This is a genomic window from Streptomyces sp. HUAS CB01, from assembly GCF_030406905.1.
GTDB classification, from domain to species: domain Bacteria; phylum Actinomycetota; class Actinomycetes; order Streptomycetales; family Streptomycetaceae; genus Streptomyces; species Streptomyces chengbuensis.
On sequence record NZ_CP129137.1, the window covers coordinates 1,023,233 to 1,105,000 of the forward strand.

The following is an 81,768-nucleotide window of genomic DNA, read 5'->3' on the forward strand; positions in this document are numbered from 1 at the left end:
GTCACACACGGCGGAGGAGACAAGGCGGGCGTAAAGGTATGAGGTCGCTCAACACGGCCGCACCACTGCGCAGACCACTCCGTGATCCAGCCGTGGCCCGAGTGCTCGCCGAGTCCCGCCGCCATTGAGTACGATCCGCCAGACACGCGTACGAGCTGGAGGGACACACGGTGGGGCGGCTGACCGGAGGCGACCCGTCGCTGCTGCGGCGGATCAATTCCGCAGTGGTGCTCCACGCGCTGCGGGGATCCGACTCCCCCACGCTCACCGATCTGACCCGGATCACGGGTCTCTCCCGGCCGACCGTCGAGGGCGTACTCGAAGGGCTCGTCACGTCCGGGCTCGTCATGGAGACGGGCCCCGAGGAGGGCGAGGCCCGGAGGCAGGGGCGTCCGGCGCGACGGTTCCGGTTCCGTGCGGAGGCCGGGCATCTGCTGGGTGTGGAGATCGGCCCGCACCGGATCGCCGCGCTGCTGTCGGGTCTCGACGGCCGGATCATCGGGGCCGGCTCCCGCGAGGTGTCCGAGAGGGCCTGCGCGGACGACCGTCTCGAGCGGGTCCGTACCGTCGTCGCCGATGTGCTGCGCCGTACCGGGGTGGCCAGGAGTTCCCTGCGCGCGGTCGGGGTGGGCACGCCCGGCATCGTCGAGGCGGACGGCACGGTACGGCTGGGCACCGCGCTGCCCGGCTGGACGGGGCTGGCGCTGGGCGAGCGGCTGAGGCGGTCGTTCCGGTGCCCGGTGCTCGTGGAGAACGACGCGAACGCGGCTGCCGTGGCCGAGCACTGGAAAGGTGCGGGGACGGACTCCGACGACATCGTCTTCGTCCTCGCGGGGCTCAGTCCCGGGGCGGGTTCGCTGATCGGCGGGCGGTTGCACCGGGGGTACGGCGGCGCGGCCGGCGAGATCGGCGCGCTGCATCTGCTGGGCAGGGACGTCACTCCGGAGACGCTGCTGTCGACGACCGGCGAGCCGCTGCATCCGCTCGACGAGCAGGCGGTGGCCAAGGTGTTCGCCGAGGCACGCGAGGGTGACGAGCGGGCGCTGGCGGCGGTCGACCGGTTCATCCAGCGGCTGGTGCACGACGTGGCCGCGCTGGTGCTCGCGCTCGACCCCGAGCTCGTGGTGGTCGGGGGCTGGGCCGCGGGGCTCGACGGGGTGCTCGCCCCGCTGCGGGACGAGCTGTCCCGCTACTGCCTGCGGCCGCCCCGTGTGGCGCTCTCACTGCTCGGCGAAGCGGCGGTCGCGACGGGAGCGCTGCGGCTCGCCCTCGATCATGTGGAGGAGCAGCTGTTCGCCGTCGAGGGAACGGTGACGGCCCGGCGCTGAGCGCTCCGGGCCGTGGGTGCCTGTCCGAACGGTCAGGAGGCGCGGCGCCGGCCGTCGTGCCGGATCTCCAGGTCGCCGGAGTCGCCGAAGGTCAGCCGGCAGGTGTCGGCACGGTAGGTCGCGACCGACGCGATGGCGGTGCGGCCCTCCGAGAAGTACCGGGTGGTGACGACGAGGACGGGCGCGCCTGGGAGACGCTCCAGTTCCTTGGCGTCGTCGGCGCGGGCCGAGCCGAGCTCGACGGCGCGGTCCTGGCCCTCGAGGGCGAGACGCTGCAGCTCGCGCAGCACCCCGCGGGCGCGCGTCGTGCCGGAGGGGGTGTCGATCCCGGAGAGATCGGGCACGGAGGCCGTCGGGACGTAGAGGAGTTCGGCGGCCACCGGCTGGCCGTGCGTGACGAGGAGCCGGCGCACGATGTACACGGACTCGTCGCCCTCCGTGTCGAGCACGCGCGCGACGGCGGCGGGCGGCGCGGCGAGGGTGCAGTCGACGGCTTGCCAGGGGTCTCCGGTGGCGCCGGGCCAGTCGTTCGGGGAGGTGGAGACGTCCACACCCATGCGGGGAGGGGCGACGGTGGTGCCGACCCCCCGGCGGCGCTGCAGCCTGCCCTCCAGCTCGAGCTGCTCGAGCGCCTGGCGGAGGGTGGCACGTGCGACACCGAAACGGGCGGCGAGTTCACGTTCGTTGGGCAGGATCTCCCCGACCGCGAAGTCGGAGTCGAGCGCCTCGCCGATCACGGTCTTCAGGTGCCAGTACTTCGGCTCCGGCACCGTCTCCAGCTGCGTGGTCCCCACCCTGTCCTCCGCAATCGCCGTGGCCCCGGCGGCTTTCCGCGCCCTTGTTTATTAAAGGTTCCTGCACTAACTCTGCGACCATAGGGCGGCCCACCCCCTTGGTCAAGACCAATCCTGCGCCCGTTACGCAGGGGAATCGCGCGTTGCCACAGAGCGTTCACGCGGCGTTCCCGTCACGGAGAGGCGCACGCGGCAAGGCCCCGCGAACGGGCCGGCGCGGGGCCGCGGGCGGTGCGACGAGGGGCCGTTGCCTCCCTGAGCAGGGCGGGCCCTGCTCCTCGGGGCAGTGAGCGCTACGCCGTGAGGGCGGTGAGCTTGTCGGGGTTGCGGACGATGTAGACGCACTGGATGCGTCCGTCCCTGGCCTCGATCTGGACGACGGTGTCCGGCTTGCCCTCGGCCAGCACCAGCAGGCCGGGCGCGCCGTTGAGGTCGAGGATGCGGAACTCCACGCCGGGGATGGGCTGCTGGGCCACGGCGAACAGGAAGCGCCCCACCTTGTCGGCGGATTCGATGACGCGCAGCGGCGCCTTCGCCTTCCCTCCGCTGTCGCCGACGAGCCGGACGTCGGGAGCGAGGAGGCTGAGCAGCGCGTCGAGGTCGCCGCCGGAGGCCGCGGCGAGGAACCGCTCGGTCAGGTCGCGGCGTTCGGCCGGGTCGACGTCGTACCGCGGCTTGCGCTCGTCGACATGGCGCCGGGCGCGTCCGGCGAGCTGCCGCACGGCCGCCTCGCTGCGGTCGAGGGTGGTGGCGATCTCGCCGTACGGGAAGCCGAACGCCTCCCGCAGCACGAACACCGCGCGCTCCAGGGGCGACAGGGACTCCAGCACCACGAGCACGGCGAACGACACGGACTCCGTCAGCTCGGCGCGCTCGGCCGAGTCGGGGACGCTGTGCCCGGATCGGGTGGCGATGGGCTCGGGGAGCCAGGGGCCGACATAGGACTCACGCCGCGACTGTGCCTGCCGCAGCCGGTCGATGGCGAGCCGGGTCGTGATGCGTACGAGGTAGCCGCGCGGCTCGCGGACGTCGGAGCGGTCCTCCGCCGTCCACCGCAGCCAGGCTTCCTGCACCACGTCCTCGGCATCGGTGAAGCGGCCCAGCATGCGGTAGGCCACCCCCGTCAGCACGGAACGGTGGGCCTCGAAGACATCGGTCGCCGTATCGCCTGCCACATGCCCATCCCAGCCCACGGCAGCGGTGATGTCCAGGCGATCCCCGTGCGTCGCCGACCACATCGCGGCGGCGTGCACGGTCACGGTCGGCGCGGTCACAGGGGGCGCGGTCACGGACCGCCACCTGCGCGAGAGGGGCGGGGAGGGGTCGTCCGCCCGGGCCGGCGCCGGAGTTCCGGGCGCCCGTGGAGACGCATCCCGGCCCTCGCCCCTCTTGTCGAGGGTGCTACTGGGCGGTAATTGTTGCTGACAACGCGTATATGAAGTCACGTCAGGAGCGGCAGCATGGTCTCGAAGATCTCTTTCACGGTCGATTCCCCCGGCGGGCCCCACACGCTGTCGGTGTCGTACGAACGCCAGGGCACGGGCGAACCCCTGCTGCTGCTCCACGGCATCGGCCACCACTGGCAGGCGTGGGAGCCGGTGCTGCCGCTGCTCGCACCGGAACGCGACGTGATCGCGGTCGACCTCCCCGGCTTCGGCTCGTCCCCCGCGCTGCCGCACGGCATGTCGTACCACCTCTCCACCGTCGTCCCCGCGCTCGGCGCTCTCTGCGAGGCACTCGGCATCGAGCGGCCCCACGTCGCCGGCAACTCGCTCGGCGGGCTGCTCGCGCTGGAACTCGGCCGGGAGAAGCTCGTACGGTCCGTCACCGCCCTCTCCCCCGCCGGGTTCTGGACGGGGGCCGAGCGCCGGTACGCCTTCGGGACCCTGCTCGCCATGCGCCGCGGTGCCCGGATGGTGCCCGAGCCCGTGCTCGGCCGGCTGTCCCGCACCGCAGCCGGTCGGGCGGCGCTGACCAGCACCATCTACGCCCGCCCCGGGCGCCGTTCACCGCAGGCGGTCGTGGCCGAGACCCTGGCCCTCCGCGACGCCACGGGCTTCCGTGAGACGCTCGACGCCGGCCGGCGGGTGCTGTTCGCCTCCGACGTGCCCGGTGTCCCCGTCACGGTCGCGTGGGGCACCCGGGACCGCCTGCTGCTGCGCCGTCAGGGCATCAGGGCCAAGCGCGCCATCCCCGGTGCACGCCTCGTCCGGCTGCCGGGGTGCGGTCATGTGCCGATGAACGACGATCCCGCGCTCGTCGCACGCGTCCTCCTCGACGGCAGCCGCTGACCGGACCGGGCGCCGACAGGCCGCCGCCCACCGGGGCGCCGACGGCCGGGTGTTCATGTGCGGTCCGCGTGCCGGCCTCCGTGGAGCGCCGGGCACGGGCGCGGCAGCGTCCACTGCCGTCAGGAGGCCCCAACGACGTCCTGCAACCGCCGTACCAGTGCTGCGCGGTTCGCTCGCCGCGTCGGCGGCGCCCACCGTGGGCGCCGCCGCTCCCGCCCAGGCGCTGGGGGCAGGCCGAGTGCGGCGTGGGGCGTACAGGCCGGCGATGTGACGGCGTCGTCGGGCCTGGTGTGAGTACGGTCGGACCGGCCGGCGAGGATGACCGTGGAGACGTCGGCCACCGAGTCGTTCCCCCGCGCGCACATGGCAGGCCCGCTGCTCGGGCAGGGGACCGACTTCACCGGGACGACCGCGCTGCACGGTCTGCCCCCGTGCGAACAGATCCACTACCGGGTGACCCTGGCCCGATCCCGACGACCCGCGGCGCACCGGGGAACCGGTGCACGGCACGTTCCGCACCGCTCCGGCGCGGCTCGCCGCTGCGGGTGATCTGACGGCGGCCCGGCTCGCGGAGATGTCGGCTGCCGTGCTCCGCCGTACCGGGAGGAAGCCGGTCCGGGCCCGACTGGTCCTGCTCGGGGCGGATCCGAGGCGCGATCCCGACGCGGCCGCGGAACTGCTGCCGGGCGGGGCGGAGGCGTTCGGGCACGAGGGCACGGCGGTTCGGGAACGGGCGCTGAAGCTGGTGGCCCGCCACACCGCCCCCCGGCGTGGCCGCGGCGGCCGGGCCGAGGAGCCGAGGAGGGAACTCGCCGGATTCGCACACCGGTTGAGTCCCGTGCGCGCGGCGCTGTTGCCGGAGTCGGCGAAGGCCGGCGGCCCCGCAGGTGAGGCTCTCCATCCGGCCCGTCCCACGGTCTCGGAGCCCGTCACGCCGAGGGCCGGCCGGCGGCCGTCGACGCCCTGCTCGTGCTCGCGGCTCGTGGTCAGCTCCGACGCAGGTCGGCTGGGACACGACGTTGCGGAGCTCGTCGCCCTTGGTACGGTCGAGCCGAACCGGCTGGCGGATTCGGCCCGATCGGCCTCCGCGACCGGTGCGTACGCGACGACGTGGTCGGTACTGGGGGCGGCACTGCCCGGCCTGCAGGACGGCGGTGATCCACCGCGGGGCACGGGGGAGATTCCTTCCGTGGCCGCCGACTGCGTGGAGCGGTGCGGGGCGGCCGTGGGGGCGGTCCGCCCCGAGGAGCCCGCAGGCCTCCACGAGCCGGCCGCGCGGGGTGGCTCCTCCCGGCTGGTCGCCCACGCGGCCAGGCTGCTGACCGCCCTGCGTCATCGCCGTGATCCTTCAACGACAGACTCGGGAGAAAGCGGGCCATAACATGCAAGAACCGGCCTTAACCCATCAGTCACAAAGCGTTCGTGATCAGGCAACACCACTCGGTCACAGTGATGGCATGACTGACGTGAACTCCGTGAAGAGCACCCGCCGCCACCACTGGCGGCGGGATCTCGTCGAACTGGCAGCACTGTTCACCGCCGTCGCCGTGGCCGACGCCATAGCGAACATGATCGCCCACGGTCCGGACGGCCCGTACCTGCTGGTCGCCTCGGCCGTCGCGCTCGTCGCCACGGCCGCGTTCCACACCTGGTGGGCACGCCGCCACAGCCATGCGCCTCCCACCGCCGATACCGGCGGTCCCGGAGCCACCGGCTCCGGGACCGCCGGCACGTCGGGCGCCACCGGCCCGGCCCACCGGGAGACGGCCCTGTGGCGGATGCGGACGACCGTCCGGGACGAGCCGGGCAGTCTCGCCGCCCTGTGCACGGCCCTGGCCCGCCACCAGGTGGACATCCTGACGCTGCAGACGCACCCCCTGGCGGACGGCACGGTCGACGAGTTCCTCCTGCGGGCACCCGCCGCCCTCCAGGCCCAGGAGATCACCCGGGCGGTCTCGGCCGCGGGCGGCGGCAGCACCTGGATCGAGCGCGCCGACGCCCACGACCTGGTCGACACCCCGACCCGGCTGCTGGGGCTCGCCACCCGCACCGCCCTCGACGCCGCCGAACTCCCGCTGGCACTGCGGCAGTTGCTCGGCCGCTGCACCATCCACTCGCTGCCCGCGGAAACCCTCGCGGGCCGGCCGACCGGCGATCCGGTTCCGGAGGAGGGCGTCCTGGACGAGACCGTGATACGGCTGCGCGACCCGAACGGCGGCACGATCACGGTCGAGCGCGCCTATCTGCCCTTCACCCCGACCGAGTTCGCCCGGGCCCGTGCCCTCATCGAGCTGGACGCCCGCCTCGGCCCGCGCATCCCGCGCAGCCAGGACGTGCTGACGCTCCCGGAGGGCAACGAGATCACCGTCCGCCGCGCGGACCAGGGCGATGTCGCCGCCGCCCGCGCGATGCACGACCGCTGCTCCGCCCGGACCCTCGGGCTGCGCTACCACGGGCCGGTCGGCGACGCGGACCGCTATCTCAACCATCTCCTCAGCCCGCGGTTCGGCCGCACGCTCGCCGTGGAGACCGCGTCCGGCCGGATCGTCGCCCTCGGCCATCTGCTCTGGGACGGCGACGAGACCGAGGTCGCGCTCCTCGTCGAGGACGAGTGGCAGCGCCGCGGCATCGGCGCCGAGCTGCTCGGCCGGCTGGTGGCGATGGCCGTCGAGGCGGGCTGCGAGAGCGTGTACGCCGTGACGCAGTCGTCCAACACCGGTATGGTCGCGGCCATGCGCGGGCTCGGCCTCCCGCTCGACTACCAGATCGAGGAGGGCACCCTCGTGATCACCGCGCGGCTGGACGCGGCTCCGGTGCGCTCACGGCTTCCGTACGAGGCACCGCGTGCACTGCCCCAGGAACGGGAGCTCGCCCCCGAGCGGCCCGAGCGGGGCCGCGCCGAGCGCTGAGCGCCTCGCAGAGATCGGACCAGAGGTCCTCGACGTCCTCCAGGCCGACCGACATCCGCAGCAGCCGGTCGCTGACGCCCGCGGCACGCCGGTCTCCCTCGGCCACGATCCGGTGGCTGATGGAGGCCGGGTGCTGGATCAGCGAGTCGACGCTGCCGAGGCTGACGGCGGGGGTGATGAGCCGGACACCGGCGATCACGTCCCGGGGGTCCCCGTACACCTCGAAGGAGACCATGGCGCCGCCGACCGAGGGGTAGTGGACCCGGGCGACCCGCGGATCCGCGGCGAGCCGGCGGGCGAGGTCGGCGGCGGTGGTCGACGCGGCCCGGACCCGCACCGGCAGCGTGGACAGGCCTCGGAGCAGCAGATAGCCGGCCATCGGGTGCAGCACTCCGCCGGTCGCGAAGCGCACCTGACGCAGCGCGGCGGCGAACTCCTCGTCACAGGCGACGACGCCGCCCATCACATCGCCGTGCCCCCCGAGGTACTTGGTCGCGCTGTGCAGCACGATCCGGGCTCCGTGCTCCACGGGCCGCTGGAGCACGGGCGTGGCGAAGGTGTTGTCGACGAGCAGCGGGACCGAGCCGCAGGAGTGCGCGAGCGCGGCGATGTCGGTCTCGGCCAGGGTCGGGTTGGCGGGGGTCTCGACCATCACCAGACCGGTGTCGGGCCGGATCGCGGCGGCGACGCCCGCCGGGTCCGTCCAGGTCACCTCGGTGCCGAGCAGTCCACCGTCCAGCAGATGGTCGCTGCAGCCGTACAGCGGCCGGACCGCCACCACGTGGCGCAGCCCCATCGAGGCCCTGACCAGCAGAACCGCGGTCAGGGCGGCCATGCCGCTGGCGAACGCCACCGCACTCTCCGTGCCCTCGAGCCGGGCCAGCGCGGTCTCGAAACGGGCCGTCGTCGGGTTGTCGAGACGGGCGTAGACGGGCGGCCCGTCCAGCCGCCCGCCGGTGGTGGCGAACGCGTCGATGCGCGCCGCCTCCGCCTCGACGTCGTACGAGGGGTAGGTGGTGGACAGGTCGATCGGTGCGGCGTGCAGACCGAGCTCCACGAGATCCTCGCGTCCGGCGTGCACGGCTTCGGTGGCGAGCGCCCTGGTGGGTGCGGGGGCGTTCGAGGCGGCGATATCCATGGCGCGCACTCTGAACAATTACCGGGTGGTAGGGCGATCACTCCGTGCTACGTTCGGGCCATGGCCGATTCTGTCGCTCTCGACCCGGTCGATCTGCACATACTGCGCATCCTGCAGAACGACGCCCGGACCACCTACCGGGAGGTGGCCGCCGAGGTGGGCGTCGCTCCCTCCACCTGCCTGGACCGGGTGAGCCGGCTGCGCCGCAGCGGGATCATCCTCGGGCACCAGCTACGACTCGATCCAGCCAAACTCGGAAGGGGTCTCGAGGCGCTTCTGATGGTCCAGGTACGACCGCACCGGAGGGAACTGATCGGTCCGTTCGTCGAGCGGATCCGGGCGCTGCCGGAGTCACGTGCGCTCTTCCACCTGACGGGCCCCGACGACTATCTGGTGCATGTCGCCGTGACCGGCGCGGCGGACCTGCAGCGGCTGGTGCTCGACGAGTTCACGGCGCGGCGTGAAGTCGCCCGTGTGGAGACCCGTCTGATCTTCCAGCAGTGGGAGTGCGGACCTCTGCTCCCACCTGCTCAAGAACCCACCAGGCATGCTCATTTGTCAGCCGACTGAGGCGTCGTGAGATCGCTCGGTGATGACGCCGGGCCCTCGCTCGTACCAGGATGAGCGCATGCCAGAGACACCGAGCAGCGCGCTGCCCCGCCAGGTCGCCGACGCCTACGTCGACGCACTCATCGCCCTCGACCCGATCACCGGTACCTACCTGGGAGTCCCGGAGAGCGCGGGCCGCCTCCCCGACTTCTCCCCGGCCGGCCAGGAGGCCGTGGCCGAACTCGCCCGCGCGACGCTCGTCCGGCTCGACGAGGCGGAGAAGCTTCCCGGCGCCGACTCGGACGCGGAGCGGCGCTGCGGCCGTCTGCTGCGCGAACGGCTCACCGCCGAACTCGCCGTGCACGATGCCGAGGAGGGCCTGCGCACCGTCAGCAATCTGCGCTCCCCCGCCCACGCCGTGCGCAATGTCTTCACCGTGATGCCGACCGCGTCGAAGGAGGACTGGACGGCTGTGGCGGAGCGGCTGCGGGCCGTCCCGGACTCCCTCGAGGGCTACCGTGCCTCACTGGCCCTCGGGCTGGAGCGCAAGCTCCCCGCCGGTCCGCGGCCCACGGCCGCCTTCGTCGCGCAGCTCGACGAGTGGACGGGCAGGCCGGACGGGCGCGGCTGGTTCGAGGACTTCGTCACGGCCGGTCCGGACGAACTGCGTGCCGAGCTCGACACCGCCGCGGGCCTCGCCACCTCGGCCTTCCGCTCGCTGCGCGACTGGATGCGCGACGTGTACGCCCCCGCGATCGAGGGGTCCCCCGACACGGTGGGGCGCGAGCGCTACGCCCGCTGGGTCCGCTTCTTCAACGGTACGGATCTCGATCTCGATGAGGCGTACGCGTACGGCTGGTCCGAGTACCACCGGCTGCTCGAGGAGATGAAGACCGAGGCGGACAAGATCCTTCCGGGCTCGGGTCCCTGGGAGGCGCTGGCCCACCTCGACGTGCACGGCACCCACATCGAAGGGGTCGAGGAAGTCCGCGAGTGGCTGCAGAAGCTCATGGACGAGGCGATCGAGGCCCTGGACGGCACGCATTTCGAACTCGCCGAGCGGGTGCGGGTGGTGGAGTCCCGCATCGCGCCCCCGGGCAGCGCGGCCGCCCCCTACTACACGGGCCCGTCCGAGGACTTCTCGCGCCCGGGACGGACCTGGCTGCCGACCATGGGCGAGACCCGCTTCCCCGTGTACGACCTGGTCTCCACCTGGTACCACGAGGGTGTACCGGGGCACCATCTGCAGATCGCGCAGTGGGTCCACGTCGCCGACGACCTGTCGCGGTACCAGGCGACCGTCGGCGGGGTGAGCGCCAACGCGGAGGGCTGGGCGCTGTACGCCGAGCGGCTCATGGACGAACTCGGCTTCCTGCCGGACGCCGAGCGCCGGCTGGGCTATCTGGACGCCCAGATGATGCGGGCCTGCCGGGTGATCGTCGACATCGGCATGCACCTGGAGCTGGAGATCCCCCCGGAGTCGCCGTTCCACCCCGGCGAGCGCTGGACGCCGGAGCTGGCCGAGGAGTTCTTCGGCCGGCACAGCGGACGGCCCGCGGACTTCGTCGAGAGCGAGCTGACGCGTTATCTCTCCATGCCGGCGCAGGCGATCGGCTACAAGCTGGGCGAGCGGGCCTGGCTGCTGGGGAGGGAGCGAGCCAGGGCGGCGCACGGGGACGCGTTCGACGCGAAGGCGTGGCACATGGCGGCGCTGTCGCAGGGCCCGCTGGGGCTGGACGACCTGGTGGACGAACTCTCGAAGCTCTGACGGCAGGCGTCCCGTCGCACCGGCCGGCCGTACGGGCCGCCGGGCGGTCCGCCCGTGCGGCCGGCCGGTGCGGATCCGGCGGTGCGGCGGAAGCCGGGGACGCCGCCGCACCCGTCAGGCGCGGCGGAAGCCGCCTTCCGAGTCGACGACCTGTCCCGTGACCCACTCGGCCTCGTCCGTCGCCAGCCAGGCGATGAGCCGTGCCGGGTCGTCCGGCATGCCCCAGCGTCCGGCGGGGAAGCACGCGGCGACCGCCTCGTACGCCTCGCCCGTGAGGTAGTCCGTGTCGACGGGGCCGGGGTTGACGGTGTTCACGGTGACGGAGTGCTCCGCGAGAGCGGTGGCGAGGGTCCTGGTCGCGGAGGCGAGGGCACCCTTGGCGAGGGCGTAGGCGACCTCGTACGGCATTCCGCCGCCGATGTCCTGGCCCGAGGTCATCATCACGACCCGGCCGCCCGGCGTGCGCGGGGGGAGGGCCGCACGCAGCCGCGCGTACGCCTGCACCAGCAGCACCACGGACCGGGTGTCCACGGCCCAGTGGGCGTCCAGCATCGCCGCGTCGACGGTGTCGAGGGTGCCGTCGCGGCCGCTGAGCGCGTGGTTGGCGACGAGGATGTCGACCCGGCCGCCGAGTGCCTCGGCCGCGCGCGTCAGCAGTTCCCCCGGTGCGGCCGGGTCCGAGAGGTCGCCGGGCCCGTGGACCACCCGTGCCGCGGGGTCGGCGAGCACCTCGCGCACGGCGTCTGCGACCGCCTCGGGACCGCCCGGGTCGGCGCCCCAGGCCTGGGTCTCGTCGTGCGGGACGTGGTGGTGCAGATAGACGCTCGCGCCGAGGGCGGCGAGCCTGCGGGCGACGGCGAATCCGATGCCGCCGCGGCGACTGGCACCCGTGACGAGGGCCGTCCTGCCGCGCAGTGGAACGGGGTCACGCCGGAGGTCCGCCGCGGTGGGATGAGGGAGCTGGGGCATGGCAGCCCATCCTGGCCCGGGCTGTGCGTGCTGTCATCCGGGTTTCCGGCCGGGCGTCCGCCGAGGGCCGGGCGGCCACGCGTCCGCCGAGGGGCGGGTGACCACGCCTCCGCCGAGGGCCGGGCGGCCGCCGAGACCGAAGCCGCAACCGACGGCCGACGGACCGCGCGTCCACCGAGGGCTCCGGGCCGCGGGTCAGCAGCCGCAGTCCACCGCGCCGGACGGTGCCGTGAGCGGGTCGGGCGCGCGGCGCTCCGTGCCCTGCCGTGTCTCGTACGCGAAGCCCTCGCGCACCCAGTACTCGAAGCCGCCGAGCATCTCCTTGACCGGGAAGCCGAGTTCGGCCAGGGCCAGCGCGGCACGCGTGGCGCCGTTGCAGCCCGGGCCCCAGCAGTAGGTGACGACCGGCACCGACCTGTCCAGGAGCCGTTCGGCCTGTTCACGGACGAGCGCGGTGGGCAGATGCACGGCACCCGGGACATGGCCCTCGTCCCAGGCCTCCGTGGAGCGGGAGTCGAGCACGACGAAACCGGGGTCGCCGTCGGCGGCCAGCGCGGCCGCCACGTCGGAGACGTCGGCGTGGAAGGCGAGGCTCGCGGAGAAGTGCGCGACGGCCGCTGCCGGAGAGGCCGGCGGCACCCGGAGGACGGGGTTCGCGGCGGACCGTGCCGCTGTCGGTGCTGTCGTGGCCGGAATGGCTGTCATGGCCACGAATCTATGGCCCCTGGTCACGCGGCTGAAGGGGGATTCCCCGGTGGACGCCTTGATCGGCCGGGGATCGCCCTGCAACCTGTCGCACATGACGGGATATTCACCGGACGCCACGGACTGGCGCATCCTCGACGCCCTGCAGACCGACGGGCGTGCCAGCTTCGCCGAGCTCGCGAGGACGGTGTCCATGTCGCCGAGCGCGGTGACGGAGCGGGTCCGCAGGCTGGAGGAGGCGGGAGTGATCTCCGGCTACACCGCCGTCGTGGACCAGGAGCGCCTCGGGCTGCCCATCCTCGCCTTCGTCCGGCTCCGCTACCCGAACGGCAACTACAGGCCCTTCCACGACCTGCTCGGCACGACCCCCGAGATCCTCGAGGCCCACCATGTGACGGGCGACGACTGCTTCGTCCTGAAGGTCGCCGCCCGCTCCATGAGCCATCTGGAGGAGGTCTCGGGTCGGATCGGCGCTCTCGGCTCGGTGACGACGAGCGTCGTGTACTCCTCGCCCCTCCCCCGGCGGCCGCTCAGCCGCTGACCGGCGCCGCGCGCAGCCGCACGGCCGAGCCGTCGCGTTCCTTGACGACCTCCAGCTGGGCGGGGATCCGGCGGCGCAGATCGCCGACGTGGCTGACGATGCCCACACTGCGGTCGCGTTCGCGCAGCGAGTCGAGGACGTCGAGCACTTCGTCGAGCGTCTGGTCGTCGAGGCTGCCGAAGCCCTCGTCGATGAAGAGGGTGTCCAGGCGCACGCCGCCGGCCTCGTCGGTGACGACGTCGGCGAGGCCGAGCGCCAGGGCGAGGGAGGCGAAGAACGTCTCGCCGCCGGAGAGCGTCGCCGTGTCCCGTTCCTTGCCGGTCCACGCGTCGACGACGTGCAGACCCAGCCCGGAGCGCTTGCCGCCGGACCGCGCGTCCGAGTGCACCAGGGTGTAGCGGCCCGCGGACATGCGCTGCAGCCGTACGGTGGCCGCCGCAGCGACCTGCTCCAGCCGCGCCGCCAGGACGTAGGACTCCAGACGCATCCTGCGTTCGTTGTCGGCGGAGGTGCCCGCGGCGAGGCCGGCGAGCCGGGCGACGCGCTCGTACTCGTCGCGCACGGGCCCGAGCCTGCGTGCCTCGGTCGCGGCCTGGCGGGACAGCCGGTCGAGCTCCGCGCAGCGTTCACGGGCGGAGTCGAGGGCCGAGACCGCGTCGCGCAGCGCGCGTTCGGCGGCGTCCGACGCGTGCAGCGCGGCCTCGGGCCGGGCGGGCGGCAGGGCCGCGGCCGAGCGGGGCCCGGGTTCGGCGAGGCGGTCGGCCACGGCGGCCTCCTCGGCCTGCCAGGCGTCGAGCCGCCCCTGGAGGTCCCGCTGTTCCGCTTCGTCCAGGAGCGCGGCAGCCGCGTCGGCGGGGGTGTCGTACCCGGCACGGAACGCCGCGTCGGAGAGCCGGTCGTCGGCCTCCTTCAGGCGGCGGGCGGCGGCGTCCGCCGCGCGGACGGCCTCGGCTGCACTCGAGAGCAGCGCGATGCGCCGGTCCAGCAGCGCGGTCCGCTCGGCGACGCTCCCCGTACCGCCGACGGCGCGTGCCACCTCCGCGTCCAGTGCGGTCCGCTCGCTGTCGAGCGCTTCCCGCCGCGACGTCCGCGCGACCGTACGTCGCTCGGCCTCCTGACGCGCCGCCAGCCGCTCCTCGTGCTCCCGCTCGGCCCGGTCCAGTTCCTCGCGGGCGGCGTGCATCCCGGCCGCCAGCGCGTGGGCGTCCCGGTACTCGCGCTCCAGCCGGGCGACAGCCGCTTCCAGGTCGGCGACGGCGGGGTCCGCGGGCGCGGCGCCGCCGCGAGCGTCGCTCCCGTGGAGCGTGTCGTCGTGGTCGGCGACGGCCACGCCGTGGGAAGGCCTCTCCGCCGTTCGCCGCTCCGGGGCCGCGGCCGTGTCCCGCCGGGCGTCCGCGGTACTCCCGGCCGCGGTCTGCGCGGCGACGCCGGCGACGGCCCGGCCGCCGGACCCGTTCGCCGTGCCGCCGTCGCGCAGGTCGTCGGGGGCCGCGGAAGGTGACGGAATGGCCGGCTCCGACGGGGACGACGTCCTGCGGTGCGCTCCACCGTCCGGCACGTCCGTGCCGCCGCCGTCCCGCACGTCGGCGGGATCGGCCTCGCGTGCCGCGTCCCTCGCGGCCGTGAACGCCCCGCGCAGCACCGCCAGTTGCCGCTCGGCCTCGGTGCGCTCCTGGTCGGCGTCGGCGTACGCCCCGTAGGCGGCGTCCTCGCCCGCGCGGTCGACGTGGGCTTCGCCGGCCTCGGCCGGGTCGGGATGCTCGGCGGAGCCGCAGACCGCGCAGGGTTCGCCGGGGGCCAGCCCGGCGGCGAGTTCGGCGGCGATGCCGCGCAGCCGGCGTTCCTTGAGGTCGAGCCAGGTCTCGTGGGCCGTGTTGGCCCGCTCGCGCGCCGCGCGGAGGTCGTCCTCGACGGCCTCGGTCCGGGCGGCGAGGCGGTCGCGTTCGCGGGCGGCGGTCACCCGACGGCGGGCCGGTTCCAGCCGTCCCGCGAGGTGTTCGGCGCGGGTGGCGGCCTCCTGCGCCGCCTCGATCCGGTCCTGGAGTGCGCGGCGCACCCCGTCCCAGTCGGCGAGCCAGCCCTCGGCGTCCTGGAGGAGTCCCTCGTCGTGGCGGGCCTGGCGCTCCAGTTCCTCGCGTTCACGGGTGATCTCGGCGCTGCGCCGCTCGGCACGCCGTGCGGCGTCCAGCCCTCCGAGCTCCTGGCGGAGTTCGCGTTCGAGCGCGGAGAGCTGTTCGGCGCCCGCGTCCGCCAGCGCCACGGGAAGGGCTGCCCTCGCCCGCTGCCAGGCGGTGTCCGCGGTCCGGTGCTCCCGTTCGGCGTCGTCGCGCAACCGGAGGGCCGGTCCGACCAGTTCGGCCTTGCGGGCCTTCTCCAGTCGTGCCCGTACGCGTTCCCGGGCCGGCCTCCGGTCCTCCAGCTCCGCCGCCCGCCGTACGGCGTCGGCGTGGCGCTGCTGCAGTGCGGCCAGTTCCCGTTCGGCGTCCAGGGCGCGCCGGGCGCCGGACTGACGGGTCTCCGCCGCGGACCGGGCCGCATCGGCGACGGCGAGCCGTTCCCGGGCGCCCGCACGGGCCACGGCCGCCCACTGCAGCACCGCGTCGGCCAGACCGGGCTCCCCCGGCCGGTGCGCGGGCGCGGGCCAGTCGCCTGCCGTGTTCCCGGCCGCCTGGCCCATCCGGTGGGCCAGGGCCAGCAGCCGCTCGTCGCCGTCCCGCACCTGCTGCTCGGCGGCGCGGCGCAGTTCGGCGAGGCGTTCCTCGACCAGAGCGAAGCGCCGGGTGTCGAAGAGCCTCCCCAGCAGTCTTCCGCGCGCTTCCGCGTCCGCCCGCAGGAAGCGGGCGAAGTCGCCCTGCGGCAGCAGGACGACCTGGCAGAACTGCTCCCGGCTCATGCCGACGAGCTGGGTGATCTCCTCGCCGATCTCCTGGTGCGAGCGGCTGAGCGCCTTCCACGCACCGCGCGCCGGGTCGTACTCCCGCAGCAGGCTCTGGGCCTTCTCGGTGGTGACGCCGGTGCCCTTCTTCTTGGGGCGGGGCTGCGCGGGCCGCCGGGTGATCTCCAGCCGGCGGCCGCCCACGGTCAGGTCCAGACACACCTCGGTGGACGTGCCGGCGGGCGCGTGGTCGCTGCGCAGCGAGGTGCCGGGGCTCTGCCGGGCGCCGGGCACCGCGCCGTACAGGGCGTAGCAGACGGCGTCCAGGACGGAGGTCTTGCCGGCCCCCGTCGGTCCGTGCAGCAGGAACAGACCGGCGGCGGACAGTGCGTCGAAGTCGACCTGCTGCCGTGCGCCGAAGGGACCGAAGGCGGTGATCTCCAGCCGGTGCAGTCTCACCCGGCCACCTCGCGGACGGCCGTGTCCACCCGTACGTCGTCGAAGGCGGCGCGGAGCACGGCCCGTTCGCGGTCGTCGGGGCCGCTGCCCCCGCGGACGTGGGTCACGAAGTCCTCCGCGATCTGGTGGTCGTCACGGTCGCGCAGCCGCTCCGCGTAGGAGGCGGCCCCGTCCTCGTCGCCGCGCTCGGGGGCGAAGACGAGGCTCAGGACGTGCGGGAAGCGTTCGGCGAGCCGGGCCATGGGTTCGGCGGGCCGCACGGGGTCGGTGAGGGTGGCTTCGACCCAGGCATCCTCGTGGGGTGCCCACGCGGCATCCGCGAGGAGGTCCTCGAGCCTGCCCTCGATGCGGGCGAGCGGCCGTGGCACCGGGCAGTCCAGCCGTTCCGCGGCGATCTCCCCGGCCGGGCCGAGTTCGACGAGCCACACGGTCTTGCGGTGGTGGGTCTCGGAGAACGAGTACGCGAGCGGGGAACCGGAGTACCGCACCCGCGTGTTGATGGTCTGGCAGCCGTGCAGATGGCCCAGGGCCGTGTAGTCGACGCCGTCGAAGAGTCCGGAGGGGACGGCCGCCACGCCGCCGACGGTGATGTCCCGCTCGCTGTCGCTCGGTTCGCCGCCCGCGACGAAGGCGTGCGCGAGGACGACGGAGCGGGTGCCGGGCGCCCGTTGCGCGAGGTCCGCCCGCACCCGCTCCATCGCGGCGCCGAGGACGGCCTCGTGGCCCGCGGCCGCCGTGCGGAACTCGTCCCGTACGAGGGAGGGTTCCAGGTACGGCAGACCGTAGAACGCGACGTCGCCGTGCCCGTCGCGCAGCACCACGGGGGTGGCGCAGCCGGCCGGGTCCGTCCGCAGGTGGATCCCGGCGCGTTCGATCAGCCCGGAGGCGACTCCGAGCCGGCGGGCGGAGTCGTGGTTGCCGGAGATCATCACGGTGGGTACGCCCGCGTCGGCGAGCCGGTGCAGCACGTCGTCGAACAGTTCCACGGCGGCCAGGGGCGGGACGGCCCTGTCGTAGACGTCCCCTGCCACGAGCACGGCGTCTACGTCGTGTTCGCGCGCGGTCGCGACCAGATGGTCGAGGAACGCCTCCTGTGCGCCGAGCAGGCTCACCCGGTGGAACGAGCGCCCGAGATGCCAGTCCGACGTGTGCAGAAATCTCAAGAAAACGGCTCCGACCTGATCGTGTCCCCTCCCCGGCCCGGAAGCCGGCGCCCGGCGGGCGCGTGGCCCGTCGGACGGCACCGACCACGTTAGCGCCGGTGGTCGCCCGCTCCTTCCGGGGGCTCGGTTTTCGCCCGTTTCCGGGAGGGACCGGCTCGATCCGGGCTATGCTGCCCGGCTTCAGGCGTCCCGGTACGCCTCTCCCCCGAGCTCCAGCCCCGCCGTACCCGCAGTGGTGTCCGCGAGCCAGGCGCGGAAGACGTCCACCTCGGAGTCGGGCAGCCCGACCTCGATCGTGACCGCCTCCCCGTACCGCACGTCACGGACCTCCCGGCCGGTCGCGCGCAGGTCGTTCTCGACCTTGCCCGCACGCTGGTGGTCGACGGTGACGGTGGCGAGCCGGAAGCGCTGCCGGGTCACGGTGCCGAGCGCGTCCAGGGCCTCGCCGACCGCACCGCCGTACGCGCGGATGAGCCCGCCCGCACCGAGCTTGACGCCACCGTAGTAACGGGTCACGACGGCCACGGCGTAGCGGACGTCACGGCGGAGGAGCATCTGGAGCATCGGCACGCCGGCCGTGCCGCCGGGCTCGCCGTCGTCGCTCGCCTTCTGGACGGCGGCGTCGGCGCCGATGACGTAGGCGAAGCAGTTGTGGGTGGCGGTCGGGTGCTCCTTGCGGACGCGCGCGACGAAGTCCTGCGCCTCCTGTTCGGTCGCGGCCGGGCTGAGCGCGCAGAGGAAGCGCGATCGGTTGATCTCGATCTCGTGCACGCCCTCACGGGCGACCGTCCGGTACTGCTCCTGCATCCCGCCACCCTATGCCGCTCCGCGGCCCGCCGGTCCGCCCGGTCCTCGGGCGGACCGGCGGCAGGCCCGGTGCGCGTGCCTGGTGGGCCGCGTGGGCGGGGCGGGTGCTGCGGACGGCGGGCCCGGGTGCGGGACGGGATCGCCCGCGGCGGGTGCGGGTGGGGACGAGGCGGTAGCGGACGATCGCCGGAGGCGCACGCCGGGCGGTTGCGGGGTGTGCGGCCTGCCGGCGATGCCTCGGCGGCCGACCGCACCTGTGAGCGCGATCCGGAACCGCCGGCCCGGCCGGAGCCCACGCTCGCCCTCGCGTTCGGTGTCGGCAGGGTGGGGTTCCGCGAGGGTGGCGCCCCCGACGTCGTCCTCCGCTGCCGGTCAACGGCACCGGAGGACGGCTCGAGCGGCCACACCCGCGGGGGCGTTGCAGGTGCGGCGCCCCGGACACCCGCCCTGCGCGACCCGGTCGCCCCGGAACCCCGGCTCTTACGCAGGACTGCCGCGGGAGTCGTATCCGTCGTACGGGTTCGGTACCGATCGCCTCCGACCCGCGCCCACCGGGAATGGCTCGCGGCTGTCGGCCGTTCCCGTCTCAGGCGGACATGCGACCCGAGGGAGACACAGCGTGCACAGCGAGACGGACACCGTCCGCAGGATCCTGAACGAACTCGGCGACACCTGGGCGATCGTCGGCCTCTCCACGAACGAGCGGCGCGCCGCCTACGGAGTCGCCAAGGTCCTGCAGCGCCACGGCAAGCGCATCGTGCCGGTGCACCCGAAGGCCGAGGCGGTCCACGGGGAGCAGGGCTACCCGTCCCTCGACGCCGTGCCGTTCGACGTCGACGTCGTGGACGTCTTCGTGAACAGCGACCTCGCGGGCACGGTCGCCGATCAGGCCGTGGCCAAGGGCGCCAAGGCCGTCTGGTTCCAGCTGGGCGTCATCGACGAGGAGGCGTACGAGCGGACCCGCGCCGCGGGCCTCGACATGGTCATGGACCGCTGCCCGGCGATCGAGATCCCCCTGCTCGACTGACACGGTGGGGCCGGAAGCCGGGCCGGCGTGAGACGGCCCGGACCGCGTCCGGCCGTGCCGGGTGGGTCAGGCGGTGCCGAGGCCGTCCAGGACCATTGCGCCGGGGAGCCCGGCGAAGACCTTCCCGGGCACGATCAGCTTGCCGCGGCGGCGGCCGCTCCCGATCAGCACCCACTCCGTGTCGACGACCGCGGAGTCCACGAGCAGCGGCCAGCCGACGGGCAGACCGATCGGGGTGATCCCGCCGTACTCCATGCCGGTCTCGCCCGTCGCGGTCTCCATCGACGCGAACGACGCCTTGCGGGCCCCGAGTCGGCGGCGCACGGCGCCGTTGACGTCCACCCGGGTCCTGGACAGGACCAGACACGCGGCGAGGGTCGTCTCCCCGCCGCGCTTCCCGGCCACGACGACACAGTTGGCCGACGTGCCGAGGAGGTCGGCTCCGTGGTGCTCGACGAACACCGCGGTGTCGGCGATGGCCGGGTCGGTGTCGACGTAGAGCAGTTGCTCTGCCGGGACGTCGCCCTGCCAGGCCCGTACGGCGTCGGCGACCGGCGCGGTGAGGAGGTCGAGGCAGTCGGGTGCGGGCCGGGCGTCGTCGAAGTCTCCGATGGGTGCGCGCATACGGGCACGCTAACAGCGGACGGGACGTCCCCGGCGGGCCGTCTCGGGGGACGGGCTGCCGACTCCGGCCGCCTCGACGCACGGGGTTGCCGACGGCCGCGTCAGCCCACGGGGTTGCCGGCGCCGGCCGGCTCAGCGGACGGGCGGGATGGAGACGGCCATGGTCATCTCGACCGTCCCGGTGCCCGCGTTGCGGTAGACGTGCGGCACGTTCGCCTCGTACGTGGCCGAGGTACCCGCGGGCACGGTGTACGGCTGCCCGTCGACGACGAGGGTCAGTTCCCCGGAGGTGACGTGCAGGAGTTCGACGGTGCCGTCGGGATGGGGATCGGAGGCGCTCTCCTCCCCGGGCATCAGCGTCCAGGCCCACAGTTCCAGCGGGCCCCGGGCCTCGGTGCCGACGAGGAGCGTGGTCGAGCTGCCGCCGGGGGTGGACCACATCCGTACGGCCTGCTCTCGCGGCACGAGCTGGACCTGCGGGCCCTTCTCGTAGTCGAGGAGCGTGGTGATGCTGACCCCGAGGGCGTCGGCGAGTTTGACCGTGGTGCCCACACTCGGATTGGTGCGCGCCTGCTCGATCTGGATGATCATTCCGCGGCTGACCCCCGAGCGGGCGGCAAGGGCGTCGAGCGTGAACCCCCGCTCGCCGCGCCAGCGCTTGAGGTTCCGGGCGAGCGACTGCGTGAGCTGGTCGAGGTCCGACACATTCCGTCCAATATAATCAATGGATTAGTTCAATACATTGCACTACGGTGTGGTGCACCCGATCGTTCACCGAACTGTACTGCGAGGCACTCATGACAGCACTGTTCGCCCTGGCCACCAGCCTTCTGTGGGGGCTGGCCGACTTCGGCGGCGGACTGCTGACACGACGAATCCCCGCACTGACGGTCGTGGTGGTGTCGCAGACGATCGCCGTGGCCGTGCTCGGCGCGATCGTCGTGGCGACCGGCGGCTGGAGCGAGGCCGGTCCCGAGCTCTGGTACGCGGTGGCCGCCGGCGTCGTGGGACCGGTGGCGATGCTGAGCTTCTACAAGGCGCTGGCTCTCGGCCCCATGGGGGTCGTCTCCCCGCTGGGGTCGCTCGGTGTCGTCGTGCCCGTGTCGGTGGGCCTCCTCCTCGGCGAGCGGCCGGGGCTGCTGCAGTTCGCGGGCATCGCCGTGGCCGTCGTGGGCGTGCTGCTCGCCGGCGGCCCGGAACTGCGGGGCGCACCCGTGCAGCGGCAGGCGGTCCTGCTGACCCTGCTCGCCGCGTTCGGCTTCGGCTCCGTGATGGCGCTCATCGCCGAGGCATCGACCACGCTCACCGGCCTCTTCCTGGCGCTCTTTGTCCAGCGGGTCACGAACGTGCTGGTGGGCGGCGCGGCGCTGTACGTGTCGGTGAAGCGGGGCGGCCGTGCGCTGCCGGAGGACGGCGGACGGGGTCCGGTCGTCCGTGCGCTGCCGGCACTCGCCTTCGTCGGTCTGGCCGACGTCGCCGCGAACGGTACGTACTCGATCGCCGCACAGCAGGGTCCGGTGGCGGTCGCGGCCGTGCTCGCCTCGCTGTACCCGGTGGTCACGGCCCTGGCGGCGCGCGGCGTGCTCAAGGAGCGGCTCCGCGCGGTGCAGGCCGCCGGCGCCGGGCTCGCGCTCGTCGGCACGGTCCTCCTGGCGACGGGCTGACCCTGTCGCCGGCTGGCAGGTTCCGCCGGACGGCGGGCCGGTCAGCGCTCCTCGAGCTCGGCGAGGGCGACCAGCTGCTCCGGAGTCACGCCTTCCGGGATCGGCAGGGGCGCGGGCGACCTGAGCGGCGGCTGCCAGCCCTCGACCGGGTCCCAGCTGCGGACCACCTTCGCGGGCGCCCCCGCGACCACCGCGTGGTCGGGCACCCGGCCGCGGACGACGGCCCCGGCCGCGACCACGACGTTGCGGCCGAGCCGCGCCCCGGGCAGGATCACCGCGCCCGTACCGAGCCAGCAGCCGGGCCCGATCTCCACGGGCTCGGCGCGCGGCCACTGCTTGCCGACCGGCGTGTGCGGATCGTCGTAGCTGTGGTTGGTCGAGGTGATGTAGACGTACGGACCGCAGTACGTGTCGGAGCCGATGGTCACCGTCGTGTCGGCGATGACGTGGCTCCCGCGGCCCAGCACCACACCGTTGCCGAGGGTGAGGATCGGATCGGGACCGAGATCGAGGCCGGGCATCATGCCCGCGGTCAGCGTCACCTGCTCCGCGATGATGCAGTGCTCACCGAGCTCGATCCACGCCTCTCCGAACACCGTTCCCTGAGGGAACGCCAGCCGTGTACCGGCGCCGATCCTGCGGAAACGCAGCGGTCCCGGCCGCTCCGCGGTCACCGCGCCCGCTTCCTGCGCCCAGCGCCGGCCACTGTGCACGGCCCGCGACAGCAGACGCCCCCACCAGGCGGTCAGCGGGGAGAACGTGTTTCGGTTTTTCGGCACCAGGACACGTTAGTGGGCCCGGGTGCGGGCAACCCGGGACGTGCGCTGTGATCTTCGCCCCACGCCGTGCGGCGTGCGGAATTGCGAGGGACGGCCCAGACGGCAGTCTGGGGTGGGAGGACCTGCGTATCCACGACGAGGGGACGAGGGGAAAGAACAAGAGTGGCAGCAACCAGCGAACCGCTCCGTGACCTGGTACGGCGTCATCGCGAACCGGCGGTCGTCCAGACGGTGCGATCCACCGCCGCCGCGGTCGTCTCCTACGTCATCGCCCTCCAGCTCAGCGGTGAGGCCGTACCCCTCACCGCGCCCCTGACGGCGCTCCTCGTCGTCCAGGTCACCCTCTACTCCACGCTCACGACCGGCATCCGGAGGGTGAACTCGGTCGTGGCGGGCGTGCTGATCGCGATCGGCTTCAGCGCTCTGGTCGGGCTGAGCTGGTGGAGTCTGGGGCTGGTGATCCTCGCCTCGCTGGTCATCGGGCGGTTCGTGAAGGTCGGCGAGTTCGTGCCCGAAGTGGCGATCAGCGCCATGCTCGTCCTCGGCGTGACACAGGTGACGTCGACGGCCTGGGACCGGGTGCTGGAGACCTTGATCGGCGCCGTGGTGGGGCTGCTCTTCAACGTCCTCTTCGTGCCGCCCGTCTGGGTGAGCGACGCCAGCGCGGCGATCAGCGACCTGGCGGGGCGGATGCGAGGGCTGCTGGCGCACATCGCCGAGGAACTCGGCGAGCACACGCCGGTGGCGCAGGCGGCGGCCAGGCTGCACGAGGCGCGCCGGCTCGATCACGACATCGTGCAGGTGGACGCGGCGCTGCGGCAGGCGGAGGACAGTCTGCGTTTCAATCCGCGGGTCAAGGAGCCGGTGCTCTCCCGCGTCGTGCTCCGGACCGGGCTGGACGCGCTGGAGATCTGCGCGGTGATCCTGCGGGTCTCCTGCCGGACGCTCACGGACCTGGCGAAGACCCAGCCCGACGGGACGCTCTTCCCTCCTGCCGTGACCAAGGGGCTGCAGGACCTGTTCGGTCATCTGTCCGATGCCATCGGGGCCTTCACCTCACTGATCACCACCCAGATGTCGGTCACCGGCGCGGACGCCGAGGCCCGCCTGTCGCAGGAACTCGCCGAGGGCCGCGTCTGCCGGGACAGGGTCGCCGCGATGCTGCTCGACGACCTGCGCAAGGACCATCGGCACTGGCAGCTGCACGGGGCGCTGCTCGCGGAGGCGGACCGGATCCTCGATGAACTGGACGTCGAGAAGCGCTCCGAACGACTCATCGAGGAACTCGACCGGCACGCCCGCGAGCGCCTGTCGAGCCGCAGGTGGCTCGACGACGTGAAGGTCCGGATCCGACGCAGCCTGGGACGGAACGACGACTGAGACCGGGGAAGCGGGATGTCGCCGTGTCCGCGGGACCCCGGACGCACCGGGGCGGCCGCGCCGGCACGAAGTGCGGTGCGGCCGCCCCGGGCATGAGCGGCGTAGGCCCGACTCAGCGGCCGGACTTCCTCATCCGCTCGCCGGCGTCGTGCGCGGCCTCCTGGGCCTTGCCCGCCATCTGCTCGCCACGGCCCTCGGCCTGCATCTCGCGGTCGCTCATGACCTTGCCGGCGGTTTCCTTCATCTTGCCCTTGGCCTGCTTCGCCTTGGCCTTTGCCTTGCCCATGTCGGTGGTCCCTTCAGCGTGGGGGGTGGACTGGCACATCCACCTTGCGCCGCTCACCCAGCGTCCGCAATCGGTGACGTTGAGCACACGGACACTCGGGTGGAACGGACGTCAGTCCGGCGGCTCGGGCGTCGGGCGGGTGCCCGGTTCGGGGTCGGCGGGCGGGGCCGGGTCCGGCGAGGGCTCGGGCGGCTGGGGATCGCGCGGTACGGGCTCGGGACCGCTCGGCACGGGTTCGGGCCCGTCCGGGGGCGGTTCCTTCGGGGTGGTCATGGTTGCGCCTTCCGGGTTTCTCCACGGGTCTTCCGGGGTCTTCTGCGCAGGCGGGTACCCATGTGACGGCGGGCGATGCCGAGGTGCGCGGCACCTGCGCGCGAGGGCCACGGCAGCCGCGCGCCCGGAGGGAGACGGCCGCGCTGACGTCGGGCGCCACGGAACCCGATGAGAACCGGTGGGCCGGGCGACGTGGCAGGGCGAAGGGGCGCGCGAGCCCGTAGCCGTACCTCGACCGGAGCAGGCGGACGGACAGCGCACGCGGCCGGAGGAGCCGGGCAGCCGGACACCGGACGGACCGACCGGCGAACGGACGGAGATACGACCGGCCGCACAGCCAGGCAGCCGGACACCGGACGGACCGACCGGCGAAGGATCGGAGGGACGGCCGGAGAGCCGTACCGCCGAGCGCCCGGGGCGAACCGCGAGCCCGGCGCCCACCGGGCCCGGCGGACCACCCGAGGGGACCGCCTCCCCGACCGGCCGCGCGTCAGCCGTCGACCGCCGCGCGGTGGCTCTTCACCAGCTCCAGGTACATCGCGGCGTTGAGCTTGATGCCTTCGCGCTCCTCGTCCGTGAGCTCCCGCTTGACCTTCGCCGGCACTCCGGCGACGAGGGAGCCCGGTGGCACGCGCATGCCCTGCGGCACGAGCGCCTGCGCCGCGACGAGGGACCCGGCGCCGATGTGGGCGCCGTTGAGGACGGTCGCGCCCATGCCCACGAGGACGTCGTCCTCCACGGTGCAGCCGTGGAGCACGGCGTTGTGGCCGACGGAGACGCGTTCGCCGACGGTCACGGGGAACCCGGGGTCGACGTGGACGGTGCAGTTGTCCTGGACGTTGCTGTCGGCGCCGAGCACGATGGGGCCGCAGTCGGCGCGCAGCACGGTGTGGTACCAGACGCTCGCGCCCGCCGCCATGGTGACCTCGCCGATCACGACTGACGTGGGCGCGGTGAACGCCTCCGGGGAGATCTGCGGCTCCTTGCCGCCGACTCCCGAGATCAGTGCCTGCTCACCCATCGTCTTCGTCTCCTCGCCCTGCTACTTCGGTGCCGCGCCCACCGGCACCGTAGGCGATGCCGGGACCGGGCCGTCCGCCGGGGCGGCCGTCCCACCGCCGTCCGCGGCCCCGGCCCGTGCGGCCGCCTTCCTGGCGCGGCTCCTCAGGACGAGCATCGAGGTCACGCCGAAGGCCACGGCCAGGACGAGTCCCAGCCAGGAGAAGCGCTTCAGCCACGCCTCGGCGACGATACCGACCGAGTACACGACGGCGGTCGTACCGCCCGCCCAGAGGATGCCGCCGAAGACGTTGGCGACGAGGAACTTCCAGTAGGGCATGCGCAGCACGCCGGCGAGGGGGCCCGCGAAGATCCGCAGCAGGGCGACGAAGCGGCCGAAGAAGACGGCCCACATACCCCACTTCTGGAAGGACCGCTCGGCCAGCGCGATGTTGGCCTCGCTGAAGTGCTTGGGGAACTTGCCGCCGCACCAGGCCAGCAGGGGCCGTCCGCCCCTGCGCCCGATGGCGTAGCCGATCGAGTCGCCGATGATCGCGCCGGCGGTGGCGCAGGCGCCGAGGACCCAGGGGTTGATGTCGCCGTGCTGGGAGGCGAGGAGGGCGGAGCTGACGAGGACGATCTCACCCGGCAGCGGGATCCCGAGGCTCTCGAGTCCGATGACCACGCCCACCAGGACGTAGACGGCCACGGCCGGCACGGTCTCGAGCCACTCCTGGACGTGCAACGCAGGGTCCTCCCGTTGTCCCGGGCGTCGGCTCGTGGTCGTGGAGCCCGCCCTTGCCCGTGTGCGATCGGGCTCGGGCTGCCCGGCGTGCGCTCTCCGCCGCGCACGCCGGGCAGCCTACCTGGAGCGAAGGACGTTCCCCGCGTCCGGTCGGGGGCGCGGGGACGCCCGGGATTTCCCGCGTGCGCGGCGGGTCCGGCGAGCCCGCCCGGCACCGCGGCCGGCGGCAGCGGCGCCGCGTCCGCCGCGGGAGGGTCAGCCGTTCGGACGCAGCGTCCAGACGACCGTCATCTCGCCGGTCACCGCGCCGTCCGCGTCACGGGTGATCGCGACGGTCACCGGGAACTCGGGGCGCCCACCGGCGTCCAGTTCCGCGACGACCTCCGCCGCGCGGCGCCCGAGGGTCGCCGTGGCGGTGACGACGCCCTTGGCGAGCTTCTTGTAGGCGATCTCGGCCTTCACCGCGAGCGGCACGGCCCGCGACAGCTGCTCGCCGAAGGCGGCGAGCACGATCGCTCCGCTGGCGGACTCGGCCAGCGTGAACATCGCTCCGGCGTGCGGCCCGCCGACGTGGTTGTGGTAGTCGGCCTGGTCCGGCAACCGGACCACGGCACGCTCTGCGGAGGTCTCCAGGAACTCCAGGTTCAGGGTCCTGGCCATGGGGACCGTGGCGGCGAGCAGCTCACCGACGGACATCTGGTCTGCACTCATGCACCGGATGTTACCCACGGGTAGCAGAACTTCGCCATCCCCTCACGGGGGCGGACGTGCCACCGAACACGCCGCACCTCTATGGTTACTCGCCATGTGGCCAGGACAGCAGCCGCCCGGGGGCGAGCAGAACCCGCAGGACCAGAACCCTTACACGCAGCCGGGGTACCAGCAGCAGAACCCGTATCAGCAGCCGGGCTACCCGCAGCAGCCCGGGTACCCGCAGCAGGGTTACCAGCAGCCCAACCCGTACCAGCAGCCGACCGTGCCGCAGTACACCGTCCCCGGACCGCCCCAGTCCGGCGGCCCCCAGGACAAGAAGAAGACCGTCGTGGTCGCGATCGTCGCCGCCACGGCCGTGGTCGCCGCCGCCGTGATCACCGGTGTCCTCGTGCTGCAGGACGACGACAAGGGCCCGGACGTGGCGGACGGCAAGAAGCCCGCCGCGTCGTCGTCCCGACCCACCGAGGCCCCCTCACCCACCGACAACCCGCGCGACGGCTCCGGCGGTGCCGCGCCGACGATCCCGGGCTGGAAGGTCGTCACCAACCCGAAGCACGGCACCCAGTTCGACGTGCCGGAGGGCTGGGAGATCGCGGGAACGGGCGTGGCCACCGGCTTCGAGGACGAGAAGAAGGGCGACGGTTCGCCCGTCGTCGTCATGACCGCCCCCGCCTACTTCAAGAGCAAGTGGTGCTCGGTCGACTCCGACCTCGACGGCAAGGCGGAGGACTCCGGGCTGGGCGCGACCGGCACGAAGGGCGGCCAGGGCGCCAAGAACACCGCCGAGGCCGCGTACAACGAGGCAGGCAACTGGGTCTGGGCCGCCTATGCCCAGACCGAGCCCAAGGGCACCGTCAAGGTCACCAAGGCGCAGCCGTACACCACGAAGTCGGGGCTCAGCGGCCATGTCGCGACGGCGACAGCGATCGGGGTGAAGAAGGAGAACAAGTGCGACAGCGACGGCAAGGCCATCGCCTTCTCCTTCAAGAACGCCAAGGGTGACTTCGCCTCCTGGGTGCTCTACGCCAACAAGGGCGTCACCGGGGAGATCCCGGACGCGACGATCCAGCAGATCCTGGGGACCGTGCGGCTCGCGGAGATCCCGTCGTCCTGAAACCGGTTTGGCAAGTGAGGGCGGCGGCGGCGATAGTCCCGGGGTGACTTCTCGTACGCCGCTCCTCCGCCGCCGTCCCGAATGGGCCGGGCGCAACTACTCGCTGCTGACCGCAGCCGCGATCGTCACCAACCTGGGCGCGCACGGCGCGCTGATCGCCGCGGCGTTCGCGGTGCTGGAGTCCGGCGGCGACGGCGGCGACGTGGGGCTGGTGGCGGCGGCCCGCACCCTCCCGCTCGTGCTGTTCCTGCTCATCGGCGGCGCGATCGCCGACCGGCTGCCGCGGCACCGTGTCATGGTGGCGGCCAACGCCCTCAACTGCGTGTCGCAGGCGGCTTTCGCCGTACTGGTCCTGGCCGGTGACCCGCAGCTGTGGCAGATGATGCTCCTCACCGCGCTCTGCGGCACCGGGCAGGCGTTCTTCAACCCCGCCGCCGAGGGCATGCTGATGTCCACCGTCGACGGCGAGCACGCCGGCCGGGCCTTCGCGCTCTTCCGGATGGCGATGCACGGTGCGGGCATCGGCGGCGCGGCGCTCGGCGGCGCGATGATCGCCGCCGTCGGCCCGGGCTGGGTGCTCGCCGTCGACGCCGCCGCGTTCGCGGTCGCCGGCGCGCTCCGCGCGTTCCTCGACGTCGGTCACATCCCGGCGCGGGCCCCCGGTGACGGCCTGCTCGCCGATCTGCGGGACGGGTGGAAGGAAGTCACGAGCCGCCCCTGGCTGTGGTCGATCGTGGCGCAGTTCTCGGTCGTCGTCGCGGTCGTCGGTGCCGCGGACGCCGTGTACGGGCCGCTGGTCGCCGAGGAGTCGCTGGGCGGAGCCCGCCCGTGGGGCCTCGCGCTCGCGGCGTTCGGCGCCGGCACGCTGGGCGGGGCGCTGTTGATGATGCGCTGGAAGCCGCGGCGGATGCTGCTCGTCGGCACGCTGTGCGTGTTCCCGTTGGCGCTGCCGTCGGCGGCGCTCGCGGTGCCGGTGTCGATCGGGGCGCTGATCGTGGTCATGTTCGTCAGCGGCGCGGCGATCGAGGTGTTCGGCGTCGCCTGGATGACCACGCTGCACCAGGAGATCCCGGAGGAGAAGCTGTCCCGGGTGTCCGCGTACGACTGGTTCGGGTCGACCGCGATGCTGCCGCTCTCGACGGCCCTGGCCGGTCCGGCGGAGAGCTTCTTCGGCCGGGAGACGGCGCTGTGGGGCTGCGCGGCGCTGATCGTCATCGTGACGGCGCTGGTGCTGCTGGTCCCGGACGTACGGAATCTGACGCGCCGTACGAAGCACGTGGCCGGCCACGGCCCCGCCCCGGCGCCGGCCGCCGGCACGGCGACCGAACTGCACACGCGGGAAACCCTGTAACCGTCGCGTCCGCCCTCCGGCGGGCGGGTGGCGCTGCGACGGGCGCGCCCGGACGCGTCCGTCGGTCGCGTCCGTGTCGGTCCCGGTCACGTCCGTCGGTCCCGGTCCCGGTCCCGGTCCCGGTCACGTCCGTCCGTCCCGGTCCCGGTCCCGGTCGCGTCCGTGTCGGTCCCGGTCAGGTCCGTCGGCCCGTCACGTATCCGGACGGACGGCGACGCTCCCAGGCGCAGCCCGGGTCGCATCCTGCCCGCCCCGATGCCGGGTCCCGCCTGGCACACCCGGCCCGCCCACGGACGGACGAGCGACGCCCCGACACACAGCCCTGACCCGCCCGGCACACCCGTGTCGCGTCCCGCCGGCAAGCCGTGCTGCGTAGGCTGCGCCGGGGCCACCGGCACGGACGGCGGTCCGCCCGGCCCCCTGGGCACACCGGACGAACGGAGCGGCCGTGACGCACAAGGACCGTCCCGAGACCGAGCTGCGCCATCTGCGCCGCTGTGTCGAGCTCGCCGCCGAGGCCGCGGAGGCCGGTGACGAACCCTTCGGCTCCGTACTGGTCGGGGCGGACGGCAGCGTGCTCGCCGAGGACCGCAACCGGGTCGCCACGGCCGGCGACGCGACGCGCCACCCGGAGTTCACGCTGGCCCGGTGGGCGGCCGAGAACATGGCGGAGCGGGAGCGGGCCGCCGCCACGGTGTACACCTCGGGCGAGCACTGCCCCATGTGCGCGGCGGCGCACGGATGGGTCGGCCTGGGCCGCATCGTGTACGTGAGCTCGGCGGAGCAGACGGTCGCCTGGCTGGCCGAACTCGGTCTGCCCGCCGCCCCGGTGCGCGCACTGCCGGTGCGGGACGTCGTCCCCGGCCTCACGGTCGAGGGGCCGGTGCCGGGTCTGGCCGAGGAGGTCCGGGAACTGCACCGCCGCGCCCACGGCGAACGGCCCGGCGCCTGATCGCCGGTCCGCGCCCGGACGGTCAGCCGACGCCGAACGAACCCGCGGGCGGCTCGGGTGATCCGGTCGCGTCCTCGTCGCTCACGGACCGGGCGTCGCCGATGAAGCGCCGCAGGCCGTCGCCGTACTCCACACGGGCCGGGAAGACGTCCGACGCGGTACGGCGCGCGAGGCCGGCGACGTCGATCGGCGTGTGCGAGGCCAGCAGCACCGCGTTGCCGAAGCGGCGTCCGCGCAGCACTCCCGGCTCGGCGACCAGGGCGAGCTCCGGGAACACGGCCGCGAAAGTGGCCAGTTGGGAGCGGAGGAAGTCGAACGGGGCGCTGTCGGCGAGGTTCGCCGCGTAGACGCCGCCGGGGCGGAGGGCTCGCTCGGCGGCTCCGGCGTACTCCCGGGAGGTGAGATGGGCCGGCACCCGCGAGCCGCCGAACACGTCGGCTATCAGGACGTCCGCCGAGTCCTCGGGCGCTCGCTCCAGCCACGCGCGCGCGTCCGCCGCGTGGACGGATATCCCCGAGCCGGGCGGCAGCGGCAGCCGCTCGGCGACCAGTGCCAGCAGTCCGCGGTCGGCCTCCACCACGTCCTGCCGTGAGCCGGGGCGGGTGGCGGCGACGTACCGGGGCAGGGTGAGGGCGCCGCCGCCGAGATGCAGGACGTCGAGCGGTGTGCCCTCCTCCGCCGTCGCGTCGATGACGTGCGCGAGTCGCCGTGCGTACTCGAACTCCAGATGCGTCGGATCGTCGAGGTCCACGTACGACTGCGGCGCTCCCTCCACGGTGAGCAGCCAGGCCCGGGGCCGGTCGATGTCGGGCAGGAGCTTGGCGGTGCCGTTGTCCACGGCGCGCTCGACGGGGATGGGGTCGTCCACCTGCCCATTGTCCGCCCATGGCCGTCCCGGCGAACGCCGGAGGGGCCCAGGGCCGGGAAAGGGCGGCCGGGACCGGACGGCGGGCCGGGGTTCAGGTCGTCAGGACGGCCCGTACCGCCTCCGCGTGGGCGACCGCCTGCGCGCGGCCGGCGCGGGCGGAGGGCGCCCGGCGCGCGGGGTCGAGGACGTTGCGCCCGAACGCCCTGCGCGCCGCACGGTCAGGGGTGATCAGCACGACGTTCGCTCCCGCGGCGGCGAGCCTGGACGCCTGCGCACGCGCGGAGGGCACGGGCCCGCCGCCGACCGAGATGGGCGCGACGATGACGACGGTGCCGTATCCGGCCGCGAGGTCCGCGTTCGTGGACGACCGCACACCGCCGTCGATGAAGCGCCGCCCGTCGATCGTGACGGGCGGCCAGACTCCGGGCACGGCGCAACTGGCGCCGACGGCGTCGAGCAGCCCCACCCCGCTGTCCCGGTCGAACGCGTGGAACTCCCCGGTGACGGCGTCCACCGCGGTGACGACGAGGCGGCGTGCCGACGGCCATTCGTGGGTGTGGAGCCGTGCGGCGAAGACCGCGCGCCGGACCTCCTCCGGCTCGGTGCGGGCGGAGAGCGCGAGCCGCCCCATGCGCGCGCCGTACGCCTCGGCGTCCCGCGAACGCAGCACGCCCCAGACGTAACGGGCGAGCACGGTCGGGCCCATCCCGGCGGGGACCTCCCCCTCGAGATCGGCGAGCTGACGCCCGTACAGCTCCGGCAGGGCGAGCAGCCCGGAGGAGAGCTGGGCGCCGACCACCGATCCCGCCGAGGTCCCGACGATCAGATCGGCCGCGGAGACGTCCGCCCCGGCCTCGGCGAGACCGTGCAGCACACCGACCTCCCAGCCGATGCCGGCCAGTCCGCCGCCGCCGAGCACCAGCGCGGTTCCGCGCCGCCCCGGCGGTCCCTCCCGGTCCGTGCCCGCGTCCGTGCCCTTGTGGTCCATGTCGGCCATGGATGCAGTGTGACGTGTACGGGGCGGATCCGCCGCCCGCCGTGGGCGGGCGGCGGATCCCCGCGTCAGACCAGACCGGTGACCGTGCCCGCCCCGACGGTCCGCCCGCCCTCGCGGATCGCGAAGCCCAGCCCGGGCTCCAAGGGCACGTCCCGGCCCAGCTCGACGGTCATGTCGATCGTGTCGCCGGGCCGGGCGACCGCCGCCTGGCCCAGGTCCACGTCCCCGACGACGTCCGCCGTCCGGATGTAGAACTGCGGTCGGTAACCGGTGGTGACCGGCGTCGTACGGCCTCCCTCACGTCCGGAGAGCACGTACACCTGAGCGGTGAACCGACGGCTCGGCGTCACGCTGCCGGGCGCGGCCACCGCATGGCCGCGGCGGACCGCGTCGCGTGGCACGCCCCGCAGCAGCAGGGCCACGTTGTCCCCGGCCTCGGCGGAGTCCATCGGCTTGCCGAAGGTCTCCAGACCGGTGACGACCGTGGTGGTGTCGGCCCCGAGCACCTCCACCCGGTCGCCCACGCGGACGGTGCCGCGCTCGACCGCCCCGGTGACGACCGTGCCCCGGCCGGTGATGGTGAGGACGTTCTCCACCGACAGGAGGAACGGCGCGTCGGTGTAGCGGACAGGCATCGGCACATAGGTGTCGACGGCGTCGAGCAGCGCCTCCACGGCGGACGTCCAGCGCGGGTCGCCCTCGAGGGCCCTGAGGCCGGAGACCCGCACGACCGGGACCGCGTCCCCGCCGTATCCGTGCGCGGTGAGCAGCTCGCGCACCTCCAGCTCGACGAGGTCGGTCAGCTCGGGGTCGCCCGCGTCGGCCTTGTTGAGGGCGACGACGATGTGGTCGACACCGACCTGACGGGCCAGCAGGACGTGCTCCGCGGTCTGCGGCATGATCCCGTCCAGCGCGGAGACCACGAGGATCGCCCCGTCGAGCTGGGCGGCGCCCGTGACCATGTTCTTGACGTAGTCGGCGTGCCCGGGCATGTCGACGTGGGCGTAGTGCCGGGTGTCGGTCTCGTACTCGACGTGCGCGATGTTGATGGTGATGCCGCGGGCGGCCTCCTCGGGGGCGCGGTCGATCCTGTCGAACGGCACGAAGGTGCCGGTCCCGCGCTCGCTGAGGACCTTGGTGATCGCCGCGGTCAGAGTGGTCTTGCCGTGGTCGACGTGGCCCATGGTGCCGATGTTGAGGTGTGGCTTGGTCCGCACGTATGCCGTCTTGGGCATGGCTGTCGCAGTTCCTTCCCGGAACTCGAGAGTGAACTCCTCGCGGAGGGGGACCCCTGGGCCGTACCGACCCTCCCCCTGCGGGGTCCGCCGGACGATCCGGGGAGAGTCAGCTTCGGGCGCCGCCGGCGGACACAGCCGCGTCGGCCGCGGTGACGACGGCCGTGGCAGCGCCCGTCCCGGCGGCAGCCGCAGCGGCGGCGAGGCCCGTGGGGAATGCCGTGAAAGCCGTGAAGGCGGGGAAGCGGACAGCCTTCGGCGCGTCCGCGACTGCGGACGGCGCTGCGGGGAAGGTCTGCCGGAACATGCGTCGATGATCGCCGACGGCATCGACGCCCGTCGAATGGTTTTCGCCGGCCGGGACCGGCGGGGTGGCGGTCGACCGCCCGCCGCGCGTCAGAGGTTCTTCAGCGCTTCCCGCACGGAGAGCGGCGCGAGGCGGTCGCGCGCGGAGTCGACGAAGCCGCGCACGGCGTCCGGATCGGTCTTGGCGTACTCGCGCAGGCTCCAGCCGATGGCCTTGCGGACGAAGAAGTCCGGATGGCCGGACTGGCGCAGGCAGTACCGGAACAACCGCTCGGCGTCCGTGGCGTCCTTGTGGCGCAGTTGGTGGAGCAGAGCCGTCCGGGCGATCCAGAGGTCGTCGTCCTCGATCCAGCGGTCCATCACCCGGGCCAGCCCGGGATCGGCCGCGACGAGCGCGCCGACGACGTGCGCGGCGAGGGTGTCCACGGTGTCCCACCAGGACACGGTGGTGATCAGGCGGCGCGCCACGGGGACGAACCCGGACGAGCAGCGTCCGGCGTGACGCCGCAGGTAGTCGGCGGCGAAGTAGTGGTACTCGCGCTCGGGCAGCTCCCAGCAGCGCAGCGCGATCGCCGTGCAGTCGGCCTCCGAGGGCCGGGGCGTGCCGGCGAGGACCGTACGCGACAGGGCGCGGCGCTCGGGGGTGCGGATCCCGAGGAAGGGGGCGACGTCCTTCATGTAGGCGGCGGCCTCCCGGGCCCGGACGGGGTCGGCGGCGGCCGGATAGGTCGCGGTGAGCCGTTCGAGCACCGTGTCGGCGAGGGCGCTGCGCGGCACCGGGAGCGTCATGTGCCACACCTTACGGCGATCACACGGCGCGGTCGGTTAGTCTCCCCGGATGCTCGACCCCGTCCCCGGGCCGCGCGACGGCTTCGCTCTCCGCTTCGGCCGCGTCCTCCTCTCCCCCTGGTCCCGCCTCGCACTGCTGGTGGCCGTCCTGGCCGCCGCGGCGTCGACGGTCGTGGCGTACGAACCGCAGCAGCTGCTGGTGGCGGGCTGGCCGCCGCAGGTCGGCGGTGCGACGGCGGTGGCGCTCTTCGCCGTGGCGTACGGGCTGTGCACCGCGGCGTTCGTCCCGAGACCCCTGCTGAACCTGGCGGCGGGCGCGCTCTTCGGTTCGCAGGCGGGTCTGGCGGCGGCGGTCGCCGGCACGGTGCTGGGCGCGGGCATCTCCTTCACCCTGGGGCGCTTCCTCGGCCAGGACGCGCTGCGGCCGCTGCTGCGCGGCCGCTGGCTCAAGGCCGCGGACGGGCAGTTGAGCCGGCACGGGTTCCGCTCGATGCTCGCGCTGCGGCTGTTCCCCGGCATCCCCTTCGCCGCCGCCAACTACTGCGCCGCGGTGTCCCGGATGGGTTACCTCCCCTTCCTGCTGGCCACCGGCCTGGGCTCGGTCCCCAACACCGCGGCGTACGTGATCGCCGGGAGCACCGCCGCGTCGCCCACGTCGCCCGTCTTCCTGGCCGCGGCGGGCTTCATCGTCGTCTCCGCCCTGGCCGGCGCCACCGTCGCCTGGCGCAAGCGCCACCGCCTGACCCGCGACGACGCCTGACGGAGCGCTCGGCCCGTCCCGGCGCACCGCAGCGCGCCACGTACCGGCCCACGCCCGCAGACCTCGGCGCGCCACCGCCAGGTCGGCAGTCCCGGAGCCGCAGACCGCAGACCGCAGACCCGACGACAGCGCCGGCGGAGCGGACGCCCACCGCCCCCGGCCGGTCCCGCGCCCCGCCACCACGCACCACGCCCACCCCTCCGGCCGCCCGGCGGCGGCGTCCCCGCCGCGGGGCCCGGGGCTGCGCGGCCGCCGTGCGGGCAGCCCGCCCGACACCCCGAAACCTTCGGACGCTACGCTGCCACGCGATGGGCGCATGATCGCGGCCCGTACCGTACGTTCCGACCTGACCAGTACTTGGACGGCTTAGCTTTCATGTCGTGGTTCGAATCACTCATCCTCGGGCTCGTCCAGGGGCTGACGGAGTTCCTCCCCATCTCCTCCAGCGCGCACCTGCGCCTGACCGCCGCCTTCGCCGGCTGGCACGACCCGGGTGCGGCGTTCACCGCGATCACCCAGATCGGCACCGAGACGGCGGTGCTCATCTACTTCCGCAAGGACATCGCCCGCATCGTCGGCGCCTGGTTCCGCTCGCTGACGGACAAGGCGATGCGCCGGGACCACGACGCCCAGATGGGCTGGCTGGTGATCATCGGTTCCATCCCGATCGGCGTGCTCGGCGTCACGCTCAAGGAGCAGATCGAGGGACCGTTCCGTGATCTGCGGCTGACCGCCACCATGCTGATCGTCATGGGCATCGTCCTCGGGGTCGCGGACCGCCTGGCGGCCCGTGACGAGGCGGGCGGCAAGCACCGCGTCGTGAAGGAGCGGAAGTCGCTGCGGGACCTGTCCGTCAAGGACGGCCTGATCTACGGCGTGTGCCAGGCCATGGCCCTGATCCCCGGTGTGTCCCGCTCCGGCGCCACGATCAGCGGCGGTCTGCTGATGGGCTACACCCGTGAGGCGGCGGCCCGTTACTCGTTCCTGCTGGCGATCCCGGCCGTCCTCGCCTCGGGCGTCTTCGAGCTGAAGGACGCGGGCGAGGGCCATGTGTCCTGGGGCCCGACCGTCTTCGCGACAGTCATCGCGTTCGCCGTCGGCTACGCGGTCATCGCCTGGTTCATGAAGTTCATCACGACCAAGAGCTTCATGCCCTTCGTCGTCTACCGGATCATCCTCGGCATCCTGATCTTCATCCTCGTCGGCACCGACGTGCTCAGCCCCCACGCGGGCGAGTCCGCGGGCTGACCTCCCGCCCCGGCGCCGACCTCGCGCGTCCCCGGAGGTCCCCCGGGCGGCCCATGACGCCCCCCGCCCCGCTGCGCGACGGCGCGGCGGGGCGGGGCCGTACCGGGTCCCCCGCATAACCTCGCGGCGTGTTCAACGTGACGGCGTTCCTCAAACGGCTGGTGCTCGGTCGCGCGCTGCGCAGCGAGGAACTCGGCGGGACGCTGCTGCCGAAACGACTGGCGCTGCCGATCTTCGCCTCCGACCCGCTGTCCTCGGTGGCCTACGCGACGCAGGAGATCCTCCTGGTCCTCACCCTGGGCGGGCTGGCCTATCTGCACTTCACGCCGTGGATCGCGGCCGCGGTCGTGTTCCTGATGACCGTGGTGGTCCTGTCGTACCGCCAGGTGGTGCACGCCTACCCCAGCGGCGGCGGCTCCTACGAGGTCGCCTCGACCAACCTCGGGCCCTCGGCGGGCCTCGTGGTCGCCGCGGCGCTGCTGGTCGACTACGTGATGACCGTGGCCGTGTCGGTGGCCTCCGGGGTCGACAACATCATCTCGGCGGTGCCCGCGCTGGCCGAGTACCGCGTGCTGATGGCGCTCGTCTTCGTCGGTCTGCTGACCGCGATCAACCTGCGCGGAGTACGCGAGTCCGGCCGGGCCTTCGCCGCGCCGACGTATCTGTTCATCGCCGGCATGCTCCTCATGTGCGGCACGGGACTGCTGCGGTACCTCCTGGGCGATCCCCCGGTGGCGGCGACCGCGCAGTACGGCATCGAGCCGGTGCCGGCGGAGGCGAACCTCGTCGGCCTCGCCCTGGTGATGCTGGTCCTGCGGGCGTTCTCCAGCGGCTGCACGGCGCTGACCGGCGTCGAGGCGATCTCCAACGGCGTCCCGGCGTTCCGCAGGCCGAAGTCGCGCAACGCCGCGGCCACGATGGCCGCGATGGGCCTCATCGCCGTCACGATGTTCGTCGGCGTCACCACGCTCGCGATCGTCGCCGACGTCCGCATCGCCGACGACCCCTGTCGGCTGACGGGCCTGCCCGACTGCGAGGACTACACGCAGCGCACCGTCATCGCGCAGCTGGCCGCCTCCGTGTTCGGCGGGGAGGGGAGCTTCGGCTTCTACTACGTCCAGGCCGCGACCGCCCTCGTCCTGATCCTCGCCGCGAACACCGCCTTCAACGGGTTCCCGCTGCTCGCCTCGATCCTCGCCCAGCACCGGTACCTGCCCCGCCAGTTGCACAACCGGGGCGACCGGCTCGCCTTCTCCAACGGCATCCTGGCCCTCGCGGTCGTCGCGGGGGTGCTGCTGTGGGCGTACCGGGCGAACGTCACGAGCCTCATCCACCTCTACATCCTCGGCGTGTTCACCTCGTTCACGCTCTGCCAGACCGGCATGGTCCTGCACTGGGGGCACCAACTGCGCTCCGAGACGGACCCCGTGCTGCGCCGCCGTCACCGCACGTCCCGCATCGTCAACGGGACCGGCGCGGTCATCACGGCGCTCGTGCTGGTGATCGTGCTGCTGACCAAGTTCACCCAGGGGGCCTGGCTGGCGGTCCTCGCGGCCGCGGTGCTGTGGGTGACGATGCGCAGCATCCGCAGGCACTACGACGCCACGTCGGCCGAACTGGCGGTCACCGACCCCCACAAGGAACTCGCGCTGCCCTCGCGGGTGCTGACCGTGGTCCTGGTCTCCCGGCTGCACAAGGCGACGCTCCGGGCGCTCGCGTACGCCCGTGCCACCCACCCGGACCGGCTGGAGGCGCTGACCGTGGCCGTCGACCGGGACTCCGCCGCCGAGCTGAAACGGGACTGGGAGGAAGCCGGGATCGATGTGCCCCTGAAGGTCCTGGACTCGCCGTACCGGGAGATCACGGGCCCGGTACTGGTGTACGTGCGTTCGATCCGGCGCGAGAGTCCGAGGGACGTCGTCGCGGTGTTCATCCCCGAGTACGTCGTCGGCCACTGGTGGGAGAACGTGCTGCACAACCAGTCCGCGCTCTGGCTGAAGAGCCGTCTGCTGTTCACACCCGGGGTGATGGTCACGAGCGTCCCCTGGCAGCTGCAGTCCGCCGCCCACGCCGACCACCCCGCCGCCCGCGCCCCGGGCGCGGTGCGCCGCGGCGAACCGGTCCCCCCTCCCCGGCCCTGACCGTGCCGGGCCCCTTGGCGTGGCGCGCCCGCTGCCCGACACTTGCCCGATGACGCAGCGCGTGGATCTCGCGACCGTGATGGACCGGCTCGCCATCGACGAAGTCGTCACCCGGTACGCGGTGGCCGTGGACGACGCCGACTGGCCCGCGTACCGGGCACTGTTCACCGAGGACGGGCGCGCCGACTACCGCGACGCCGGAGGGATCGAGGGGCCGGCGGCCGAGGTGGCGGGCTGGCTCGCGGAGACGATGCGGCTGTTCCCCGTGCGCCAGCACCTGATCGTGAACCGGCGGGTTCTCCTGCGGGAGGTGGACGGGTACCCGGGTGACCGGGCGGACGTGCAGGCCGACTACGTCAATCCGATGCGGCTGGAGTCGGGAGACGACTTCGTGGCCGGCGGCCGCTACTCGTTCGGCCTGGCGCGCGGCGACGACGGCTGGCGGCTGAGCCGGGTGACCGTGCACGAGAAGTGGCGGCATGCCGCGTTCCTGCGCGCGGCCGAATGATCGACGTGCCTGTCCCGGCCCGGGCCGCTCCTCCACACTGGAGGCAGACACCGCTCTCGTGGAGGCGCTGCATGCGGATTCCGGTGGGCCGGCGGGAGCAGCCGACCCGGCTGTTGTCGTCGCCGTGGTGGCGTGGCGCGGCCGCGGTGACGGCGGGCGCGCTGCCCGCGCTCGCGTTCCCCGACCCCGGGCTGTGGTGGTTCGCGTACGTCGCGCTGGTGCCGTGGCTGCTGGTCCTCCGCACCGCTCCCACGGCCCGCCGGGCCGCTCTGGACGGCTGGCTCGGCGGCACCGGCTTCATGATCGCGGTGCACCACTGGCTGATGCCGAACCTGCATGTCTTCCTCGTGGTCCTGGCGGCGCTGCTGGGGCTGCTGTGGGCCCCGTGGGGACTGCTGGTCCGGACGGTGCTGGCCGGCAGGCCCTCCGCCGGGCGGGCGGCCGTGGCGGTCGCCGTCGTCCCCTCGGGCTGGCTGGCGATCGAACTGGTGCGGTCCTGGGAGGGGTTGGGCGGTCCGTGGGGGCTGCTGGGCGCGAGCCAGTGGCAGGTCCCGCCGGCGCTTCGGCTCGCCTCGGTGGGCGGGGTGTGGCTGGTGACGCTGCTGGTGGTGGCGGTGAACACCGCGGTGGCCGTGCTGGTGGCCGTTCCCCCGGCGCGGATCACGGCGGTCGCCGCCGTGTGCGCGTGCGCGGTGGCGGCGGGCGCGGTGTGGCTGTGGGCGCCGCGGCCGGACCGGACCGGCGGGGTGATCCGTGTGGCGGTCGTCCAGCCGGGGGTCGTCAACGGCGTGGGCGGCGCGGAGCGGCGTTTCGCCCGCAGCGAGGAGCTCACCCGGCAACTGGCGGGGCAGCGGCCGGACCTCGTGGTGTGGGGTGAGAGCAGCGTCGGCGCGGATCTGGCGGTGCGGCGTGATCTCGCGGCCCGGCTCGCCGCGCTGTCGCGTGAGGTGGGCGCCGATGTGCTGGTGAACGTGGACGCCCGGCGCTCCGACCGGCCGGGGATCTTCAAGAGCAGTGTGCTGGTGGGTCCCGGCGGGCCGACGGGTGATCGCTACGACAAGATGCGGCTCGTCCCCTTCGGCGAGTACGTGCCCTTCCGCACCGTCCTCGGCTGGGCCACGTCGGTGGGCAAGGCCGCGGGCGAGGACCGGATGCGGGGCGACCGTCAGGTGGTGATGGCCCTGCGGGGCGGCGAGGACCGCTCGGTTCTGCGGGTGGGTCCCCTGGTCTGCTTCGAGTCGGCATTCCCGGACATGAGCAGAAGGCTCGCGAGGAGCGGTGCCGAGCTGCTCGTGGCACAGTCCGCCACCTCCACGTTCCAGGACAGCTGGGCGCCCGCGCAGCACGCCTCACTGGCGGCGCTGCGGGCGGCGGAGACGGGCCGGCCGATGGTGCACGCCACGCTGACCGGGGTGAGCGCGGTGTACGGGCCGGAAGGGGAGCGGCTGGGCCCCCGGCTCGGCACGGACCGGAGCACCGCGGCGGTCTACGGGATCCCGCTCGCCCGGGGCACCACGCCGTACGCCCGGTTCGGGGACTGGGCGGTGTACGGCGCGCTGGCGGTGCTGGCTGCGTTCTGCGCGGCCGAGGGCCTGCGTGCTCTCAGGAGGCCTGCTCCAGGGCCTCCCGCACCACCCGCTCACACAGCTCATGGGTCGCCAGTGCGTCCTGGGCGCTGAGGAACTTGTCGGCGCGGACGGCGTCGAGGAAGGCCAGCACGGCCTGCTCGACGCCGCGCTGCCGGGCGACCGGCACCCAGTCGCCGCGGCGCCGCACCGACGGCTGACCCTTGTGGTCGACGACCTCCGCGAGGTTGAGGACCTCGCGCTTGGCGTCCTGTCCGGAGACTTCGAGGATCTCCTCGGCGGAGCCGCTCATCCGGTTCATCATGCCGAGGGCGGTGAATCCGTCACCCGAGAGTTGGAGCACCACGTGGTGCATGAGCCCGTCGCGGACACGGGCCCGCACGCCGGTGTGCTCGACGGGCCCGGGGAGCAGGAAGCGCAGGGTGTCGACGACGTGGATGAAGTCGTCGAGCACGAGGGTGCGGGGGTCCTCGGGGAGGCCGACCCGGTTCTTGCGCATCAGGATCAGGTCGCGGGGGTGCTCCAGGCACTGTGCGTACCCCGGGGCGAAGCGGCGGTTGAAGCCGACGCCGAGGCTGGTGCCGGTCCGTTCGGAGAGCTCCACCAGCCGCTGGGAGTCGTCGAGTTCGTAGGCGAGGGGCTTGTCGACGTACGTGGGGACGCCGGCCTCCAGCAGCCGGGTGACGATCCCCGGGTGGACGGTGGTGGGGGCGTGGACGAAGGCGGCGTCGAGCCCGGCGCCGAGGAGGGAGTCCAGGCTCGTGTGGCACCGGCCGGCGGGAAGGTGGTGGGCGGCGGCGACCCGGTCGAGAGTGGCCGCCGTACGCGTCTGCAGATGCAGTTCGACGCCCGGCAGGGCGGTGAGGACCGGCAGATAGGCCTTCTGCGCGATGTCCCCGAGCCCGATGCAGCCGACCTTCACCTGGACCTCCCCAGTCCGCCCTGTCCTGCCTGCCGTCAGCGCGGCGCCGTCGTCCGCTCCGCCCCGGCAGCATACGTCCGCCCGGGAGGCCGCCAGTCGGCGATGCCGTCGAAGCCGCGCAGCACGATGCCGGGTCCGAGCCGGGACACGCCCCGGATGAGGGCGTTGCGCGCGGCCACCGCGCCGGCGCCGCTCAGCATCGCCATGCGGCCCGTCCTGGTGGCCTGACGCACGATGCCCATGGTCCGCGGCAGCCGTTCGCCGGTGTAGGCGGGGAGCATGCCCACGACGTCGTCCCCGCGGCCGGCGTGGTGGGCGAGGACGATCGCGTCCTCGATCGCCTGGTTGCCGCCCTGGCCGAGGGTGGGCTGCATGGCGTGGGCCGCGTCGCCGAGCAGCGCGACCCGGCCGTGGTGATAGGCGGGCAGCGGATCGGCCATGTGGTGGACGTCGTGGCGGAGCACGTCGCCGGGCCCGGCGGCCGCGACGATCTCCGGGACGGGCTCGTGCCAGTCGCCGAAGCGGCGCAGCAGTTCGGCCCCTTCGTCGTCGGGGGCGTGTCCGCCGGCGGGGGTGACGGCCGAGGCGTAGGCGTACACACGGCCGTCCTTGAGGGGCTGGGTGCCCCAGAGGGCCCCGCGGCCCCAGGTCTCGTGCGGGGTGAAGGGGCGGGCGGGGGCCGGGACGACGAGGCGCCAGGTGGTGAAGCCGGAGTAGCGGGGCCCCGGGTGACCGGGGAACAGCACGCGCCGCACGGCCGAGCCGATCCCGTCGGCCGCCACGACGAGGTCGGCCTCGACGTCGCCGTCCGGGGTGGTCACGACGGCGGGGCGGCGGGCGTCGCCGGCGTCCGCGAGCGCCGCGGGAGCGCCGGTCCGTACGGTCCCGGCGGGCAGGCCGCCCGTCAGGATGCCGACGAGGGTCGCCCGGTGCAGCAGGACGAGCGGGCCGCCGAAGCGTCTGGCCGTGGCCGCGCTGCTGGTGCGGTGGAGCCAGCGCCCGGCGGGGTCGCGCAGTCCGCCGTCGCCCTGCCAGGCGGCGAGGTCCCTGACCCGGTCGCCGAGGCCGATGACGTCCAGTGCGCGCTGGGCGTTGGGGGCGAGGCCGATGCCCGCCCCCACCGGGGCGAGGGCCTCGGCGCGTTCCAGCACGGTGACGTCCCACCCCCGTCGGTGCAGTGCGACGGCGGCGGTGAGGCCGCCGATGCCGCCTCCGACGACGGCGGCACGGGGCGGTCGGTGGCTCGGGGACCGGTCCATGACTCCTCCTGGCAACTACATCTGTAGTGAGGACAGCACCGTACTACAGCTGTAGTGATGGGGATAGGTTGGCCCCATGACCGCACGCACCTCCCGGCCGTCCGCTCCGCGCGCCGAGCTGATCGCCGACGCCGCGCTGGACCTCCTCGCCGAGCGCGGGATGCGCGGACTGACCCACCGGGCGGTGGACGAGCGGGCCGGGCTCCCGCAGGGGTCGACCTCCAACCACGCCCGCACCCGGCAGGCACTGCTGGAGGCTGCCGTGCGACGGCTGGCCGAGCGCGAGGCCCAGGTGCTCGTGCCCGCCGAGATGCCCTCTCCGCAGGGCGGCACGGACGACCTGCTCGACGCACTCTCCCTCGCCCTCCACCGCTATCTGACCCGTCACCGCCGGCTGCTGGTCTGCCGCTACGAGCTCGCCCTCGAGGCGACGCGCCGTCCCGAGCTGCGGGCCTTCTACGACCGGGCGGGGGCGGCGTTCCGCGAACCGCTGGTGGCGCTGATGGCGGGAGCGGGATCGGCGGAGCCGGAGCGGCACGCGCTGTCGCTGGTGGCCTGGTGCGAGGGGCTGATGTTCTCCTGCGCCGTCGGTTCCTACCACGCCTCGGTCCCCGCGCGGGAGGAGCTGAGGAAGGGCTTCGCGGAACTGGTCGGCGGCATGCTCGGCCCGTGGGATCCGGCCGCCTCCGTCCGTCAATCCACTGGCGGCGTGGGGCCGTTGTCGCCGAGGATCGGCCCATGACGTCATCGCATCGGACCCAGGTGTCCACGGTCGCGGGTGAACGCGAGATGCTGGAGGGGTGGCTCGACTTCCACCGCGAGACCCTCGCCCTGAAGTGCGCCGGGCTCGGCGACGCGCAGCTCCGGGAGGCCTCGGTGCCGCCGTCCGGACTGAGTCTGCTCGGGCTGGTGCGGCACATGGCCGAGGTCGAGCGGATCTGGTTCCGCCGGGTCCTCGAGGGTGAGGACGCCCCGCCGCTCTACTTCAGCGAGGAGGATCCGGACGGGGAGTTCCATCTCGCTGCGGACGACACCTTCGAGGCCGCCGCCGGCGCCTGGCGTGCCGAGATCGCCCGGGCCCGCGAGCTGGCGGCGCCACGGTCCCTGGACGACCTCTCCAAGGAGGAGCGCCACGGGAAGCGGTTCAGCCTCCGCTGGATCTACGTCCACATGATCGAGGAGTACGCCCGGCACAACGGGCACGCCGATCTCCTCAGGGAGCGGATCGACGGTGCCACCGGCGCCTGAGGCGCCCTCCCCCTCGCGGCAGGCGGCCCCGGACGGCAGGCACACCGTCAGAGGCCGGACAACCGCCGGTCAAGCCGTTCGATGGCCGCCCGCACCCCGTCGCCGTAACCGTCGTCCCCGAGGGACGCCGAGGCCGCCCTGGCACGCTCGAGATGAACCCGGGCGGCCTCGGGACGATGGAGTTTCATGTAGTCGGCGGCCAGATTCAGATGCAGCGACGGATAGAGCCCCCGGACCGCGACGGCGGCCTCGCGCCGCTCCGGCCGCTCTTCGGTGAGCGCCTCCGCCGCCGCGAGCGCCCGGAGGTCCCAGGCGAGCTCGTCACCGGGGTCGTCCTGGGTGTCCGCCAGATAGTGGGCGAGCGTGCAGCGGTGCAGGGGATCGCCGTCCTGCCCGAGCTGTGCCCACAGCGCCGAGAAGCGGTTGCGCGCCTCCTCACGGTCCCCGCCGTGGAGCAGCATGATCGCCTGCCCGATCCTGGTCGTGACCGCGTCGCCCGACGCCCCCTGCTGCTCCACCACTGCGGCCCTCCAGCACCTCGACCCCGTCGTCCCGACGCTAGCCGCCACCGGCGGCAATCCGGCACAGGCTCGGGCGGTGGCCCGAACTGTCAGCCAGGTGCGCCAACAGCGTCAGCCCAGGTCGGGGATGCGCCAGTCGACGGCCTCGTGGCCCTGGGCGGCGACCGCCTCGTTGATCTGCGTGAACGGACGGGACCCGAAGAAGCGCTTCGCGGACAGCGGCGAGGGGTGGGCACCCTTCACCACGACATGGCGCGACTCGTCGATCAGCGGCAGCTTCTTCTGGGCGTAGTTGCCCCAGAGCACGAAGACCGCCGGGTCCGGCCGTGAGTCGACCGCGCGGATCACCGCGTCGGTGAACTTCTCCCAGCCCTTGCCCTTGTGCGAGTTCGCCTCACCGGCGCGGACGGTCAGCACCGCGTTGAGCAGCAGGACGCCCTGCTCGGCCCACGGCATCAGATAACCGTTGTCCGGCACCGGCAGACCGAGCTCCTCCTGCATCTCCTTGTAGATGTTCCGCAGCGAGGGCGGGGTCCTGACACCGGGACGCACGGAGAAGCAGAGGCCGTGGCCCTGCCCCTCGCCGTGGTACGGGTCCTGCCCGAGGACCAGCACCTTCACCCGGTCGAAGGGCGTGGCGTCCAGCGCCGCGAAGACCTCCTCGCGCGGCGGGTACACCGGCCCCCTGGCGCGCTCGTCCTCGACGAAGTCGACGAGCTCCTTGAAGTACGGCTTCTGGAGCTCCTCGCCGAGGACGCCGCGCCAGGACTCGGGCAGCATGTCGGTGTCGGTCACGTCAACAACCTCCGGTGTGCGATCAGTCATCGACCACAGAACCTACCCGCGGCCACTGACAACGCTCCCGGCGGTGGGGCGTCCCGGAGGTCGGGCCGCCTACCAGCTGGTCTGGCGGTGCAGCTCCCACAGCTGCATGACCGTCTGCGGGTCCAGGGCGCGCTCGGCGCCGGCGATCTCCTCGGTCGAGGCCACGTACAGCTTGCCCTGCCAGAGCGGCAGCAGCCGGACGTCGTCCACGAGGATCGTCTGCGCCCGCTCGAACTGCTTGGACACCGCACCGCGGTCGCTCTCCTGGCGGGTCTCCGGGAGCAGCTGCTGGGTGATCTCCGGGCTGTCGTACGGCGTGCCGAGCACGTTGTCCTTGCCGACGAACGGCGCGATGAAGTTGTCCGGGTCGGGGAAGTCGGGGAACCAGCCTCGCCCGAAGACCGGGTACTCGCCGTTCTTGTACCCCTGCTGGAACGTCTTCCACGGCTTGCTCTGCAGCTTGACCCGGAACAGGCCGGACCCGTCCAGCTGGCGCTTGAGCTCGGCGAACTCGGCCGCCGTCGAGGAGCCGTACCGGTCCGTGGTGAACCACAGGTTCAGCGGCACCGGAGTCTCGACGCCGGCCTCCTGGAGGATGCTCCGCGCCTTGGCGACGTCGGGCTCGCCGTACTTGTCGAAGAAGCTGGTGGTGTGGCCCGCGATGCCCTTGGGGACCATCGAGTACAGCGGCTCGGCGGTGCCCCGGTACACCTTGCCGACCAGCGCGCCGCGGTCGACGACCTGGGCGATGGCCTGGCGGACCGGCAGCTTGCGGACGGACTTGTCGGAGGGGTTGAACACCAGGTACCGGATGTCGGCGCCGGTGGTCTCGACGAGCTGGAGGCCCTCGTTCGCCTTCTTCTTCTCCTGGAGGTCCACGACCTCCTCAGCGGTCAGACCGCGGTAGGTGGCGTCGATCTCCTTCCGCTTCAGCGCCGCGACCATGGCCTCGGACTGGTTGAAGTAGCGGATGGTGACGGCGTCGTTCTTGCGGTCCGCGAAGCCGTTGTAGCGGGTGTTCTTCTTCAGCTCCGCCTTCGAGCCCTCCTGGTAGGACGCCAGGACGTACGGGCCGGAGCCGGTGAGCTTGCCGTCCTCCCGGAGCTTGTCCGCGGGGTACTCGGCCGGGTCGACCAGGGACATCGCGGGCGTGGCGAGGATGAACGGGAAGGTGGTGTCCGGCTTGGTCAGGTGGAAGGTGACGGTACGCTCGTCGTCCTGCTTGACCTCGCGGAGCGAGCCGAGGAGACCGTTGGGACCGCTGTCCACGTCGATCTTCTGAATGCGGTCGATGGAGTGCTTGACCGCGGCCGCGTCCAGCGGGTGGCCGTTGGAGAAGGTCAGGCCCTCGCGGAGCGTGCACTGGAATGCGGTATTGGCCGGATTGGTGAATTTGCACGTCTCGGCCGCGTCCGGCTGGGGGGTGGTGCTTCCGGTCGGGAAGCTCAGAAGGGTCTGGAAGACGTTCCGGTAGAGCTCCCAGGATCCGTCCCACGCGGCGGCCGGGTCGAGTGTGCTGGGTGCACTCGTCGTACCGACCACTATGGGCTTCGCCCCATCGGCGTCATCGTCCGAAAACAGGCCGCATCCCGCCACCAGGGATATGGACGCAAGGGCTGCAGCCGCCTGCAGCATCGTCCGGTTGAACACGTGCACGCTCCTCGTTCAGCCATGGGTCGGCGAACCATACCGCAGTGCCCCGCCGGAACAACGTGGTGGTCCGGCGGGGCACTTGAGGCAATCCTGAGCCATTCAGGAGAAAATCGGCTCAGTGGACTCCGGCGTTAAGGAAAATACCGCCGTCGACGACGAGTGTCTGCCCCGTGATCCAGTCCGATTGGTCGGAGGTGAGGAAGGCGGCGGCGCCTCCGATGTCCGAGGGGACACCGAGCCGGGCCATCGGATAGGCGGCCGCGGCCTCGGCCTCCCGCCCCTCGTACAGCGCCTCGGCGAATTTCGTCTTGATCACGGCCGGGGCGATCGCGTTGACCCGGACGACCGGCGCGAACTCGTGCGCCAGCTGGAGGGTCAGATTGACCATGGCCGCCTTGCTCATGCCGTACGCCCCGATGAAGGGGGACGCGGAGAGCCCCGCGACGGACGCGATGTTCACGATCGCACCGCCGTGGTCCCGCTGCCAGGCCTTCCACGTCTGCTGGGCGAAGCCGAGCGCCGAGATCACGTTCGTCTCGTAGACCTTGCGGGCAACGTTGAGGTCGAGTTCCGCGATGGGGCCGAAGACCGGGTTGGTGCCGGCGTTGTTCACGAGGAAGTCGACCCGGCCGAACGCCTCCATCGCGCGCTCGACGGCGATCGCCTGGTGCGCCTCGTCATGGGCCTTGCCCGCGACGGCGATGACCCGGTCCGCGCCGAGGCTCTCCACCGCCTCCTTCAGCGCGTCCTCACCGCGGCCGGTGATGCAGACACGGTCGCCGCGGGCGACGAGCGCCTCGGCCACGCCGTAGCCGATGCCGCGGCTGCCGCCCGTCACCAGGGCCGCCTTGCCGGACAGCGGGGGAAGCTCTCGCTGCTGTGCGGTCATGTCGGTCACCTCCGGTTCAGTTGAGCGGGCCGCCGGCCACGTACATGACCTGGCCCGAGACGAATCCGGCGTCGTCGCCCGTGAAGAAGGCGATCGCGTTGGCGACGTCCTCCGGGCGGCCGACCCGCTGGACCGGGATCTGGGTGGCGGCAGCGGCCTGGAACTCCTCGAAGCCCATGCCGACCCGGGCCGCGGTCTGGGCGGTCATCTCGGTGACGATGAATCCGGGCGCGACGGCGTTGGCGGTGACGCCGAACTTGCCGAGCTCCTTGGCGAGCGTCTTGGTGAAGCCCTGCAGGCCGGCCTTGACCGCCGAGTAGTTCGCCTGGCCCCGGTTGCCCAGCGCGGAGCTGGAGGAGAGGGAGACGATACGGCCGAAGCCCGCGTCGACCATGTGCTTCTGGCACGCCTTGGCCATCAGGAACGCACCCTTGAGGTGCACGTTCATCACGATGTCCCAGTCGGACTCGCTCATCTTGAACAGCAGGTTGTCGCGGAGGACGCCCGCGTTGTTGACGAGGACGGTCGGCGCGCCGAGCTCGGCGGCGACCCGCTCCACGGCCGCCTCGACCTGGGCGGAGTCCGAGACGTCGCAGCCGACGGCGATCGCCTTGCCGCCCGCGGAGGTGATCTTCTCGACGGTGTCCTTGCACGCCGCCTCGTCGAGGTCGAGTACGGCCACGGCACGGCCCTCGGCCGCCAGACGCACGGCGGTGGCGGCGCCAATGCCGCGCGCCGCCCCCGTCACGATCGCGACGCGCTGCTCGTTGCTGGACATGGTTCGTTCTCCTCGCCCTCGGATCCCATGGATACGGCTCGCCCGGCACGGCCCGTCGACTCGACCCGAGAGGGTGAGCGACCGCTTAGTACCTTCAGCAGACGAGACGCTAGAAGCCCTGGCACCCGGTGTCAACGGCACACCGGGTGCCCCCCGTCACGTGCTCCTGCGGATGAGCTCGTTCAGCGCACCAGGACGTCCAGCAGCCGCTCGACCTCGGCCTCCGGATCCGCGGTCAGACCGGTGTGCACGGGCCCCGGCTGCACCACCGTGGAGCGGGGGGCGATCAGCCAGCGGAAGCGCCGTCCCGCGTCGTCCCTCGCGGCCTGACCCGCGTCCTCGCCGCCGCGGCAGACCCCCTCCACGGCGTGGAGCGCCGCCCGAACCCCAGTGACATCGGCCCGCGGGTCCAGCGCCCTCAGCTTGTTCTCGTCCAGAAGGGTGCGGGCGGCCACGAAGGACCTCGCGCGGCAGTAGACCACCACGCCCGCGTTGAAGCACTCACCGCGCTCGACGCGCGGGACGACGCGCAGCAGCGCGTACTCGAAGACATCCCGCCTGGGGTCGTGCTCGGTCACCGGCCGCCGTCCTTCGTGCTCGTCTTGGTGGGGTGCGGCCAGGAGCCGAGGTGGTCGGTGAGCCAGCCGGGCGCCTGGGACGGCCGGGGCCTGGAGGGCGCCTCCAGCGTGATGCGCTCGTGGATCGTGGCCGCCCGCGGCAGCAGGGCCTCCACGTAGGCGCGGCGGACCGCGTCGCTGGAGTCGAACCCGGGCTCGTCCACGAGCCATTCGTCCGGCACGTCCGCGGCGACCTCGGTCAGCAGCTCGCGGGTGACCAGGGGGGCCAGCGCGGCCGCGGCGCCCGCGATGTCCGGCCGGAACGGCGCCAGGGCGTGGTCGGACGCGTCGTACGGCTTCGCGGCGGAGGCCGCCGCCCCGGGCCAGTTGTGGTGCCAGATCATCGTCGCGCCGTGGTCGATCAGCCACAGGTCGCCGTGCCACACGAGCATGTTGGGGTTCCGCCAGGACCGGTCCACGTTGTTGATCAGCGCGTCGAACCAGACGACGCGGCCCGCCTCCGCGGAGTCCACTTCGTAGGCGAGCGGGTCGAAGCCGATCGAGCCGGGCAGGAAGTCCATCCCCAGGTTCAGCCCTCCGCTGGCCTTCAGCAGCTCCTGCACCTCCTGGTCGGGCTCGGAGAGACCGATGACAGGGTCGAGCTGCATCCGGACCAGTTCGGGGACGCGCAGCCCGAGCCTGCGCCCCAGCTGCCCGCAGACGACCTCGGCCACGAGGGTCTTGCGTCCCTGCCCGGCCCCCGTGAACTTCATGACGTACGTACCGAGATCGTCGGCCTCGACGATGCCCGGGAGCGAGCCGCCCTCACGCAAGGGCGTGACATAGCGGGTCGCTTTGACTTCGGAGAGCATTGCGCCAGATTACTTTGCGGTTTTCCGGCGTGGCCCTTGAACGAGCCGCGGCCCGGTCCCGTAGAACAACACGAGCGGCCCGGGACGGGGGCCGACTGTGGAAAGGGAGCGGCATGACCGGAACGCAGGAACCGGCGCGCACCGTGGCGCGTCGCACCGTCTTCACGGCCGCCGGCGGTGCCGGGCTCGCCGCGGCGCTGACGGCGTGCGGCGACTCGGAGGGCTCGGGCAGCGGAACCGTGAGTCCGGCGGACGGCGGCTCGACCGGTGGTTCCACGGGCGGTTCGACCGGCGGCAGCACCGGTGGCACGACGGGCGGCAGCGGCGGCAAGGTCATCGCCGACGTCGCGGACATCCCGGAGGGCGGCGGCAAGGTCATCGGCGACATCGTCGTCACGCAGCCGACGGCGGGCGAGTTCAAGGCCTTCTCGTCCAAGTGCACCCACCAGGGCTGCGTGGTCAAGGACGTCGCCGACGGCATGATCAACTGCCCCTGTCACAACAGCAACTTCGACGCCGGCGACGGCAGCGTGAAGAGCGGCCCGGCGACCACGCCGCTGCCCGCCGCCGCCATCGTCGTCGAGGACGGCTCCATCAAGCTCGCCTGACCGGCAGGCGGACCCTCCGGACCGGGCACGTCAGGTGCGTGCGGTCCGGCGGGGCGCCTTCCAGCACGCGAGCACGTCGTCCGTGGTGGTGACGGTGGCGACGAGAGCGAGCGTGTTCCTGATCATCGCGGGGGTGTACTCGGGGGGCACCCCCGCGATGGCGTCCGCGGGTACGACCGCGGTGTAGCCGAGGTTCACCGCGTCGAAGACGGCGTTCGGTATCGCCACATTGGCCGACACGCCCGTGACGACGAGCGTGCGGCAGCCCAGATTGCGCAGCAGCGCGTCCACGTCCGTGCCGGCGATCGGCGACAGGCCATGCAGCCGGCGTACGACGATGTCCTCGTCCGCGACCTCGATGGGGTCCGCGACGCGGACCGCCTTGCTGCCGGAGTGCTGCTGGACGGGCAGCCGCTCGGCGGCCCGGAACAGACGGGCGTTGGCACTGGCGCCGCGCCCGTCGGGCCGCCGCTCCGCCACCGCGTGCATCACCTGCACCCCCACGGAGTGGGCCACGTCCACGAGCCGTCCGATGTTCTCCAGCGCGCCCGACGACCGCGCCTGCGCCGCGAGTTCCGGGAGGGCGCTGTCCGGGCCGACGACGCCCTGCTGGCACTCGACGGTGAGCAGGACCGTACGGGCCGGATCGAGCTGCGCCACCAGCTGTTCGTACGAAGGCATGGGCGCCCCCTCCTCTTCTCGCGGGCCGGGACGGCCCTGTCGGTGCCGGGCGGGGTCGTGCCCGGGCGAAGGTCGGCGGCACCGGGAACCGACGGCCTCGCGGGCCCGGGACGATCCGGGGTGACCCGGGCGCGCGACGGTAACGGCCATTGCGTCACGAGGGAAGACCCCGCATGATTTCTGACACCACATCAGTCGGCCGCCGGCGGGATGCCGGCCGGCGGGAGGAGGGCCGTCGATGGCCGTCACACAGCGCCGGGGCCGGCGGATCATGATGTCGCCCGCCGAGCTGGACGCCTTCCTCTCCGAGCAGCGCACCTGCCGGGTGGCCACGGTCTCGCCGGACGGCATGCCCCACGTCAGTGCCCTGTGGTTCGTGTGGGACGGCACCTCCCTGTGGCTGTACTCGATCACCCGCAGCCGTCGGTGGTCCGAGCTGCGCCGTGATCCGCGCATCGCGGTCGTCGTGGACGCCGGGGAGGAGTACGGCGAGCTGCGCGGCGTGGAGCTCTCCGGCACCGCGGAGTTCGTGGGCGAGGCCCCGCGCACCGGGGAGCCCTGCCCGGAACTCGAGGCCCCCGAGCAGCTGTTCGCCCGGAAGAACTTCGGCCTGGACTCGATGCCGCACGACGGCAGGCACGCCTGGCTCCGGCTGACGCCGGAGGCGATCGCGTCGTGGGACTTCCGCAAGCTGAGCGCGCTCTGACCGAGCCGGGCGCACGGCCGACGTGACACGTCCGGGCGGGTGGTGGGGCCGCCCCGTGGACCGGGCGGGCGGAGGCGCGTGCGGGGTCGAGGGGCGGGCGGACCGCGCCCGGCCGTCGGCGCAGCCGGCCCCGTACCTGGCCACCGGGCCGGCCCCGCAGCGGTGTCCGGTCTGCGGCCACCGGGGCACCGGGGCGGGGTCCGGCGCCGGGTGTCAGGCCGTCGCCGCGGCCGACCGCAGCGCCGCCAGCGCCGCGCGGATCGACGGACGGCGGTCCGCGTCCGCCCGCCAGACCGCGTAGATGTGCCGGCGCACCTTCTGGCGCACCGGGACGAGCCTGACGCCCTCGGGGACCGGACCACGGCCCAGTCGCGGGGTCACACAGACTCCGAGGCCCGCCGCGATCAGCGCCAGCTGGGTGTGGTGCTCGCCCGCGAGATGGGCGATGCGGGGTTCGATGCCCTTGGCGCGCAGGGTGAAGACCAGCCACTCGTAGCAGAATTCGCCCTCGGGCCAGGAGACCCAGTCGTCGTCGGCGAAGTCCTCCAGGTCCACGTCGGCACGGCCGGCCAGCGGGTGGTCGGCCGGCATCGCCACGTCGGCGGCGTCGTCCAGCAGCGGCTCGCGCGTGAGTCCGCCTGGCACGGGGAGCCGCTTGTTGCTCCAGTCCAGGGCGATCGCCAGGTCGAGATCGCCGCGGATCACCTGCCGCAGGGCGTACTCCGGCTCCAGTTCGCTGGTGCGGACCCGCAGGTCGGGGTGGTCGGCGCGGAGGGCCGTGAGCGCCGCGGGGAACAGCCCCCGGGCGGCCGTCGGGAACGCGCCGAGCCGCACTTCGCCGACCACCTGGCCCCGTTGTGCCTCGATGTCGGCCTGAGCGAGCTCCACCTGCGACAGGATGCGGGCGGCGTGGTCGGCGAGGAGGCGTCCGGCGTCCGTGAGCCGCACCCCGCGTCCGTTCTTGGCCAGCAGCTGCTGGCCCACTTCGCGCTCCAGCTTGGCCATTTGCTGGGACACGGCCGAGGTCGTGACGTGCAGCCCGTCGGCCGCCGCGCTGACGGAACCGTGCCGGGCCAGGGCGTCCAGGGTCCGCAGGCGCTCCAGATTCAACATGTAAGCAATGCTAATCGGATGACTGAAAGAAGTCTCGCTTGTTCTAAGAGGACATTGGCTCCAGGGTGGAGCCATGACCACCGCCACGCCGCCGTCCCGCACGGAGCCCTCCGGAGCATCCGCGTCCGCCTCACACCCCGCGGGCCCGCCCTCCGCACCCACCCCGTCCCCCGCGGGTCCGTCCGCCGCCGACCGCCGCCGTCCCGCCTTCGGCTGGCGCCTGAGGTTCGCCGTGCTCGCCCTGATCTGGGGCTTCAGCTTCCTGCTCATCAAGGTCGGCACGGAGGGCTACGCCCCGTTCCAGGTCACCTTCGGCCGGCTGCTCTTCGGTACGGCCGTGCTGGCCGCCGCCATGGCGGTGCGACGCGAAGGGCCGCCGCGGGGGGCTCGGACCTGGGCGCATCTGACCGTCGCGGCGTTCTTCCTGAACGCGCTGCCGTTCTCGCTCTTCGCCTACGCGGAGCTGACCATCCCCTCGACACTGGCCGGGATCTGCAACGCGACGTCCCCGCTGTGGGGCATGGCGCTGTCGCTGGTGGCGCTCTCCGAGGACCGGCCCACGCGCCGCCGTGTCGCGGGTCTGGGCATCGGGTTCATCGGCGTGCTCACCGTACTGGGCGCCTGGCAGGGCTTCTCCGGACTCGACGTCGGCGGCACGGCGATGGCCCTGCTCGCCTCCCTGAGCTACCCGGTCGGCTGGATCTACGTCCGCCGTACGCTCGCGGGCTCGTCCCACTCGCACCTGTCCCTGACCGGGGCACAGCTGATGCTGGCGACGCTCCAACTGGCGGTGGTGACGCCCCTGTTCACGACACTGCCGAGCTCACTGCCGGTGGTTCCGCTGCTCGCCGTGGTGGCGCTGGGCGCACTGGGGACCGGCTTCGCGATGCTGCTGCAGTACGGGCTGGTCGCCGAGGTCGGGCCCACGACCGCGACGATGGTCACCTATTTCATCCCGGTCATCGCGACCGCCGCGGGGGTCACGCTGCTCGACGAGAGGCTGGGCTGGAACACTCCCGTCGGCGCCCTGATCGTGCTGGCGGGAGCCGCGCTCACCCAGAGCAGGTCCGGCCCGAAGCGGGCGGGGCGGCGCGTTCGGCGGCCGGCGACACGGACGCGTCGGATCCGTCCGTGACCGTGGGCGGCCGGCCCGGTCCGTGGACGCGACGAGCCGTGATCGTGGGCGGCGCGAGCCGCGCGGCCGCGAGCGCCACGGCCCGCCGTGACCGCAGGCGTGCGGTGACAGCGAGCGCGGCGAGGCGCCCGTACGGGGGCTCAGCCGTAGCTGCGGGGAGGCACCGGGCCGACCGCCCGGGCCACCGCGTCGGCGAGCGCGGTGATGTCGTCGGCCGCCAGTCCCGACACCGTGAGCCGCACGGCGGGTGGGGACGAGATGCGGAAACGGGCTCCGGGAGCGACGGCCCAGCCGGCGTGCAGCAGACGGGCCACGGTGCCGGTCTCGTCGGCCACGGGCACCCACACGTTCATCCCGCTGCGGCCGCGGGCCTCGACGCCCCGCTCCGCCAGGGCACTCAGCAGCGCGTCGCGCCGTTGTCCGTAGGCGGCCGCCACGGCCACCGGATCGACGGCACCCGAGGTCCACAGCTCGACGACGGCGCGCTGGGTCAGCCGGCTGACCCAGCCGGGGCCGAGCCCCTGCCGCCCCTGGACCCGGTCGAGGGTGACCCGGTCACCGGTGAGCACGGCGAGTCTGAGGTCGGGACCGTACGCCTTGGCGACCGAGCGTACGAGCACCCAGTGGTCCGTGACCCCGGCCAGGGGGTGCAGTGGCTCGCCGACGATCGCATGGCCGTGGTCGTCCTCGACGAGCAGGGTCCGGGGATACCGGGCCAGCACGTCGCGGAGCTCACGGGCGCGTGGTGCGGAGACGACGGCACCCGTGGGGTTCTGGGCGCGGTCGGTCACGACCAGGGCCCTGGCCCCGCGGTCGAGCGCCCGCTCGACGTGCTCGGGGCGCGGCCCGTCGTCGTCGACGGCGACCGGGACCGTCCGCAGCCCGAGCGCCGGGATCAGGTCGAGCAGGCTGCCCCAGCCGGGGTCCTCCACGGCCACGGCGTCCCCGGGGCGGAGATGGGCGTGCAGCACGCGCTCGATGGCGTCGAGCGAACCGGAGGTGACGGCGACCGGACCGTCCGGCACCCCGTCCTCGTCCAGTCCGGCCCGCGCGAGCCGTGCGAGGTCGGGGTCGACGGCGGCCTGCCCGTAGAGCACCGGACCGGCGTCGTGGTGCCGTGCCGCCGCGGCGAAGGCGTCGTGCAGCGGCGGCAGCAGGGTGGTGTCCGGGTTGCCCTCGGAGATCTGCCGCACGCCGGGAGGGGCGTCGATCGTGAGCGAGCCGCGCGCCGTGCTGGCCGGCCGCTCCCGCACACGGCTGCCTCTGCGGCCGGCGGTCTCGATCACGCCGCGGTCGCGCAGCGTCCGGTACGCGGATGCCACGGTGTTCGGGTTGACACCCAGTGATGCCGCCAATTCCCGCATGGGCGGGAGCAGTTGGCCGGGCCCGAGGTCCCCCGAACCGACCCCGCGCTCGATGCTGGCCGCGATCTCCGATGCGCCGCGGCCCTCGATCCGATAGTCTCCTAGCACAAACACGATTATGCACTAATGCAATGGAGACCGCACATGACACCCTCGCAGGCGTCACCGTCCTACCGGGCCACCGAGCGGACCGTGCCCACGCGGTCGCGGGAGCGCGCGTCCCACGACCGCGAGTTGGTGCACTCGATACTCGACGAGACCTCCGTCTGCCATCTCGGCTTCGTCCGCGACGGGGCGCCCGTCGTGCTGCCCACCCTCTACGGCCGCGTCGGCGACAGGCTGTACGTGCACGGCTCGACCGGTTCCCGTCCGCTGCGCATGGCGGGCCAGGCGGATCCCGGTCTGGAGGTCTGTCTGACCGTCACCCATGTCGACGGTCTGGTCCTCGCCCGCTCGGCGTTCCACCACTCGATCAACTACCGGTCGGTGGTGGTCCACGGAACCGCACGCCAGGTCACCGACCCGGAGGAGAAGCGCACCGCGCTCGACGCCCTGGTCGACCACGTCGTCCCCGGCCGCTCCGCCGACTCGCGTCCGGCCAACGCCAGGGAGCTCGCCGCGACGGCGGTGCTCCGGCTGGATCTGGACGAGGTGTCCGCCAAGGTCCGCACGGGCGGCCCGAGCGACGACCTCGAGGACCTGGCGCTTCCGCACTGGACCGGTGTCGTCCCCCTCGTCCGGGGATACGGCGCGCCGGTCCCCGCGGACGACCTGGACCCGTCGGTGCCCCTGCCCGCGTATCTGTCCGCGCTGTAGCCACGGGACCCGGGGCCGGCCGGACCGCTGACAGCGCGCGATCCGGCCGCGACGCGGCGGGCGGCCGCGGCCGCCCGGCCCCGGCACAGACGGTGGCCGTCGCCGTCCACCGAGCGACTGCCCCACCGCGGACGCCGCCCCGCGCGGAACCGGCTCCCGCCGGCGACACGCGGTTCTCGTGAACGCCCGGCCCCGAGCCTCCGGCCGTGGTGGCCTGCGCTGCCGTCGCGCCCGCCGCGGTCTCCGCCGGCGCCCGTCGACGGAGGACACCGCCCGGTCAGGCCGGTGCGTCCACGGTGCCGCGCCGCCCCGCCGCCGGCCGGGTCTCCTGCCAGGCCAGCCCGACGACCGCCGCGAGCAGGACCACCGTCCCGGCCACCGTCGCCGAGGTCAGCCGCTCGTTCAGCGCGGTCACCGCCAGGACCGCCGCGCTCACCGGCTCCAGAAGCATGATCACCGACACCGTCGCGGCGCGGACGACGGCTGCCCCCGCGAAGTACAGCGCGTAGGCGAGGGCCGTCGGCACCGCGGCGATGTACACCAGCATGCCCAGCACCCGCACCGGCTCCGCGGTGTGCGGCAGGAGACCCTCCACGAGGGCCGCCGGGAGCAGACCGACGGCGCCCACCACGAAGGTCCACAGGGTCGTCGACAGGGGGTCGGGGCCGGCGCCGTCACGGCCGAGCCTGCGGGTGATCAGGGTGATGGCCGCGTAGCCCGCGGCCGAGACGACCGCGAGTGTCACGCCGAGCGGCCGTACCGTGCCGCTCCCGCCGCCCAGGACCAGCACCACGAGCCCGGTCAGCGCCCCGGCGACGGCGGCGATCCCGCCGCCCCCGAGCCGCTCCCCCATGGTGATCCTGGCACCGAGGGCGATCAGTACGGGCCCGGCGCCCAGGGTGACCACCGTGCCGACCGCCAGGCCGGTCTGCTCGACGGCGGCGAAGTAGGCGCTCTGAAAGACCGTCAGGCCGACGCCGGTGCCGAGGATGCGCAGCAGCCTGCGGCGGCGCGTTTCCGGCCGGGCCACGACGGCGGCACCGGTCCGCGCCGTCCTCCGCCCGCGCAGCGCGAGCGCGCCCGCGAGCAGCAGCAGCCCGCCCAGGCAGCGCCAGAAGGACAGGGCGAGCGGGCCCAGATCGCTGGCCTCGAAGACCAGTGAGGCGGCCGCCCCGGCGGTCCCCCAGGCCACACCGGCGACGACGAGGTAGAACAGGCTGCGCCCGACGGGCAGGCCGGCGACGGCAGCCGTAGATGGATTCGACACGTGTGCACTCCGTGCTGGGTGTCCGGGGTTCGTCCCCGGGGGGCCCGCCCCTCGACGGGTGTGGGGAAGCGCGTCCCGATGCGGGCCGGAAGACAGGACAGTTGGCCGCTGGACTCCGTGCGCGGGCAGCGACGAACCGCCCGGGGGAACTCCACACCCCGGAACCGGTCTTCGTCGGCGGTGAACCGCCCGCGCTACGCGGCGGGAGGCGGGAGGACGGTCGAATGCATGATCGCCACCCTAGACCGCCGCCCGTTCGGCCGCCAAGTCGCCGTCGGCAGCCCCGGCCACGGTCCCGGATCCGCCCGCCACCGGCCCCGATGCGGCCTTCGGCGTGGACGACTGCGCGATGAACGCGCCCACGAGCACCACGGCGCCGCCGATGATCTGGGGGGCGGACAGGTGCTCTCGGAGGAGGACCCAGGCCAGCACGGTCGCGATCACGGCCTCCAGGCACGCGACGACCCCGGCGACCTGCGGCGAGAGCCGGCGGACCGACACGACGCCGGTGACGTAGGCGACGACGGTGGCGATCAGGACGATCCAGCCGAGCAGCAGTGCCGCCGGGACGGTGGTCCCGGCCATGCCCGCGCCGCCGCCGAGCACCCGCCAGTCCATCTGCCACGGCCGGGCGACGGCGGTGAGCACGAGCGCGCCGATGAGCAGTCCGTACGCGATGACGCCGAGCGGGTCGGCCGCGTCGTCGCCGTCGGCCCCCTGGTCGGACAGCACGAAGTAGCCGACCTGGCAGCAGGCGGCCCCGAGGGCCAGCAGCAGGCCGATCGCGTCGAAGCTCAGCCCGGCCCAGACCTCGACGACACAGGCGAGTCCGCCGACGGCGAGGACGACGCCGACGGCGGCGGCGCGGGTGACCGGGCGGCGCTGGACGAAGCGGACCCAGGCGAGGACGAGAGCCGGCGCCAGGTACTCGATGAGGAGTGCCACACCCACGGGGATACGGGATATCGCGGCGAAGTAGCACGCCTGGACACCGGCGACGGCGAGCATGCCGAATCCGGCGAGCAGCGCCGGTTTGCGTGTCAGGAGGTCACGGTGGCGCCAGGCGACGGGGAGCATGACGAGGGCGGCACCGGCCACTCGCAGCCACACCACATGCAGGGGGTCGAGCCCCGCTTCGATGAGCGGCTTGGCCGCCACACCTGAACCACCGAAGGCGAACGCCGATGCCAGGGCGAGTCCCAGCCCGGCGTTCCTGTCCCGAGACGCGTGCATCGGCACATCATGGCATCCCGCGTCAGGACCGTCACGTCCGTCACACCTGTTGAGACAGCTCGCCGATCCGGCCGGTCAGCCGCTCGGTGTCGACCCCGGCGTGCACGAGGACTTCGACGGCCCTGGAGTGCCGGTCGGCGGCGAGTTCGGCGAGCAGATCGAGGCCGCCGGCACGCGGATCGCCGCGCCCCGCGGCCCGTTCCCGCACCCTCAGCATCGCGGCCGCGGCCGACGGCGACCAGCTCGTCTGCCCCGAGTCCCGGGCCGGCGGGGCCACCGGGTTCGCGCCGGAGTCCTCGACCGTCGCCTGCCAGCGCAGCCCGTACCCGATGCTGCGCTGCACGAGATAGCCGAGGACGCGGGCGACCTGGTCCGGGCCGCCGAAGGCCGCCCGGACCTCGGGTTCGGACTCGACCAGGGAGTGCAGCAGATGGGCCGTGTCGATCTGGCGGTCGCCGTCCCGCAGCGCGCGCCTGCGCGCGCCGGCGACGACCGAGGCCAGTTCCTCGGAGAGTCCGGCGTCGGTCCCGGTGGATCCGGGAGCGGGCTGCGGGGGGACGCGCGGGACAGGGAAGTGCACGGTCCCACCCCACCAGCCGGGAACGGGACCGGTCATCGCCGCAGGGGAGCATTCGGGCATCCCGCGGAAGGTGGGCACGGCGTGCCGGGTCTCCTCCTTGCGGAGGAGGGACGCCCCCGGGGGGGCGAAGCGGCACTCCCCCACCGCCGGGAGGCCGGCGTCCGCCGTCACACCCCCACCGGATCTGACAGTTCATCAGTATTGAATGTTGCAGGCCGCGCGGCTACGTTCCGCGACACCGGAACCCGAAGGGCGCCGAGCCCGACGAGAAGAGGTGGTCGTATGGCCGAGGTCAGCGCGGACGCACGTATCGGGGCGCCCGCCGGGAAGGTGTGGGCCCAGCTGACGGACTTCGCTTCGTACGGCCGGTGGAACGCCACGCACACGAGCTTTCCGCAGGGCGGGCCGGAGACCCTCGAGACCGGTGCGACCTTCGCCGAGAACATGAAGCTCATGGGCTTCCCGGCGGAGGTGCAGTGGACGGTGGAGGAACTGGAGCCCGAGCGGGTGCTCGCGATCAGGGGCAAGGGCCCGATGGGCGTCCTCGTCGGCACCCGCTACACCCTCACCCCGGAGGGCGAGGCCACGACCGTGCGCATCGACGGGGAGTTCACGGGGGCCGCCGTCTCGCTGATGGCGGGCAAGCTCACGGACTCGGCGACCGCCGCGCTCAACGAGTCGCTGCGCAAGCTGGGAGGACTGGTGAGCTGACGGTCCCGGCGCACGCACCGGGCGGGAAGCGAAGGGCCGCGTGCGGGGCCTTCACCTCCCGCCCGATGCCGGCGCGAGCCGTTCCCGGCCGCGTACGGCCGGACCGCCGAGGTCCGGTGGCGCTTCCGGACCGGCCCGTGGACGCCCCGGCCGCCGGCCGTCAGTCCCCGTCGGCGAGGATCAGATAGAGCTTCTTGCGGGCCTCGCTGATCACCGAGATCGCCTTCTGCCGCTGGTCCGGGGTGCCGGTCTTCCAGACCTGACCGAAGGCCTCCATGAGCCCGAACCCGGCCTGCCGTATCTCGTTCATGGCGTCCCAGTCGATCCCGCGGCCGGCCTCCTCCCAGGGCGCTTCGGGCACCGACTCGGCCTCGGTGCGCCCCGTGTCGGTGAGCGTGAACAGCTTCTTCCCGCCGTCGCTCTCGCTGGTGATCAGCCCCTCGTCCTCCAGCAGCTGGAGCGTGGGATAGACCGAGCCGGGGCTGGGCTTCCAGGCCCCGCCGCTGCGCTCGCCGATCTCCTGGATCATCTCGTACCCGTGCATGGGGCGGTCCTGCAGCAGGGCGAGGATCGAGGCGCGCACATCACCGCGGCGCGCCCTCCCCCGGCCACGGCCGCGCCCGCCGCCCCACGGGGGCCCGCCGAACCCCGGCCCGAACGGACCGAAGGCGGCGCGGCGGCCCTCGTACTCACCCCGACCGTGATGGCCGGATCCGCACGTGCTCTGCCCCGGCCCGGGTCCGAATCCGTGTCCATGTGAACGCATCGCTACGCTCCCTCCATCGTTGATCTGTCGCGATGCCTCAACGATATATCGGAATACGTCGCATGACAATCGCCGACCGGTCCAGATCCCCGGGATTGGCCTTGGCCCGCCGCTCCACCGGCCCCTTACGGTCGGCTCCATGCGGATTCGAATCGTGGACGCCTTCACCGACCGGCCCTTCGCGGGCAATCCCGCCGCGGTCCTGCTGTTCGACTCGGACGCCTTCCCCGACGACGGCCGACTCCAGGACGTGGCGGCGGAGATGAACCTCTCCGAAACGGCCTTCGCGCACCGGCTGCCCGCCGGCGGCGAGGCGGACTGGGCGCTGCGGTGGTTCACGCCGGTCGCCGAGGTGGACATGTGCGGGCACGCGACACTCGCCACGGCCCACGTCCTCCACCGCACCGGCGCCGCGAGCGGAACCGTGCGCTTCGCCGCGCGCTGCGGAATCCTCACGACGACCGCCCACGAGGACGGCACGATCACGCTCGACTTCCCGGCGTCCTCCCTGACACCGGTGGACATCCCGGACGGCATCGCCGAAGCGCTCGGCGCCGCACCGCTGTCGGTCCTCGACACCTCGGACCACATCGGCGATCTGCTGGTCGAACTCGCCGACGAGGCGACCGTGCGCGGGCTGCGGCCCGATGTCCGGGCCCTCGCCGCCCACTCGCCACGCGGAATCATCGCCACGGCGGCGGCCGCGGACCCGGAGCAGGGGTACGACTACGTCTCGCGCTGCTTCTTCCCGAACGTCGGCATCGACGAGGACCCCGTCACCGGCAGCGCGCACACCGCCCTCGCCCCGTTCTGGTCGGCGCGTCTGGGGCGCCCGGAACTGACCGGGCTGCAGGCCTCCGCCCGCTCCGGCCTGGTACGGACGGCACTGCGCGGCGAGCGCGTCCGGCTCACCGGCGCCGCGGTGACCGTCGTCGACGGCGAACTGCTCTTCGCGCCCTGACCGGACATCGCTCTCCGACCGGACGTCACTCTCCGACCGGACGTCCCTCTCCGACCGGACGTCGCTCTCCGACCGGCCTCGATCCCCGACCGGCCTTCGCTCCCACACCGCTCCTCGGTCCCTGACCGCTCACGGTCCCCGTCCGGGACGCGGCCGGTCACGGGGACGCCGCAGCGCATGCCGACCGGGCCCGGACACACGGGAGGGGCGTACGTCGACCGCCGTCCGCCCCTCGCCCCGTACTCCACGCCTCGGACCATGACCGCGTGCCGCGCCTCATACCGTGGCCGCCCCTGCCACGCCTCATGCCGTGGGCAGCCAGCCCACCTTCCCCGCCAGCAGTCCGTAGCCCACGAAGGCGACGATGTCGAGGAGCGCATGGGCGACCACGAGCGGCCCCACCCGGCCCCAGCGGCGGTACAGCAGAACGAAGACGACGCCCATCACCATGTTGCCGACGAAGCCGCCGATCCCCTGGTAGAGGTGGTACGAGCCGCGCAGCACCGAACTGGCGGCCAGGGCGCCGAGAGGGCTCCAGCCCAACTGGTCCAGCCGGCGCAACAGATACCCGACGACGATGACCTCCTCGACCACGGAGTTCTGGATCGCGGAGAGAATGAGCACCGGGTATTTCCACCAGACGTCGGGAAGCGACTCCGGGACCACCGTCAGATTGGCCCCCACGGCCCTGACCACCAGGTAGAACGCCAGCCCCGCGCTGCCGATGCCGGCCGCCAGCAGCGCGCCGCGCCCCAGGTCGGACCAGGGCCTGGTGCGGTCGAAGCCGATGACCCTCAGCCCTCCGGCACCCTCCCTCAGCAGCAGATGGGCGACGAGGAGGACCGGGACCAGTGCCGTCGCGATCCCGAACAGCTGCCAGGCGAGGTCGAGCCACGGTCGGCCCGGCGCCCAGGAGCTGTTGAGATTGGCGGCCTGGTCCTTGAGGCCGCCGGGCTTCGTGAGCGCCCCGATGAAGCTGATCAGCGACGACACCGCGCTGGCGCCCAGGGAGAGCGCCAGGACGATCAGGGTCTCGGACCGCAGGATCCCGCGCGGCAATCCCCCGTCGGGGACCGATCCGGACACCCGTCCCGCCTCCGCCTGCACACTGCCTCCCGTTGCCTCGGTCCCGCCGTCACAGCTTGCCCGACGGCGGGGCCGAGGTCGAAGGCGGGACCCGGTACGGAGCGATCAGTCGCCCGGTCCGGCCGGCCAGGTGTGCACCGGCTCGTCCGAATGCATCAGCACGCTGTAGCGGCGGGTGACGGCGGCGAGGGCGTCCTGCCGGTCCAGCCCGGCGTCCAGGGCCCGGTGGAAGGCGTCGACCTGCCAGGACGCGCCGTTCACCCGGCGCCTGCACCGCCCTTCGATGACCCCCAGGTAGAAGTCCCGGTCCGCGGGTTCCACGTTCCAGGCGTCCAGCCCGGCCGCCGCGAGCGGCAGCAGTTCGTCCCGGACGAGCTTGACCGCGGGGACGCGGGTGAGCCCGCTGCCCCGGCCCGGGCGCGGCCACTCCAGCTCGGCCTCGATGCCGTGCCGGCAGGCGGTCTCGAAGTTCGCGGCGGCGGTCTCGAACGGCATCCGGGTCCACAGCGGCCGCGACTCCTCGGCGAGCGCCCGCACCAGCCCGTAGTAGAAGGCCGCGTTGGCGACGACGTCGGTGACGGTGGGACCGGCCGGGAGCACCCGGTTCTCGACGCGCAGATGGGGCACCCCGTCCGCGAGACCGTACACGGGCCGGTTCCAGCGGTAGACCGTGCCGTTGTGCAGGACCAGCTCCTGCAGCCGCGGCACGCCGCCGTCGTCGAGCACCCGCAGCGGCTCCTCGTCGTCGCAGATCGGCAGGAGTGCCGGGAAGTACCGCAGGTTCTCCTCGAAGAGCTCGTACGCGGAGCTCACCCAGCGCTCGCCGAACCAGGTCCTGGGCCGCACGCCCTGCGCCTGGAGCTCGGGCGGCCGGGTGTCCGTGGCCTGCTGGAACAGCGGCGGCCGGGACTCGCGCCAGAGCTCCTTGCCGAACAGGAACGGGGAGTTGGCGCCGACGGCGATCTGGACCGCCGCCACCGCCTGGGCGGCGTTCCACACCTGGGCGAACCGGCCCGGGGTCACCTGGAGGTGCAGCTGCACCGAGGTGCAGGCCGCCTCCGGCGCGATGGAGGACGATGTGCAGCTGAGGTGCTCCACTCCCTCGATGTCAAGGGTGAAGTCCTCGCCCCGGGCGGCGACGATCTGGTCGTTGAGGAGGACATAGCGGTCGACGTCCGACAGGTTCGCGGAGACGAGATCTTTTCCGTCGAGGGTCGGAAGAATACCGATCATCACGATTCCTGCGTCGACCTCGGCGGCTTTGCGATGGGCATATCCCAGCCCCGTGCGAAGCTCCTCGGCGAGCTGGTCGAGGACCCGGCCTGCGAGCCGGTGCGGCGCTATATTGACCTCCAGGTTGAACATTCCGAGCTCGGTCTGGAAATCACGGCTGGCAATCCGGTCCAGCACCTCGGCATTCATCATCCGGGGCAGGCCGTCGGAGCCCGCGAGATTGAGTTCGATCTCCAGTCCCATCAGATTCCTGGGACGATCGAACCTCTTCTCCGTCAGGAGTCTCCCCAGTCCCGCCAGGCACTGCTGGAGCTTTCTCCGGTACCGTTGCCGATCGGACAGGTCGAACCCGCCTGCCACGATCTTCTCCCCCATCGAAGGGTCCCTCCTCGAGTGGGCAGTCCGCGGCCGGGCCGCTCGTGTCACGGACGATAATGCCCAGAGGAAGAGATCCGTAACGTCTCGCGCGGGACCGGTGGTCCGCTAGTCTGGTGCGGCTTCCACGCGGCACATTCCGTCGGCATGGCGCAGCGCGCATTTACCACTTCCCGGTGCGTGGTGAAAAACTCCGACGAGATTCGGCCGTCCGCTCCCGGGGTAACACACCAGGTGACGGCGGTGCGTTCACGGATATCCCGCTCGAACTCCGCAGACAGAAGGCCTGATTCAGCCTTGACGGCAATGCCGGGGACAGCTAGCAGAAACATCGAGTGAACACACGTCGTATAAACTCGCGCGAACGAGGAAGAAAGTCGGCGCCCGGCCACGGAATTCCGGCCCCCCTCCGGCCCACGCCGACAGAGCCGTCCGCATCTGCCCTCGCATCCCCCTGTCTCTTGAGTGAGAGGCGACCCACCATGCCGCTGCACGTCCCCCCGGCTCCCGCGCCCGCCCTGCGCAGCGTCCTCACGGCACTCGGATCCCCCTCCGCAGTCCGCGAGGCGCGCACCCCTGCTCTCCGTTCCGTCCAGGGAGCGGTGACCGCCGAACTCCCGCTTCCCGTCCACGTCCTGGACCAGGTGGTGCCGCAGGGCAGCCGCAGGCCGCGCACCAGGCTGGCGGGCTGGCGGTTCCTGATCCGCGGCGGCGACCGCGCCATCGCCGCCGCGGACACCATGCTGACCCCCGACGGCTGGGCCTTCTCGCACTTCTTCGAGGGCCCGTACATCGCGTCGACCGAGCGGGCGCTGCAGCAGGCCGAGGCCCTCCCGGGCAGCTACCAGCCACGGCTGCTGTCCGTACCCGAGCTGTACATGCTCACGCTCTGGCTGCACGGCAACCGCGAGGCGGACCCGGCGAAGGGCAAGCCCGCGCCTGCCGACCTGCTGGTGCCGCTGGCTCCCGCGCCGCCGGGAATCGCCGCCCACCGGCCGCACCGGGTCGCCGATCTGCTGCCGGTGATGACCTTGAGAGTCACGCCCGTTCCCCTGCTCGGATTCCCTGCCTGAGGGAGCCACCGAACGTCGATGCCCCGTGACGCCGTGTCACGGGGCATGTTCATGCCCCTTCCGGACTAGCCCGCTACGGCCACGGCGAACCACCCGAAGGGACGGTGCAGTTGAGCTGAACCGCCCGCCGGGGTGACACGTCATTAACTGGTAGGACGAGCTGCCGTGAAATCCCTGCGGATTGACGCCCGTGGGGCAACACTGGGATCGACGACAGATACGGGGGGCGGCCATGAGCACCGCATCGAGCCGCAGGACACTCACCACATCGCAGCGAAAGAACCCATCCATGTGCCAGCACCAGCCATCGTGCCCGACAGCAGACTCCGCCGACCGGGAGGCCGCCCGCCTCGTGGCACACCACCCGGAGCAGGGCTGGAGCCTGCTGTGCAACGGTGTGGTGCTCTTCGAGGACACGGGTGAGCTCCTCCCGGACGGTCAGATCATCGCCCCGCACCGGCCGCTGCGGATCGTGACCGCGGCCTGAGGCCCGCCGCCCGCGCGGCGCGAGCACCCGCGACCGCCGCCCGGTGCGCCGCTGCGCCCTGTGCACATTGACGCGCCGGGCACCGACGGACCGACGCACCGACGCACCGACGAAGAGGGCCGGCCCGGAGAGATCTCCGAGCCGGCCCTGATGCTTTCCGGGTTTCCCCGGCAGCGGTTCAGCCGTCGTACTCGTCCAGCGGCGGGCAGGAGCAGACCAGGTTCCGGTCACCGAAGGCGCCGTCGATCCGGCGCACCGGCGGCCAGTACTTGTCCGTCGCCTGGACACCGGCCGGGAACACGGCCTCCTCACGGCTGTACGCGTGCTCCCACTCACCGCCGAGCACGGCCGCGGTGTGCGGGGCGTTGCGGAGCGGGTTGTCCTCGGCGGGCCACTCGCCCGAGGCGACCTTCTCGATCTCCGCGCGGATGGCGATCATCGCGTCGCAGAAACGGTCGATCTCGGTGAGGTCCTCGCTCTCGGTGGGCTCGATCATCAGCGTGCCCGCCACCGGGAAGGACATCGTCGGCGCGTGGAACCCGTAGTCGATGAGGCGCTTGGCGATGTCGTCGACGCTCACGCCGGTCGCCTTCGCCAGCGGCCGCAGGTCGACGATGCACTCGTGCGCGACCAGGCCCGCCGGGCCGGTGTACAGCACCGGGTAGTGCGGCTCGAGACGCTTGGCGATGTAGTTCGCCGCGAGCACCGCGACCTGGGTGGCGCGCTTGAGGCCCTCGCCGCCCATCAGCCGGACGTACGCCCAGGAGATCGGCAGGATACCCGCGGAGCCCCAGGGGGCGGCGGAGATCGGGCCGACACCGGTCTCCGGACCGGCGGTGGGCTGGAGCGGGTGGTTCGGCAGGTACGGGGCCAGGTGCTCACGGACGGCCACCGGGCCGACACCCGGACCGCCGCCGCCGTGCGGGATGCAGAACGTCTTGTGCAGGTTGAGGTGCGACACGTCGCCGCCGAACTTGCCCGGCTTGGCGAGGCCCACCAGCGCGTTCAGGTTGGCGCCGTCGACGTACACCTGGCCGCCGGCCTCGTGGACCTGCGCGCAGATGTCCGCGACGTGCTCCTCGAACACGCCGTGCGTCGACGGGTACGTGATCATCAGGACGGCCAGCTCGTCGCGGTACTGCTCGATCTTGGCGCGCAGGTCCTGCACGTCGATCTCACCGTCGTCGGCGGTGCGGACGACGACGACCTTCATGCCGGCCATCACGGCGCTGGCGGCGTTGGTGCCGTGCGCGGAGGACGGGATGAGGCAGACGGTGCGCTGCTCGTCGCCGTTGGCACGGTGGTACGCGCGCACGGCGAGCAGACCGGCCAGCTCGCCCTGCGAACCGGCGTTCGGCTGGAGGGAGACCTTGTCGTAGCCGGTGACCTCGGCGAGACGCTCCTCCAGCTCGTGGATGAGGGTCAGATAGCCCTCGGCCTGCTCGACGGGGGCGAAGGGGTGGATCTGGCCGAACTCCGGCCAGGTGACCGGCTCCATCTCGGTGGTGGCGTTCAGCTTCATCGTGCAGGAGCCGAGCGGGATCATGCCCCGGTCCAGCGCGTAGTCGCGGTCGGCGAGCCGGCGCAGGTAGCGGAGCATCGCGGTCTCGGAGCGGTGCGCGTGGAAGACCGGGTGGGTGAGGACGTCGTCCGTGCGGAGCAGCGCGGCCGGCAGCGTGTCCTCGACGGTCGCGTCCAGCGCCTCGATGTCGCCGTCGACGCCGAACGCCGCCCAGACGGCGGAGACCTGGGCGCGCAGCGTGGTCTCGTCGCAGGAGAGCGACACGTGGTCGGCGTCGACGAGGTGCAGGTTGACGCCTCCCTCACGGGCCGCGGCGACGACGTCGGCGGCCTTGCCCGGGACGCGCGCGGTGAGCGTGTCGAAGAACGTGCCGTGGACGATCTCGACACCACCGGCGCGCAGGCCCTCGGCGAGGATCGCGGCGTAGCGGTGGGTGCGGCGCGCGATCGTCCGCAGGCCCTCCGGGCCGTGGTAGACGGCGTACATCCCGGCCATGACGGCGAGGAGCACCTGCGCGGTGCAGATGTTGCTGGTGGCCTTCTCACGGCGGATGTGCTGCTCGCGCGTCTGCAGGGCGAGGCGGTACGCCTTGTTGCCGTCGGCGTCGACGGAGACGCCGACCAGCCGGCCGGGCAGGCTGCGGGCGTGCTTCTGCTGGACGGCCATGTAGCCGGCGTGCGGGCCGCCGAAGCCCATGGGGACGCCGAAGCGCTGGGTCGTGCCGACGGCGATGTCCGCGCCGAGCTCACCGGGCGAGGTGAGCAGGGTCAGCGCGAGCAGATCGGCCGCCACGGTGACGATCGCGCCGAGCTCGTGGGCCCGGTCGATGACCGGCTTGATGTCGCGGACGGCACCGGAGGCGCCGGGGTACTGGAGCAGCACACCGAAGACGCCGCGCTCGGCGATCTCCGCGGGGATCCCCTCGCTGAGGTCGGCCACCACGACCTCGACGCCGGTCGGCTCGGCCCGGGTCTCGATCACGGCGATGGTCTGCGGCAGGGCGTCGGAGTCGATCAGGAAGACGCCGTCCTTGACCTTGCCGACGCGCCGGGACAGCGCCATGGCCTCCGCGGCGGCGGTTCCCTCGTCGAGCAGCGAGGCGCCGGACGTGGGCAGTCCGGTCAGGTCGGCGACCATGGTCTGGAAGTTGAGCAGCGCCTCCAGACGGCCCTGGGAGATCTCCGGCTGGTAGGGCGTGTAGGCCGTGTACCAGGCCGGGTTCTCCATCACGTTCCGCAGGATGACCGGCGGTGTGAAGGTCCCGTGGTAGCCGAGACCGATCATCGGGGCGAGCACTTGGTTTCGGTCGGCGAGTCCGCGCAGTTCGGCGAGCACCTCCGCCTCGGTGCGGGCGCCGGGCAGCCCCAGGGCCTCGGCGCTCTTGATCACGTCCGGCACGGCGGCGGCGGTCAGCTCGTCCAGCGAGCCGTAGCCGACCTGCGCCAGCATCTTCGCCTGCGCCTCGGTGTCGGGGCCGATGTGGCGCTGCTCGAAGGGGGTGCCTCGCTCCAGTTGGGAGAGCGGAATGCGGTTGGCGGTCATTGCGGAGGCCTCCTGGTCGTAACGACCTGCGAGGGGCACCACGGCGCGGGTGCCCGGACGGCCTCCCCCTCTGTCATCTCAACCTGAGAGCTTCACCGGAGCGCCCGGGGGCACGCCGGCTTTCACCGTCGGTGAGAGCGGATGCCGTCCGACGCCCGCCCTGCTTTCCAGAGTGACCTCGTCCGTGCGGTACAGGGGCCTGAGAGATTCCGGGGAGGATTTGCTCCTTCGGCGGCACCGGCTTTCACCGGGGCACTCTCCCGCACGGGGTCAGCAGCCGCTGCCAGCGTACCAGCGTGGCCTCACCTGGGACCTTCGAGTGGACGACGCCCTGGATGTGCACTTTCGTAGTATCCAGCGAACCCGTGCGACCTGTTGGAGGGACCGTGCAGACCGACATCGATCCGCGCAGCCTGATCGGCCGCAAGGCGTTCGACCGCAACGGCACCAAGATCGGGACCGTGGACGAGGTGTACCTCGACGACGCCACGGGCGTCCCCGAATGGGCGGCCGTGCGGACCGGGCTGTTCAGCCGGGACGCGTTCGTGCCGCTCGAACCCAGCGAGCTCGAGGGCGACGGTCTCCACATACCCTTCGAACGGGCTCTGATCAAGGACGCACCGGACTTCGGCGTCGGCCGCCATCTCTCCCCCGAGCAGGAACTGCAGCTCTACCACCACTACGGTCTCGATCTGCCCTCACCGCCGGAGAGGCCGGCCACCTCGCCGCCCCCCGGCGACGAGGCCGAGGGCCCCGGCTCGGGCAACGCGTCCTCGAAGGACCGCGACTTCGGGCGGCTGGCAGGCCACGACGACTGACGCTCCGGCGGCCGCACCAGCGGCAGCGGATCCGAGGGCTCCAGCCCCGGGTCGTCGACCGCGAACGTCCGCACCCGGCCCGGCACGGTCGACCACGGCTCCTCGAAGCGGACGGTGACCCTCCCCAGCCCGCTGCCCTGGACCCATCCGGCGCCGTGCTCGGCATGCCGTACGTCCTGGCCGGCGGCCCAGCGCCGCTCGGTCACCGGCGGCGCCTCCCCGCGCGGGGGCTCCCCACCCTGCGCCGGCTCCCGGGTCGGGTCCGGCTCCTGCTCCCCGTCGTCCCGGTCCCCCGCGGCGGCCTGCGCGAACAGGTCCTCCTGCGTGTAGTCGGCGAGGCCGCTGACGCCCACGCCGAGCAGCCGGACACCGCCCGTGGTGTCCACCGCCTCCAGCAGCCGGGCCGCCGCCTCCCGCACCACCGCGGGGTCGTCGGTGGGCCCACGCAGCGTCTCCGACCTGGTCAGCGTCGAGAAGTCGAACCGTCTCACCTTCAGCACGATCGTCCGCCCCGAGTGCCCGGAGGCTTTCAGCCGGCGCACACAGCGGTCGGCCAGCCGCTCGACCTCCAGCCGGATGCGGATCCGGTCGTGCAGGTCCGTGTCGAAGGTGTCCTCGACCGACACGGACTTGGCGTCGCGCTCGGCGACCACCGGCCGGTCGTCGTGGCCCGTCGCCATGCGGAAGACCGCCCCTCCGTGCGCCTTCCCCAGCAGCCGTACGAGCTCGTCCTCACCCGCCTCGGCGAGGTCCGCCACGGTGGTCATGCCCGCCCGCCGCAGATGCTCCCCCGTCGCCGGGCCCACCCCCGGCAGCGTGCGCACCGGCATCGGCCCCAGCAGCTCCCGCTCGGTGCCCGGCTCGATGAGCACCAGCCCGTCGGGCTTCGCCTGCTCGGAGGCGATCTTCGCCAGCATCTTGGAACCCGCGAGCCCCACCGATCCCGTGAGCCCCGTGGTCCTCAGAATGTCCCTGCGCAGCCGCTCACCGGCCTCCCGGGCCGACCGTGAGTCGTCGGCCGTGCCGCCCGCCTCCAGGTCCACGAAGGCCTCGTCCAGGCTCAGCGGCTCCACCAGCGGCGAGAGCCCGCCCAGCAGCGCCATCACCTGGTCGCTGACCGTCCGGTAGAGCGAGAACCGCGGCACCAGGTACGCGGCGTTCGGGCACAGCCTCCGCGCCTGCGCCATGGGCATCGCCGAGTGCACCCCGAACCGGCGCGCCTCGTACGATGCGGTGGCCACCACGCCGCGCGGCCCCAGACCACCCACGACCACCGGCTTGCCGCGCAGACTCGGCTTCGCCGCCTGCTCGGCTGCGGCGAAGAACGCATCCATGTCCAGATGCAGGATGGTGGGCGCGGGTCTCACAGCTCCGATGCTGCCCTACAGCACTGACAATCGCCCGTACGCTCGTACGAGTCGAACCGGGGTCCAGCCGCCCGGGGTCCAGCCGCCCGGGGACTCAGCCGGCGCGCTCGCGGCGGCGCCTGGCCAGCTCGTCACCCGGGTCGTGGCCGATCAGCGTCTCACCGGTGTCGATGCGCTCACCGTGCAGCTGCGACAGCGCCGCCTCGACGTCCCGCCACACCACGCCGACGGCGATCCCGAACACGCCCTGCCCGCCCTGGAGGAGGTCCACGACCTCGTCCGGCGACGAGCACTCGTAGACGGTCGCCCCGTCGCTCATGAGGGTCATCCGCTCCAGGTCCGCGAAGCCGCGGGCCCGCAGATGCTGCACCGCCGCGCGGATGTTCTGCAGGGCGACACCCGTGTCCAGGAAGCGCTTGACGATCTTGAGGACGACCACGTCCCGGAAACTGTAGAGCCGCTGGGTGCCCGACCCGTAGGCCGGCCGCACACTCGGCTCGACCAGACCGGTGCGTGCCCAGTAGTCGAGCTGCCGGTAGGTGATGCCCGCCGCCGCGCAGGCGGTCGGCCCCCGGTAGCCCACGGTCTCGGGCGTCGCGTCGGCCTGCGCACTGTCGTGAAGCGGATACGGGATGCCCTCCGCGGGACCGTGCCCGTGAGAACCCGCTGCCGTACCGTCGCCGCTGCTTCTCACGCCGACCTCCGTCCTTGACCTGCCTCCTCGACGGTAGGGAGTCGCCCGGGGTGCGTCAACGATCGCCACACTCGGCACGCCGAGTGATAATCACCCTGAGAGTGGTTTTGCGTGCCCTGATTCGGGGAATACGTGGCCGAACATTCGGCGAGGCGGTCGGCCCGTCCACGCCCGCACCGCGACCCCGCTGCTCCCTGCGGATCCCGGCGACGGCCGACGGATCACTGGCTGCTGGAGCCGAAGTCCTCCGGCGAGATCTGGTCGAGGAACTCACGGAACTTCTCGACCTCGTCCTCCTGCTCGTCCGGGATCGCGATGCCCGCGTCGTCCAGAACACCGTCGCTGCCGTAGATCGGCGTACCGGTGCGAAGCGCCAGCGCTATGGCGTCCGACGGCCTGGCGCTCACCTCCACGCCGCTGGCGAAGACCAGCTCCGCGTAGAAGACGCCCTCCCGCAGGTCCGTGATCCGCACCTCGGTGAGCTCCTGCCCGACGGCCTCCAGCACGTCCTTGAACAGGTCGTGGGTCAGCGGCCTGGCCGGAGCCATCCCCTGCTGCGCGAAGGCGATCGCGGTCGCCTCACCCGGTCCGATCCAGATGGGGAGGTACCGATCGCCTCCCACTTCACGCAGGAGCACGATCGGCTGGTTGGAGGGCATTTCCACCCGGACACCCACAACGTCGAGCTCGTTCACACAGCAACCCTAGGACGTGCCCGGCAGGTTTGGGTAGTCGGGTTCCCCCAAGATCGGTGCAAGCCGTCCCCGGGGTTCAGGGCAGACGCACCCCGAGCGCCGTCCGGACCAGCGCCGAGTGCAGCCTGACGGAGAGGTCCGCCAGCTCCCTGGTGGTCGCCTCGGCATGCGCTCTGGTCTGCGGATTGCGGTGCCGGCGAAGCGGTGCGACCACTTGTTCGATCAGGCCCGCCTCGCGGTCGGCGGCCGCCTTCATCGCCCGAAGATGCCGCGGTTCCAGACCGAATCTGCCCAGGTCCGCGATCAGTTTGGCCACCGTCACGGACTCGGCATCATAGGCGGAGTCGGCCGAAGGAGTGAGCAGACCGTAGGACTCCCACTCGTCGAGCTCCTCCTCGGTCACCTCCGCGGCTGCGAGCAGCTCCGCCCTGCCGACGCGGACCGCCGTCGGCCTCTCGGAGGGGAACTCGCCCGCATCGCCGGACTCCACCGGCCCGCCCTGGGACGGCAGCGGCGGCCGCTCACCCCGGGCCAGGGCGTCCAGGTGCTCACGGATGACCTTCAGGGGCAGGTAGTGGTCCCGCTGCATGCGGAGCACCTGCGCGAGTCGCTCGACGTCGTCCGGGCTGAACTTGCGGTAGCCCGACGGAGTGCGTTGCGGTTCGACGAGCCCCTCGGCCTCCAGGAACCGGATCTTGGAGATCGTGACTTCGGGAAACTCTTCCCGAAGCTGGTTCAGCACCGAGCCGATGCTGACCAGCCGGTCGCCACCGGCGGTGCCGTGGCCGGCACCGCCCGTCGGAGTTCGCCGCATGGACGTCCCTGAGGTCACATGCCCCGCTGGTTCGCGTAGAAGACCAGCCGGTACTTGCCGATCTGAACTTCGTCACCGTTCGCCAGGACGACCGAGTCGATCGGCTCACGGTTGACGTACGTGCCGTTGAGGCTGCCGACATCGGTCACGGTGAAGGTGCCGTCGGCCGCCCTGCGGAACTCCACATGACGGCGGGAGACGGTGAAGTCGTCGAGGAAGATGTCGCTCTGGGGGTGGCGGCCCGCCGTGGTCAGCTCGCTGTCGAGGAGGAAGCGGCTCCCCGCGTTCGGACCGCGGCGCACCACGAGCAGGGCCGAGCCGAGCGGCAGGGCGTCGACGGCCGCCTGGGCCTCGGGCGAGAGCGACGGAATCGGCGTCTGGCCCGTGGCCTCCGCCTCGTAGGCCTCGATCCCCGAGATGGAGATCGTCGAAGTCGTCTCCGAAGCACGCTCCGCCGGAGCCCCGGACCGCAGCGGCGCGCCACAGTTGGAGCAGAAGCGGCTGGTCTCTGCGTTGCGGTTGCCGCATCGCGTACACACCGGCATGGACGGGTCCTCCTGCCGCGGCTGCCCCGCGGGGGCATGGGATGCATACGGGTCGGGCGTAAACCCTCCACCCGCACTTGAGGTTGACGGTTCCCCGAAACCTATGCGGCCGGGACCGGCAGGGTCAACAGCAGACGCGCCCTGACCGCCGGGAATGTCACCACCGGTGACCTCGTCCCGGAAGAGCGGGCGCTCGCCGCTCTGCTCCGCCTCCTGGCCATGGCGCGGTGCGCGATGACGGGCGGTGCCGCTGTCCTCGCGTGCGCTCTTGCCGAACAACTTCCCAAACAACTTCACGGGCGATTCCCCTTGACCGAAACAGACCCGCCCGTGGGGCAGGAACCCTGAATGAACACACCTGCCGACCCGGACATCCTCACAACGTCCGTACCCTCCGGACAGTTTCCACCACGCAGCACTCTGACGATGCGCCGACCCCCCGCAACCCCTTGTCCATCTCCGGCCTCCCCTGCACGCCCTCGTCTCACTGGGAGGACGACCGAGCGTAGTCAGGCCGTTCCACGGGTCGCAAGGCATCCACGACGATCTTCTCCGAGCGGGTCACCGAGGCGGTGGCCTGCTCCTTCTCCAGGGTCTGCACCACGCCGCCGGGAATGTTCAGCGCCGGCTCGAGGTCCTGCGGCTTGCCGATGACCTTGAAGCGGTAGGGGGCACTGATCTTCTTCCCGTCCACCTCGATGGAACCGCCGCCGTCGGAGAAGTAGGAGTCCGCGACGACCCGCACGCCGTTGACCTGGATCGCCTCGGCCCCCGCGGCGCGGAGTTCCTGGATCGCGTCGAGCAGCATGTCCGACTCGACCGCTCCCGACCCGTCGCCGATGGTCAGCGTGATACCCGGGCCCTGTGCCGCCACGGTACCGGCGAGGATGCCCAGCTGCCGCTCCTTTTCCTGCGTCTGCTTGCGCGCCTCTTCGGCCTGGTCCGAACTGGTCTCCAGCTCGGTCCGCTGGTCCTCGAGCTGCTGCTTCTCATCTTCCAGACGCTTCGTGCGGTCATCCAGTTCATCGAGGATGCGCACGAGATCTTCCTGGCGGGCGCCGCGCAGTGCGCTGTTGTCGCTCGTCGACTGGACCTGGATGGCCAGACCGAGGCCGAGGACGAACAGCAGGAGGGCCACGATGAGTTGGGCACGCGAGATCCGCGGCGGCCACAGCCCGGCCGCGAGCCGCTGCCGGCCGGTCAGCTGCGGCCCGTCGCCGGCCGGTGCAGCTTCCGGCGCCGCTCCCTCGGGAGCGTCCGTGCCGTGTCCGTCCGCACGGTCCGCCGCTTCCGTCCCGTCGGCCCCGTCCGTCCCGTCCGTCCCGGCGCCGACCTGCGGGGCGGCGGCGGGCGGCGGGCCGTCCTTCCCGGGTCCCTTGGGCGCCGCCGGAGCCGGGGCGGGAAGCGGCCCCGGCCCGGGGGGCAGGGATCCGGGCGCGGCGGGGACGATCGGGGCCGGCAGCGGTCCGTCGGGCCGCCGCGGATGTGTCACGTCGGGCGTCCGGCCGCCCGCAGTCCTCGGCTGCCCGTCCTGGGGGGCGGGCGATTCGCGCAGCGTCTTGTCGTCGTCGCTCATCGGCCTCACGCCCGGAACACGTGGCGGCGGATCGCTGCCGCGTTGGAGAAGATCCGGATACCGAGGACGACCACCACACCCGTCGACAGCTGCGCACCGACGCCGAGCTTGTCACCGAGGAAGACGATCAGCGCGGCCACGACGACGTTCGACAGGAACGACACCACGAAGACCTTGTCGACGAAGATCCCGTCGAGCATGGCCCGCAGGCCGCCGAACACCGCGTCGAGCGCCGCGACCACGGCGATCGGAAGGTAGGGCTCGACGACCGCCGGCACCTCGGGGCGGAGCAACAACCCCGCCACGACTCCCAAGACCAGGCCCAGTACGGCGATCACGATGTGCCCTTCCCTGTGTCTGCCGTGCCCTGACCGGCGGGCGTGCCGCCGGCGGTCCTCGGCTCTGCGGTACGTACGATCAGGCTCGGTGCGGCCGGCAGTCGCACCTTCTCCTGGGCGGAGATGCTGCTCCGGATCCCGAAGTTCTCCTGCAGCGCGTGGAGGTACTGGCCGTCCGCGCTGTCCTGGAAGGCGGTGCTCAGCTTCTTCCCGTCGCCGACGGCGAGCACCGTGTACGGCGGCACCAGCGGCCTGTTGTCGACGAGTATGGCGTCGCCCGCGGCCCTGATCGCGGACAGGGCGGTCAGCCGCTGCCCGTTGATCGCGACGGCCTCCGCGCCGGACTCCCACAGCCCGTTGACGACGCGCTGCATGTCGCGGTCGCGCACCCGGCCGGTGTCGGAGAAGCCCCCGCCGTCCCGCGGTCCGCCGCCGTCCGCCTCGCTGTCCTCGGCGTCGTCGACGACGAGCCTGACCCCCTGGCCGGTCACCTCGGTCGCTCCGGAGAGCAGGGCCACGAGGTCCCCCTGGTGCCCGCCCTGCTGCTGGAGCGCCTTGCGCTGCCGCTCACCGACCTCCTCGCGAAGCCGGTCGACGTTCTGCTCCAGTTCGTCCGCGGCCGTCGTCTCGGCCTCGATACGGTCGATGAGTTCTTCGCGTTCCTTCGCCACGACGGGTGCCGATATCCGCGCCTGCGCCGCCCCCAGCGTGACCACGAGCGCCGCCAGCACCAGCCCGGCCGCGAGCCACAGCTTGGCCCGCAGCGTCTGGGGCAGCCGGCCGCCCTCGGCCTCCCGGCGAGCCGCCGCCTCCGCGTAACCGTCGTCGAGGCTGTGGTCCATCACGTTGTTCAGCAGCGACATGGACGCATCGGGACGGGGCGGCGGTGAGGCGGTCCTCGGAGCGTCGGGCTGCTGCGGCATGCCGCACATCGTCGCACGTCGCAACCGCTACCGCCGAATGGCCCCACGGTTGTGCCGGGATGCGGAGCGTCCCGCACCCCGGCACAGCGTCGTCAGACCACCGTCACGGTCACTCCTTCGCGGCGTCACCTGCGCTTTCCACGACCGTGGACCACTCGCCCAGGAGCGCCTGGGCGGACGCGTCGTCGGGGCCCTCGGCCCACAGATGGGTGACGGCCTCGGACGGGTCGGGCAGCACGAGGACCCAGCGGCCGTCCGCCTCCACCACGCGGACACCGTCGGTGGTGTCCACGGAGCGCCCGCCGGCGGCCTCGACGACGCGCCGCATCACCAGTCCCTTGACCGCCCAGGGAGTCGCGATGTCCTTGCGGAGCACGTGGGCCCTCGGGATGCGTGCGTCGATCTGGCTCAGCGTGAGCTGGGTACGGGCCACCAGCCCGAGGAGCCGTACGAAGGCGGCCGGACCGTCGAAGACGCTGCTGAACTCCGGAATGATGAAGCCGCCGCGTCCGTCGCCGCCGAAGATCGTGGACTCCTCGCGGCAGACCCGGGTCAGGTCGTCGGGGGACGTGGTCGTCCACTCCACCTGCGTACCGTGGTACGCGGCCACCTGCTCGGCGATACGGGTCGTCGTCACGGGCAGCGCCACCTTGCCGCTGCGGCGTTCCGCGGCCACGAGGTCGAGCATGACCAGCAGCGCCCGGTCGTCCTCCACGATCCGGCCCCGCTCGTCCACGAGCGACAACCGTTCACCGACGGGGTCGAAACGCACACCGAAGGCGGCGTGCGCGGACGCCACGATCTCGCCGAGCCGCACCAGGCCCTGCCGGCGCTGCTCGAGCGTCTCGGTCGGCCGCGACTCGTCGAGCCCGGGGTTGATCGTCAGCGCGTCCACCCCGAGCCGGCCGAGGAGGCTAGGCAGCACCAGACCGGCGCTGCCGTTGGATGCGTCGATGACGACCTTGAGCCCGGCCTCGGCGATCCCGCTGGTGTCGACGTTGCGCAGCAGCGAGCCCGTGTACGAGTCGTAGATGCTCGCCGGGAAGAAGAGGTCTCCGATCTCACCCGGGAACGCACGCCGGTACTCCTGACGTGCGTAGACACGGTCGAGCTTGCGCTGACCGCCCTGCGAGAGGTCCGCACCGCGTTCGTCGAAGAACATGATGTCGACCGAGTCGGGAACACCCGGCGAGGTGCGGATCATGATGCCGCCGGCGCTGCCCCGGGCCGTCTGCTGCCGGGCGACCGGCAGGGGGACGTTCTCCAGGTCTCGTACGTCGATGGCGCTGGCCTGGAGCGCGGAGATCACCGCGCGTTTCAGCGCTCGCGCGCCACGGGAGTGGTCGCGGGCCGTGGTGACGGTCGCGCCCTTCTTCAGGGTCGTGGCATAGGCCCCCGCGAGCCGTACCGCGAGCTCCGGTGTGATCTCGACGTTCAGGATTCCGGAAACGCCCCGGGCCCCGAAGAGATGCGCCTGACCGCGCGATTCCCAGATCACCGAGGTGTTGACGAACGCGCCGGCCTCGATGGTCTTGAACGGATAGACCCGCACGTTGCCCTGGACGATCGACTCCTCGCCGATCAGGCACTCGTCACCGATGACCGCGCCGTCCTCGATCCGCACGGCGCGCATGATGTCGGTGTTCTTGCCGATGACGCAGCCGCGCAGATTGCTGTGCGGCCCGATGTAGACGTTGTCGTGGATGACGGCCCGGTGCAGGAACGCGCCTGATTTCACGACGACGTTGGACCCGACCACGGTGTGCTCGCGGATTTCGACGTCCGCTTCGACCTTGGCGTAGTCACCCACGTAGAGGGGGCCCCGCAGCACCGCGTCCGGATGGACCTCGGCGCCCTCCGCCACCCAGACCCCGGGCGAGATCTCGAAGCCGTCGATCTCCACGTCGACCTTGCCCTCGAGGACGTCGGCCTGGGCCTTCACATAGCTCTCGTGGGTGCCGACGTCCTCCCAGTAGCCCTCGGCGATGTAGCCGTAGATCGGCTTGCCTTCCTTCATCAGCTGCGGGAAGACATCACCGGACCAGTCCACGGATACATCGGGCTCGACGTAGTCGAAGACCTCCGGCTCCATGACATAGATGCCGGTGTTCACGGTGTCCGAGAAGACCTGGCCCCAGGTGGGCTTCTCCAGGAACCGCTCGACCTTGCCCTGTTCGTCCACGATCGTGATGCCGAATTCAAGAGGATTCGGCACCCGGGTCAGGCACACCGTGACCAGTGCACCCTTCTCCTTGTGGAACCGGATGAGATCCGACAGGTCGAAGTCGGTGAGCGCGTCTCCGGAAATGACGAGAAAAGCGTCGTCCTTCAGCGCCTCTTCCGCGTTCTTCACGCTGCCCGCAGTACCGAGTGGCTTTTCCTCATGCGCGTAGGTGAGCTCCATCCCCAGCTCTTCACCGTCGCCGAAGTAGTTTTTGACGAGGGAAGCGAGGAACTGGACGGTTACGACCGTCTCATTGAGCCCGTGCCGCTTGAGCAGGCGCAGCACATGCTCCATGATCGGCCTGTTGACCACCGGCAGCAGTGGCTTGGGCATGCTCGAGGTCATGGGGCGAAGTCGTGTTCCTTCGCCACCAGCCATCACGACGGCCTTCATGTCGGAAGCGTCCTCCTTGAAGAGACGACGGTCCAGCCGACTTCACCCGTCCGGGCAGGCCCCTCTCCAGTTCTCATGCGGACCGGGGGGACTCTGCACTGGTATGTGCATACGGCTCAATCGGCCACGGCGTCAGCTTTGACGAGTCGGCGGACCTGGACCACATAGAGGATCCCTGCCCACCAGTACAGACTTGTACCCCATCCTGCGAACGCCCATCCGAAAACTTCGGCGAGTGACGCAAGCCACCCGTTTCCGTCGCTGAGCAGCAGGAGCGGGAACGCGTACATCAAGTTGAAGGTAGCCGCCTTGCCCAGAAAGTTCACCTGGGGAGGCGGATAGCCGTGCCGGCGCAGGATTCCCACCATCACGAGGAGCATCAGGTCCCGCGCCAGAAGTGCCGCGGTCAACCAAAGGGGGAGGATGCCCCGCCAGGTCAGGCCCACGAGGGTGGAAAGGATGTAGAGACGGTCAGCGGCGGGGTCGAGGATGCGGCCCAGGCTGCTGATCTGGTTCCAGCGGCGGGCGAGCTTCCCGTCGAGATAGTCGCTGACGCCGCTGAGCGCCAGCACGAGCAGCGCCCAGAGGTCCGCGTTCGGTCCGCCGAACTCGGGCAGGAGGATCAGCCACAGGAACAGCGGCACGCCGAGCAGGCGGGCCATGCTGAGGATGTTGGGGATGGTGAGTACCCGGTCGGTCTGAACACGGGTCTCCTGGACCTCCACCCGGCGGCCTCCTGCCGAACGTACCAACGATGCCCCCTGACCTTACCTTCAGCAGGACGAGCCGGATACACAGGGGTACTGACGATCATGTCTCCCATAACCGGCCCACAACGCGGAAAAGCCCCGGACCGTCACGGTCCGGGGCTTTCCCTCAACAATAGTTCGGCGGTGTCCTACTCTCCCACAGGGTCCCCCCTGCAGTACCATCGGCGCTGAAAGGCTTAGCTTCCGGGTTCGGAATGTAACCGGGCGTTTCCCTAACGCTATGACCACCGAAACACTATGAAGATGTCGAACCGGCCGACCACCACGTGGTCTCGGCATGTTCGTTACTTCAGAACTAACACAGTGGACGCGAGCAACTGAGGACAAGCCCTCGGCCTATTAGTACCGGTCAACTCCACCAGTCACCTGGCTTCCATATCCGGCCTATCAACCCAGTCGTCTACTGGGAGCCTTACCCCATCAAGTGGGTGGGAGTCCTCATCTCGAAGCAGGCTTCCCGCTTAGATGCTTTCAGCGGTTATCCCTCCCGAACGTAGCCAACCAGCCATGCCCTTGGCAGGACAACTGGCACACCAGAGGTTCGTCCGTCCCGGTCCTCTCGTACTAGGGACAGCCCTTCTCAAGACTCCTACGCGCACAGCGGATAGGGACCGAACTGTCTCACGACGTTCTAAACCCAGCTCGCGTACCGCTTTAATGGGCGAACAGCCCAACCCTTGGGACCGACTCCAGCCCCAGGATGCGACGAGCCGACATCGAGGTGCCAAACCATCCCGTCGATATGGACTCTTGGGGAAGATCAGCCTGTTATCCCCGGGGTACCTTTTATCCGTTGAGCGACGGCGCTTCCACAAGCCACCGCCGGATCACTAGTCCCGACTTTCGTCCCTGCTCGACCCGTCGGTCTCACAGTCAAGCTCCCTTGTGCACTTACACTCAACACCTGATTGCCAACCAGGCTGAGGGAACCTTTGGGCGCCTCCGTTACCCTTTAGGAGGCAACCGCCCCAGTTAAACTACCCATCAGACACTGTCCCTGATCCGGATCACGGACCCAGGTTAGACATCCAGCACGACCAGAGTGGTATTTCAACGACGACTCCACCTGAACTGGCGTCCAAGCTTCACAGTCTCCCACCTATCCTACACAAGCCGAACCGAACACCAATATCAAACTGTAGTAAAGGTCCCGGGGTCTTTCCGTCCTGCTGCGCGAAACGAGCAT

The 81,768-nt window shown here is 72.4% G+C and carries 76 protein-coding genes, 2 rRNA genes, 3 pseudogenes and 1 riboswitch (1 of these 82 running past the window's edge); of the genes and pseudogenes, 29 read left to right on the plus strand and 52 right to left on the minus strand.

Annotated elements, in window-relative coordinates; genetic code table 11:
- The first annotated feature begins 170 nt into the window (after positions 1–170).
- Positions 171–1,328 carry an ROK family transcriptional regulator gene (locus QRN89_RS04585; protein WP_290348065.1) on the plus strand — a complete coding sequence of 386 codons (1,158 nt, stop codon included), beginning with the start codon at positions 171–173 and terminating at the stop codon, positions 1,326–1,328.
- Between the two features lie 32 nt (positions 1,329–1,360).
- Here QRN89_RS04585 and QRN89_RS04590 read toward each other — a convergent pair whose 3' ends face one another.
- Together QRN89_RS04590 and QRN89_RS04595 are read right to left on the minus strand one after the other, a co-directional pair.
- Positions 1,361–2,122, minus strand: coding sequence for a GntR family transcriptional regulator (locus QRN89_RS04590; RefSeq protein ID WP_290348066.1), 762 nt, complete (start codon positions 2,120–2,122; stop codon positions 1,361–1,363).
- A gap of 293 nt (positions 2,123–2,415) precedes the next feature.
- Positions 2,416–3,297, minus strand: coding sequence for an RNA polymerase sigma-70 factor (locus QRN89_RS04595; RefSeq protein ID WP_290353565.1), 882 nt, complete (start codon positions 3,295–3,297; stop codon positions 2,416–2,418).
- Positions 3,298–3,582: 285 nt separating this feature from the next.
- Between QRN89_RS04595 and QRN89_RS04600 the strand changes: the two genes are divergently transcribed.
- From QRN89_RS04600 to QRN89_RS04610, 3 genes and pseudogenes are all read left to right on the plus strand, one after another.
- Positions 3,583–4,413, plus strand: coding sequence for an alpha/beta fold hydrolase (locus QRN89_RS04600; RefSeq protein WP_290348067.1), 831 nt, complete (start codon positions 3,583–3,585; stop codon positions 4,411–4,413).
- Between the two features lie 55 nt (positions 4,414–4,468).
- A pseudogene (locus QRN89_RS04605) lies at positions 4,469–4,945 on the plus strand (PhoD-like phosphatase N-terminal domain-containing protein); the annotation flags it as partial.
- A gap of 925 nt (positions 4,946–5,870) precedes the next feature.
- Positions 5,871–7,322, plus strand: a complete 1,452-nt coding sequence (locus QRN89_RS04610; RefSeq protein ID WP_290348068.1) for a GNAT family N-acetyltransferase — start codon at positions 5,871–5,873, stop codon at positions 7,320–7,322.
- 58 nt (positions 7,323–7,380) lie between these two features.
- Here the strand turns inward: QRN89_RS04610 and QRN89_RS04615 are convergent.
- Positions 7,381–8,460: pseudogene (locus QRN89_RS04615) on the minus strand (trans-sulfuration enzyme family protein); the annotation flags it as partial.
- 60 nt (positions 8,461–8,520) lie between these two features.
- Here QRN89_RS04615 and QRN89_RS04620 point away from each other — a divergent pair.
- Together QRN89_RS04620 and QRN89_RS04625 are read left to right on the plus strand one after the other, a co-directional pair.
- Positions 8,521–9,030 (plus strand): Lrp/AsnC family transcriptional regulator, encoded by a 510-nt coding sequence (locus QRN89_RS04620; RefSeq protein WP_290348069.1) that lies wholly within the window; start codon positions 8,521–8,523, stop codon positions 9,028–9,030.
- A 58-nt stretch (positions 9,031–9,088) separates the two neighbouring features.
- Complete coding sequence (locus QRN89_RS04625; protein WP_290348070.1) at positions 9,089–10,777, plus strand: DUF885 domain-containing protein; 1,689 nt, start codon at positions 9,089–9,091, stop codon at positions 10,775–10,777.
- A 114-nt stretch (positions 10,778–10,891) separates the two neighbouring features.
- Here QRN89_RS04625 and QRN89_RS04630 read toward each other — a convergent pair whose 3' ends face one another.
- The gene (locus QRN89_RS04630; protein WP_290348071.1) at positions 10,892–11,746 is read right to left on the minus strand and encodes an SDR family oxidoreductase; all 855 of its coding nucleotides are present in this window, start codon (positions 11,744–11,746) and stop codon (positions 10,892–10,894) included.
- A 195-nt stretch (positions 11,747–11,941) separates the two neighbouring features.
- Entirely contained in the window at positions 11,942–12,451 is a 510-nt protein-coding gene (locus QRN89_RS04635; protein WP_290348072.1) for a rhodanese-like domain-containing protein, read from the minus strand.
- Positions 12,452–12,545: 94 nt separating this feature from the next.
- Between QRN89_RS04635 and QRN89_RS04640 the strand changes: the two genes are divergently transcribed.
- A complete protein-coding gene (locus QRN89_RS04640) occupies positions 12,546–12,992 on the plus strand; it encodes an Lrp/AsnC family transcriptional regulator (RefSeq protein WP_290348073.1) in 447 nt (148 codons plus the stop codon).
- On the opposite strand, the gene QRN89_RS04645 is transcribed toward QRN89_RS04640, so the two are convergent.
- The 3 genes from QRN89_RS04645 to QRN89_RS04655 form a co-directional block, all read right to left on the minus strand.
- Positions 12,982–16,326 carry an AAA family ATPase gene (locus QRN89_RS04645; protein ID WP_290348074.1) on the minus strand — a complete coding sequence of 1,115 codons (3,345 nt, stop codon included), beginning with the start codon at positions 16,324–16,326 and terminating at the stop codon, positions 12,982–12,984. The two genes, QRN89_RS04640 and QRN89_RS04645, sit on opposite strands and share 11 nt — an antisense overlap.
- The gene (locus QRN89_RS04650; protein WP_290348075.1) at positions 16,323–17,489 is read right to left on the minus strand and encodes an exonuclease SbcCD subunit D; all 1,167 of its coding nucleotides are present in this window, start codon (positions 17,487–17,489) and stop codon (positions 16,323–16,325) included. The genes QRN89_RS04645 and QRN89_RS04650 overlap by 4 nt, the downstream gene beginning before the upstream one ends.
- 180 nt (positions 17,490–17,669) lie before the next feature.
- Positions 17,670–18,296 (minus strand): YigZ family protein, encoded by a 627-nt coding sequence (locus tag QRN89_RS04655; RefSeq protein ID WP_290348076.1) that lies wholly within the window; start codon positions 18,294–18,296, stop codon positions 17,670–17,672.
- Positions 18,297–18,915: 619 nt separating this feature from the next.
- On the opposite strand from QRN89_RS04655, the gene QRN89_RS04660 reads away from it, so the two are divergent.
- Entirely contained in the window at positions 18,916–19,323 is a 408-nt protein-coding gene (locus tag QRN89_RS04660; protein WP_290348077.1) for a CoA-binding protein, read from the plus strand.
- Positions 19,324–19,389: 66 nt separating this feature from the next.
- On the opposite strand, the gene QRN89_RS04665 is transcribed toward QRN89_RS04660, so the two are convergent.
- The gene (locus QRN89_RS04665; RefSeq protein ID WP_290348078.1) at positions 19,390–19,947 is read right to left on the minus strand and encodes a YbaK/EbsC family protein; all 558 of its coding nucleotides are present in this window, start codon (positions 19,945–19,947) and stop codon (positions 19,390–19,392) included.
- Positions 19,948–20,079: 132 nt separating this feature from the next.
- Positions 20,080–20,652 (minus strand): helix-turn-helix domain-containing protein, encoded by a 573-nt coding sequence (locus QRN89_RS04670; protein ID WP_290348079.1) that lies wholly within the window; start codon positions 20,650–20,652, stop codon positions 20,080–20,082.
- Between the two features lie 92 nt (positions 20,653–20,744).
- Here QRN89_RS04670 and QRN89_RS04675 point away from each other — a divergent pair, with 92 nt between their 5' ends.
- Positions 20,745–21,611: a DMT family transporter gene (locus QRN89_RS04675; protein ID WP_290348080.1), complete on the plus strand. Its 867-nt coding sequence runs from the start codon at positions 20,745–20,747 to the stop codon at positions 21,609–21,611.
- A 41-nt stretch (positions 21,612–21,652) separates the two neighbouring features.
- On the opposite strand, the gene QRN89_RS04680 is transcribed toward QRN89_RS04675, so the two are convergent.
- Complete coding sequence (locus QRN89_RS04680) at positions 21,653–22,390, minus strand: acyltransferase (RefSeq protein WP_290348081.1); 738 nt, start codon at positions 22,388–22,390, stop codon at positions 21,653–21,655.
- Between the two features lie 162 nt (positions 22,391–22,552).
- Between QRN89_RS04680 and QRN89_RS04685 the strand changes: the two genes are divergently transcribed.
- Complete coding sequence (locus QRN89_RS04685) at positions 22,553–23,770, plus strand: FUSC family protein (protein WP_290348082.1); 1,218 nt, start codon at positions 22,553–22,555, stop codon at positions 23,768–23,770.
- A gap of 112 nt (positions 23,771–23,882) precedes the next feature.
- Here the strand turns inward: QRN89_RS04685 and QRN89_RS04690 are convergent, their stop codons facing one another.
- From QRN89_RS04690 to QRN89_RS04710, 5 genes are all read right to left on the minus strand, one after another.
- The gene (locus QRN89_RS04690) at positions 23,883–24,056 is read right to left on the minus strand and encodes a CsbD family protein (RefSeq protein WP_290348083.1); all 174 of its coding nucleotides are present in this window, start codon (positions 24,054–24,056) and stop codon (positions 23,883–23,885) included.
- A 111-nt stretch (positions 24,057–24,167) separates the two neighbouring features.
- Positions 24,168–24,329: a hypothetical protein gene (locus QRN89_RS04695; RefSeq protein WP_290348084.1), complete on the minus strand. Its 162-nt coding sequence runs from the start codon at positions 24,327–24,329 to the stop codon at positions 24,168–24,170.
- 490 nt (positions 24,330–24,819) lie between these two features.
- Entirely contained in the window at positions 24,820–25,350 is a 531-nt protein-coding gene (locus QRN89_RS04700; RefSeq protein WP_290348085.1) for a gamma carbonic anhydrase family protein, read from the minus strand.
- A 21-nt stretch (positions 25,351–25,371) separates the two neighbouring features.
- Entirely contained in the window at positions 25,372–26,073 is a 702-nt protein-coding gene (locus tag QRN89_RS04705; protein WP_290348086.1) for a DedA family protein, read from the minus strand.
- Positions 26,074–26,328: 255 nt separating this feature from the next.
- On the minus strand, positions 26,329–26,784 hold the full coding sequence (locus QRN89_RS04710; RefSeq protein ID WP_290348087.1) for a DUF4442 domain-containing protein: 456 nt from the start codon (positions 26,782–26,784) through the stop codon (positions 26,329–26,331).
- Positions 26,785–26,878: 94 nt separating this feature from the next.
- Between QRN89_RS04710 and QRN89_RS04715 the strand changes: the two genes are divergently transcribed.
- The 3 genes from QRN89_RS04715 to QRN89_RS04725 all read left to right on the plus strand — a co-directional run bounded on the left by QRN89_RS04715 (position 26,879) and on the right by QRN89_RS04725 (position 30,204).
- On the plus strand, positions 26,879–27,901 hold the full coding sequence (locus QRN89_RS04715) for a DUF8017 domain-containing protein (protein WP_290348088.1): 1,023 nt from the start codon (positions 26,879–26,881) through the stop codon (positions 27,899–27,901).
- A 43-nt stretch (positions 27,902–27,944) separates the two neighbouring features.
- The gene (locus QRN89_RS04720) at positions 27,945–29,252 is read left to right on the plus strand and encodes an MFS transporter (protein WP_290348089.1); all 1,308 of its coding nucleotides are present in this window, start codon (positions 27,945–27,947) and stop codon (positions 29,250–29,252) included.
- A 448-nt stretch (positions 29,253–29,700) separates the two neighbouring features.
- The gene (locus QRN89_RS04725; RefSeq protein ID WP_290348090.1) at positions 29,701–30,204 is read left to right on the plus strand and encodes a nucleoside deaminase; all 504 of its coding nucleotides are present in this window, start codon (positions 29,701–29,703) and stop codon (positions 30,202–30,204) included.
- 22 nt (positions 30,205–30,226) lie between these two features.
- On the opposite strand, the gene QRN89_RS04730 is transcribed toward QRN89_RS04725, so the two are convergent.
- From QRN89_RS04730 to QRN89_RS04750, 5 genes are all read right to left on the minus strand, one after another.
- On the minus strand, positions 30,227–31,072 hold the full coding sequence (locus QRN89_RS04730) for a spermidine synthase (RefSeq protein ID WP_290348091.1): 846 nt from the start codon (positions 31,070–31,072) through the stop codon (positions 30,227–30,229).
- Between the two features lie 91 nt (positions 31,073–31,163).
- On the minus strand, positions 31,164–32,069 hold the full coding sequence (locus QRN89_RS04735; RefSeq protein WP_290348092.1) for a patatin-like phospholipase family protein: 906 nt from the start codon (positions 32,067–32,069) through the stop codon (positions 31,164–31,166).
- A gap of 65 nt (positions 32,070–32,134) precedes the next feature.
- A complete protein-coding gene (tuf, locus tag QRN89_RS04740) occupies positions 32,135–33,304 on the minus strand; it encodes an elongation factor Tu (protein ID WP_290348093.1) in 1,170 nt (389 codons plus the stop codon).
- Between the two features lie 109 nt (positions 33,305–33,413).
- Positions 33,414–33,611, minus strand: a complete 198-nt coding sequence (locus tag QRN89_RS04745) for a hypothetical protein (RefSeq protein ID WP_290348094.1) — start codon at positions 33,609–33,611, stop codon at positions 33,414–33,416.
- Between the two features lie 89 nt (positions 33,612–33,700).
- Positions 33,701–34,399, minus strand: a complete 699-nt coding sequence (locus tag QRN89_RS04750; protein WP_290348095.1) for a DNA alkylation repair protein — start codon at positions 34,397–34,399, stop codon at positions 33,701–33,703.
- A 49-nt stretch (positions 34,400–34,448) separates the two neighbouring features.
- Here QRN89_RS04750 and QRN89_RS04755 point away from each other — a divergent pair, with 49 nt between their 5' ends.
- The 5 genes from QRN89_RS04755 (at position 34,449) to lnt (ending at position 40,735) form a co-directional block, all read left to right on the plus strand.
- Complete coding sequence (locus QRN89_RS04755) at positions 34,449–35,159, plus strand: TVP38/TMEM64 family protein (protein ID WP_290348096.1); 711 nt, start codon at positions 34,449–34,451, stop codon at positions 35,157–35,159.
- Positions 35,160–35,534: 375 nt separating this feature from the next.
- Positions 35,535–36,407, plus strand: coding sequence for an undecaprenyl-diphosphate phosphatase (locus tag QRN89_RS04760; RefSeq protein ID WP_290348097.1), 873 nt, complete (start codon positions 35,535–35,537; stop codon positions 36,405–36,407).
- A gap of 128 nt (positions 36,408–36,535) precedes the next feature.
- Positions 36,536–38,548: an APC family permease gene (locus QRN89_RS04765; RefSeq protein WP_290348098.1), complete on the plus strand. Its 2,013-nt coding sequence runs from the start codon at positions 36,536–36,538 to the stop codon at positions 38,546–38,548.
- Positions 38,549–38,597: 49 nt separating this feature from the next.
- Positions 38,598–39,056, plus strand: coding sequence for a nuclear transport factor 2 family protein (locus QRN89_RS04770; protein WP_290348099.1), 459 nt, complete (start codon positions 38,598–38,600; stop codon positions 39,054–39,056).
- Positions 39,057–39,127: 71 nt separating this feature from the next.
- Positions 39,128–40,735 (plus strand): apolipoprotein N-acyltransferase, encoded by a 1,608-nt coding sequence (gene lnt, locus QRN89_RS04775; RefSeq protein ID WP_290348100.1) that lies wholly within the window; start codon positions 39,128–39,130, stop codon positions 40,733–40,735.
- Here the strand turns inward: lnt and QRN89_RS04780 are convergent.
- The gene (locus QRN89_RS04780; RefSeq protein WP_290348101.1) at positions 40,659–41,564 is read right to left on the minus strand and encodes a Gfo/Idh/MocA family protein; all 906 of its coding nucleotides are present in this window, start codon (positions 41,562–41,564) and stop codon (positions 40,659–40,661) included. The two genes, lnt and QRN89_RS04780, sit on opposite strands and share 77 nt — an antisense overlap.
- Before the next feature lie 35 nt (positions 41,565–41,599).
- Positions 41,600–42,823, minus strand: coding sequence for an FAD-dependent monooxygenase (locus tag QRN89_RS04785; RefSeq protein WP_290348102.1), 1,224 nt, complete (start codon positions 42,821–42,823; stop codon positions 41,600–41,602).
- A 76-nt stretch (positions 42,824–42,899) separates the two neighbouring features.
- On the opposite strand from QRN89_RS04785, the gene QRN89_RS04790 reads away from it, so the two are divergent.
- Entirely contained in the window at positions 42,900–43,565 is a 666-nt protein-coding gene (locus QRN89_RS04790; protein ID WP_290348103.1) for a TetR/AcrR family transcriptional regulator, read from the plus strand.
- Positions 43,562–44,071: a DinB family protein gene (locus QRN89_RS04795; protein ID WP_290348104.1), complete on the plus strand. Its 510-nt coding sequence runs from the start codon at positions 43,562–43,564 to the stop codon at positions 44,069–44,071. Before QRN89_RS04790 ends, QRN89_RS04795 begins: the two co-directional genes overlap by 4 nt.
- Positions 44,072–44,118: 47 nt before the next feature.
- Here the strand turns inward: QRN89_RS04795 and QRN89_RS04800 are convergent, their stop codons facing one another.
- The 7 genes from QRN89_RS04800 to QRN89_RS04830 all read right to left on the minus strand — a co-directional run bounded on the left by QRN89_RS04800 (position 44,119) and on the right by QRN89_RS04830 (position 50,166).
- Positions 44,119–44,592, minus strand: a complete 474-nt coding sequence (locus tag QRN89_RS04800) for a hypothetical protein (RefSeq protein WP_290348105.1) — start codon at positions 44,590–44,592, stop codon at positions 44,119–44,121.
- Between the two features lie 111 nt (positions 44,593–44,703).
- On the minus strand, positions 44,704–45,387 hold the full coding sequence (gene ung / locus QRN89_RS04805) for a uracil-DNA glycosylase (RefSeq protein WP_290348106.1): 684 nt from the start codon (positions 45,385–45,387) through the stop codon (positions 44,704–44,706).
- A 99-nt stretch (positions 45,388–45,486) separates the two neighbouring features.
- A complete protein-coding gene (locus QRN89_RS04810) occupies positions 45,487–47,067 on the minus strand; it encodes an ABC transporter substrate-binding protein (RefSeq protein WP_290348107.1) in 1,581 nt (526 codons plus the stop codon).
- A 118-nt stretch (positions 47,068–47,185) separates the two neighbouring features.
- A complete protein-coding gene (locus tag QRN89_RS04815; RefSeq protein WP_290348108.1) occupies positions 47,186–47,959 on the minus strand; it encodes an SDR family oxidoreductase in 774 nt (257 codons plus the stop codon).
- 16 nt (positions 47,960–47,975) lie between these two features.
- On the minus strand, positions 47,976–48,737 hold the full coding sequence (gene fabG / locus QRN89_RS04820) for a 3-oxoacyl-ACP reductase FabG (RefSeq protein WP_290348109.1): 762 nt from the start codon (positions 48,735–48,737) through the stop codon (positions 47,976–47,978).
- A 182-nt stretch (positions 48,738–48,919) separates the two neighbouring features.
- A complete protein-coding gene (locus QRN89_RS04825) occupies positions 48,920–49,315 on the minus strand; it encodes a DUF3037 domain-containing protein (RefSeq protein ID WP_290348110.1) in 396 nt (131 codons plus the stop codon).
- Complete coding sequence (locus QRN89_RS04830; RefSeq protein ID WP_290348112.1) at positions 49,312–50,166, minus strand: HipA family kinase; 855 nt, start codon at positions 50,164–50,166, stop codon at positions 49,312–49,314. The genes QRN89_RS04825 and QRN89_RS04830 overlap by 4 nt, the downstream gene beginning before the upstream one ends.
- Before the next feature lie 113 nt (positions 50,167–50,279).
- Between QRN89_RS04830 and QRN89_RS04835 the strand changes: the two genes are divergently transcribed.
- Positions 50,280–50,774 (plus strand): Rieske (2Fe-2S) protein, encoded by a 495-nt coding sequence (locus tag QRN89_RS04835; protein ID WP_290348113.1) that lies wholly within the window; start codon positions 50,280–50,282, stop codon positions 50,772–50,774.
- 30 nt (positions 50,775–50,804) lie between these two features.
- Here QRN89_RS04835 and QRN89_RS04840 read toward each other — a convergent pair whose 3' ends face one another.
- Positions 50,805–51,455 (minus strand): cysteine hydrolase family protein, encoded by a 651-nt coding sequence (locus tag QRN89_RS04840; protein WP_290348114.1) that lies wholly within the window; start codon positions 51,453–51,455, stop codon positions 50,805–50,807.
- 238 nt (positions 51,456–51,693) lie between these two features.
- On the opposite strand from QRN89_RS04840, the gene QRN89_RS04845 reads away from it, so the two are divergent.
- Positions 51,694–52,161 carry a pyridoxamine 5'-phosphate oxidase family protein gene (locus QRN89_RS04845; protein ID WP_290348115.1) on the plus strand — a complete coding sequence of 156 codons (468 nt, stop codon included), beginning with the start codon at positions 51,694–51,696 and terminating at the stop codon, positions 52,159–52,161.
- 213 nt (positions 52,162–52,374) lie between these two features.
- Here the strand turns inward: QRN89_RS04845 and QRN89_RS04850 are convergent, their stop codons facing one another.
- On the minus strand, positions 52,375–53,274 hold the full coding sequence (locus QRN89_RS04850) for a LysR family transcriptional regulator (RefSeq protein ID WP_290348116.1): 900 nt from the start codon (positions 53,272–53,274) through the stop codon (positions 52,375–52,377).
- Positions 53,275–53,347: 73 nt separating this feature from the next.
- Here QRN89_RS04850 and QRN89_RS04855 point away from each other — a divergent pair, with 73 nt between their 5' ends.
- On the plus strand, positions 53,348–54,409 hold the full coding sequence (locus tag QRN89_RS04855) for a DMT family transporter (RefSeq protein WP_290348117.1): 1,062 nt from the start codon (positions 53,348–53,350) through the stop codon (positions 54,407–54,409).
- Positions 54,410–54,549: 140 nt separating this feature from the next.
- On the opposite strand, the gene QRN89_RS04860 is transcribed toward QRN89_RS04855, so the two are convergent.
- Positions 54,550–55,881 carry an aminotransferase class I/II-fold pyridoxal phosphate-dependent enzyme gene (locus QRN89_RS04860; protein WP_290348118.1) on the minus strand — a complete coding sequence of 444 codons (1,332 nt, stop codon included), beginning with the start codon at positions 55,879–55,881 and terminating at the stop codon, positions 54,550–54,552.
- A 36-nt stretch (positions 55,882–55,917) separates the two neighbouring features.
- Here QRN89_RS04860 and QRN89_RS04865 point away from each other — a divergent pair, with 36 nt between their 5' ends.
- Positions 55,918–56,589: a pyridoxamine 5'-phosphate oxidase family protein gene (locus QRN89_RS04865; protein WP_290348119.1), complete on the plus strand. Its 672-nt coding sequence runs from the start codon at positions 55,918–55,920 to the stop codon at positions 56,587–56,589.
- 277 nt (positions 56,590–56,866) lie between these two features.
- On the opposite strand, the gene QRN89_RS04870 is transcribed toward QRN89_RS04865, so the two are convergent.
- The 3 genes from QRN89_RS04870 to QRN89_RS04880 all read right to left on the minus strand — a co-directional run bounded on the left by QRN89_RS04870 (position 56,867) and on the right by QRN89_RS04880 (position 59,705).
- Positions 56,867–57,856 carry a DMT family transporter gene (locus tag QRN89_RS04870; protein WP_290348120.1) on the minus strand — a complete coding sequence of 330 codons (990 nt, stop codon included), beginning with the start codon at positions 57,854–57,856 and terminating at the stop codon, positions 56,867–56,869.
- Positions 57,857–58,096: 240 nt separating this feature from the next.
- Positions 58,097–59,089, minus strand: a complete 993-nt coding sequence (locus tag QRN89_RS04875; protein WP_290348121.1) for an EamA family transporter — start codon at positions 59,087–59,089, stop codon at positions 58,097–58,099.
- 40 nt (positions 59,090–59,129) lie between these two features.
- Positions 59,130–59,705, minus strand: coding sequence for a Clp protease N-terminal domain-containing protein (locus QRN89_RS04880; RefSeq protein ID WP_290348122.1), 576 nt, complete (start codon positions 59,703–59,705; stop codon positions 59,130–59,132).
- 246 nt (positions 59,706–59,951) lie between these two features.
- Between QRN89_RS04880 and QRN89_RS04885 the strand changes: the two genes are divergently transcribed.
- A complete protein-coding gene (locus QRN89_RS04885; RefSeq protein ID WP_290348123.1) occupies positions 59,952–60,380 on the plus strand; it encodes a type II toxin-antitoxin system Rv0910 family toxin in 429 nt (142 codons plus the stop codon).
- Between the two features lie 160 nt (positions 60,381–60,540).
- On the opposite strand, the gene QRN89_RS04890 is transcribed toward QRN89_RS04885, so the two are convergent.
- A complete protein-coding gene (locus QRN89_RS04890) occupies positions 60,541–61,146 on the minus strand; it encodes a PadR family transcriptional regulator (RefSeq protein WP_290348124.1) in 606 nt (201 codons plus the stop codon).
- A 139-nt stretch (positions 61,147–61,285) separates the two neighbouring features.
- On the opposite strand from QRN89_RS04890, the gene QRN89_RS04895 reads away from it, so the two are divergent.
- Entirely contained in the window at positions 61,286–62,107 is an 822-nt protein-coding gene (locus QRN89_RS04895; protein ID WP_290348125.1) for a PhzF family phenazine biosynthesis protein, read from the plus strand.
- A gap of 303 nt (positions 62,108–62,410) precedes the next feature.
- Here the strand turns inward: QRN89_RS04895 and QRN89_RS04900 are convergent, their stop codons facing one another.
- Together QRN89_RS04900 and QRN89_RS04905 are read right to left on the minus strand one after the other, a co-directional pair.
- Positions 62,411–63,214, minus strand: coding sequence for a CPBP family intramembrane glutamic endopeptidase (locus QRN89_RS04900; protein ID WP_290348126.1), 804 nt, complete (start codon positions 63,212–63,214; stop codon positions 62,411–62,413).
- 84 nt (positions 63,215–63,298) lie between these two features.
- Positions 63,299–64,801 carry a glutamate-cysteine ligase family protein gene (locus QRN89_RS04905; RefSeq protein ID WP_290348127.1) on the minus strand — a complete coding sequence of 501 codons (1,503 nt, stop codon included), beginning with the start codon at positions 64,799–64,801 and terminating at the stop codon, positions 63,299–63,301.
- A 482-nt stretch (positions 64,802–65,283) separates the two neighbouring features.
- On the opposite strand from QRN89_RS04905, the gene QRN89_RS04910 reads away from it, so the two are divergent.
- Complete coding sequence (locus QRN89_RS04910; RefSeq protein ID WP_290348128.1) at positions 65,284–65,874, plus strand: hypothetical protein; 591 nt, start codon at positions 65,284–65,286, stop codon at positions 65,872–65,874.
- 289 nt (positions 65,875–66,163) lie between these two features.
- Positions 66,164–66,361, plus strand: coding sequence for a DUF5999 family protein (locus QRN89_RS04915; RefSeq protein WP_290348129.1), 198 nt, complete (start codon positions 66,164–66,166; stop codon positions 66,359–66,361).
- 178 nt (positions 66,362–66,539) lie between these two features.
- Here the strand turns inward: QRN89_RS04915 and gcvP are convergent, their stop codons facing one another.
- Positions 66,540–69,425: an aminomethyl-transferring glycine dehydrogenase gene (gcvP, locus tag QRN89_RS04920; protein WP_290348130.1), complete on the minus strand. Its 2,886-nt coding sequence runs from the start codon at positions 69,423–69,425 to the stop codon at positions 66,540–66,542.
- A 177-nt stretch (positions 69,426–69,602) separates the two neighbouring features.
- A riboswitch (glycine riboswitch) is annotated at positions 69,603–69,698 on the minus strand.
- Positions 69,699–69,760: 62 nt separating this feature from the next.
- Between gcvP and QRN89_RS35785 the strand changes: the two are divergent.
- Positions 69,761–69,958, plus strand: a pseudogene (locus QRN89_RS35785) (PRC-barrel domain-containing protein); the annotation flags it as partial.
- Between the two features lie 146 nt (positions 69,959–70,104).
- Here QRN89_RS35785 and QRN89_RS04930 read toward each other — a convergent pair.
- From QRN89_RS04930 to QRN89_RS04985, 12 genes are all read right to left on the minus strand, one after another.
- Positions 70,105–71,610, minus strand: coding sequence for a DNA polymerase IV (locus QRN89_RS04930; RefSeq protein WP_290348131.1), 1,506 nt, complete (start codon positions 71,608–71,610; stop codon positions 70,105–70,107).
- A gap of 94 nt (positions 71,611–71,704) precedes the next feature.
- Positions 71,705–72,304: a MerR family transcriptional regulator gene (locus QRN89_RS04935; protein ID WP_390702672.1), complete on the minus strand. Its 600-nt coding sequence runs from the start codon at positions 72,302–72,304 to the stop codon at positions 71,705–71,707.
- Between the two features lie 221 nt (positions 72,305–72,525).
- Entirely contained in the window at positions 72,526–72,999 is a 474-nt protein-coding gene (locus tag QRN89_RS04940) for a bifunctional nuclease family protein (RefSeq protein ID WP_026281837.1), read from the minus strand.
- A gap of 76 nt (positions 73,000–73,075) precedes the next feature.
- A complete protein-coding gene (ftsR, locus tag QRN89_RS04945; protein WP_290348132.1) occupies positions 73,076–73,813 on the minus strand; it encodes a transcriptional regulator FtsR in 738 nt (245 codons plus the stop codon).
- Between the two features lie 14 nt (positions 73,814–73,827).
- Positions 73,828–74,760 (minus strand): FHA domain-containing protein, encoded by a 933-nt coding sequence (locus QRN89_RS04950; RefSeq protein ID WP_290353567.1) that lies wholly within the window; start codon positions 74,758–74,760, stop codon positions 73,828–73,830.
- An 82-nt stretch (positions 74,761–74,842) separates the two neighbouring features.
- Positions 74,843–75,850 (minus strand): DUF881 domain-containing protein, encoded by a 1,008-nt coding sequence (locus tag QRN89_RS04955; protein ID WP_290353568.1) that lies wholly within the window; start codon positions 75,848–75,850, stop codon positions 74,843–74,845.
- A gap of 89 nt (positions 75,851–75,939) precedes the next feature.
- Positions 75,940–76,272: a small basic family protein gene (locus tag QRN89_RS04960; protein WP_017948521.1), complete on the minus strand. Its 333-nt coding sequence runs from the start codon at positions 76,270–76,272 to the stop codon at positions 75,940–75,942.
- Positions 76,269–77,195, minus strand: a complete 927-nt coding sequence (locus QRN89_RS04965) for a DUF881 domain-containing protein (RefSeq protein WP_290348133.1) — start codon at positions 77,193–77,195, stop codon at positions 76,269–76,271. The genes QRN89_RS04960 and QRN89_RS04965 overlap by 4 nt, the downstream gene beginning before the upstream one ends.
- Positions 77,196–77,304: 109 nt before the next feature.
- Entirely contained in the window at positions 77,305–79,812 is a 2,508-nt protein-coding gene (locus QRN89_RS04970; RefSeq protein WP_290348134.1) for a mannose-1-phosphate guanyltransferase, read from the minus strand.
- Between the two features lie 116 nt (positions 79,813–79,928).
- Positions 79,929–80,537, minus strand: coding sequence for a cardiolipin synthase ClsA (gene clsA / locus QRN89_RS04975; protein WP_290353569.1), 609 nt, complete (start codon positions 80,535–80,537; stop codon positions 79,929–79,931).
- A gap of 160 nt (positions 80,538–80,697) precedes the next feature.
- Positions 80,698–80,814: ribosomal RNA gene (rrf, locus tag QRN89_RS04980) — 5S ribosomal RNA — on the minus strand.
- An 87-nt stretch (positions 80,815–80,901) separates the two neighbouring features.
- Positions 80,902–81,768 (minus strand): 23S ribosomal RNA (locus QRN89_RS04985); it runs 2,254 nt beyond the window's last position.

Excerpts from the sequence above, each read along its gene's own strand:
- QRN89_RS04895 (WP_290348125.1), top strand. The coding sequence starts at position 61,286 with ATGCGGATTCGAATCGTGGACGCCTTCACCGACCGGCCCTTCGCGGGC.
- QRN89_RS04965 (WP_290348133.1), bottom strand. The coding sequence starts at position 77,195 with ATGCCGCAGCAGCCCGACGCTCCGAGGACCGCCTCACCGCCGCCCCGT.
- QRN89_RS04745 (WP_290348094.1), bottom strand. The coding sequence starts at position 33,611 with ATGTTCCGGCAGACCTTCCCCGCAGCGCCGTCCGCAGTCGCGGACGCG.
- QRN89_RS04715 (WP_290348088.1), top strand. The coding sequence starts at position 26,879 with ATGTGGCCAGGACAGCAGCCGCCCGGGGGCGAGCAGAACCCGCAGGAC.
- QRN89_RS04795 (WP_290348104.1), top strand. The coding sequence starts at position 43,562 with ATGACGTCATCGCATCGGACCCAGGTGTCCACGGTCGCGGGTGAACGC.
- QRN89_RS04735 (WP_290348092.1), bottom strand. The coding sequence starts at position 32,069 with ATGGCCGACATGGACCACAAGGGCACGGACGCGGGCACGGACCGGGAG.
- QRN89_RS04635 (WP_290348072.1), bottom strand. The coding sequence starts at position 12,451 with ATGACAGCCATTCCGGCCACGACAGCACCGACAGCGGCACGGTCCGCC.
- fabG (WP_290348109.1), bottom strand. The coding sequence starts at position 48,737 with ATGTCCAGCAACGAGCAGCGCGTCGCGATCGTGACGGGGGCGGCGCGC.
- QRN89_RS04770 (WP_290348099.1), top strand. The coding sequence starts at position 38,598 with ATGACGCAGCGCGTGGATCTCGCGACCGTGATGGACCGGCTCGCCATC.
- QRN89_RS04755 (WP_290348096.1), top strand. The coding sequence starts at position 34,449 with ATGCTCGACCCCGTCCCCGGGCCGCGCGACGGCTTCGCTCTCCGCTTC.
- QRN89_RS04620 (WP_290348069.1), top strand. The coding sequence starts at position 8,521 with ATGGCCGATTCTGTCGCTCTCGACCCGGTCGATCTGCACATACTGCGC.
- QRN89_RS04630 (WP_290348071.1), bottom strand. The coding sequence starts at position 11,746 with ATGCCCCAGCTCCCTCATCCCACCGCGGCGGACCTCCGGCGTGACCCC.
- QRN89_RS04905 (WP_290348127.1), bottom strand. The coding sequence starts at position 64,801 with ATGGGGGAGAAGATCGTGGCAGGCGGGTTCGACCTGTCCGATCGGCAA.
- QRN89_RS04655 (WP_290348076.1), bottom strand. The coding sequence starts at position 18,296 with ATGCAGGAGCAGTACCGGACGGTCGCCCGTGAGGGCGTGCACGAGATC.
- QRN89_RS04915 (WP_290348129.1), top strand. The coding sequence starts at position 66,164 with ATGTGCCAGCACCAGCCATCGTGCCCGACAGCAGACTCCGCCGACCGG.
- QRN89_RS04665 (WP_290348078.1), bottom strand. The coding sequence starts at position 19,947 with ATGCGCGCACCCATCGGAGACTTCGACGACGCCCGGCCCGCACCCGAC.
- QRN89_RS04875 (WP_290348121.1), bottom strand. The coding sequence starts at position 59,089 with ATGCACGCGTCTCGGGACAGGAACGCCGGGCTGGGACTCGCCCTGGCA.
- gcvP (WP_290348130.1), bottom strand. The coding sequence starts at position 69,425 with ATGACCGCCAACCGCATTCCGCTCTCCCAACTGGAGCGAGGCACCCCC.
- QRN89_RS04750 (WP_290348095.1), bottom strand. The coding sequence starts at position 34,399 with ATGACGCTCCCGGTGCCGCGCAGCGCCCTCGCCGACACGGTGCTCGAA.
- QRN89_RS04640 (WP_290348073.1), top strand. The coding sequence starts at position 12,546 with ATGACGGGATATTCACCGGACGCCACGGACTGGCGCATCCTCGACGCC.
- QRN89_RS04690 (WP_290348083.1), bottom strand. The coding sequence starts at position 24,056 with ATGGGCAAGGCAAAGGCCAAGGCGAAGCAGGCCAAGGGCAAGATGAAG.
- ftsR (WP_290348132.1), bottom strand. The coding sequence starts at position 73,813 with ATGCGGCGAACTCCGACGGGCGGTGCCGGCCACGGCACCGCCGGTGGC.
- QRN89_RS04910 (WP_290348128.1), top strand. The coding sequence starts at position 65,284 with ATGCCGCTGCACGTCCCCCCGGCTCCCGCGCCCGCCCTGCGCAGCGTC.
- QRN89_RS04830 (WP_290348112.1), bottom strand. The coding sequence starts at position 50,166 with ATGCTCTCCGAAGTCAAAGCGACCCGCTATGTCACGCCCTTGCGTGAG.
- QRN89_RS04790 (WP_290348103.1), top strand. The coding sequence starts at position 42,900 with ATGACCGCACGCACCTCCCGGCCGTCCGCTCCGCGCGCCGAGCTGATC.
- QRN89_RS04785 (WP_290348102.1), bottom strand. The coding sequence starts at position 42,823 with ATGGACCGGTCCCCGAGCCACCGACCGCCCCGTGCCGCCGTCGTCGGA.
- QRN89_RS04855 (WP_290348117.1), top strand. The coding sequence starts at position 53,348 with ATGACCACCGCCACGCCGCCGTCCCGCACGGAGCCCTCCGGAGCATCC.
- QRN89_RS04890 (WP_290348124.1), bottom strand. The coding sequence starts at position 61,146 with ATGCGTTCACATGGACACGGATTCGGACCCGGGCCGGGGCAGAGCACG.
- QRN89_RS04600 (WP_290348067.1), top strand. The coding sequence starts at position 3,583 with ATGGTCTCGAAGATCTCTTTCACGGTCGATTCCCCCGGCGGGCCCCAC.
- QRN89_RS04625 (WP_290348070.1), top strand. The coding sequence starts at position 9,089 with ATGCCAGAGACACCGAGCAGCGCGCTGCCCCGCCAGGTCGCCGACGCC.
- QRN89_RS04840 (WP_290348114.1), bottom strand. The coding sequence starts at position 51,455 with ATGCCTTCGTACGAACAGCTGGTGGCGCAGCTCGATCCGGCCCGTACG.
- QRN89_RS04835 (WP_290348113.1), top strand. The coding sequence starts at position 50,280 with ATGACCGGAACGCAGGAACCGGCGCGCACCGTGGCGCGTCGCACCGTC.
- QRN89_RS04760 (WP_290348097.1), top strand. The coding sequence starts at position 35,535 with ATGTCGTGGTTCGAATCACTCATCCTCGGGCTCGTCCAGGGGCTGACG.
- QRN89_RS04865 (WP_290348119.1), top strand. The coding sequence starts at position 55,918 with ATGACACCCTCGCAGGCGTCACCGTCCTACCGGGCCACCGAGCGGACC.
- QRN89_RS04850 (WP_290348116.1), bottom strand. The coding sequence starts at position 53,274 with ATGTTGAATCTGGAGCGCCTGCGGACCCTGGACGCCCTGGCCCGGCAC.
- QRN89_RS04675 (WP_290348080.1), top strand. The coding sequence starts at position 20,745 with ATGACAGCACTGTTCGCCCTGGCCACCAGCCTTCTGTGGGGGCTGGCC.
- lnt (WP_290348100.1), top strand. The coding sequence starts at position 39,128 with ATGCGGATTCCGGTGGGCCGGCGGGAGCAGCCGACCCGGCTGTTGTCG.
- QRN89_RS04700 (WP_290348085.1), bottom strand. The coding sequence starts at position 25,350 with ATGGGTGAGCAGGCACTGATCTCGGGAGTCGGCGGCAAGGAGCCGCAG.
- tuf (WP_290348093.1), bottom strand. The coding sequence starts at position 33,304 with ATGCCCAAGACGGCATACGTGCGGACCAAGCCACACCTCAACATCGGC.
- QRN89_RS04610 (WP_290348068.1), top strand. The coding sequence starts at position 5,871 with ATGACTGACGTGAACTCCGTGAAGAGCACCCGCCGCCACCACTGGCGG.
- QRN89_RS04845 (WP_290348115.1), top strand. The coding sequence starts at position 51,694 with ATGGCCGTCACACAGCGCCGGGGCCGGCGGATCATGATGTCGCCCGCC.
- QRN89_RS04710 (WP_290348087.1), bottom strand. The coding sequence starts at position 26,784 with ATGAGTGCAGACCAGATGTCCGTCGGTGAGCTGCTCGCCGCCACGGTC.
- QRN89_RS04880 (WP_290348122.1), bottom strand. The coding sequence starts at position 59,705 with ATGACCGGTCCCGTTCCCGGCTGGTGGGGTGGGACCGTGCACTTCCCT.
- QRN89_RS04885 (WP_290348123.1), top strand. The coding sequence starts at position 59,952 with ATGGCCGAGGTCAGCGCGGACGCACGTATCGGGGCGCCCGCCGGGAAG.
- QRN89_RS04970 (WP_290348134.1), bottom strand. The coding sequence starts at position 79,812 with ATGAAGGCCGTCGTGATGGCTGGTGGCGAAGGAACACGACTTCGCCCC.
- QRN89_RS04815 (WP_290348108.1), bottom strand. The coding sequence starts at position 47,959 with ATGACCGCACAGCAGCGAGAGCTTCCCCCGCTGTCCGGCAAGGCGGCC.
- QRN89_RS04695 (WP_290348084.1), bottom strand. The coding sequence starts at position 24,329 with ATGACCACCCCGAAGGAACCGCCCCCGGACGGGCCCGAACCCGTGCCG.